Genomic DNA, 89,452 nt, shown 5'->3' on the forward strand with positions numbered 1-89,452 from the left:
GGCAACCTGCGTTGGAAAGCATCCGAGAAATTCACCCTTGAATCGCTGCGCGGCATCATGGGCGTCCCGAAAGGTAAGCTTTCGTCCTGGTCCAACCTCAAGCTGCGCGCCATCGATCCCGCCGTGTCCGAGGTCAACGCCCTCTCCGACTTCATGGTCGAGATCGTTCCGGTCAAGACGGGCAGGGCGGTCACCCATGTCGAACTGCGTTGGTGGCGCAAGGACGGCGACGCGACCGGCGCCGCCGACCGCGCGCTGCAATTCTCCAAGGTCGGCCGCCGCGTCCGCGCCGAGGGGCGGACCGAACAGGTCGCGGTCGGGCAGGGGGGCGATCTGCGCCCGCGCCCGGCATGGCTGGATGCCCGCGGTCCCGCCCTGCAAACCGCGACCTATGAGACCGCGCGCCTGCGCCATCCGGGGTTCGACATCTATTTCGTCGAGGGCGAATGGCGCGCCTGGGCCGCCGGGAAAGATCCTGCCAAGGACCCGGATCGCGCCTTTCTGGCGTTCTTTCGCAGCTATGCCGAAAAGAACCCGATCTAGGAAATTGCCAATTGGCAATTTTTCGGAATCGCCGCCAAGCTGGCGGCGAAATGCAAAAACTATCCATTTAAATCAGTAACAAAACCACCGAACGGGCAGGGGCAAAACTCACCGGGCGCTTGGCGATTTTCATACCGCGCCACCAGCAACACCGACAAATACGGCACGGATCAACACCATGACCACCCCCCGCATCTTGACCAACACCCCCAGCCCGACTAACTTAGGCGGACTAAGGAGGTCGCGATGAAAACCGTGAATATGCACGAGGCCAAGACCCATCTTTCCCGACTGGTCGAGGCCGCCGCCGCCGGCGAAAGCTTCGTCATCGCCCGTGCCGGCAAGCCGCTGGTCAAGGTCATGCGACTGGCCGATGACCCGCCGCGCCGCCTCGGCTTCATGCAGGGGCAATTCACTGTACCCGACGATTTCGACCGGATGGCCGCCCCCGACATTCAGTCCCTGTTCGAGGGCGGACAGGACGCGTGAACCTGCTTCTCGATACGCATCTTCTGCTATGGTCGGCCTTCGCGGCCGACCGCATCGCCCCCGCTACGGCCCGGCGACTTCTGGACCCGGTCAACGCACTCTGGTTCAGCGCCGCCTCGATCTGGGAGGTGGCGATCAAACGCGCGCTGGACCGCCCCGATTTCCGCGTTGATCCGGGTGTCTTGCGCGCCGGCCTGCTCTCAAACGGTTATCAGGAACTCCCGGTCGAGGGGCGCCATTGCCTGGGCCTCGCCCACCTGCCGCCATTGCACGGCGACCCTTTCGACCGCATGCTGATCGTTCAGGCCGCTGCCGAAGGCATGATCCTCCTGACCTCGGATCGCCAGGTCGCGGCCTATGGCGGTCCCGTCGAACTGGTCTGACCCCGTCTTTCTTCTTCACATAAATATCCCGGGGGTCTGGGGGCAGCGCCCCCAGCCGTCGCGGGACGCAATCCACAACTAGATCGCAAGCCCCAACCGCGCGATGGTCCGTTCCAGCGCCTGCGCGAAAAGCCGGCGCTCGGCGGTGTCATCTTCTGCCGCACGCATCATCAACCCGACCGGACCCCGCGTGATCCCCATGTCAAAGGGCAGACGGACCAGGGTGCCCTCGGCGATCTCGCGCGCCACCACCCCGGTCGAAATGATCCAGATGGAATCGCTGCCCCGCGTGCGTGCGCGTCCAAAATCGCCCGAAACCGTCTCGACCCGATCCGGGGGCAGGGCGACCCCCTCGGCCACCAGCAGACGCCGGACAAAAGGCCGGATCGCGGATTTTTCGGGCGGATAGATCACCGGCCATTCGCCGATGCGGCGCAGATCGGGATCGGCCAGAATCGGATGGCCGGGCCGCACCACCATTGCCACCTCTTCCAGATAAAGCTGGGTGAAACTGATCCCGCGCATGGTCTCGGGCTCGCCCATCCGACCCAACACCACGTCCAGCTCTCCGCGATTCAAAAGCCCGATCAGATGCGCATGCGACCCGTCGGCAATGGTCAGCCGCATCTCGGGCGCGGTGCGGGCCAGATCCTCCATCACCTCGGGCATCAACCGCGCCGCGACCGAAGGCAGCGCCCCCACGCGCAGCCGCAAGCGTGCCTCGGGGCCGAACCCCTGCATGCCGTCCAGCCCGCGTTCCAGCGCCGACAGGCTGGCCTGCGCAAAGCCCAGAAAGAATTCCCCCTGCGCGGTCAGCGCGACCCCGCCGCGACCCCGTTCCAACAAGGTCGCGCCCAGAATCTCTTCCAATTCGGAAAGTGTGCGCGACATGGCAGGTTGGGTCAGCAACAGCCGCTCGGCCGCACGTTTCAGGCTTTTGCGGCGGGTGATTTCGACAAAGGCCTGTAAATGGCGGATCTTGATGCGGCGGTCCATTGCTTACCAATAATGGCAATCAAGCTATCGTTTAAATCATTTTTCATTTGATTTTCAATATGTGATCCTGCCCCTGGGAAGAGGTAAGGGGGGGGCGCCCATGCGCGTGCAGGTCGTCATCATCGGGGGCGGGCCATCGGGGCTGCTGCTGGGGCAATTGCTGCACCGTCGCGGCATTGACGCGGTGGTCCTGGAACGCAAGACGCGCGACTATGTGCTGGGCCGCATCCGCGCCGGCGTTCTGGAAACCGGCCTTGTCCAACTGATGGAAGAGGCCGGCTGCGCCCGCCGCCTGCATGCCGAAGGCTATATCCATGACGGCACCTGCATCGCCAATGGCGATGACAGCTTTCACATCGACTTTCGCGCGCTGACCGGCACGCCGGTCGTGGTCTATGGCCAGACCGAGCTGACGCGCGACCTTTATGACGCCCGCGCGGATTGCGGTGCGCCCACCGAATTTCAGGTCGATCACGTCACCATCCACGATGCCGACAGCGACGCCCCCTATGTGACCTATAGCGTGGATGGCGAAAGCCGGCGGATCGACTGTGATTTCATCGCAGGCTGCGACGGCTTCCACGGCGTCAGCCGCAAGACCATCCCCCAGGACATCCGTCGCGAGTACGAAAAAATCTACCCCTTCGGCTGGCTGGGCATCCTGTCGGAAACGCCGCCGGTGCATGACGAGCTGATCTATGCCAGCTCGGACCGGGGCTTTGCGCTGTGCTCGATGCGCAACGAAAACCTTAGCCGCTATTACATCCAGTGTTCGCTTTCGGACCACCCCGAAGACTGGACCGATGCCGCTTTCTGGGCTGAACTGAAACGCCGCATCCCGGCCGATATGGCCGAACGGCTGGTCACCGGCCCCTCGATCGAAAAATCCATCGCGCCGCTCAGGTCTTTCGTGACCGAGCCGATGCGCTGGGGCCGGCTGTTTCTATGCGGGGACGCGGCCCATATCGTGCCGCCGACCGGGGCCAAGGGGCTGAACACCGCCGCATCGGACGTGCATTACCTCTATCAGGGGCTCTGCGATTATTACGGCAATGCAAGCCACGCGGGCTTGGACGCCTATTCGCAGCGCGCGCTGGCCCGCATCTGGAAGGCCGAGCGGTTTTCATGGTGGTTCAGCTCGCTTTTGCACCGCTACCCGGATCAATCGGAATTCGATCTCAAGATGCAACAGGCCGATATCGCCTTTCTGCGCGACAACGACGCCCAGCAAAAGGCGTTTGCGGAAAATTACGTCGGCCTGCCATACTGAGCTGGCCAACAGGACAAGACCACCGCCAACGGAGGAAACGCGGATGAAAACCACCATTTTCGCAGGCATTGCCGCATTGGGCGCCATCATCGGCACCACCGTTCACGCCCAAGAGGTGACCCTGCGCGTGCATCATTTCCTGTCCGCCGATGCCCCGATTCAAAAGGGCGTGCTTGAGCCGTGGGAAAAGACGGTCGAGGAGCAATCCGGCGGCCGCATCGATGTGCAGCTGTTTCCGTCGATGCAGCTGGGCGGCAAGCCGCCACAGCTTTACGATCAGGCCCGCGACGGCGTGGTCGATATCAGCTGGACCTTGCTGGGCTATACGCCCGGCCGCTTCCCGCTGTCCGAGGTGTTCGAGCTGCCGTTCATGTCGGGCACCGCGACCCAGACCACCACCGCCTTGCAGGAATTTCAGGCGAAATACCTGGGCGATGAGCTGAAGGATGTGCATCCGCTGCTGATCCACGCGCCCGCCGCCTATAAATTCCACACCAAGGACAAGCCGGTCGGCAAGATGGCCGATCTGGCCGGGCTGAAAATCCGCGCGCCGTCGCGGACCATGACCGACGGGCTGAACGCGCTTGGCGCCACCGCCGTCGGCATGCCGGTCCCCGAGGTGCCGCAGGCCCTGACCACCGGCGTCATCGACGGCGCCGTCATCCCGTGGGAGGTGTTCGGATCCTTGCGCATCGAAAGCGTGACCCGCGACCATACCGAATTCGGGATGGAAAACGGCGGTCTTTCGACCTCGGTCATGGCGCTGGTGATGAACCGGGCGAAATATGACGCGCTGCCCGACGATCTGAAAAAGATCATCGACGACAATTCCGGCGCGGCGCTGGCGGCGCTGGCGGGCGCGGCCTTTGACGCCGCCGAGGATGCGGAACGCCAAAAGGCGGTCGATGCCGGCCACACCATCACCGTCATCCCCGAGGACGGGCTGGCCGAATGGAAAGACGCGTCCCAGCCGGTGATCGACGCCTGGATCAAGGCCACGACCGATGCCGGCCATGACGGTCAGGCGATCGTCGAGGATGCCCGCGCCATGCTGGCCCGCGCCCAGGATAAATAACCGGGGCACGCAGGGGGATCAGAGCGAAAAAGGGGGCGGCGTCATGGCCGAAGAACTGACCGAACACGCGCATCCTGTGCCGGTTCCGGGCTGGCTTGCGGCGCTCTGCCGTGCCTTTGCCGGGATCGGCGGGCTTGCCTTGTTGGCGATGATGCTGATGACGGTGGCCAGCGTCACCTTGCGCGGCATCAACGGGCGCCCGATCTCGGGCGATTTCGAGCTGGTCGAGATGGGCAGCGCCATCGCCATCTTTTGCTTTCTGCCATGGTGCCAGCTTCGCGGCGGCAATGTGCTGGTCGATTTCTTTACCCAAAGGACCGGCCCGCGCGCGAACCACCTGCTCGAGGCGCTGGGGGATCTGCTTTACCTGCTGATCGCGGCGCTGCTGTTGTGGCGCATGTGGCATGGCGCGGGGGAAATGCGCAGCTATGGCGAACAGACCATGGTCCTGCGCCTGCCGATCTGGATCAGCTTTGTGGTCATTCTGCCGGCCATGGCGCTTTTGGTTGCGACCTGTGCCGCGACCATGATCGGGCATCTGAAAATGGCCCGTTCGGCATGAGCGGCATCGCCGCCGGGCTGACGGGATTTGCGGTGCTTCTGGCGCTGATGGCCATCCGTATCCCCATCGGGGTCGCCATGCTGGCCGTGGGGGTCGGGGGTTACGGGCTTTATACCGGGACGGCGCCCTTGCTCGCCTTTCTGAAAACATCGACCTATTACCAGTTTTCGACCTATTCGCTGTCGGTCATTCCGCTTTTTGTGCTGATGGGCGAATTTGCCACCAAGGCCAGGATGAGCCGGGCGCTTTATCGCACCGCCGCCGCCTTTCTGGGGCATCGCAGGGGCGGGTTGGCCATGGCATCCATTGGCGGTTGCGCGGCATTCGGGGCGATCTGCGGATCGTCCCTGGCCACCGCCGCCACCATGGGCCAGGTCGCGCTGCCAGAAATGCGGCGCTATAATTACAGCGGCGCGCTGGCCACCGGATCGCTGGCCGCGGGGGGCACGCTGGGGATCCTGATCCCGCCTTCGGTCATCCTTGTCCTTTACGCGCTGATGGCGGAACAAAGCATCGCCAAGATGTTCGTCGCTGCCATGGTGCCGGGCGTTCTGGCGGCGGTGGGCTATATGATCGCGGTCGCCGTCTTTGTCGCCCGCCACCCCGAGGACGGCCCCGCCGGCCCCCGCGCGGGCTGGGCGGAACGTTTCGCGGCGCTGCGCGAAACATGGTCGCTGATCCTGATCTTTACGCTGGTCATCGTCGGCATGTATCGCGGTTGGTTCACGCCGACCGAGGCCGCTGCTGTCGGTGCCTTTGGCACCGGGGCGCTGGCGGTGCTGCATGGCGGGCTGCGGTTGTCGGGGCTGATGGAATGCCTGCGCGGGACGGCCGTGACCTCGGGGATGATCTTTCTGATCCTGCTTGGGGCGGAAACGTTCAACGCATTTCTGGCCCAGACCCAGACACCGATGCTGTTGGCCAATGCGATCCAGCAATCGGGCCTAACGCCAATGCTGGTCCTGTTGGCGATGCTGGCGCTTTATCTGGTGCTGGGCTGCGTGATGGATTCGATGTCCATGCTGCTTTTGACCATCCCGATCTTTTACCCGATCATCGCCGGGCTGGATTTCGGCATGCCACGCGAGGACACGCTGATCTGGTTCGGCATCCTGGCCGTGGTCGTGGTCGAGGTCGGGCTGATCACCCCGCCCGTGGGTATGAATGTCTTTGTCATTAATGGCATGGCCCGTGATGTGCCAATGCTGGAAAGCTTTCGGGGCGTGCTGCCGTTTCTGATAAGCGACATGATCCGCATCGTCGTGCTTGTCCTGTTTCCGGCGGTCACGCTGGGCCTGGTCAGGGTGCTGGACTAGGCGCGGATGCGCCAGCGGGCGGCGATACGCGCCGCCCCCGGATCAGGAAAACCTGGCGCTGCCGGAACAGCCGACGATGACGCCGCCACAGCTGGTCTTTGAACCCAGATAGGCCACCGGCCGCCCGTCCATCGTCGCGCCGGCCTTGCCCTCAAGAATGACGCCGCCACAGGCGCATTTGTCGCCCACGCGGGCGACGGCGCGGCCGTCCACCGTGCCGCTGCCGCCCTCGACGATCACGTTCGCGCCGTGGCGGGGGCAGGCGTGCTTGTCACCGACACGGGCGACGATCATGCCTTGTCCTCGTCGAACTTGGCGCATTCCTCGCAAAGCGGCAGGCCCTCGCGCGCGGCCATTTGCAGGGTCGGCACCTGTGCGCCGCCGCTGCCGCCCATGATCACATTGCCTTTCAGCCAGATCGTCGGCGCCTCAAGGGTGATGCCGCTGGCGTCGATGGTGATCTTGCCGCCGGGGCCCTTGATCTGCATCTTTTGCCACGCCATCAGCGTGTGCAGCTTGGTGTTGTTGGTGATCGACTCGCCCACGTCCAGCGTATAGCGGCCGAACACCTCGCCCTCGAAATTGCGGCCCGCCTCATAGAGGTGGTCTGCATAGATCGATTGCTTGTGGATATTGCCGACGCGGTGGATGTGATCCTTGCCGTAATTTTCCTGTTGGTTGCGACCGACATTATAGACCATGTCATTGCCGATGGTTTCGGAATGGTCATTGCCGACGGCGATGGTCTTGTTGTGACCGATGGATTCGGCCTGGTCATTGCCCACCGTCTTTGAGCGGTCATGCCCGATCGAATGGGTCTCGTCGTTTTCGATGATGGTGTTGTGGTCTTTCTGCGCATGCATGAAGACCTCTTCGCGGCCCTTTTCATCCTCAAAGCGGAATTCGTTGTACCCGCTGCCCTGATGGGTGTCGGATTTGAAGGTGCTGACGGTCTTGTTCGCGGGCAGGGAATAGGGCACCGCGTTCTTGCCGTTATAGACGCAGCCGATGACCAGCGGCTTGTCGGGATCGCCCTCAAGGAATTCGACCACCACCTCCATGCCGATGCGCGGGATGACCATGCCGCCCCAGCCATTGCCGGCCCAGTTCTGGCTGACCCGGCAGCGCATGGAAAAGGCGTTTTCCAGATCCCAGTGGAACCGGACAAGGATGCGGCCGTATTCGTCGCAATCGATTTCGCCGTCGCCCACGACGACGGCGGTTTGCGGACCGTGGACCACCGGCACATAGGTGCGGCGCGGCGGCACCATGGGGGCGGTGTCGGGGGTAAAGATATAGCTGCCGGTAAAGGCATAGCCGTCGCTGCCCTGACCGCCGGAACCATAAGCCTCGCTGACGAAATGATGATGCGCCGAAAGGCACAGATAGGTTTCGCCGATGCCGGGCACCTTGTCGCCCGACAGCGTCACCCGCTTGCCCGAACGCAGGCTGACACAGTCGCCCACGGCGCGGTTGCGGCGGTCGGCGCCGCGTTCCTGACGGGTGCGCAGACCGGCGACGATCTTGCCCACGCCCTGGTTCAGGTAATCGCCCGGATAGTCAAAGCTTTCGATGGTGCCCTGTGCATAGGCGGCATCGCCCAGCCGGTCGGCCTCCATGGCTGCGTCGGGGGATTTGAAGTTGTAATCCGTCAACCGGATCGCGCCGGTGGTCATGTTGCGTTCGGGCGCCCAGTCCCAGAAATGCTCGCCCTCGGCCTGGTGATGGCCGTCATAGGATTTATAGGGACGGTCGCCGATGGTCTCATGCGCCAGCACGTCATCGGTCAGGACCAGGGTATGGCTGCCCGGCGCGTGGCGGAAATGAAAGCTGATGCCGTGCCGCTCCATCTGGCGGCGGGCGAAATCCAGATCGGATTCGCGGTATTGCACGGTATATTCCAATACCGGGTAATCGGCCGACAGCTTCATTTCCAGCGCGGGATCGCCAAGACCGGCATAGTCGGACAACAGTTCCTTGAGAATCTGGACCACGGTCTTGTTGTGAAAGATGCGCTGATTGCGCCGCCGCGAGGCCAGCCAGAACCAGGGCCGCAGCACAAGATCATAGCGGTGGCCGTTCTCACCGACCCCGGCCCAACGGGTGCTGGTGACGATGCCGTCAAAGGTCTGAACCCCCTCGCGGCCGTCGATCTCGACGCTGGCATGGGTGCCGATCAGGGCGTCGAAATCCAGATCGTCGCGGATCGCGAGGGCCTCGATCCGGTATTCGAACAGGTCGTTCAGATGGTCGCTGCCATCAAACCGCAAAAGCGCAAGCGTGTCCGGGCCAAGAGAGGTGGTCAGGCGGCCCAGCCGCTCGGCTTGCTTGAAAGGCGCATTCATCGGCAACCTCAAATTCATCAAATCACAACAATCGGCTAGGGCACCTTAACGTGAAGCCGGGCCAAGAACCAGCGCTTTGACGGCGCGCGCGGGACAATCGGGCACCGGATATCGGGCAAAGGCGGGACAAAAAAGGCGCGACATGGACCGCAGGTTGTTCGCCGCGCCCTGGCCATGCCTTTGAGGTTATGCCCGATGCGGCCCCGGCCGACAGGGGCCCGTGACCCTTGCCGGCCGACTTGCCGGCCGAATCGTCAGGCGGTGACCGCGTTATGGCCGAAATACAGGACCTCGCCATTCCTGCCCGCCAGATCGGCGGCATTCAGGCTCAGGCTGGCGCTGTCCAGAAGCTTGTGGCTTTTCTGCGCCTTGACCCATTCATCGGCATCCTGAAGCGTGGTCAGCGTATAGCTTGTGGTGTGGTTCAGGTAATGGGTCGGGATCACCACCTTCGGCTTCAGCCGGGCGATGATGTCATCGGCCTGTGCGTAACTCAGGATGTGCTGCGATCCGTCGATGGGCAGGGTCAGCACGTCGATCCTGCCGATGGCGTCCCAGAATTCCTGTGGCGGATTGTGCCGATTGTCGCCCCAGATCAGGGTCCGGATCTGGCCGGTCTCGACCACATAAACCACCATGTCCATGTGATTGGGGTTGTTGGGCGGACAGGCATCAACCCCGAATTCGGCCAGCGCATCCGTCCATTTGTACCAGCCCGGCGCCACGCAGGCATGCTTGTCGGCAAAGCCCGTGATCCGAAGATCGGCGAATTCGAAATGCCCCACCATCCGGTCAAGCACCATGGTCGATATCGGGCGGTGGATCGCGTCATGGTCGAAATGCGTATGCGTCGACATGCAGATATCGACCGGGGTTTCGGGAAACTCGTTCCGAAACCACAATCCCCATGCCCCCGAGGGATCATTGCGCCACGGATCGAACAGCACCGTGGCGCCGCCGGGGGACCGGATTTTCAGCGCGCAATGGCCATAGAAATCCAGCCCGACATCGCCCTCGACCATGTTGCCGGTGGTCTTTTGCAGGTCGATCACGGCGTTATTGTTGCCCGGCTGTGTCCAGTCGGTCGACTGTGCCCGCGCCGCCGTCGCGCCCAGCAATGCGGCCGTGCCGCCGACGCCGGCCGCCATGAAGAATGACCGCCGCGAAAGCCCCGGTGCCAGATCGTCGCGCCGGCCGTCCTTGAACACCGGTTCCAGATGCAGATCGTCTTTGTCCATGTGCTTATCCCCGTTGGAAAATTCAGCCTGGTCTGATGCCAGTTCCAAAAGGGTATCATCGTGCCCGGACCCCGGCGGTATCGGAAGAATCTGGGGGTTTCATGGGGGAAATCCCCATGTTTTCAGCGCGCGGCCCGCAAGGCGCTGCGCAGGCTGCGGCCGCTTTTGCACAGGCCCATCTTCTTGCGGATATTGTTGCGGTGAAATTCGATGGTGCTGGTTTCGCGCGACAGCGTGCGGGCGATGTCCTTGGTGGTCTGGCCGCGCATGATCATCTGGGCAATTTCCTGTTCGGCGGGGGTCAGCGCCTCGAACGCGCGGGTCAGTTCGCCCGACATCGAGGCGGTCAGCGATTTCAGGTTGTCCTCAAGCATGTTCAGATACATGGCCGATGCCGCGTCCCGACCCAGCCGCGCGCGCAGCTTTACCATAAGCGGAATGGCAAGCCCCCTGATCTGGCGCAGGATATTGGCGTCGTATTCGCGGCGCGCGGTCTCGATATTCGCCAAAAGCACGCGCAGCGCGGCATTCGCTTCCTCCAGATCGGTGGTGCGTCGCTTCACCCGGCTTTCCAGCTGATCCAGTGTCGTCTGCAATTCGCGTTCAAGAGCGGCGCGCCGGTCCACCTCGACCAACAGGCGCAGATCGCTTTCGATGACGCGGGAAAATTCCTGCAACCCTTCGCGAAACAGCAACGCCTTGGGGTTGCGATGCGTGTCGAGCACGCAGATCGTCCCAAAGACCGAGCCATCGGGCCAATGCAGCGCATAGCCCAGATAAAAGCTCATCCCATATTTCAGATCGTCGTTATCGGCCCATCGCGGATCCCGCGCCGCGTCCTCGACCGCCAATGCGCCATCGCTCAGCACGCTGGAACAATAAAGCCGGTCGTTGAGCGCGAATCGCAGGCCGGGATCATAGGGATGGGCCTCGGTCCGGCTGGCGACAAAGACGGCGTGATCCTGTGCATTCGTCCGCATCACCAGACTGGCCGGCACATCCGCCAGTCGCGCGATCAGATTGACGATCCGCTGCCAGTTCTCGATCGTGTGCTGGGGAATCTGTGGATGTTGCGGGGTCATTGCGGGCCCGTGCTGCATAGATTCATGACAAACGTTGTAAAAAACCTAGCCGCATATGCCGTGCCGAAACAATTCCGTTTCTTGGCCCCGGCCTTTGCAAGGCACGGATTTGTCAGAAATTCGGCGATGGCTGGCTCTGGACAAGCGCGCCGATCCGTGCGGCTTAGGGCGAATGACAAAACGCCGCGCCATCATCCTTTTATGTCTTGCCGTGATCTTTGGCATGTCGCCGTGGTTCGCCACCGGGGCTGCGGTCATGGATATCGCGCGCGAACGCGGCATCGGGCCGGGGATGCAGGCGCTGTTGGCGTCGGCGGTGCAGGCGGGGTTCGTGATCGGGGCCTTTGGCTTTGCCGTCGCGGGCATCGCCGACCGCTTTGATCCGCGCCGGGTGATGGCGCTGGCGGCGCTGGCGAATGCGGTGACCACCGCGCTTTTGCTGGTGGTGCCGCCGGGCACGCCCGGTTCGGTGCTGTTGCGGCTGATCACCGGGGCGGGGTTTGCGGGCATCTATCCGGTCGGCATGAAGGTCATGGTCGGCTGGGGACAGCGGGATCGGGGCTTTCTGGTCGGCATGCTGGTCGGCGCGCTGACCTTTGGTTCGGCTCTGCCGCATCTGGCGGCCTATTTCGGCGCGGCCTCGTGGCGGACGGTGGTGGTGGTGGCGGCGCTCGCCTCGCTGGCGGGGGCGGGGCTGGCCTTGATGCTGCGGGTCGGTCCCTATCATGTGCGGGCGCAAAGCTTTGATTTCCATGCCATCCGGCTGATGTGGACCAACCGCCACATCCGTGCCGCCACCGGCGGCTATCTGGGCCATATGTGGGAACTTTATGCGCTTTGGTCATGGATCGGGGTCATTGCCGCAACCAGCTATGGCGCCGCCAACCTCGCGCCCGCGCGGGCCGAAAGTCTGGCCGCGCTGACCGCGTTCGGCGCGGTCGCCATCGGGGCGGGGCTGTGCCTGCCCGCCGGGCGGCTGGCGGACCGCTTTGGCAAGGCGCGCATCGCGGCCGGGGCGATGTGGCTTTCGGGTGCGGCGGGGCTGGCCACGGCGCTGGCTTTTGGCGGCCCGGTCTGGTTGGTGATGGCGCTGTTGTTGATCTGGGGCGCGACGATCATTCCCGACAGCGCCCAGTTTTCGGCGCTGATCGCCGATCACGCGCCGCCGCAGGTCGTGGGTAGCCTGATGGCCATGCAGACCGCGCTGGGATTCACGCTGACCATCGCGACGGTGCAGTTGACGCCGGTTCTGGCGGCGGCGGTGGGCTGGCCGGTGACGCTTGCGGTGATGGCGCTTGGCCCGGCGCTTGGGATCCGGGCGCTGCGCATGGTGCGCTGGGGCGCCTGAGGGCTAAAGGAAATCGTCGCGGCGCGGGGTGAAATTGTCGATCAGCTCGCCCGCCTCAAGGCATTCGCAGCCATGCCGCATCCCCGAGGGGATGACCAGGCTGTCGCCGGGCGCAAGCTCGACACTGTCATCGCCCAGAAAGAACCGGAACCGCCCGCGCGCGACATAGGTCGACTGGATATGCGGATGGCTGTGCAGCGCGCCGCGCGCGCCGGTCTGGAACCGGAACGACACCACCATGATTTCGGGCGACTGGGACAGCACCTGGCGTTCGACGCCGGGATCGGGATGGGCAATCGGATAGCTGGGCTGGGTCATGGCGTTCTTTGCTTTGGGGTGTTCCGGGTTCGCCCCGGATTGCCGCCGAACCTGCGCCGCGCCCCGGGCCGTGTCAATAAGTCATCATACAGATGGCCGGCCCGGTTCCACCGCCAAAATGCGGCCGGTCCTGCGGGTTGACAGCATTCATATGATATGTTGACTGCCCTCCGTGAACCATGGCCCGGCGGCATGCCGTCCGCGCCCGCGCGCGCTTTGTGCAAATCTGAAAGGATACCGGATGAGTTTCACCCCGCATGGCAAGCATCTGATCGCCGGTGAATGGGTCGGCGGCGGCGCGACCTTCACCTCCGAGCCGGCGCATGGCCCGGCCCATGATTTCAGCATCGGCACCGTCGATCTTGTGGACCGTGCGGCGCAGGCCGCCGAACAGGCGTTCTGGACCTATGGCTATGCCACGCGCCAGGAACGCGCCGCCTTCCTTGACGCCATCGCCGATGAGATCGAGGCCCGGGCCGAGGCGATCACCGAAATTGGCAGTCAGGAAACCGGCCTGCCGCCCGCCCGGCTTCAGGGTGAGCGCGGTCGCACCGTCGGCCAGCTGCGGCTCTTTGCCAGCCATATCCGCGCCGGCGATTATCTGGACCGCCGCCATGACGCGGCACTGCCCGACCGCCAGCCGCTGCCGCGCCCCGATATCCGGCTGATCGAACGGCCCATCGGGCCGGTCGCGGTCTTCGGGGCGTCGAATTTTCCGCTGGCATTCTCGACCGCCGGGGGCGACACCGCCGCCGCGCTGGCCGCCGGTTGCCCGGTGGTGGTCAAGGGCCATTCCGCCCATCCCGGCACCGGCGAAATCGTGGCCGAGGCGGTCCATGCCGCAATCGCGAAACAGGGCATTCATCCCGGTGTCTTCAGCCTGATCCAGGGCGGGCGGCGCGATGTCGGCACCGCGCTGGTCCAACATCCGCTGATCAAGGCGGTCGGCTTTACCGGCAGTCTGGCCGGGGGCAGGGCGCTTTTTGACCTCTGCGCCGCCCGCCCCGAACCGATCCCCTTCTTCGGCGAATTGGGCAGCGTCAACCCGATGTTCCTGTTGCCCCATGCTGTGGCCGCGCGCGGCGCCGAAATCGGCAAGGGCTGGGCCGGCTCGCTGACCATGGGCGCGGGCCAGTTCTGCACCAATCCCGGCATCGCCGTCGTGGCCAAGGGCGCCGAGGGCGATGCCTTTGTCGCCGCCGCCCAGCATGCGCTGGCACAGGTCGGCCCGCAGGTCATGCTGACCGACGGGATCGCCAAGGCCTATCGCGACGGTCAGGCCCGGTTCGAGGGCCGCAACAGTGTCGAGCCGCTGCTTTCGACCGAAAGCACCGGGCGCGAGGCCAGTCCGAACCTTTATGAAACCGACGCCGCCACCTATCTGCAAGACCACGCCTTGGGCGAAGAGGTGTTCGGCCCGCTGGGTCTGGTGATCCGCGTCGATGGCGCCGATGACATGCAGCGGCTGGCCTTGGGGTTCGAGGGACAGCTGACCGCGACCATCCATCTGGACGAGGGCGATCTGCCGCAGGCACAGCGCCTGTTGCCGGTTCTGGAACGCAAGGCGGGGCGCGTGCTCGTCAACGGCTTCCCGACCGGGGTCGAGGTCTGCGACGCCATGGTCCATGGCGGCCCCTATCCGGCCAGCACCAATTTCGGCGCCACCTCGGTCGGCACCATGGCGATCCGGCGCTTCCTGCGTCCCGTCAGCTATCAGAACTTTCCGCAGGCGCTGTTGCCCGCGGATCTGCAATGACCCAAGGCCCCGCGCGGCTTGCGGCGGCCGAGCCCGGATTTCCGGGTCGGACGCTGGTCGTGCGGGTCCGCGAGGCGATGCGCGCCCAGATCGGGCGGGGCGATTACCGCCCTGGCGACCGCCTGCCCTCCGAGGCGCGGCTGACACAGGAATTCGGGGTCAGCCGCACCGTCATCCGCGAGGCGATCGCCGCCCTGCGTGCCGACGGGCTGGTCGATCCGCGTCAGGGGGCGGGGGTGTTCGTGCTGGAACCGCCCGCGCCCGATGCGCCGGCCTTTCGCAATCTGGACCTGGCCCGGGTGTCGTCGCTGATCGAGATGCTGGAACTGCGCGCGGCGGTCGAAGGCGACGCGGCCGGTTATGCCGCCAGCCGCCGGTCCCCCGCGCAGGAACAGCGCATCGTCGAAACCTATGAGGAACTGCGCGCCCTGACGCGGGCGGGCACGCCCTCGTCCGAGGCCGATTTCCGCTTTCACCTTGCCATTGCCGAGGCGGCGAACAATCCGCGATTCAGCGAATTTTTGCGGCTGATCGGGCCGACGATCATCCCGCGCCGGGTGTTTTCACCCGATGACGGCGCGCCGCTTCCGGCCGAATTCCTGAGGCTTCTGGACAGCGAACACACCGCCATCGTCACCGCCATCCTGTCCGGCGACCCCGAGGCCGCCCGCGCCGCCATGCGCGCCCATCTGATCGACAGTCAGGCGCGCTATTGCGCCTTTCTGCGCCGCATCCGTGCGGGCGACGGCGAGGCCGCGACCGGCTAAAGCATCCATTCGATGGGCAGGATCCCGATCACCGCCAGCGCGAACTGCTGAAACAGTGTCGCACCGGGTTCCTGTTGCCAGGTCACGACCTCGCCCGAGGCCTCGGTCTCGCGCCAGATCATGCGGTCGTCTGCGGTCAGTTCGGGGCGATAGCTCACCTGATCCAGCGGTCCCCGGAACGTATGGCCGACGCGGCTTGCCATCTCGGGGCTGTCGATCAGAAACCCCATTTCGCAATTCAGCATCGCCGAGCGCGGGTCAAAGTTGAACGAGCCGATAAAGATCCGCTTGTCATCCACCGCGAAGGTCTTGGCATGCAGGCTGGCCCCCGACAGGCCCAGCGGCTTGAGCTGGGTTTCCGATTCCGGCGTGACACCGCCGCGCAGCTTCAGCTCATAGAGCTTGATCCCCGCCTTCAGCAATTCGCGGCGGTATTTCGTATAGCCGGAATGCACCAACAGCACATCGGTCGTGTTCAGCGCATTGGTCAGGATCGAGACCTCTTTGCCCTGCGCCGCCAGCCCGGTGAAATATTCCGTACCGGCCGTGCCGGGCACGAAATAGGCCGAAACCAGATCCAGCCGCTGTTCCACCTCGCCCAGGATGTCGGCCAGATGCGCGATCATGAGCTGGTCCTTGCGGGCGATGCCCTGACCCTTGACCGGATCGTCGGCGACCAGCTGGACCCGCGTCCATTCCAGCGGCACCTGACCCGAGGCATAGCGCGCAAGCCCGTTTTCCAGCCCGGCCATAAGCTCTTGCGCCTCGGGGCTGGCCTGAATCTCGGCCACGCGGCGGTCGAAACCGGCGCGGTCACCCGTGCCGGGGATGATGTTTTCCACCTCATAGACCGAGGCGCTGTTCCAATAGGCGTCAAAGGTGGCGGCGGTCTGGGGCACGATCTGACCCACGGCCAGCGCATCCATATCGACATAGAACGCATCGCCGATCGCGAAATATTCGTCGCCGATATTGCGCCCGCCGATGATCGCCACGGCGCTGTCGGCGATCATGGATTTATTGTGCATGCGCCGGTTCATGCGCATGAAATCGATCGCATAGCCCGCCATTTTGGGGCTGCGCACGGTCGAGGGGTTGAACAGCCGGATCTGGAAATTCGGCTGTGCGTTCAGCGCCGCCATATAGCCGTCGAGCCCCGGCACGCCGTTATCGTCCAGAAGTAGCCGCACCCGCACGCCCCGCTTTGCCGCCCGGTCCAGCGCGTCCAGAAGGATGATCCCCGACAGGTCGTCGTGCCAGATGTAATATTGCGCGTCGATGGAATGCTGCGCCGTTTCGATCAGCGAAAGGCGGCTGGCCAGCGCGTCCTTGCCCGAGGCCAGCGCCGACACCCCCGACAGGCCCGGATGGGCGGTGATCCCCTCGGTCGCCAGCTGACCCAACCGGGTATCGGTCGCAAGGGGTCGGGCGGTCTCGGCCGGGCGGTTGGCGATATCGGGCAGTGGGAACATGAATCGCCCGGCCACGATTGCCGCCGCCAGCACGATGGCGATCCCGATCAGAAATTTCAGCATACGCAGCATCTGTGGGACCTTGTGCAAAGGGGGGCCGGGCGCGGGCGCACCGGCATTGCCGCATGTCTAACCCCGCACCCGCCGCAGGCCAAGCCCGGGCTGCGGCGATCGGGCCATGTTTGGGGGCTTGCGCCCCCCGGCGCGCGGTGCTTTTAGTCGGTCCAGCCAGCCCAAAGCCCGCCGATTCCGAAAACGACCGCAGTGCCGTGCCTTGTCGCGCACCGGTCTGTCCCTCTCTCTCTTGGGTGCGGGCAGGCACGGCTGAAATGATCCCAGGCGGTCCTGAACAAGGAACGATTCATGAGCATGATCCCCTTTTCGCGGGTCCGGCTGGCTTCATGTGCGGCGGCCGCGCTTATGGCCCTTGGCGTGCCCGCCATGGCCGAGACGATCTTTACCCGGCCGCTGATCGACTTTGCCGGCGATGTCGGCATCAGCGGACCGGAGCGCAGCGCGATCCATCAGGGCGGCACCGCCGTCATCACCGCCGAGGACATGATCCCCGGCCAGACCGTGACCTTGATGCGCGGCACCACCGTGTTGAACCCCGCGCCGATCACCGTGGATGACAAGGGCAGCTTCAGCTTTACCTTGCCCATCGATGCCGAGGCGAGCCTTGGCTTGCAACCCATTGTGGTGATTGCCGAAAATCCCGCCGCCGCCAAGGTGGTCGAGCTGCGGATTTCGCCCGATCTGCCCTTGCAGGGGGCCGAGAAATTCGATCTGACCAGCGCCCCGGCCGCACCGGGGCTTTACCAGATCGTCGCCAATGCGGCCGGGGATGCCGTCTTTGTCACCAGCGCGGTCGGCTGGCCCCCGGTTCGCGAATCCCGGTTGTTGAGGATCGATCCCGCCACGCTGAAAGTGCTGGCCGAGGTCGCGCCCGCGCCCGCCCCGGCGACGCCCAAGGGCGGCGATGGCGGCGTCTATGCGTTCTATGGCGTCGCCGTGGACAATGCCCATGGCCGGGTCTGGGTGTCGAACACCCGTCAGGACACGGTCGCGGTCTATGATCAGTCCGACCTCAAGCTGATCAAACAGTTCGAACCCGGCACCGTGCCCCATGCCCGTGACATCGTCATCGATGAGACAAATGGCCGCGCCTATGCCAGCGCGACCGGGACCTCGGGGATCATGGTCTTTGACACCGACACGCTGGAACAGCTGGACACGATCAAGATCGCGTCACAGGTCCGCAACGAGGATTTTTCCTCGATGGCGCTGGATCTGGACGAGGCGGGCGGCAAGCTGGTCACGGTCAGCCTGACCACCCCCGAGGCGGCGCTGATCGAACTGACCAGCGGCAAGGTCCGCATCATCCCGCTTTCGGGTGCCAAGGCGGCCTCGGGCGTGGCCTATGACCCGCAAGAGGGGCTGATCTTCGTCGCCTCGCAGGCCACGGACAACCTGTTGATCGTCAAGGCGGAAACCGGCGAGGTGCTGCATGATGTCCCGGTTGGCGCCGGGCCGCTCAATGTGGCGTTCGATCCGGTCGGGCGGCTCGCCTATGTCGCCAACCGCGTCTCGGGGACCATCGCCGTGGTCGATACCAAAGGCCAGCTGGTCGCCAATCTGGATGCCGGCAGCTTTCCCAACCAGCTGCGGGCCGATGGCAAGGGCAATGTCTGGGCGGTGAACAAATCGCGCGGCGAAAACGACGAGGCGGGCGATCGCATCTGGCGGATCACGCCTAAGCGCTGATCGGTCCGGGGCAGGGGGGCGGCGCCCCCTTGCCCTCCGGTCCCGACCTCTGTGCCGGGCCGCGAAACACCCGCCGCGCCATGCGCGGGGTGGGGCGCGGCCTAGTCGGCGACCTTTTTGACGAATTGCGATTTCAGGCCGATCTGGCCAATGCCCGGGATCTTGCAGTCGATGTCGTGATCGCCCTCGACCAGACGGATGCCGCGAACCTTGGTGCCGACCTTGATGACCGAGGACGAGCCCTTCAGCTTGAGATCCTTGATCACCGTGACCGTGTCGCCATCGGCCAGAAAGTTGCCGACGCTGTCGCGAATGCCGGTCCCGGAATCGGACGCGGCGCCGGGCGCCCATTCATGCCCGCATTCCGGACAGATCAGCAGGGAATCCACCTGATAAACATAGGCAGAGCGGCATTCGGGGCAGGGCGGCAGGGTCTGGGTCATGATCCCCCTATATCCGCTGGGCCGGGCGGGGAACAGTGCGGCTTTGTGTGGTCTTTGTGTTCTGCAATCGCGGATTGCATCGGCGGCTCATCACATCGTCTATACAATAATATATTCATCTTCTTATATGGCCGAATGGTTGATGGGTTTTCGGCTGGGTAATGATTTGACGGGTTCGTCTGCGGCGGCATCGCTTCCTTCTTCCGCATGCATGGCGTGCAATATTGTCCACATTCATGTCGATGCCGACCGTGACGGGGTGATCGACGACCGCCCGGCCGGCGATATCTGGACCGGCGGCAAGACCGGGCGCGGCGCGATCATCAGCGTCAATAATGACAATGATGACGGCAAGGCCGGGGCCGTGGCGCGCGACAATACCGATAACAGCGACACCAAAATCAACAGCAGCGCCGATCTGCGCGATATCGCACCGCTGGACCTGCGCAAGATGTCGGACCTGCCGCTTGAGGGGGCGCGGGTCATTCTTTCGGTCCCGACCACGCCGCTGGATTATCGCGGCTATATCCGCATTTTCGATGGCCGCAGCGCCGGCTCGACCGAAATCATCGGCAGTGCGACCGGCTCTGAAAAGGCATTCACCGAGGCGGATTTCAAGGCCGGCCGGATCGAGCTGGGGATGGAGGCGCTGCGCTATCCGACGCGTGCGGTGGGCGACGGCACCGTGGATTTCGACGGCCGGATCCAGCTGATCCTGCGGGTCGAGGGGGCCGACGGCACCGTGATCCACCGCGAAACCGTGCCGGTGCGCGTGGCGCCCTGGATCGTCTTCAACCACACCGACATCACCGAAACGGTCTATGTTGCGGAAATCAACGAGGGATATCTCGATGACAATTCGCGCTTTATCGGCGAATTGCGCAAGGTGGTCGGCGGCAAGCTGCGGGTCATTCCGGCGGGCGAGGCCGACGGTGACCGCTGGGCGCAGGACGTCATGGAAATGGGGTTCAGCAACTGGCCGGGGGATCGGGACCTGACGACCGTGATTCGCACGCCCAGAACGCGGGGCGGCAGCGACCAGTTCGGCAAATATCCCGGCCGGGTGCTGCTGGGTCTGGATTTCGGCTATTACGAATCGAACGCGCTGGAACAGGGGTCGAGCCTCAATTCCTTTGGCAATCTGGAATGTTCCCCGCCGATCCCCGGCTATCCCTTTGGACGCGTCGTCTATGGCACGCCCGGCATGCGCGAGGCCGTTCGCTACGGCCATTCGCCGATGAAAAGCGGTATGCGCGCTCTGCTTGAGGGACAGGAACTGCAATCCCCGATCAAGCTTGATACCGGCTGGCTGATGGTTGGGCATGTCGATGAATTCATGAGCTTTATTCCCGATCCTTCGGGGACGCATGGCTTCAAGATCGCCTTTGCGAGCCCAAGGCTCGCGGTCAGCATCCTGCGGGAAAATCCGCGCGGGCTATTGTTTCAGGGCATCCTTGCGAATGATGGATCCACCAGTCCGATCGCGGAATATACCCGCATTCTGGGCGGCGATGTCCCCTATGACGAATATGGCTCGGCCGCGGTCATTCTTGGCAATGAAGGCTTTCTGACCTTGCAGAATGAAATTCAGGGCATTCTGAACAGCCAGAAAAATGCCCTGAAATCGGGGCTTTCGTTGAAAGACAGCGATTTCATCGATCTTCCGATCCTGTTTTACTGCCATGCTCCCGAAAGCCTTTCGGGCTGCATCGCGCTGACGCCGGGGTCGGTGAACATGCTGGTGGTGACGCATGCGCCCGGCGATATCGATCTGGTGATCCCGAAACCCTTTGGCCCGACCATCGGCGGCATCTGCATGTATGAAAAGGCGATCAAGGCGGCCTTTGCCCCCAACAGGGCGGTCACGCCGCATTTCGTCGATTGCTTCCTGACATACCATGTGTTGCAGGGTGAAATTCACTGTGGAACAAACAGCAAGCGCAAGCCGCCAAAGAAAAGCTGGTGGCACCATTCCGCATAGATATGGAACAGAAGGGGCGCGACCATGAATTTTCGATCTCTGGCGCGGCTGATCTGTCTGATCGGGGCGGTTCTGATATCCGCCACCGCCTGCGCCGACACCAAAAGGAGCGTTGATCCGATGATCGAAAAGCAAATTCAGGAACTGTCCTTGCTGACCGGGCCGGATTATGCCGCGCGGCGCAACGCCTTTCTGGATCAGGCGCCGCCGCTGCCCGATTATCCCCATGACCTGATGGCGCGGGGACCGGAATATCGCGCGCAATATCTGATCCTGCAAGGATGGCAACGCAACGCCGCCCTGCTTGGCGAGATCGGCAAAAGGGTCGATGCGGTGAATGCCCGCTTCATGGGCCGAAGTGCTGCGGGATTTTCCCCGCTCTGGAACGAGACGCGCTTTCTTTCGGCCAAGACATGGCGCCGCGACGGGCTGGCCTATGCCTGGGAGGATATTCTGAAATTCGCCGATGAGAAACCGGAATGGAAACTGCAAAACAGCCAGGAAATCCTGCGCGGTTTTCCCGATGCCGATTCCATCGAGCCGCTTTTGATCTATATCCACATGGAAAGGAACACCGCCCTGCGCAATGGCGGGGTGACGACGCTGGCCTCGATGCCCAAGGCCGCGTTGCAGGAACGTCTGGCGCTGGACAGCGATTTCTATCGCGTGATGCGCCCGGTTCTTCAGGAAGCATTGCGCAGGCAATAGCCATGGATCCGAAACCCTGCCTGACGGTCCAGTCATTCGAGGTCGCGCCGGTCCGGCGTGGTCCCGACCGGCCATTCTGGGACGCGACCTGGATCGCGCCGAAACTGCATGAGCTGTTGTTCGCGCCAAAGGCCGGGTCGCAGGACGGATCCCCGTCGCGGACCTATCTGATCGTGGACGCCACGCTGCGCACCCGCGCCACCGGGTTGTTCGATCTGGATGTGCTGCCGCTGCCGGTGCGCTGTCTGTTTCAGGGCGAGGCGCAACAGAATTTCGCCGCCAGCGCGCCCTATCTGGTCGATCTGACCCTGCCCGAGACGGGGCCGACATCCTTTCACAAGCGTTTCTTCGCCGAAGATTGGGAAAAGGGCACCGGGATCGTGCTGCGCAGCACCGCGCCCATGGACGCGATCTGGTCGCATTTCCGCAAATTCACCCTGATCGAGGGGGCGGCGGGGCGGTCGATGTTTTTCCGCTTTTGGGAAACCAACACGCTTTACGATTATTTCAGCGCCGTCGCGATGCTGCCCGAACGCGCGAGGGATCTGTTCTGCCTGCGCTCGGGCGAGCTGGTCGATCTGATCCTGGGGCATTCCGACATGATGTCGCGCAACTATCTGGTCCGCCCGGATCCCGAGGCGCTTTCCGGGATAGAGCCGTCGCGTGGCCGGCTGCGCCTGCACCCGGACGAGGAACGGGCGCTTTATCGCGGTGTCCTGCGCGGCCATGCCAAACAGATCGAGCGCCGGCTGCCCGCCCATCACGCCGATCTTGGCCCCGCCGAACGCGAGGCATTGGTGTTCGATTGCGTCTGCCGGATGCGCGATCGCGGCATCCTCCAACTGGATCAAATCGAAACCCAGGTCGAATGGGAATTGCGCACGGCCAAGGGCGGCCCCCGCGCAACAAGCTGATCCGAAACGAAAACCGGCGGAAGAGGCGGGAGTCGAACCCACCGAAGACGCAAGGCGCCCCCCTCCGGATTTGAAGTCCGGGCACCCCACCGGGGATGTTTCTCTTCCGCCGGCGACAGTATTGGCGGCTTCGCGGGAAGGCAATCGCTTTGCATGCCGCCGGGTCCGCGAACCGGCCCCGCGCGCATTCCCATGGCTTCAATCCCGGCCGGGGCTGTGGTTCAAATCCGCATTGGATGGGCAATATCGGGGCGGGAACCATGTCGAGGTTGCGTTGGATGATGTCGCGGATCGGGCGCACGCTTTGGGTCCGGGTCGTGCTTTATGCGGTTCTTGGGGTGCTGGCGGCGGGCGCGGCCTCGCTTGCGGGCTATTTGCCGATGGGGTTGCCGCTGGATATTTCGGTCGATGCGATCGACAGCCTGCTGTCGGTGCTGTCCTCCAGCATGCTGGCGGTGACGACCTTTTCCATCGGCTCGCTGATGACGGCTTACGGGTCGGCGACCTCGAACGGGACGCCGCGCGCGACGACCCTTCTGGCCGAGGATGCGGTGGTGCAATCGGCGCTGGCGACATTTGTCGGCTCGTTCCTGTTCAGCATCGTGGGCATGGTCGCATTGCGCATCAGCGCCTATGGCCCCGAGGGGCGGGCGCTGTTGTTTCTGGTGACGCTGGCGGTGATCGGGCTGGTGGTTCAGGCGCTTTTGCGCTGGATCGACCAGCTGACGCGGCTGGGCCGTGTCGGCGACACGCTGGAACGTATCGAAGAGGCCACGCATGAGGCGATGACCGTCTGGCTCGACCATCCCTCGATGGACGGGCGTCCGCGCCCGGATGCACCACCGCCGGGCCAGCCGGTTCCGGCAGGTCGGGTCGGCTATATCCAGCATGTCGATGTCGCCGCGCTTGACGGAATTGCCCGCAAGCAGGGGGTCGAGATCGATCTTTTGGTGCTGCCGGGCAGCTTTGTCTATGAGGACACGCCGCTTGCGCAATTGCGGGGGTCCGGTGCGCCGGCTGCGTTGCCGCAAGAGCTGGTTGACGAAATTCGTGCCGAAATCGCGCTGGATGCGGAACGCACCTATGATCAGGATCCGCGTTTCGGTCTGGTTACCATGTCCGAGGTGGCGCTGCGGGCGCTGTCGCCCGCCGTCAACGATCCCGGGACCGCCATCGACGTGATCGGACGTCAGACCCGGCTGCTGAGCTTTTGGGCGCGGGGCTGGGACAAGGCCTGCGCCGCAGCCCCCGAATATCCGCGCGTCACCGTGGCGCCGCTGTCCTTTGCCGATATGTATGACGACGCCTTCAACCAGATCGGCCGCGACGGCGCCGGACAGGTGGATGTCATGCTTCGGCTGATGAAGGCGCTGATCGCGCTGACCCGGACCGGCCCCGACGAGGCGCGTCAGGCCGCCCATCGACAGCTGCGTCTGGCCCATGCCCGCGCCATGCATGCCCTGGTGATCGAGGATGACAAGGCCCGCCTGAACGCGCTTTACGCGGGCGGCGTTCCGGCCTGATCCTGCGCAGCAGACAGCCCATGCAAATGGAACACCGCCCCCGGGGGACCGGGGGCGGCGTGACAGGCCTCGGACCTGTTATGAGCTGATCCACCGAAGGCTGGTGTGGCCCGAGGCCCGACCCCGTTATTCGGCCGCGAACTGGTTCATGGTGTTGGCATGGCCGCCCGCTTTCAGCGCGCGTTCGCCGCCGACCATTTCCTTGAACGTGTCGCCCAGATCCGAACCGACCTCGTGCTGGTGCTTGACCGCCGCGACGCCGCGCCGGATTTCCTCGCGCTGGACGGTTTTGACATAGGCCAGCATCTTCTGTTCGCCAAAATAGCCGCGCGACAGTTCGTCCATCGACTTGGCGGTCAGGTGGAAGGTGGGCAGCGTGATCAGGTTGTGGAACACACCGGCCCGCGCCGAGATGTCGGTCTGGAAGTTTTGCAGACGGGCATCCGCCTCGCGGCCCAGATCGGTATCGTCAAAATCGGGCTTCATCAGCTCGTTGCCTTCCGGGTAATCCGAGGCCGCGATCTTGCCTTCGGCGATCCACTGGTCGCGGACCTGTTTGCGCAGGTTCAGCGTCCAGTTGAAGCTGGGCGAGTTGTTATAGGTCAGCTTGGCGTTGGGGACGACCTTGCGGACCTCGTTCACCATGCTGGCGATCTCGTCGACATTCGGGGTGTCGGTTTCGATCCAGACCATATCGGCGCCGCCTTCGGTCAGGTTGGTGATGCAATCCTCGATCACGCGCTCGCGGCCGGTGTTTTCCTTGAACGGGAACAGGCCGTTGGGCAGGCGCGCCGGCTTGACGAACTGGCCGTTCTGGTAAAGCGCGACTTCGCCGTCACGGATCGGGTTGGCGTCGCTGATCGCTTCGGTCTTGAGCCATTTGATATAGCCCGAGGCAAGATCGCCGGGACGCTGGCTGACCGGGATCTTTTGGGTCAGGCCGGCGCCAAGGCTGTCGGTGCGGGCGACGATGACGCCATCGTCCACGCCCAGTTCCTCAAGCGCGAGGCGGCAGGCGCGCAGCTTTTCGATGAAGTCTTCGCGCGGCACGGTGACCTTGCCGTCCTGATGGCCGCATTGCTTGGCGTCCGAGACCTGGTTTTCGATTTGCAGAGCGCAGGCGCCGGCCTTGATCAACTCCTTGGCCAACAGATAGGTCGCGTGCTCGTTGCCGAAACCGGCATCGATATCGGCGATGATCGGCACGACATGGGTTTCGAAATTGTCGATCTTTTCGATGATCTTCGCGCGGTCGGCGTCGGTCTTGGCGGCTTTCAGTTCCTTGAACAGGTCGTTGATCGCGACCTCGTCGGCCTGACGCAGCGAGACATAGATTTCGTGGATCAGGTCGGCGACGGCGGTCTTTTCATGCATCGACTGGTCGGGCAGGTGGCCCCAGCGGTTGCGCAGGCCGGCGACCATCCAGCCCGACAGGTACACATAGGTGCCCTTGGCGGTGCCGCGCATGCGCTTGACGGCCTTGATCATCTGTTGGGCATGAAAGCCCGACCAGCAGCCCAGCGACTGGGTGAACTTGCTGGGATCGGCGTCATAGGCGGCCATGTCGGCGCGCATCACCGTCGCCATGTCGCGGGCGATGTCGAGATGCGTGTCATAGGTGTTCTGCATGCGCAGCTGAACGATGTCGTCGATGCCGACGCCGCCGGGCGCCTGCCCCGAGGGGTAACGCTTTTCGACCTCGGCGCGGTGCTGGGCATAGGTTTTGCGGTTGGCCATGGGAATTCCTTTCGTCGCATTCATATATGGGGGGCGGGCGCGCGGCCCGCCGCATGGGATAAGGATCAGTCCAGCGCGTTCAGCACGTCCTGGGCCGGCGTGGTGATGAAATCGGGCAGGGTCGGCGCGGTGACCGCCTCCTGGACGATGCGCGCGGCGGATGCGTAATGCCCGCGATGGAAACCGTTCGGGCCAAGCCGCGTCAGGATCGCCACGATCTCGTTCTGGATCAGCTCGCCCAGCCATTCGGCCGTGAACAGCCGCTCGCTGCCGTCATCCATGGTGACCGTTGCGCCGTGGCGCAGCCATTGCCACAGTTGCGCGCGGCTGATTTCGGCGGTGGCGGCATCCTCCATCATGTTGTGGATGGGAACCGCGCCGCGGCCTTGCAGCCAGTTGGCCAGATATTCGATCGCCACCTCGACATTGGTGCGCAGACCGGCCTCGGTGACCGAACCCTGATGCGGTTTCAACAGCATGGCGGGCACGATGCGCCATTCCTGACGCGGTTTGCGGATCTGGTTCGGGCCGGGCATTTCGGCGTCAAAGACTTCCTGCGCGACCGGGACCAGATCGGGATGCGCGACCCAGCAGCCGTCGAACCCCATGCCGACTTCGCGCTTTTTATCGGCGCGGACCTTGGCAAAGGCTTCCTCATTGGCGGCCGGATCATCCTTGACCGGGATCGCGGCCGACATGCCGCCCATGGCGTGGATGCCCCGGCGGTGACAGACCTTGACCACGCGCGCGGCATAGGTCGCAAGGAAGGCGTCCTCCATCACGACCTGCGAACGGTCGGGCAGGACATAGGCGTCATGGTTGCGCAAGGTTTTGATATAGCTGAAGATATAATCCCAGCGGCCGCAGTTCAGCCCGGCGATATGGTCGCGCAGTTCCCAGACGATTTCGTCCATCTCGAACGCGGCGGGCAGGGTTTCGATCAGCACGGTCGCCTTGATCGTGCCTTGCGCAAGCCCCATGCGTTCCTGGGCATAGACAAAGACCTCGTTCCAGAACCGCGCCTCGCCATGGGCCTCGATCTTGGGCAGGTAATAGAACGGACCCCGGCCCGTGGCGGCCAGCGCGCGGCCGTTGTGAAACAGCGACAGACCAAAGTCGAAAAGCGCCGCCGAAACCGGCTGTGCGCCGATCAGCACGTTGGATTCCTGCATGTGCAGCCCGCGCGGGCGCACGATCAACAGGGCCGGATTGGCGCCGACACGATAGGATTTGCCGCTGTTGGGGTCGTCATAATCCAGCGTGCCGTCGCGATAATCGATCAGGTTCTTTTGCCCGGCGATCAGATTGGCAAAGCTGGGCGCGGTCGCGTCCTCGAAATCGGCCATAAAGACCTTGGCGCCGGAATTCAGCGCGTTGATCATCATCTTGCGGTCGACGGGGCCGGTGATTTCGACGCGGCGATCCTCAAGCGCGTCGGGAATGTCGGCGGCGCGCCAGATGCCCTGACGGATTTCCTTGGTCTGGGGCAGGTAATCGGGCAATTCGCCGCGGTCGATGCGTTCCTGACGCCGGCCACGCGCAACCATCAGCGCGTGCAGCCGCAGGCCGAACCGGCCTTGCAGATCGGCGATAAAGGCCAGCGCCTCGGGGGTCAGGACGTGATCGGCGCCGGGAACGGCGCGCAGGACGATCGGTGGCAGGGCGGGGGGTGGGCGATCAAGTGCCATGGGTTCCTCCGGTGATTCAGCTCATAATGTCATGTTAGTAATGTAATGGACTTTGCATAGGCTCAGGCTGTAATGATCGGGTGTTGTGGTAAGGATTGTCACCGGCCACATGACAGGATTGTAAGGTTTGTAATATGACACCGCGCAACGAAAAGCTGATCATCGGCCAACGCCTTCGGGTGCTGCGGCAATCGCTGGGCCTGACCCAGGCACAGATGGCGGCCGAGCTTGGGGTTTCAGCGAGCTATGTCACGTTGATCGAATCCGACCAGCGCCCGGCCTCGGCCCGGTTCCTGATGAAACTGGCCGAAGTCTATGACCTGAACGTGTCGGAACTTGCGCCCTCGACCGATGCGCAGCTGGCGGCGGATTTCCACGCCGCGCTCAAGGAACCGGCGCTGGGGGCCGGCAGCCTGTCGCGCGCCGAGATCGAGGCGGTGATGCAGGCTTCGCCCCGGATCGCGGCGGCCTTCGTGCGCCTGCATGAACAGTATCGCGAGGCGATCCTGCGCCCACAGGCCGATGACAACCCCCTGACCGATCGCGACAAGGCCGAGGTGCTGGCCGAAAATTCCCGCCCCGTCGATCTGGTGCGCAACTGGTTTTACGCACAGCGCAATTACGTCGACGCGCTGGACCGCCCGGCCGAGGCGCTGGCCGAGGAACTGGCGCTGCATCGCCATGAACCCCATGTCGCGCTGTCGAACCGCCTGGCCTCGCACGGGATTATCGTGCGCATCCTGCCGGCCGAGGTGATGGGCGACCAGCTGCGCCGGTTCGATTTTCACCGCAAAGAGCTGATGCTGTCGGAACTCTTGGGTCAGGCCAGCCGCCGGTTTCAGATTGGCGTCCTTCTGGCGCGGCTGGAACAAGAGGCGACGATCGCCCAGCTGGTGCAGGATTCGGGCCTGAGCGATCCGCCGGCGGTGTCGCTGCTGCGGGTCAGTCTGGCGAATTATTTCGGGGCGGCGGTGCTGATGCCCTATGGCCGGTTTCTGGCCGCCTGCGAATCGGCGCGTTACGATGTCGAGCTGTTGGGCCACCGCTTCGGCGCCAGCTTCGAACAGACCGCGCATCGCATGTCGACGCTGCAACGCCCCGATGCCAAGGGCATCCCGTTCTATTTCGTGCGCGTCGATCAGGCCGGCAATATCTCGAAACGCTTTTCGGCCGGGCGGTTCCCGTTTTCGCGCTTTGGCGGCACATGTCCGCTATGGAATATCCACGCCGCGTTCGAGACGCCCGAACGGGTCCAGACCCAGGTCATCCGCATGCCCGAGGGCGCAAGCTATTTTTCCATCGTGCGCACCACCACGCGGGCGGGCGGCATGCATGGCGCACCGGCGCAGCGGCTGGCCATCGGGCTGGGCTGTGACGTGTCTTATGCGCCGCGCCTGATCTATGCCGACGGGATCGACCTGAACCGCACCCGTCCGGTGGATATCGGGCTGAACTGTTATCTGTGCGAACGCCCGGACTGTTCGGCCCGGGCACATGCGCCGATGAACCGCCGGCTCAAGGTGAACGAGCGCGAACGCAGCCTGGCGATTTTCAGTTTTGAGGAAGAGGAATAGCGACCGCCCCCGGCGCCGCATGAAAAAGGGGCCTTTCGGCCCCTTTTCGCATCGCTATTTCATACCCAGCAGATTGGGCAGGAACATCGTGATTTCAGGGATATAGGTGATCAGCATCAGGAAGGTCAGCGCCGTCAGGATCCAGGGCGTCGCCGCCTTGGTCACATCGGTCAGACCCAGCTTGGATATCGCCGAACCCACATAGAGGTTTAGCCCGACGGGCGGCGTACATAGCCCGATTTCCATGTTCACCACCATCATGATCCCGAAATGCACCGGATCGACGCCCAGCTTGACCGCGACCGGATACAGGATCGGCGCCATGATCAGCACGATGGCCGACGGCTCCATCACCATGCCGATGAACAGCAGCATCACGTTCACGACCAGCAGGAAGCCGATCTTGCCCAGCCCAAGGCCCACGATCCAGTCCGACAGCGTCTGCGGGATCTGTTCGCTGGTCAGGATAAAGGCGAACATGACCGCGTTGGTGATGATGTAAAGCAGCATCGCCGACATGGCCGCGGATGACAGCAGCACCTTGGGCACATCGCGCAGCTTGATGTCCTTATAGACCCAGACGGCGATGACAAAGGCATAGACGGCGCTGACGGCGGCGGCCTCGGTGGGCGTGAAGATGCCGCCATAGATGCCGCCCATGATGATGACGATCAGCATCAGGCCCCAGATCGATTCCCGGAACGCCGTCCAGCGTTCGGCCCATCCGGCACGTTCCATGCGCGGATAGTTGTTCTTGCGCGCGCGCCAATAGGTGGTGGCGCCCAGCATGGTCGCCAGCATCAGGCCGGGGATCACGCCCGCCATGAACATGGTGCCGATGGATGCCGACAGCACCGGCTCGCCATCGGGGCCGGTCACCACCATGCCCGAGGTCGCGACCGAATACATCACCATCACGATCGAGGGCGGGATCAGGATGCCAAGGCCGCCGGCCGTGGCGATGGAGCCCACGCCGAATTGCGGCGGATAGCCCTGTTTGACCATGGCCGGGATCAGGATCGAGCCCACCGCCATCACGGTCGCGGGCGAGCTGCCCGAGATCGCGGCGAACAGCGCACAGGCCATGACCGCGGCCATGCCCATGCCGCCATACCAATGCCCCACCATCGCCGTCGCGAAGCGGATCATCCGTCGCGCCACGCCGCCATGGGTCAGAAAGTTGCCGGCAAGGATAAAGAACGGGATCGCCATGATCTCGAATTTCTCGATGCCGGTGAACAGCTTGAGCGCGATGCTGTCCATCGGGATTTCGGTGAACCCGAACAGAAAGGTGAACACCGTCAGACCCAGCGCGATGGACACCGGCATCCCGGTCAGCAACAGCACCGCCAGGATCAGAAAGATGATAAGCGCGGTCATCCGTGGGCCCCCTTGGACAGGTCTTCTGCCTCTTCCTCGACACCCTCGACGGAACTGAGGTCATGATGGGCGATATAGCCGGTGGTCAGGTACCAATAGAGCGCCTGGATAAAGCGAAAGCACATCAGCGCCGAACCCAAAGGCACGGCCAGATAGACGATCCACATCTTGATTTCGAGGTCGGGCGAGGTCTGTCCGCCCAGCCAGACGTGATAGACGAAATCGGTGCCGATCCAGACCAGAATGGCGGTGAATATGATGCCGCCCGACATGGCGATGGCGGTGACGATGCGCTTGGCCGGATCCTTGAGACGTTCGACCAGCACATCGACGCCGACATGGATGCCGATGCGCACGCCGTAAGCGGCGCCGAACTTGGCCATCCAGACGAACAGATAGATACAGACCTCTTGCGCCCAGGTCAGCTTGATCGAATTGATCGCCTTGAACAGCGAACGCGCGCCCGATTGCAGCCAGGCGATGTCATGGCTGCGGCCGTATCCGACAAGATCGGCGGCAGCGCCCAGAGAAAAGCGGTGAACGACCGCAACGAAGATCAGGGTCACGGCCGCGGCCATGAGCAATGAGATCAGGATTTCTTCGAAGCGGTCGAGGATGCGCAACAGCATGGCAAACCTCGAAAATGGGGAAAGGGGGGGATGAGGGACGCGGCGACCGCGTCCCTCGATGTGACCTGCCCCGGGATCAGTTGGTTCCGATCGCCTGATAGGCTTCCTGGATCAGATCGGCGCCGATGCGATCCGCCATTTCCTCATGCACGGGCTTGAGGACTTCCAGCCATTCGGCGCGCTCTTCTTCGGTCATTTCGTGGAATTCGGTCGTGCCGGCATCCTTCATCGCCTGAAGCGACTTGTCGTTTTCTTCCTCGGCGATGCCGTTGGCATATTCGGTCGACTCGGCCATCGCCTTTTCCAGATTGGCGCGCACGTCGTCGGGCAGGCCGTCCCAGAACTGCTTGTTCACGATCACCGCATAGCCCAGATAGCCGTGGCGCGAGATGGTCGCGTGCTTCTGCACCTCGTTCATCTTTTGGGTATACATGTTCGAGGGCGGGTTTTCGGTGCCGTCGACGACGCCGGTTTGCAGCGCCTGATACACCTCGGAGAAGGCCATGACCTGCGGCACGGCGCCAAGCGCCTCCATCTGCGCCTCAAGGATCTTTGAGGACTGGATGCGCATTTTCAGGCCCAGGAAATCGTCGGGATGCACGACCGGGCTGTTGGCCGACATGATCTTGAAGCCGTTATCCCAATAGGCAAGGCCGGTGATGCCCTTTTCCTGCAACATGCCCAACAGCTTTTTGCCCAGCTCGCCCTCGGTGACCTTGCGCAGCTCGGTCCGGTCCTTGAACAGCATCGGCAGGTCGAACAGCTCGAACTGCTGCACGCCCAGCGGGCCGAATTTGGCCAGCGACGGCGCCAGCATCTGCACGGCGCCCAGTTGCAGCGCCTCAAGCTCTTCCTTGTCCTTGTAGAGCTGGCTGTTGGGATAGATCTCGACCTTGACCTTGCCCTCGGTATATTGCTCGGCCAGTTCCTTGAACTTTGCGGCGCCCTTGCCCTTTGGGGTATCGGGGGCGACGACGTGGCTGAACTTGATGGTGATGACGTCCTGTGCCAATGCGGGCAACGCGCTGGTGATGGCGATGATGGCGGCACCGGCCATGGATGCGAATGTGCGACGGGTCAGCATGGCTTCCTCTCCCATAATTATGTATTTTCTGCCCGCCCCTCCAGGCGGTCCATCGTTTCTTGTCACCGATCCGTGAGCGTGGCTATTGTGGATGTCCGCAATAGCCCCATCGACCGGTTGCGCGGACAGGCAACGGTGCACAAAGGGAAAAGCAGGTGAGAAAAGGCGGCAAGCCGGGTCAAAGGATCGCCCGGCCCGACAGGGCGGGGCCCGGGGGCGAACCCTGGCTGGCCGATGCGACCGGCCTGCCGCGGCGTGGCGGGCTGGATCTGTTGTCGCTGGTGCCGCTGTTTTCCATTCTGGCGCTGGTGGTGCTGGTGGCGCTGGTGATCTGGATCGCCAATCGCAGCGAAAGCGAACAGGCCCGGACCAAGCTTGCGACCGATGCGCTTTGGGTCGAACAGACGCTGCGCTTTCAGATGTCGGTCGATGAGGACATGCTGGTGCGGATGTCGCTGGACACGGCAAGCGGCATTCCCGAATCGGTGATCGATGCCCGCGCCCGCGCCCATATCGCCGCCAGCCCGGAATTTCTGTCGGTGGTCTGGTACGATGCTGAGGGGCGCCGTGCCCGCGCGGTGCCGGTGGCCGATGCGCCGGGCGACGACGTGCTGGTGGCGCGGCTGGCGCAAAGCGGGGCGCGCACGGCTCGGCCCAGTTACGGCGATATCGGCCCGGACGGGACCGTGGCCATGGGGTTGATGTTGCCGGGCGGGCGCGGTTTCGTCACCGCTTCGCTGTCCTTGCCGCTGCTTTTGAACCGGCATTTGCCCTGGTGGATCGCCGAGCAATATGGCGTCCGCATTCTGGAAAGCGGCGGCCATGAGATCGCCGCCCGCCAGCGGCTTGAACCCGCCGCCGGCAGCCCGTCCCATGCCATCAGCTTCGATCCGCCGCTGCGCGGGGTGGCGGTGCAGATCAAATCCTATCAGGCGCGGACCTCGTTCCGGTCGAACCTGCTTTTGGCGGTGATCGCGGGGCTGGCGGTGTTCGGGATCCTGTCGCTGCTGATCCTGTTTCGCAGCGCCCGGCGGCGGCGCATGGCCGAGCTGCGGCTGCTCAGCGAGACCGCCTTTCGCCGCGCGATGGAGGAAAGCCTGACCGTGGGTCTGCGCGCGCGCGATCATTCGGGCCGCATCCTTTACGTCAATTCCGCCTTTTGCAATCTGGTCGGCTGGGGCGCGGCCGAGCTGGTCGGAAAGATGCCGCCCATGCCCTATTGGGATCCCGCCCGGCTGGATGAAACCGAGGCCCGCCACCGCGCGCTGGCGGAAAGCGGGCCGACCGTGCGCAGCTTTGAAACCCGGTTTCGCCACCGCGACGGGCGTGAAATCGACGTTCAGGTCTATGACGCGCCGCTGATCGACGCGACCGGCACGCATCGCGGCTGGATGGGGTCGGTGATCGACATCACCGAACAGAAACGCGCCGCCCGGCTGGCGCGGGCGCAGGATGAAACCATGGCGCGGACCGGCCGGCTGGTGACGCTGGGCGAAATGGCCTCGACCCTTGCGCATGAGCTGAACCAGCCGCTTGCGGCCATCGCCTCATACGCGGCGGGGATGCAGAACCTGATCGAACGCGGCAATCCCGATCCGGCGCTGTTGGGGGCGGCGAACCAGAAACTGGCGCGTCAGGCCGGGCGCGCGGGCCAGATCATCCGCCGCATTCAGGATCTGGTGAAAAAGCGCGAGCCGCGCTTTTCGCCGACCGCGCTGGATGAGGTGATCGCCGAGACCGTCGATTTCCTTCAGGCCGATGCCCGTGAACATCGGGTGCGGCTGATCGTGCGCACGACCCGCGTGCCCCCGGTTCAGGCCGACCGCATCCTGTTGGAACAGGTGCTGATCAACCTGATCCGCAATGGCATGGAGGCGATGGCCGAAAGCCGCAGCGGCGACCGGCTTGAGGTGCGGCTGAGCGCCGCCGACGGCCATGCGGTGATCGTGGTGGCCGATAGTGGCGCGGGCATCGCGCCGGAACTTGACGGGCGGCTCTTTGATGCATTCGCCACCACCAAGCCGCAGGGCATGGGCATGGGGTTGAAAATCTGTCGCTCGCTGGTCGAATTGCATGGCGGCCATCTGACCCATGCGCCGCGTCCGGGGGGCGGCACGGTGTTCCGTATCCAGCTGCCGCTGGATGACAGCGACGAAAAGGGGCGGACATGGGCGGCATAGAGGGCAATATCGCGGGCGGCATGATCCATATCGTCGATGACGAAGAGGCGATCCGTGACGCGCTGTGTTTCCTGTTCACCTCGCGCGGGGTGGATTCGCGGGGCTGGCCTTCGGGGGCGGCGTTTCTGGCGGCGCAGCCGCTGGCCGATTGCGCCTGCATCATTCTGGATGTGCGCATGCCGGACCTGTCCGGTCCCGAAACGTTCCAGCGCCTGCGCGCGCTTGGCAATACCGCGCCGGTGATCTTTCTGACCGGTCACGCCGATGTGCCGGTCGCGGTCCAGGCGCTCAAGGCCGGGGCCTATGACTTTCTGGAAAAACCCTTCAACGACAACCAGATCGTCGATCTGGCGCTGTCGGCGATCCAGACCCATCACGCCGCCGAGGCCGAGGCCGCCAGCCGGCGCGATCTGGCCGCGCGCCGCGCCACCCTGTCGGCGCGCGAGGATGAGGTGATGGCCCTGATGTTGACCGGTGCGATGAACAAACAGATCGCGGCGGCGATGGCCATTTCGATCCGCACGGTCGAGGTGCATCGCGGTCGGGTGCTGTCCAAGATGGGGGTCAGGAACGCGGTCGAACTGGCGGCGATGCTGGCCGCGGATGAAGGCGCGCCGCCCGCTGCGGATTGACCCGACCTAAAAGCGAAAGCCATCCATCGGAAAGCCCTGATGAAACGCGGCGGGCAGGGTGACGGAATTCAGCCGTTCAAGCCGGGGCAGGCGGCCCAGAATGCGCACCCGGCCCATTTCGGCGATGATGCTTTGGGTTTCGGCGGCCTCATCCCCGATCAGCGCGACCCCCAGCACCGGCACCCCCCGGTCGCGCAGCGCGGCCAGCGACAGAAGCGTGTGGTTGATCGTGCCAAGCCCCGTGCGCGCGCACAGGATCACCGGCAGATGCCAACGCGCGAACAGGTCCAGATAGGTTCGCCGCCGGTTCAGCGGCACCATGACCCCGCCTGCACCCTCGATCACAAGGGGACGGGGCACCACTGGCGGGTTCAGCGTTTCGGCATTGATTTCGACCCCCTCCAGCGCGGCGGCGTGATGGGGCGAAAGCGGCCGGCGCAGCACCCATTTTTCCGCCAGAATGCGTTCCGTCGGCAGGCCGGACAGCCGCGCGATGGCCTGGCTGTCGGTGCCGCCCTGAATCCCCGCCTGCACGGGTTTCCAGTAGCATCCGTCCAGCGCGCGGGCCAGGCCGGCGGCAAAGACCGTCTTGCCGACCCCGGTATCGGTCCCGGTGACGACGACGGCACGCTTGACAATGGCATGTGTCATATATGCGCCCTATTTTGTGGCCAACATATCGGCCGGGGCGGCCCTGTCGCGGATCCCCGCGCCAGCCGCGTGCCCGCCGGGCCATAAGCTGCGCCATTCCTATCATGTTCCGAATATGCAGTCGTTAACGGCCGGACGACAAAAAGATAGAATTTGCAATAGTTTGGGTGCTCATCGCCGGCGCCCCACCGACCGGATTCCGCGATCACGGCGGGCCTTTCGCGGATGTGCATCCGTGGCGGATGCCCGGTGCGGCGCGGCCTGTCCGGTGGGTTATAGATAATTCAGCCGATGATGCTGAACGCCTCGCGCTGGGACTGCCCCGGAACCGAGACCGAGCGCCGCCCGATCCATTGCACATGCCGCGCCAGCGTGGCGCAGGCGGTTTCGGTATCGCCCTTGCGCAGCGCCGCCAGAATGGCGCGGTGATCGTGATCGGTCCGCGCCTCCCATGTGGATTGCCAGGCGACGAACAGGAAACGGGCGCTGGCGGCATGCAGGTCGTCGATGGTGGCCAAAAGACGCGGCATCGCGCAGGGTTCCAGAATCAGCCGGTGAAAGCGGCTGTTCGCCGCCTCCCATTCATGGACGTCGCGGGAATTGTCGCCGGCCTTTGTCGCCTCTTCGGCGGCGGCAAGGATGGCGGGGGTCATATGCGGCGCGGCATGGCGCAGGGCCAGCTCTTCGAGCGCGGCGCGCATGGCGGCGACCTCTTTGACCTCGGACAGGTCGAATCCGGCCACGCGCACACCCTTGCGCGGCTCGCTTACGGCAAGGCCCTGGGCCTCGAGCCGGCGAAAGGCTTCGCGCACGGGCACATGGCTTGCGCCGAATTCCCCGGCGATATGATCCTGGCGCAGGCGCGTGCCGGGGGCCAGCTGGCCGGCGACGATGCGTTCGGCGAGAATGCGGCTGATGCGTGCGGCGACAGTTTCGGCGGGGCTTGTGCTCATGTATTATAGATAATCCGGTGCAAAATTATTGTCGATGCGCCGCCGCGTCCGAATGGCCGCGGATTGCAAATAATATATGACGCTTTGGTTAAGCAGCGGTTGATTTGTGCGCCAAAGCCGCCTACCCACGCCGCGCGGCCGCAATGAGGGAAACATGGCGCAAAACGACCTTGAAACCCGCCATCTTGAGACGCTGGACCGCGATCTCGGACGGTTTTCGTATCTTGAGAATGCGGCAAGCTATGTCTCGCGGCCGCTTGTCGGACCGGGCATCGCCTTTGTGTTCATCATGCTGGCCGGGCTGGTGGCCGCGATGTCGCTGGGCCAAAGCGGCAATACGCTGATCATCATGATCGCGGCGGCCTTTGGCGCCTATATGGCGCTGAATATCGGCGCCAATGACGTTGCCAACAATATGGGCCCGGCGGTGGGGGCGAACGCGCTGACCATGGGGGGTGCGATTGTCATCGCGGCCATCTTTGAAAGCGTGGGCGCGCTGGTGGCGGGCGGCGATGTGGTTTCGACCATCTCAAAGGGGATCATCGCGCCCGACCGGATCGGCAATGCCGATGTCTTCATTCAGGCGATGATGGCGGCTTTGCTGGCCTCGGCGCTGTGGGTCAATCTGGCGACCTGGATCGGGGCGCCGGTCTCGACCACGCATTCGGTCGTGGGCGGTGTCATGGGCGCGGGGATCGCGGCCGCCGGTTTCGGCGCCGTCAACTGGGGCATGATGGGCGCCATCGCCGCAAGCTGGGTGATCTCGCCCCTGTTGGGGGGATTCTGCGCGGCGGGATTTTTGTGGTTCATCAAGGCCCGCATCATCTATCAGGACGACAAGATCGCGGCGGCGCGCAAATGGGTGCCGGTGCTGGTCGGCATCATGGCCGGGGCCTTTGCCGCCTATCTGGCGCTCAAGGGGCTCAAGAATCTGGTCAAGATCTCGATGGGGACGGCGGTTGTGCTGGGTCTGGTCATCGGGGTCGTGACCTGGCTTGCGATGATCCCGGTCATTCGCCGGCAATCGCAGGGGCTGGATAACCGCAACAAGTCGCTGAAAGTGCTGTTCGGGATTCCGCTGGTCGTGTCGGCGGCGCTGTTGAGTTTCGCCCATGGCGCCAATGACGTCGCCAATGCGGTCGGCCCGCTGGCGGCCATCGTGCAGGCCAGCCAGACCGGCGATTTCACCCATGACGTCAATATCCCGCTTTGGGTGATGCTGATCGGGGCCTTTGGCATCAGCTTCGGCCTGTTCCTGTTCGGCCCCAAGCTGATCCGCATGGTCGGCAGCCAGATCACCAAGCTGAACCCGATGCGCGCCTATTGCGTGGCGCTTGCGGCGGCGCTGACGGTGATCGTGGCCAGCTGGCTTGGCCTTCCGGTCAGCTCGACCCATATCGCGGTGGGCGCGATCTTTGGCGTCGGCTTTTTCCGCGAATGGGATGCCGAACGCCGCCTGCGCCTGGCGCAGGCCGAGGCCGACCGTCCGCTTTTGCCGCCCGATGAGCGTCGCCGCCGCAAGCTGGTGCGCCGCGCGCATGTGATGACCATCGCCACCGCCTGGGTCGTGACCGTGCCCGCCGCGGCGGCGCTGTCGGCGGTGATCTTTCTGGGGGTGCGGCTGGTGGTCGGCTAGGCCGACCCCGGCCCGGCCTTGAGCTAGCCCAGCTTGAAGATATCGGCGACGGCCTCGCCGGCGCTCAGCCGCGCGGTCCATTCGGCCTCCAGCCGCAGCTTGGCCTCGGCCTGTTCGATCAGCGCCGGCAAAAGCGCGGGCGGCAGCGCCACCAGACCGTCATCGTCGCCGATGATCAGGTCGCCGGGCGCGACCTTGCAGCCGCCGATGGTGACGGGGCCGTTCACCGTACCCGTCCGGGCGGCGGTCGGGCCCAACGGGTTGACGGCGCGGGCATAGACCGCAAGCCCGCTCATCGCCCCCAGCCCGGCCACATCGCGTACCGCGCCATCACAGACCAGCCCGGCCGCGCCCTGCCGGTGCAGATGCCCGCCCAGAATATCGCCGATCATGGCATGGCTGCACACCCCGCCCGCGTCGATCATCAACACCTCGCCCGCCCGGATCATGCCCACCGCATGCAGGACGGGCCCGAAATCGGGCGGCGCACAGCGCACCGTCAATGCGCGCCCGAACAGCGCCGGCTGCCGCCCCGGTGGCAACAGCGCCCGCACGCCCGGGTCGATCTGGTGCGACGGCGTCAGATCGACCGCCACCGCCACCGGAATCCGGCGCCAGCGGTCCAGAAGCCCGGCCTCGATCGGGGCGGGGTCGTGGGGATGCAGGGTCAGGCTCATCTCGGTTATCCTTCCTCAAGCGTGGCGTGGATGGCGGCGGCAAGGCGGCGGACCCCCTCTTCCAGCCGGTCGGGCGGGTTCAGCGTGAAATTCAGCCGCATGGCGCCGCGATCCAGCCCCTCGGGGTCAAAGACGCTGCTGGGCGAGATACAGACCCCTTGCGCCAGCGCGCGATGCAACAGCCGGTCGCTGTCCAGCCGCGGATCGCGCGCCCGCGCCCAGACGAACATCCCCCCCGCCGGCCGTTGCCAGTCCAGATGCCCGGCCAGATGGGTTTGCAGCGCATCGCACAGCGCGTCGCGCCGTTCGCGATAGGTGGCCAGCATCTGCGGCAGGATGCGTTCGGGAATGCGGCGCCGGAACGCGCCAAGCGCCAGCATCTGCGACAGGCCGCTGCTGCACATGTCGCTGCCTTGTTTGGCTGTGGCGAGCGCGGCGATCATCTCGGGCGCGGCGATGACCCAGCCCAGCCGCAGCCCCGGCGTCAGCTCCTTGGACAGCGATCCCATATAGACCACCGGCCCGTCATAGCGGCCCGGCGCGCGCGCCGCCGACAGCGTCAGCATGCGGGGCAGGGGGTTGCCGTCGTAATAAAGCACGCCGTAAGGATCGTCCTCGACCAGCCATGTGCCGGTGTCATGCGCGGCCTCGACCAGCGCATGGCGTTCCGCCAGCGTCACCAGCCGCCCCGAAGGGTTCGAGAAATTCGGCACCGTATAGGCGAATTGCGCCCCCGCCAGCGCCCGATGCGGGTCGAACCCGTCGGCGCCGATCCGCATCGGACGGTAACGCGGCGCGCGCGGCATCCAGGCATCCAGCGCGCCCAGATAGGCCGGGCTTTGCGCAGCAATCGTCGCGCCCGGCTCCAACAGCACCTTGCCCACCAGTTCCAGCGCCTGCATGCCGGCGGTGGTGATCAGGACGTTGTCGCGCGACAGCTCAAGCCCGGGGGCCGAAAACCGCTGCGCGATCAGGTCGCGCAGCGCCGGCAGGCCGGGGATCGGGCCATAGGCCAGCGTCTCGGTCGGATGGTTGCGCACCGCCTCGGCCGCCAGCTCGGCCAGTTCCTCGACCGGCCATAGCGCCGGCTCGGGCAGGCCGCCGGCCAGATTGACCAGATCGGGGTTCTGCCCCGCCGCCAGAAACACCGACGTGACGTCATTGCTATGCGCCAGCCAATCGGCAAAAAGCGGGCGGCGCGCCGGCGCTGTGTCGACAGGCTGGGGCTGGCTGGTCATGGCGGGCTCCTTCTTGCCATTCAGAATATCCGCATATCGCCCGGCTGTCCCGGCCATGATCGGCCGGGCGGACGCGGCCCTGCTTGTGCCCGGCGCCGATCTGTATGACAAGACCGCGATTCGCAAAGGGGACAGGCGATGAAGGCGCTGAAACGGATCGGCATCGATGCATATATGCTGATGCTGATCGGCATGGTGATCCTGGGGCTGATCCTGCCCGCGCGCGGCGTCGCCGCCGAGGGGTTGCGCGGCGTGACCTTCTGGGCGGTGACGCTGTTGTTTTTCCTCTATGGGGCCAAGCTGGATCCGTCCTCGGTCCGGGCGGGCCTCTTGAACTGGCGGCTGCAAGGGCTGACCTTTGGCGCGACTTATGCGCTGTTTCCGGTGCTGGGGCTGGGGCTTGCGGCGGTGTTTGGCGGCGTGCTGGGGCCGCAGCTGACGCTGGGGCTGCTGTTTCTATGCGTCCTGCCCTCGACCGTGCAAAGCTCGATCGCGTTCACCTCGATTGCGGGCGGCAATGTGCCGGCGGCGATCTGCGCGGCCTCGCTCTCCAATCTGGTGGGGGTGGTGCTGACGCCGTTTCTGGTGACGCGGCTTCTGCATCAGGACGGCGTCGGCGTCAGCCTTGAGGCGGTGGAAAAGATCGCATTGCAGATCCTGCTGCCGTTTCTGGTCGGGCAATTGCTGCGGCGCTGGATCGGGGGCTTTGTCAATCGCCACAAGCTGCTGACCATGGTGGTGGATCGCGGCTCGATCCTCCTGATCGTCTATTCGGCCTTTGGCGCGGGGACGGTGGCGGGGATCTGGCGGGCGATCCCGGCCTCGGGGCTGGTGCTCTGTTTCGGCGTGGTCGCCCTGCTGCTGGCGCTGGCCATGGGGATCATGGTGGCGGCCGGCCGGCTGACGCAGCTGCCGCGCCCCGATCAGGCGGTGCTGTTCTTTTGCGGCTCGACCAAAAGCCTGGCCAGCGGGCTGCCCATCGCCACCGCGATCTTTCCGGCGGCGATGGTGGGGGCGACGGTGCTGCCCCTGATGATCTATCACATGACCCAATTGCTGGTCTGTTCGGCCATCGCTCAGCGGATGGCGCGGACCACCGCCTAGAAGTCCCAGTCCTCATCCTCGGTCGCGACCGCCTTGCCGATGACATAGGACGACCCAGAGCCGCTGAAAAAGTCGTGGTTTTCGCTGTCGGGCGACAGCGCCGCCATGATCGCCGGATTGACCTCGCAGGCGGCGGGCGGGAACAGCGCCTCATAACCCAGATTCTGCAACGCCTTGTTGGCGTTGTAATGCAGAAACGCCTTTACATCCTCGGTCAGCCCGATGCCGTCATATAGCTCGGCGGTGTATTTCTGCTCGATGTCGTAAAGATCAAAGATCAGCGCGAAGGCAAAATCCTTCAGCTCGGTCCGCCGCGCCTCGGGCAGCTTTTCCAGCGCGCGCTGGTATTTATAACCGATATAATAGCCATGCACCGCCTCGTCGCGGATGATCAGACGGATCAGATCGGCGGTATTGGTCAGCTTTGCACGGCTCGACCAGTACATCGGCAGATAAAAGCCCGAATAGAACAGAAAGCTTTCCAGAAACACCGAGGCGATCTTGCGCTTCAACGGATCCGATCCGGCCTTATATTCCTCAAGGATCAGTCGCGCCTTGGCTTGCAGATGCGGGTTCTCCTCGGACCAGCGAAAGGCCTCGTCGACCTCCTTGGTCAGGCACAAGGTCGAAAAGATCGAGGAATAGCTGCGCGCATGCACGGCCTCCATGAAGCTGATATTCGACAGCACCGCCTCTTCATGCGGCGTCTGCGCATCCGGCATCATCGAGGGCGCCCCCACGGTATTCTGCACCGTATCCAACAGCGTCAGCCCGGTGAAAACACGAATGGTCAGCTCGCGCTCTTCGGGGCGCAGCGTGGCCCAGCTTTGCACGTCATTGGACAGCGGCACCTTTTCGGGCAGCCAGAAATTCACCGTCAGGCGGTTCCAGACCTCCAGATCCTTCTCGTCCTCCAGCCGGTTCCAGTTGATCGCGCGCAGCGGCGTCTTCATCACATGATCCTTCATCCGAAGAACCTCTCTTTCATGTCCAAATATCCTACGGGGGTCCGGGGGTGTAAAACCCCCGGCGTCGCGGCGCGTCTCACAAGGTACAGGACACGCAGCCCTGAACCTCGGTCCCTTCCAGCGCGGTCTGGCGCAGGCGGATGTAATAGATCGTCTTGATGCCTTTTTTCCAGGCGTGGATCTGGGCGCGGTTGATGTCGCGCGTCGTCGCCTCGGCCGGGAAGAACAGCGTCAGCGAAAGCCCCTGATCGACATGCTCGGTCGCCGCCGCATAGGTGTCGATGATGGCATCGGGCCCGATCTCATAGGCGTCGCGGTAATATTCCAGATTGTCGTTGGTCATGAAGGCGGCGGGGTAATAGACGCGGCCGATCTTGCCTTCCTTGCGGATCTCGATCTTGGAAACGATCGGGTGGATCGAGCTGGTCGAGTTGTTGATATAGCTGATCGAGCCGGTCGGCGGCACCGCTTGCAAGTTACGGTTATAAAGCCCGTGTTCCATGACCTCGGCCCTGAGCGCCGCCCAATCCGCGCGGGTCGGAAGCGTCATCCCCTCGAACACCCGCACCACATCGGCGGAAACCGGCAGCCAGTCGCGTTCGGTATATTTGTCAAAGAACGACCCATCGGCATATTTCGATTTGTTGAAATCCTTGAAACTATGCCCTTTTTCCCGCGCCAAAAGGTTCGACGCCCGGATCGCGTGATAGGCCACGGCGGCGAAATAGACGCTGGTGAATTCGACGCCTTCGGGGGATCCGTAATGGATATGCTCGCGCGCCAGGAACCCGTGCAGGTTCATCTGGCCCAGCCCCACGGCATGGGCTTCCTCATTGCCGCGCCGGATCGACGGCACGGCGTCGATCGAGGACATTTCCGACACCGCCGTCAGCGCCCGGATCGCCGCCTCGACGGTGGCGCCGAAATCCGGGCCGTCCATGGTCGCGGCGATGTTCAGCGAACCCAGATTGCAGGAAATATCCGTGCCCAGATGCGAATAGGACAGGTCCTCGTTGAACTCGCTGGCCTCGTTGACCTGAAGGATCTCGGAACACAGGTTCGACATGGTGATGCGGCCATGCACGGGGTTGGCACGGTTCACCGTGTCCTCATACATGATATAGGGATAGCCGCTCTCGAACTGAATTTCGGCGATGGTCTGGAAGAATTCGCGCGCATTGATCTTGCGCTTCTTGATGCGCTTGTCGTCGACCATCTCGGCATATTTCTCGGTGACCGAAATCTCCGAAAACGGCACGCCATAGACCTTTTCGACGTCATGGGGCGAAAACAGGTACATATCGGCGTTTTTCTTAGCCAATTCAAAGGTCACATCGGGAATGACCACGCCAAGCGACAGCGTCTTGATGCGGATCTTCTCGTCCGCATTCTCGCGCTTGGTGTCCAGGAACCGCAGGATGTCGGGGTGATGCGCGTTCAGGTAAACCGCGCCCGCGCCCTGACGTGCGCCCAGCTGGTTGGCATAGCTGAACGAATCCTCCAGCAGTTTCATCACCGGAATGACGCCCGAGGACTGGTTTTCGATGCCCTTGATCGGGGCGCCGGCCTCGCGCAGGTTGGTCAGCATCAACGCGACGCCCCCGCCGCGTTTCGACAGCTGCAAGGCCGAGTTGATCGAGCGGCCGATGGATTCCATATTGTCTTCCAGCCGCAGCAGGAAACACGAAATCAGCTCGCCCCGCGACTTTTTCCCGGCATTCAGGAAGGTCGGCGTCGCGGGCTGGAACCGGCCCGACAGGATTTCCTCCATGAAGCGCATGGCCAGCGCCTCGTCCCCGCGCGCCAAGGCCAGCGACACCATGACCACGCGGTCCTCATAGCGTTCAAGGTAACGCTGACCGTCGCGGGTCTTCAGCGTATAGCTGGTGTAATATTTGAACGCGCCAAGGAAGGTCGGAAAGCGGAACTTGCGGGCATAGGCCGCGTCCCAGATCGCGCGCTGAAAGTTCATGGAATACTGGTCCAGAACCTCGGGCTCGTAATAGCCTTCATCGACCAGATAACGCAGCTTTTCGTCCAGATTGTGGAAGAAAACCGTGTTCTGGTTCACATGTTGCAGGAAATACTGACGCGCGGCCTTGCGATCCGCGTCGAAACGGATGCGGCCTTCGCCATCGTAAAGGTTCAGCATCGCGTTCAGCGCGTGATAGTCCAGCTCGGCCTTTACGCCATCGTCAAGCATTCCGTCCCCCAGAATTTTTGCAGCCCCGCCGTGATGCGGGAAATATCCAGATCATTCCCCGCCAGCTCGAATCGATACAGGACGGGGACGTTGCACTTATCAGAAATCACCTTGCCGGACAGGGCGAATGTCACCCCGAAATTGCGGTTGCCGGTGGCGATGACGCCGCGCAAAAGCGCGCGGCGGTCGGGATCGTTCAGAAAGCGGATCACCTGTTTGGGGACCGCGCCGCGACCCTGCCCGTCGGCATAGGTCGGACAGATCAGGACATAGGGCCGCGCGGGCCGGGGCATCTCTGCGTCGGGCGCGATCGGGATGCGGTCCGCCGGCAGGTCCAGCCGCGCCATGAAGCGCGCCGTATTTCCCGATGCCGACGAATAATAGACCAGCCCGCCCACGGCCCCGTCTCCCGAACCCTGTCGCGGTATCAGGCGAGCGCGCCGATCATGTCGGGGCGGAACCCGGCCCAATGCGCCTCGCCCGCGACGACGACCGGGGCCTGCCGATAGCCCATCGAGGTGACCAGTTCCATCGCCGCATCATCTTCGGTCAGGTCGATGATCTGATAGGCCAGCCCGCGGGCCTCCAGCGCGCGGGTGGTCGCGGTGCACTGAACGCAGGCGGGTTTGGAATAGACGGTGATGGTCATGCCTCAGAGTCCCTTGTTTTCGTGTTTTTGAAGCCCTGATGGTCTTGCCTGCGCGCGGTCCCGGCCCGGCTGTGCCGTTAACCTTTCCCGCGATGCACCGGCATCAGGACAGCGTCTAGTTAGCCATGATGCCCGGGGGCGGTCAACGAGATTTAGTCGAATTTTATCCACAGCCATCTAAATATGGTGTGGACAGATTCAAAGATGCAACAGTAACCGCGATTTGCGACAAATTTGCGGCACAATCAAAGATTGATCGCATTAACCACAAAGAAACTCTGGGTTGCGGTCGCGATCTGTGCTTGGCGCCTGCGGCCGGGAATCAGGAACCGCCCCCCTCGCGGCGATTCACAAACAGCGCCACGAACAGATAGATCCCCGCCGCCCCGAACAGAATCGCCCAGAAGATCGCCCCGGTCGAGGCCTCGACCCCCGCCCAAAGCAGCGGCAGCAGCACCGAAAGCACGCGCACCCAAAGCGGGCGAAAGAACGGATGATTGGGATCGACCAGCATGGGGGCAAGGTTAGCCCGGTCGCGCGCCGCGCGCCACCCCCGACCTTGATGCCGACCCTGATTCCGGGCTTGATTCCGGCCCCGCCCCTAACCCTTGAAACTGCGCCAGAGGCTGATCGCGGTATCGGACAGATCGCCCAGCCGCGCCAGCACATGTTCGCGCGCCATTGCCGGGCCTTCCCTTGCCTGATCCAGCCGCGCCAGCATCCGCATCAGGCGGCGGCGGTGGATGCCGGTCCACAGCTGCACCGGATCGGCGATCAGCCCCGCGAATGTCGTCAGAACCGAGGCAAGAACCGCCAGCACCACCCCGGTCAAGACCAGTTCCAGCGTCGAAAGTTCGGTCGGAAAGGCGCCATACCACATCCGGCCCATCCAGTTGCCAAGGGCGAAATCCTCGATCGCGCGGGTCTGGGCGCGCAGCTGCGCCAATGGCCCGGCAAGCGAGATCACCCCCGGCGTGGCGCGGTGAAACAGCAACAGCCCCGCCGCCAGCACCATCAGCGAGGTGGTGATTTCCGACACCGCATTGCGGGTTTCGGCGTAGTCGGCGATGGCGCGGCGGGTGACATCCGCCGGCGCGCGCGGCGCCAGCCCCTGATCGGCGAGCCGGTCCAGAAACCCGGTCAGGTCGGTTTCGATCTGGCGCGCCATGTCGGATCTAAGAAAGATGCGGCGCTGGATCAGCCAATCCGCCGCGCGCCTGAGCCCGACCCAGCGCAGCGGCGCCGCGATCAGCCGCGTCAGCAAAAACAGCGGCGACAGCATCACATTGAGCGGCGCCCGCAACAGATCCAGCCCAAGCGCGTGGCGGTGCAGCGCAAGCGACCCGCGCAGCCCGTAACGCGCGCGGACAAAGCGGCCGACCTCGGCCTCGCGCCGGGTCAGGGGGCGCGGATCGGCGGGCTGGGGCGCGGGGGGTTGCGGCATCGTTTGGGCCTTGGCTCGGCGGGACATGATCAATCTAGGGACGGGGGCGGGGCGGCTCAATGCGCGGGATGCGCGGATTTGTCGTGACGTTTCGCTTTGACTCTGGGGCGCGCGGGCGTTAGGCGGCGGTCTTTGGCTCCGAAACTTCCGGGACCGGCGGGGAAATGGGCCCGGCCGCAGGGGGGACTGGGCGCCGTTGACCCGGATGCATTCGCATCCCCTTTCCTGGCGAAGAAAATGACCGAACACGATATTGCCGCGCCTTTGGCCGCGGCCCTGGCTGCCAAGGGCTATGCCAAGCTGACCTCTGTGCAAGAGGCCGTTCTGAACCCCGGCGCCGCCGGTCGCGACCTGCTGGTTTCGGCACAGACCGGATCGGGCAAGACCGTGGCCTTTGGTCTGGCGATGGCGCCCGATCTTCTGGATGGCGGCACGCTTTTGCCGCAATCGGGCCTGCCTCTGGCGCTGGCGATTGCGCCGACGCGCGAGCTGGCCTTGCAGGTGGCGCGCGAACTGGGCTGGCTTTACGGCGAAACCGGGGCGCAGATCGCGACCTGCGTCGGTGGCATGGATTACCGCACCGAACGGCGCGCGCTGGAACGCGGCGCGCAGATCGTCGTCGGCACGCCGGGCCGGTTGCGCGACCATATCGAGCGCGGCTCGCTGGACCTGTCGGCGCTGCGCGCCTGTGTGCTGGACGAGGCGGATGAGATGCTGGACCTCGGCTTCCGCGAGGATCTGGAATTCATCCTTGGTTCCGCCCCCGAGGATCGCCGCACGCTGCTGTTTTCCGCAACCGTGCCGCCGGCGATCGAGGCCCTGGCCCAGGATTTTCAACGCGACGCCCTGCGCATCAGCGCCCTTGGCGAGGCGCGCCAGCATGGCGATATCGAATATCGCGCCTTTTCGGTCACCACTCGCGACCGCGAGAATGCGATCTTCAACACCCTGCGTTACTATGAGGCGCAGCGCGCGATCATCTTTTGCAAGACGCGGGCCAATGTGAACCATCTGCTGGCGCGGATGGGCAATCGCGGCTTCAAGGTGGTGGCGCTGTCGGGCGAGCTGAGCCAACAGGAACGCAGCCACGCGCTTCAGGCGCTGCGCGACGGCCGGGCGCGGGTCTGTATCGCCACCGACGTTGCCGCGCGCGGGATCGACCTGCCGGGGTTGGAACTTGTGATCCATGCCGATCTGCCGACCAATCCCGACACGCTTTTGCACCGTTCGGGCCGCACCGGCCGGGCGGGGGCCAAGGGGACATCGGTCCTGATCGTGACCTCGGCCGATTACAAAAAGGCGCAGCGCCTGTTGCAACGCGCCAAACTGGTCGCGGAATGGGGCAAGGCCCCCTCGGCCGACGATGTGCAGGCCCGCGACGATCAGCGCATGCTGGAATCCCCCGCGCTTATGGATGCGCCGGGCGATGAGGCCGCGCAGGCCGCCGCCCTGATCGAACGGTTCGGCGCCGAACAGGTCGCCTCGGCCTTTATCCGGCTGTGGCGCGAAGGCCGCCCCGCCCCCGAGGAACTGGCCGAGGGGACGGCCCCCGTGGCGCCGGCCGCGCCGCGCGAACGCGGCGAATTCGGGCCTTCGGTCTGGTTCCTGCTGTCGGTCGGCCATTCCGGCCGCGCCGAGGCGCGCTGGCTTTTGCCGAAAATCTGTGAGGCGGGGAACATTACCCGCGACGCGATTGGCGCAATCCGGGTGAAAACCGAGCAGACCTTTGTCCAGATCGCCGCCAATCTTGCCGCGAATTTCGGCGAAGGGGTCGAATTGGAACCCGGCCTGACCATGCGCAAGATGGACAGCGAGCCGGTCTTTGACGCGCCCGGACCCCGTGGCCCGCGCCCCGAACGCTTTGATCGCCCCGAGCGCAAGCCCCATCGCGGGCAGGCCCCGCGCGGACCCCGCCCCGATCAGAGCCGCCCCGATCAGGATCAGGACGAGCCGCGCCAATATGCGCCGCGCCCCGAACCCGTCGAACGCCCGGCGGCCCCAAAGGCCCGCCGTCCCGCGCTTCTGGAGCCGGCGGACATCGCCCCCCGCAGCACCGAGGCGCGTCCGCCCAAAGCCGCGCCCAAGGCCAAATACCACCCCGATGAGGGTGGCGATGCCGAGGCACCGCGCAAGATCAAGGCCCGCTGGAGCACCGAAAAGAAACAGGCCCACAAGGATCAGCCCCAAAAGGACAAGGCACCGGCCCGGTCCGATTTCGCCCCCGGCGGCCCCAAGGCCGGGCCGAAAGCCGGTCCCAGGGCGGGCGCCAAGCCCGGCCCGCGTGCCGCCGGGTTCAAATCCCATGGCGGCCCCGCGCGGGATCGCGATGCCGGCGGCGATGCGCGTCCGACCCGCTCCAAGGGGTTCAAGTCGCATAAATCCGGCCCCGCCACCGGCGCCCCCGCGCGCAAGGGCGGCCCCAAGGGCGGCAAGCCCGGCAAGTTCTGATCGGGGCCCAGCCCCGCCCTTGCCCCCCTCGCACGCCGCCGGTCAGAACCGGGCCGGCGGCACGCGACTGCCCGACAGCGCCGCCAACCTGCCGCGCAGCCGCATGGCCAAAGGCGACAGCGGCCGGCGTTTCAGATCCAGCAGGTAATAGGGCGAGACGCGGATATCCTGGACCACGGGCAGGACCCTGAACCCCGCCGCGACCGGCGGTTCGACCAAAAGCTCGGCCACTTCTTTCGACATCGGCGCCACCGCGTCGCTTTGCGCCAGATAGGCGATGGTCAGCAAAAGCGACGGGCTTGAGACGATGTTTTTCGGCTCGGTCAGACCGACATCGGCGAATGCGGCCAGCGCCGCCTCGCGGATCGGGGCGCCGCGCTGTTGCATGACCCATTCCTGTTCCGCCAGCTCTGGCAGGGTGACCTTGCCCGCCCCGCTCAGCGGGTGGCCGGCGCGGACCAGAAAGCGCACCTTTTCATCCTGCATCGGCAGGATGTTGAAATCCTGGCTGTCGAATTCCGGCAGGATCCGGGCCAGCACGAAATCCATTTCCCCGGCCGCCAGATAGCCCAGCAACTCGCGCGAGGGCATGATGTCGACGGTGATATCGGCGCCGGGTGTGTCGCGCTTGATCTCGCGGATGGCGCTGACGAGATAGCTGACCGCCGGCCCGGTCACCGCGCCCACGCGCACCGCGCCGCCCGCGCCGCTGCGCAGCGCGCTGACATCGGCGGCAAGGCTGAACATCTCGCGCAGGATGGCATTGGCGCGGCGCAGCACGGCACGGCCGATTTCGGTCGGCTCCATCCCCTTGGGCTGGCGGATGAACAGCTGGGCGCCGATCAGGCTTTCGGCCTCGGCCAGCATGCGCGAGGCGGCGGGCTGGGTCATGCCCACCGTTTCGGCCGCCAGTTGCAGCTGGCCATGTTCGGCGATCTGCTGGATCAGGCGCAATTGCGCCGGTTTCAGCATCAGCCGGGCAGGAGGTAACGACATATCAATTCCGGTATACGAAAAGCGCAAGATATCATTTTACCAGCATGTCGGGCTGTGGCTAGATCACTCTCGGGCCGCTCACCAAAAGGCAGGGTCGCGCGTTTTTTCCGCACCGGCGGGCCGCCCGCGACAACAGCGCCAACCGCCACAAGGTTCAGCCATGAGCAAGAAATTCACCCCCGCCCTCTGGCCCCGCAAGCTGCGTTCCCAGCATTGGTATGGCGGCAATTCCCGCGACACGATCTATCATCGCGGCTGGCTCAAGAACCAGGGTTATCCGCATGATTTGTTCGACGGCCGCCCGGTCATCGGCATCATGAACACCTGGGCGGATCTGACGCCGTGCAACGGGCACCTGCGCGAGCTGGCGGAAAAGGTCAAGGCCGGCGTCTGGGAGGCGGGCGGTTTCCCGGTCGAGGTGCCGGTCTTCTCGGCCAGCGAAAACACCTATCGCCCGACCGCGATGATGTATCGCAACCTCGCCGCCATGGCGGTCGAAGAGGCGATGCGCGGCCAGCCCATCGATGGCGCCGTGCTGATGGTGGGCTGCGACAAGACCACGCCCAGCCTGTTGATGGGCGCGGCCTCGACCGACATTCCGTCGATCGTCGTGACCGGCGGCCCCATGCTGAACGGCTGGTTCCAGGGTGAGCGGGTCGGCTCGGGCACGCATCTGTGGAAATTCAGCGAGGCCGTGAAGGCCGGCGAGATGACGCAGGAAGAATTCCTTGAGGCCGAGCAGTCGATGAGCCGCTCGTCCGGGACCTGCAACACCATGGGCACCGCCTCGACCATGGCCTCGATGGCCGAGGCGCTGGGGATGGCGCTTTCGGGCAATGCGGCGATTCCGGCGGTGGACAGCCGCCGCCGCGTCATGGCGCAGATGACAGGCCGGCGCATCGTGCAGATGGTCAAGGACGATCTGAAGCCCAGCGACATCATGACCCGCGAGGCGTTCGAAAACGCGATCCGCACCAATGGCGCCATCGGCGGTTCGACCAATGCGGTGATCCATCTTCTGGCGATTGCGGGCCGGGTGGGGATCGACCTGACGCTGGACGATTGGGACCGGCTGGGGCGCGACGTCTCGACCATCGTGAACCTCATGCCGTCGGGCAAATATCTGATGGAGGAATTCTTCTATGCCGGCGGGTTGCCGGTCGTGCTGAAACGGCTGGGCGAGGCGGGGCTTTTGAACAAGGACGCGCTGACCGTTTCCGGCCAGAGCATGTGGGACGAGGTCAAGGACGCGCGGAACTGGAACGAGGACGTGATCCTTCCGGCGGACAAGCCTTTGACCGAGCATGGCGGCATCGCGGTCCTGCGCGGCAATCTTGCGCCGGGCGGCGCGGTGCTGAAACCCTCGGCCGCCAGCCCGCATCTGATGAAGCATCGCGGCCCCGCCGTCGTCTTCGAGGATATCGACGACTATAAGGCGCGCATCAACGACGACGCGCTCGAGATCGACGAAAACAGCGTGATGGTGCTCAAGATGTGCGGGCCGCGCGGCTATCCGGGCATGGCCGAGGTCGGCAATATGGGCCTGCCGCCCAAGGTGCTGAAAAAGGGCATCACCGACATGGTGCGGATTTCGGACGCGCGCATGTCGGGGACGGCTTACGGCACGGTGGTGCTGCATACCTCGCCCGAGGCGGCGCGGGGCGGGCCTTTGGCCATCGTGCGCACGGGCGACATGATCGAGCTGGACGTCGAGGCGCGGCGCCTGCATCTGGACGTGCCGGATGCGGAAATCGCCCGCCGTCTGGCCGAATGGCAAAACCCGGCGCCGGTGCCGAATGGCGGCTATGCGCAGCTCTTTCATGAGCATGTCGAGGGCGCCGATACCGGGGCGGATTTCGACTTTCTGAAAGGCTGCCGTGGGCGCGAAGTCGGAAAGGACAGCCATTGATGAAAGTCGCGCTTGTCGGCATCGGAAAGATCGCGCTGGACCAGCATGTGCCGGCGCTTGCCGCGAGCCCGGACTGGGACCTGGCCGCGACCGTCTCGCGCCATGGCACGGTCGCGGGGGTCGAGGCCTTTACCGGGATCGAGGACATGCTGGCGGCGCGGCCCGATGTTCAGGTCGTCTCGCTTTGCCTGCCGCCGGTGCCGCGCTTTGCCGCCGCCGCCGCCGCGTTGCGGGCGGGGCGGCATGTGATGCTGGAAAAGCCGCCCGGCGCATCCCTGTCCGAGGTGCATGAATTGCAGGCCATCGCCCGCGACATGGGCGTCACGCTATATGCGACATGGCATTCGCGCGCGGCCCATGCGGTGGCCGCGGCCCGCCGCTGGCTGGCGGACCGGCGCATCGACGAAGGCCGCATCACCTGGCGCGAGGATGTGCGCAAATGGCATCCCGGTCAGGACTGGATTTTCGAGGCCGGCGGCATGGGGGTGTTCGATCCCGGCATCAACGCGCTGTCGATCCTGACCCATATCCTGCCCCGTCCGGTGCATCTGAAATCGGCCGAGCTGGACTTTCCGGCCAATCGCGACGCCCCCATCGCCGCGCGCCTGTCGATGACCCAGGGGATCAGCGCCGATTTCGATTTCCGCCAGCAGGGTCCGCAGACCTGGGACATGGAATTTGCGACCGATGCCGGCCGGCTTGCGCTGCGCATGGGCGGCAATTTGCTGGAAATCGACGGCCAGCCCGCAGGCGGCGAGGACACGATCATGGGCGAATATCCCGCGCTTTACGCGCAGATGGCGCGGCTGGTCGCGGATGGCGCCTCGGATGTGGATCTGTCGCCGATGGTGCTGGTCGCGGATGCCTTTACGCTGGGCCGGCGCCGGACGGTCGAGGCGTTTGATTTCTAGACCGGGCCGAACGCCCCGGCGATGCCGGCCGCGTCGCAGCCATTGGCCAGCATGACCGCCAACAGGATCCGTGCCTGACCGGGGCGCAACAGCCGCGCATGGATGGCGCCGGCGCGGCACAGGTCATGCCCACCGCCACCGCCGCCATAGGCGGGGGCCAGCAACCCGGTCGGGACGCGGCTGGTGACCACCACCGGCACGCCCGCCGCCCGTGCCCGGGCGACGCCCGCGACCAGATCCGGCGTGGCATTCCCCGATCCCAGCGCGGCCAGCACGATGCCCTGTGCCCCGGCCGCAAGGCTGGCGTCCAGATGCAGCGCATCGCCGCCGGGATGGACGGCCACGATATCGACCCGCAGCCCGGCGACCGGGGCGGGCAGGACGGGCAGGGGCGGCGACGCCGCATCCTCCGCCGCGCGGCGAAAGGCATCGGCGCTGTCGGTCGCGGATTTGTAAAGCCCCCAGGCCGGCAGCACCTTGCCCCCAAAGGCAAGCGCGACCCCCGCAGCCCCGCGCAGGGCCAGCGTCACCGCATCGGCCAGATTGCCGGGCCCGTCGGGCGACGGATGATCGGCGGCGAATTGCGCGCCGGTAAAGATCACCGGTTTCGCGGGGGCGTGCTGCAACTGGACCAGCAGCGCGGTTTCCTCCATCGCGTCGGTGCCATGGGTGACCACGATCCCGGCGATTCCCGGATCGGCCAGCGCCGCGCCGACCGCATCGCTGATCGCCTGCATATCGGCCAGCGTCAGGGTCGAGGAATCCTTGGCCAGCACTTCGCGCGGCTCAAGCGTCACCCGCATCGGCGGGAGCACCGCCAGCAGATCCTCGCCGCTCAGCGCCGGACGGGCGGCGCCCTCGGCGTCCCGTGTGCTGGCGATGGTGCCGCCGGTGGCCAGCACGGCAAGGCGCGGCGGATTGTCAGTTTCGGTCACGATGGGGCCTGTCCGATAGGGGGTGGATCGGCGCGCGTGCGCGCCCGGCGCCCAGATTAGCACCCGCACGGGCGGATGCCAGCCACCCTTGACCCGCGCGCCTTCGATGCGCCCCCGTTAATGCGCCGGGCGCAGGGTCGCGCAGGGATTGACCGGCAAAAGCAGGCCGTGGCCGAAGACCTCGTCATGCCCGGCCCGGCCCAGATCGCGGGCCGAACGGTGCAGCCGCGCGCGCACCTCGCCCGGGGTCAGGTCGGGGTTTTCCTGCAACATCAACGCAATGGCGGCGGTCACAAAGGGCGCGGCATAGGATGTGCCGGTGCGCGTCCGCGCCCCCCGGACCGAGGCGGCGGTCCAGACCTCGACCCCCGGCGCGGCAAGGTCGATATGCGTGCCCCGCGCCGCCCGGCGATAGACCTGGCCACGCCGGTCCACCGCCGTCACCGCGATCACCACCGAATGCGCCGCCGGGAATGCGGGCTTGGCCGCAGGCCCGCCATTGCCGGCCGCCGCCACCATGACGATGCCCTGATCGTTCAGCCGCGCGACCTGTTCGGCGACGGCCTTGCTATAGGGGCCGGCCAGCGACAGGTTGATCACCGAAACATCCTGTTTCGCCAGATAATCCAGCGCCTCGATCAGCGCATAGGCATCGGCGCGTTCGTCATTTCCGGCCTTGTGAAAGGCATCGACCGCGATCAGCGTGGCCTGCGGAACCAGCCCCGGCGTGCGGCTGCCCGGATCGCCCACCAAAAGCGCCGCGACCGAGGTGCCATGCAGCTTGTCCGACGGCGCCACCCGGCCATCGCGGTCCAGCCGGTGCAATTTCAGCCGCGCCGCGCTTAGCGCTGCGTGCTCTGCGTTAAGGCCGGTATCGACCATGCCAATGCGCGGCGGTGTGCCGCAACCCGAGGTATTGGCCGGCCAGTCGATCATCTGTCGCATCGGACAGGCGGCGCCCTCGCATGCCTCGGCATTCGCGGGGCGGTAATAATGGTTCAGCTCGGCCAGCACTGCCGAGGGCTTTTGCCCGACCAGATCGCGCGCCGGTCCCAACCCCATCCGCGCCGGCTTGCGCAGCCGTACAAGGCTTTCGCCATTCGCAAGGTTGCGGCTGCGCAATTCGCGAAACCCCTGGGCGCGCAATTCGTCGCGGTCGGCGCGCGACAGGCCGCGCGCGATCACCTCGTCGGGGGCATAAAGCGGGGGCGGCGGCGCCGGGCGCGCGCGCGCCGGGGCCGGGCGGCGCGGGACCAGCCGGGGCGGCGCGACATCGTCATCGTCGTCATCATCATCGTCGTCATCGTCCGCCCATGCCATGGAAACCAGCGACAGGCTGCTGTTTTGCGGGGCCATGTCGGCCAACGCCATGGCGATCAGGGCCATCGCGGCCAGCAGGAATCGGATCATCGTCATCTCCGTTTCGACGCGTGTTTCTGGACATTTACGAAACCAGCTTCATATTATTCCATCGGAAGCAGAAATTATTTCATAACACGGTGTATTGATGGATGCGGCATTCGGCGAAACCTTGATCGCATTGCTGCCGAATCTGCGCCGTTTCGCCCTGTCGCTGTCGCGCAAGGGCGACGTGGCCGAGGATCTGGTGCAGATCACGGTCGAACGGGCCATCGCCAATCATGGCAGTTTCGATGCCTCGGCGCGGTTGGAACCGTGGCTCTTTCGCATCATGCGCAACGCCTGGATCGACATGACGCGGCGCAATCGCACCGCCGGCACCCAGGTCGATGTCTTTGACATGCCCGAGGCCCTGCCCACCGATCCCGGCCCCGGGATCGAGGCGCGGCTGATGCTGCAATCGGTGCAAGAGGCGATGCAGGACCTGCCCGAGGAACAGCGCGAGGTGCTGCATCTCGTCTGTGTCGAGGACATGTCCTATGCCGAAGCGGCCGAAATTCTGGCGATCCCCAAGGGCACGGTCATGAGCCGGCTGTCGCGGGCGCGGCTGGCGCTTGCCGACCGGCTGGGAATAAAATGATGAACGGCGCGTATATCCTTTGCGGTTCAGAATCCCGAATGGACAAGTCTCATGCAGATCAGTGACGAAACCCTCATGGCGCTTGCCGATGACGAGCTGGATCCCCAGACCGCGCGGCAGTTGCGCAATGCGATTGCCGCCGACCCGGAACTGGCGGCGCGTCACCGCCGCTTTGTGTTGACCCGGCAGGCGCTGGCGGACACAAAGTCGGCCCCTGCCGGGGCGACCGGTTCCGGCACCGATCCGCTGGCCGCGATGATCCGCGCCGGCATCACCACGGCCCGGCCCGCGCCCGTGGCCGCCAACCTGAACCGCAGGCCTATTTTGGCGGCGGCGGCGTCGCTGGCCATCGCGGCGATCGGGCTGGGCTGGTGGGGCTGGTCGATGAATGCGCCGCGCGGCCTGTCCGCGCCCGAACTTGCGGCGCTGGACGGCCTGCCCTCGGGGGAAAGCCGGACGCTGGAGGATGGCGGCGCGCTGACCATGATCGCATCGTTTCAGGCGGGCGAGGCCGGGCTTTGCCGCGAATATGAAACCACGCATGACAGCCGGATCCGCACGGTTCTGGCCTGTCGTGAGGGTGACGGCTGGCAGGAACGCTTTGCCGCCAGCTCTGAGACGGCCGAGGGTTATCAGCCCGCCTCGGGCGAGGGTTCGATCGACGCGGCGCTGGAACGCATCGGGGCCGGCGCGCCCCTGTCGCCCGCCGATGAGGCGGCGGCGCTTGGCATCAATCCGCCGGGTTGATCCGGCCTGTCGCGGCGGGCCGGAATAGAACCGCCCCCCACCCGTATTCCTGGGATCAGTACCAGGAGAATACGACCATGCAGGCCCTTTCCATTCCCATGTTCCGCCAAATGACATTGCCCGCCCCGCGCCTGATCGCGCTGCCTCTGGTCGCGCTGGGGCTGGGCTGGGCGATCATGACCCTGCCGCGGACGCTGGCCATGGACGGGCGCGCCGCGCTCTTGGCGCTGGCGCTGGCGGTGCTGGGCTGGGTCGGGACCCGCATCCCGGAATCGCTGGTCGCGCTGGGGGCCGTGCTGGTTCTGGTGCTGGGCGGGGTTCTGTCCGAGGCACAGCTTTTCGCCGCGCTTGGCAGCGAACTGGTCTGGTTGCTTCTGGCGGCCTTTGTCATCGCCGCCGTGATCCGCGAATCCGGCCTGACCGCGCGGCTGATCCTGCCGTTGGTGCGGTTGCGGCTGGGGTTCGGGGTGTTCGCGATGCTGCTGACGCTGATGATTGCGGCGACGGCCTTTGTGCTGCCGTCGACCTCGGGGCGGGCGGCGCTGTTGCTGCCGGTCTTTGCGGCGCTGGCCGATGCTTTGCCGGATGCGCGGCTGCGCCGGCCGCTGGCGCTGATCTTTCCGACGGCGATCCTGTTGTCGGCGGGGGCCTCGCTGATCGGGGCGGGGGCGCATCTTCTGGCGGTCGAAAGCATCCGGGCGGCGACCGGGCTGCGGCTGGGCTATGTCGATTGGGCGATGCTGGGCCTGCCCTTTGCGCTTTTGGCAAGCCTTGCGGGCACCGGGCTGATCCTGTGGCTGTTCGTGCCGCGCGCGCTGTTGCGCCAGCCGCTGAAGCCGGCCGACATGCCCGCGCCCGATGCCGATCAGCGCCGCCGCCAGGGCCGGATCGCGCTGGTGCTGGCGGTTGTGGTGGGGCTTTGGCTGGGGGCCGGGCTGCACGGGATCGGCATGGCCACGGTGGCCTTGATCGGGGCGCTGGTGCTGCTGACGCCGCCCTTTACCCGGCGCAAGAGCAAAGAGATCTTTCGCGCCGTCGATGTCGAGCTGTTGCTCTATATGACCGCGACCGTGCTGATGGCGCAGGCGATGACCGCGACCGGGGCCGATCGCTGGTTGGCGGGGCAGGCGCTGGGGCGGCTGCCCGCCGATCTGCACGACAGTCTTGTGGCGGTGGTGGCGCTTATGGCGGTGATTTCGGTCGCGGCGCATTTGTTCGTGACATCGCGTTCGGCGCGGGCGGCGGTGCTGATTCCGGCGGTGGCGCTGCCCTTGGCGGGGCTGGGCCATGACGCGGCGCTGATGATTCTGGTTGCGGTCATGGGCACGGGGTTTTGCCAGACGCTGATGGCTTCCGCGAAGCCGGTGGCGATCTTTGCCGGGGCCGAGGGCGGCGGGTTCACCCAGGGCGATCTGTTGCGGCTGGCGCTGCCGCTGGCGCCGATGGTGACCGCGCTGCTGATGCTGTTTGCGCTTGCCGTCTGGCCCGCGCAGCTGGCCGGGCTGCGGCCGGCGCAGGCGGTCCCGGAGATGGTCGCGATGCCCGCCGATCCGCCCATGGCCGCGCCCGCAGAACCCGCCCGGCCCGCCGCGATGCCGGCGGCGGAACAGCCGGCCGTGGTGCCGGTCATGATCCCGGTCCCGGTGATCCCGGCCGAGCCGGCGGTCGGCGCCTCGCGTCCCGTGCCGCGCCCCAAGGGGCTGGGCCTGCGCGCCGCCGCCCCGGTGGCGAAACGGGCCGCCCCGCAAACCGTGCCCCCGGACCTGCGCGGGTTGCAGCATCGCGTCAACCGCGCCCTGCGCCCGGCCGGCATCCGCATCACCATCCGCTGATCCCGATCCGGCAAACCCCTGCAAGAGGCGGAAATTCCGCCTCTTTTTTATTTTTCGCACAAAAAATTTCCGGTTTCGGGGAATAAGCCCGATGGCGGCGCGTAATCAGGACAGAACACAAGAAAGGATATGGATATGTCCCATACCGTTTTGCCCCATACCGTCCTGATCGCCCCTTCGGGGTTCAAGGAATCGCTTTCGGTCGAGGATGTGACCGGCGCCATCGCGCGCGGCGTCCGCCGCGCCATGCCCGGCGCCACCATCCTTGCCGCGCCCATGGTCGATGGCGGCGAGGGCACGACCCGCGCCATCATCGCCGCGACCAAGGGGCGGATTTTCGACACCCGCGTGACCGGCCCTGTGGGCGAACCTGTCGCCAGCTTCTGGGGCATGATGGGTGGCCCGGGTCCGGCGACCGCCGTCATCGAAATGGCCGCCGCCGCCGGGCTGTCCCTGGTGCCGCGCGACCGCCGCGACCCGACGCTGACCACCAGCCGGGGCGTGGGCGAGCTGATCCTGCGGGCGCTGGACCATGGCGCGCGGCGCATCCTGATCGGGTGCGGCGACAGCGGCATCAACGATGGCGGTGCCGGCATGGCGCGCGCGCTTGGCGCCCGCCTGCTGGACGCAGAGGGGCGCGATCTGCCCGAAGGGGGCGGCGCGCTGCACCTGCTGGACCGGATCGACCTGTCGGGCCTTGACCCGCGTCTGGCCCATACCCGCATCGATGTGGCGGTGAACTGGCACAACCAGCTTTTGGGTCCCAAGGGCGTGGCGCGGGTGTTCGGCCCGCAAAAAGGCGCCACCCCGGCCCAGGTCGAGGCGCTTGAGACCGGCCTTGAGACCTATGCCCGCGTGATCCGCCATGTGATCGGGGTCGATCTCGGCACCTTGCCGGGGGCGGGGGCCTCGGGCGGGCTGGGCGCGGGGCTGGTGGCATTTGCCGGCGCGACCCTGCATCCACGGTTCCAGATCATGCTGGAATATCTGGATTTCGACCGGCTGCTGTCCCGCGCCAATCTGGTCATCACCGCCGAGGGTTCGCTGGACGGGCAAAGCCCCTATGGCAAGGTCCCGTGCGAGGTGTCGCGCCGGGCCGAGGCGCTTGGCATCCCGACCATCGCGCTGGCCGGGACCATCGGCAAGGGCGCACAGGAAACCTTCGCCCATGGCATCAGCGCCTTTGCCTCGATCGTGAAGCGGCCCTGTTCGCTGGAAGAGGCGATCGCCCAGGGCGACAAGCTGCTGTGCCGCGCGGCCGAGGATGCCATGCGCATGCTGCTGGTCGGCGAAAGAATGGTCCTGCGCGCCCGCGCGGCCTGATCCGACCCAAACCGAACCCTGAACCATGACTTTCCGCCCCGGCCGAACCGGCAGCCGGGCGCGAGTGCGGCCGCATGCCCGTGGCCGGCGCTGAACCCATGCCGGAAACCAAAGTGACGGAGAACAGACATGCCTATCTTTCGTGGAAATGACGGCGACAACTTTCTGAACGGTTCGGCCCTGGCCGATACCATTCTGGGCCATTCCGGCGATGACCGCATCTATGGCCGCGACGGCAACGATTATATCAATGGCGGCGAAGGCAATGACTGGGTCAACGCCGGTCAGGGGCATAACCGCATCGTCGATGGCGGCGGCAACGACACCATCGTCTCGGGCAGCGGCAATGACACCATCAATGCCGGCGAAGGCAATGACGTCATTCAGGCCGGCAATGGCAACAACCGCGTCACCGCCGGCGAAGGCAATGACCGCGTGGTGACCGGCAGCGGCATCGACGTGATCTCGGCCGGCGAGGGCAACGACTTCGTGCGCGCCGGTGCCGGCCGCGACACCCTGATCGGTGGCGAAGGCGATGACCGCCTGTTCGGCGAGGCGGGCAATGACCGGCTGTGGGGACAGGAAGGCAATGACACGCTGAACGGTGGCGCCGGCAATGACACCATGACCGGCGGATCGGGCGCGGATGTGTTCGTCTTTAACGGCGGCATCGACCGCATCACCGATTTCGACGGTGGCGACGATCAGATCAACGTTTCCGCCTATGCCCGCTTTGACAGCTTTGCCGATGTGCGCGGCGCCGCGCGGCAGGTCGGCGACGATGTCATCATCAGCCATGGCGGCGACCGGCTGGTGATCGAGGATACCCGCCTGCAAAGCCTCGGCTCGGACGATTTCATCTATTGATCCCGTCCCGCACCGGGTCATGGACGGGCGCGCCTTGTCGCGCCCGTCTTTGCATCTGCGGCGCGGCCTTTGGGGGCGCGTCACGGCGGGGCGGTTGCGCGGGGGCCGAAAATCTGGCATGAAGGGGCCTCGGCGGTGGCGGCATTTCCCCCATTGGGCGCGTTTTTCGCGGCCTCATTCCCGATATCCAATCATCCGAACAGGTAATCCGATGCGCGACCCCTTGTTCCGCATGGCCCTTTTGCTGGGTCTTTTATCCGCTGTCGGGCCTTTTGCCATCGACATGTATCTTCCGGCGCTGCCCGAGGTGGCGCAGGATCTGGCCACGACCGAGGCGCGCGCCGCGCTGACGCTGACCTCGTATTTCATCGCCTTTGGCATCGCGCAGATGCTTTACGGGCCGATGGCCGATGCGGTCGGGCGCAAGATCCCGCTGGTTCTGGGGGTGTCGATCTTTCTGGTGGCGACGGTGGCGGCCAGCATGGCGCCCTCGATCCAGTGGCTGATCGCGGCCCGCGCGGTTCAGGGCTTTGGCGCGGCGACCTTGATGGCGGTGCCGCGCGCGGTCATCCGCGACATGGCCACCGGCCCCGAGGCGGCACGGATGATGGCGGCGATCATGATCGTGATCTCGGTCTCGCCGATGCTGGCGCCGCTGACCGGCTCGATGGTGATGGCGATGGGCGGCTGGCGCGAGATTTTCGCCGTGCTGGCGGGGGCGGGGCTGATCAGCCTGTTGCTGATCATCTTTGTCCTGCCCGAGACGCTGGCGCGCGAGCATCGCCAGCCGGTGCGGCTGGACGCCATGATCCGTGGCGCGCGCCGGCTTTTGACGGATCGCCGCTTCATGGGGCTGACCATGATCGGCGGCTTTGGCATGGCCAGCTTTTTCGTGTTCCTTGCCTCGGCCAGCTTTGTCTATACGCGCCAATACGGGCTGGGTCCGACCGGATTTTCGCTGGCTTTCGCGGTGAATGCGCTGGGATTTTTCTCGGCCTCGCAATTCGCCGGGCGGCTGGCCCAGCGGTTCGGGATGGAGCGGGTGATTTCGCTGGCCATCACCGGATTTGCGGGGGTGGCGCTGATGCTGACGGGGCTGGTCTGGCTGGGCTTTGACAGCCTGGTCACGATCATGGCGGGGCTGTTTCTGGCCAATGCCTGTCTTGGGCTGGTGATGCCCACGGCCATGGTGATGTCGCTGGATCCGCATCCCGATATTGCGGGGCTGGCCTCATCGCTGGGCGGCACGATCCAGATGCTGACCGGCGGTGCGATGATCGCCGCGACCGGGCCGTTTCTGGACAACAGCTCGGCGACCATGGTGCCGGCCATCGCGCTTTGCGCGGTGCTGGCCTGGGTGGCGGCGGCGGCGTCGCTGCCCCGGTTGCGGATCGGGGCGGCCTAGCGAATTAGGCCTTGGGCTGAATGGGCGCGGCCTCGGCGGTGACGGTCTGGGTTTCGGGGGCGATGCCCTCGGGGTCGGGATTGATGTTCATGTCGGTTTCCCGGCGCCAGCCGCCTTGCAGGTAAAGCAGGCTGGCCATGGTCAGCGTGGCCATCATCGCCACCGGAAAGCTGATCCATAGCGCGTCTGCGCCCAACCAGCCGCGCAGCCCCACCGCCACGCCCAGCCGGATCGGGTAAAGCGAGATGAACAGGATCAGCAGCGGCCAGACCACCTGACCATTCGCCCGGACCACCCCGAACAGCACCATGGTCACGCCAAAGGCGATGAAGCCCCATGTGGCGATCCGCCCGATATGCGTGCCGATTGCCACCGCCGCGCTGTCATGGCCCAGAAACAGCGCCAGCGCCTGATGCTCGACCGCGAACAGGATCAGCACCAGCCCGCCGGTCAAAAGCAGGTTGTAAAGAATGCCGATGCGGGCGATGCGGCCGACCCGGTCCCAGCGCCCGGCGCCGATATTCTGCGCCGCCATCGCGCTGACCGCCGCGCCAAGCGCCATCGCGGGCATCTGCACATAGGTCCAGATCTGCTGGATCGCGCCAAAGGCCGCGGCCGTGTCGACGCCCTCGCGGTTGACCAGCCGCATCATCGCCAGCATCGAGCTTGAGACGACGATCATCTGCATCCCCATCGGCAATCCCTTGCGCAGCATCAGCACCAGCACCGACCGCGCCGGGATCAACAGCCACAGTTCCGCCCCGCGCAGGCATAACGGGTGGCCGCGCAGATAGAGATAGGCCAGCATTGCCGCCAGACTGGTGTAATTGGCAATCGCCATGGCAAAGGCCGAACCGCCGATCCCCATGGCCGGCGCGGGGCCAAGCCCAAGGATGAAAACCGGGTTCAACACCACGTCCAGCACCACCGCCAATGCCATGAAGAGCAAGGGCGTGATCGAATCGCCCGCCCCGCGCAGTGCCATCATCAACATGGTCTGCATCAGGATCCCCGGCATGGCGAGGAACGTCACCCGCAGAAAGGCGCGCGCCAGGGGCGCGATCTCGGGCCCGGTATTGAGCAGCGCCAGCATATCGGGCGCAAGCCACCATCCCAGCACCGCAATAGCCAGCGCGACCGGCAGAAAGGTCCCGATGGCCGTGCCTAGCACCTCTTTCGCGGCCCCCATGCGGCCGCGCCCGACCGCCTGACCGATCAGGATGGTCGAGGCCATGCCAAAGCCGAACACGAACGAGGTCAAAAGAAACATGATCAGATTGCCGTTGGTCGTCGCGGCCAGCGCATTCTCGCCCAGCAGGCGGCCCACCCATGCCGCATCGATCGAGCCATTGGCCGATTGCAGCATCGACGCGCCCAGCGTCGGCAGCGCGAACAGCAACAGCGTCGGAGCAATCGGCGCGGTGACAAGATTGGCGGTCTGTTTCATGTCCCTTGCCCGCATGATCGCCCGACCGGAACCGCAGGGATCCCGGGATGCGAATTAAGCGCGCCCATCCCGCCCCGGCAAGCCGGATCGTCCGTGCCCTTGCGCAACAACCGAATAACGTAAGGGAAGCTTTGGCTGCGCGGCCGTCCCGTGGCGGGCGCGTCCGCCGCCGAAAATAACAATTCATTCATGGAATTGCCGCAATATCTTTACACAGACATGCGAGCCGGCCGTGGTGTCCGGCGCGTTGCCGGCCCCCGTGCCGCCATGCCTGCGGAAAAGTTGCGAATTGACACCCCGGCTGACAGCGGGCGACAAATCCCAAAGGGAGGTCGGCGGCATGCGGGCAGGGGAGCCGCCCAAATGGCGCCGCCGGGAAACAAAGACGCCGCAAGGCACGACTTGGAGGAAGACCACATGAAACGTTCCCTGTTCCTGCTGGCGGGGCTGACCCTGTTGCCCGCCATGGCCCAGGCCAAGACTGAAATTTCGTGGTGGCACGCCATGACCGGCGCCAATGCCGAGGTCGTCGACAAGATCGCCGGCGATTTCAACGCCAGCCAGTCCGACTATGAATTGAAGCCCGTCTTCAAGGGCACCTATCCCGAAACGCTGAATGCCGGCATCGCCGCCTTTCGCGCCGGACAGGCCCCCGACATCATGCAGGTTTTCGACGTCGGCACCGGGGTGATGATGGGCGCGCAAGGCGCCATCAAGCCGGTCGCCGCCGTCCTGAAGGATGCCGGCTATGACTTTGACAAAAGCCAGTATCTGCCCGGGATCGTCGGCTATTACTCGACCCCCGAGGGCGAGATGCTGTCATTCCCCTATAACTCGTCCTCGCCGGTCCTCTATTACAACAAGGACATCTTCGAAAAGGCGGGGCTGGACGTGAACAATCCGCCCAAGACCTGGGCCGAGGTCTGGGCCGCCGCCCGCAAGATCAAGGAATCGGGCGCGGCGAGCTGTGGCTATACCTCGACCTGGCTGACCTGGATCCATACCGAGAATTTCGCCGCATGGAACAACACCGCTTGGGGCACGAATGAAAACGGTCTGGCCGGCACGCCGGAGCTGGAAATCGACAGCGCGCTTTACGTCAAGCATTTCCAGGAACTGGCCGATCTGGCGAAAGAGGGGGTGTTCGTCTATGGCGGCCGCACCAGCGAGGCCAAGCAGAATTTCATCTCGGGCGAATGCGGGATTCTGACCGAAAGCTCGGGCGGGTTGGGCGATATCGTCAAATCGGGGATGAATTACGGCATCGGCCAGCTGCCCTATGACGACACCGCCGAGGGCGCGCCGCAAAATACCGTGCCGGGCGGCGCCTCGCTTTGGGTGATGGGCGGCAAGTCGGACGAGGTCTATAAGGGCGTCGGCGCCTTTTTCCACTATCTGTCCCAGACCGATGTGCAGCAATATCTGCATGAGGAATCGGGCTATCTGCCGGTGACCATGGCCGCCTATGAGGCGACCAAGGCCTCGGGTTTTTACGAAAAGAACCCGGCCCGCGAAACGCCGATCCTGCAAATGATGGGCAAGGCGCCGACCGCCAATTCCAAGGGCGTGCGCGCGCCGAACCTGCCGCAGTTGCGCGACATCCAGAACGAGGAATATGAAAAGATGTTGGCCGGTCAACAGGATGCGGCCACGACGATGAAAAACGCAGCCGAGCGCGGCAATGCCGCGATCAAGGACGCGACCGGCGGCTGAACCAACCAGAGGGGGGCGCCCGCGCGTGCCCCCCAATTCCCCGAGGGACGCAATGAGGCGAACGGTCTTTCCCCATCGGCTGCTGCCCTGGCTGTTGCTGGCGCCGCAGCTTGCCATCACGCTGATCTTTTTCTATTGGCCGGCCGCGCAGGCGTTTCGTCAGTCCATGCTGAAAGAGGACGCCTTTGGGCTGAGCTCGACCTTTGTCGGGCTTGCCAATTTCCGCAAGGTTCTGGGCGATCCGAACTATCTGAACGCGCTCAAGGTGACGGCGGTGTTTTCGTCGCTGGTCGCGATTTTCGCCATGGGGATCGCGCTGTTTCTGGCGGTGCAGGCCGAAAAGATCGTGCGCGGCAAGGGGTTTTACCGCACGCTGATGATCTGGCCCTATGCGGTGGCGCCGGCGATTGCGGGGATGCTGTGGCTGTTTCTGTTCAACCCCAGTTTCGGCACGCTGGTCCAGCCGCTGCGCGCGATGGGCATCAACTGGAACCCGCTTTTGAACGGCGATCACGCGATGATGCTGATCGTGGCCGCCGCGACCTGGAAACAGATCAGCTATAATTTCCTGTTCTTTGTCGCCGGGCTTCAGGCGATCCCGCGTTCGCTGCTTGAGGCCGCGGCCATCGACGGCGCCTCGCGCCGGCACAGCTTCTGGACCATCACGTTCCCGCTTTTGGCGCCGACGAGTTTTTTCCTTTTGGTGGTGAACACGGTTTATGCGCTTTTCGACACCTTCGGCATCATTCATGCGGTGACCGGCGGTGGTCCCGGGAAATCCACCGAAACGCTGGTCTATAAGGTGTATAACGACGGTTTCGTAAATCTGATCATGGGCGACAGCGCCGCGCAATCGGTGATCCTGATGCTGATCGTGATCGCGCTGACCGCGTTCCAGTTCCGCTTTATCGAACGCAGGGTGCATTATGGCTGAGGCGACCGACAGCCCGCTGGCCGCGCGCGCGCCCGCGCGGATGCTGGCACATTTCTGGATGATCCTGGGCGTGATCGTGGTGGCGTTCCCGGTCTATTACGTCGCCATCGCCTCGACCCATTCGACGGTGACGATCCTGCGCCCGCCCTTGCCCCTTTTGCCCGGATCCGAGGCGGTGGCGAATTACCACGACGCCTTTACCGGCGGCATCAGCCAGATCGGCGGCGTCAGCCTGTGGCGGCTTCTGGCCAATTCCACGATCATCGCCATGGGGATCGCGCTGGGTAAGATCGGGATTTCCATGGCCTCGGCCTATGCGATCGTGTTCTTTCGCTTTCCGCTGCGCATGGCGTGTTTCTGGTTGATTTTCATCACCCTTATGCTGCCGGTCGAGGTGCGCATCCAGCCCACCTATAAGGTCATGGTCGATCTTGGCCTGATCGACACCTATCCAGGGCTGATCCTGCCGCTGATCGCATCGGCGACCGCGACGCTCTTGTTCCGGCAGTTCTTCATGACCATCCCCGACGAATTGCTTGAGGCGGCGCGCGTCGATGGCGCCGGGCCGTGGCGGTTCTTCAAGGATATCCTGTGGCCTTTGTCGCTGACCAATGTGGCGGCGATCTTTGTGATCCAGTTCATCTATGGCTGGACGCAATATCTGTGGCCGCTTCTGGTTACCAATTCCAACGAAATGAACACCATCGTGATCGCGCTGAAAAAGATGATCTCTTTCGCCGATGCCGCGACGCCCTGGAACCTTGTGATGGTCACATCCGTGCTGGCCATCCTGCCGCCGATCCTTGTGGTCGTGCTGATGCAGCGCTGGTTCGTCAAGGGTCTGGTCGAGACGGAGAAGTAAATGGCCCGTATCCTGCTGAACGATGTCCGCAAAAGCTATTCGGGCAATCAGGTCATTCACGGCATCACCATGGACATCGCCGATGGCGAATTCGTGGTGATCGTCGGGCCGTCCGGCTGTGGCAAGTCGACGCTTTTGCGCATGGTCGCGGGGCTTGAGGCGATCACCGGCGGCACCGTCGAAATCGGCGGCAAGGTCGTCAACACGCTTGAGCCGCGCGAACGCGACATCGCCATGGTGTTTCAGAACTATGCCCTTTATCCGCATATGTCGGTGCGCGAAAACATGGCTTACGGGCTGAAAATCGCGCGCATGCAGCGATCCGAGATCGAGGCCCGCGTCCTGCGCGCCGCAAGGATGCTGGAACTGGAACCCTATCTGGACCGCAAGCCCCGCGCGCTGTCCGGGGGCCAGCGCCAGCGTGTCGCCATGGGCCGGGCGCTGGTGCGCGAACCGGCCGCTTTCCTTTTGGACGAACCGCTGTCGAACCTCGATGCGAAGCTGCGCGTTCAGATGCGCCTGCAAATCAAGGATATGCATCTGTCGACCGGCCAGACCACGCTTTACGTCACCCATGACCAGGTCGAGGCGATGACGCTGGCCGACCGGCTGATCGTGATGAACAAGGGCGTGGCCGAACAGATCGCGACCCCGCTTGAGGTTTATCAGCGCCCGGCGACCGAATTCGTCGCGGGCTTTATCGGCTCGCCGGCCATGAACATCTTTAGCGTGACGGCCGATGGCGACCGAGTCACATTGCCCGGCGGGCATGTGCTGGATTTGCCCGACATGCCGCGATCGGGCCATCTGCGGCTTGGCCTGCGTCCCGAACACCTGATCCCGGCCGAACCGGGCGAGGCGGCGATCCCGGTTCAGCTGCGTTCGGTCGAAAGGCTGGGCGCCGATGCCTTTGGCTATGGCACGATCGAGGGCACGGATGTGGCGATGACGCTGCGCCTGCCGGGCACCAGCACGGCCGAACGCGGCCAGACCGTCGCGGTCGTCCCCGACACCCGCCAGCTGCATCTCTTTGACCCGGAAAGCGGGCGGCGCATCACGCCCTAGGGGCGGGCGGAATTCATCTTTCTGTCGTCTTAGCTTTGCGGGATTGTCACGCCCGGCGGGGAAAAGCCTTGCGAAACCACAAAGATTCCGAGGCTTCCCATGAGTTTTCGCCTGACCGCCATTTCGGTGATCGCCATCTGCGCGGCGCTGCCGGCCGCGGCCGAGCCGGTCTTTAACCGCATCGCCTCGTTCCCGGTGGCGCGGAACCTGCCCAAGGGGGCCGATCCCGCCACGGAAACCTCGGCCGAGATCATGGCCGTGACCGAGGATGGCAATACGCTGATCTATTCCGACAGCCCGAACAGGGCGCTTGGGCTGATCGACATCACCGATCCCCGCGCGCCCGAACCCATGGGCCAGGTCGCCATGGACGGCGAGCCGACGACCACCGTCATCATCGGCGGCACCGGCTTTGTGGGCGTGAATACCTCGGCCAGCCATGCCCGGCCCTCGGGCGCGCTTCGCAGTGTCGATCTGGCCAGCCGCAGGGTGATGGCCAATTGCGATCTGGGCGGACAGCCGGATTCGGTGGCGCGCAATGCCGATGGCAGCCGCATCGCCGTCGCCATCGAGAATGAGCGTGACGAGGACGCCAATGACGGCGCCCTGCCGCAGGCGCCGGCGGGCTTTGTCGTCGTGTTTCCGGTCCGGGATGGCACGGTCGATTGCGCCGGCATGCAGGTGGTCGATCTGACCGGGCTGGCCGATATCGGCGGCGATGACCCCGAACCGGAATATCTGGCCTATAACGACGCGAACGAACTTGCCGTCACGCTTCAGGAAAACAACCATCTCGTGGTGATCGGCGCCGATAACAAGGTCGCGGCGCATTTCCCGGCCGGGACCGTCGATCTGGCCGGGATCGACACGGCAAAGGACGGCAAGCTGGATTTCTCGGGCGCGCTTGCGGCGGTGCCGCGTGAACCCGATGCCGTTGCCTGGCTGGATGACGACCATTTCGTCACCGCCAATGAGGGCGATTGGAAAGGGGGGGCGCGTGGCTTCACCATCTGGTCGAAAACCGGCAAGATCGTCCATGAATCGGGGGCCGGTTTCGAACAGGCCATCGTGCCGACCGGGCATTACCCCGAGAAACGCTCGGCCAAGAAGGGCGTCGAGCCCGAGGCGGTGATCGTCGCCGATTACAACGGGCAAAAGCTAATGTTTCTGGCTGCCGAGCGCGCCAGCATCGTCGGCGTTTTCGACATGGCCGACCCGGCGTCGCCAAAGCTTGTGCAGATGCTGCCGTCGGGCGTCGGGCCCGAGGGGCTGATCGCGATCCCGCAACGCGGTTTGTTCGCCACCGCCAATGAAACCGATCTTGGCGCGGATGGCGGCGCGCGGGCGCATGTGACCATTTTCGAACAGGGCAACGGTCCCGCCAACTGGCCGCAGATCGTCGCCGATCCCGGCATCGGCTGGGGTGCGCTGTCGGGCCTGACGCTGGATCCGGCCGCGCCGGGGCGGCTTTATGCGGTCTCGGACAGCTTTTATGACGCGGCGCCGGCCATCTTTACCATCGACGCCAGCGCAAAGCCGGCCCGCATCACCGCGAAAACCGTGGTGACGCGCGATGGCAAGCCGGCCGAAAAGCTGGATCTGGAAGGGATCGCGGCCGATCCCGCCGGCGGGTTCTGGCTGGCATCCGAGGGCAATCCCGAAAAGGATCTTCCGGGTGCGGTCCTGCATGTCGATGCCAAGGGCGCGATCACCCGCGAATTCGATCTGCCCAAAGAACTGGCCGATCAGGCCACGCGTTTCGGGTTCGAAGGGGTCGAGCTGATCGACGGCAAGCTGTGGCTGGCGGTTCAGCGCGAATGGAAGGACGACCCCAAGGATCAGGTAAAGCTGCTGCAACTGGACCCGGCAACCGGCGCCTGGGCGGGCCTGCGCTATCCGATCGGGACCGGCAAGGGCTGGGTCGGGCTGTCGGATCTGGCCGTGCATGGCGAACACCTGTATCTGATCGAACGCGACAACCTGATCGGTGATGCCGCCGCGCTCAAGGCCGTGACCCGGGTCGCGCTGGCCGATCTGAAGCCCGCGCCTCTGGGGGGTGAACTGCCGCTGATCGACAAGGAAACCGTGCGCGACCTGATCCCGGACATGACCGCGACCGGTGGCTTTGTGCTGGACAAGGTCGAGGGGCTGGCCATCACGCCCGAGGGCACCGCCTATATCGTGACCGACAATGACGGCACCGATGACAGCACCGGCGAGACGATGTTTTTCACCGTGCCGCTGACATCCGAGGCCGGGGATACGCAAACCGCGATGCAGCAAGGCAACTGAATCGCGGCACAGGATTTCAATGACGGTCCGGGGCGGTGCTGATGGCATCGCCTCGTATTTTACATAATTCAAATTATCGCCTAATTATCCGCCCTGTCCGACCCCGCCCCGGCCATTCGCCACCGGGTTGAGGACGCTTTTCGCGACTCGGGCAGCAAAGGCTGCGGAAAAGCCGCCTGGGACAGGCTTTCCAACCCGCCACGCCCCGCATCCAAGGGTTGCAGCATGATCGGCCAAAATCCGCCTGCCGGGAAATGCGAAAACTCAACGCATTGAACATTATACATAAAACGCCCGCCCCGCCCTTGGGGAAAAACGTGGACAGGTCAAAACTGCTCAACCATGATTGCTGAATTATTGCTACGAACCGTACAGTTCCGGGTCCTGTTCATATTGTTTTCCGGCCATTGCCGGCGCCCGTCCTGTGCGGTCCTAGCCACCCAAGGTTGTTCAGAAGGAGCCCCAAGACATGCCGACTCCCGCACAGACCAGCGAAGAATGGTGGGTCAATGATCAGACCCCGGACAATCCCTTTGGGAAAAGCGACGATTACGAAGCTTTTCTGAATTATGTCGGCTCGCTGGGTCGCAGCCTGACACCCGCGATCGCCCAGCAGCCGCTGGTCATCAATGTCACCGAACTGAACGACCATCCCGACTATAAGGCCGCGGCCATCGGCGCGCTGACCATGTGGTCCTCGGTCACGCCGCTGGAATTCCAGATCGTCGATGACCAGCCCTGGGACGCCACGACGCAATGGATGCGCGTCGTCAGCCCGGAACTGGGCGAACCCAGCGACGGCAGCGCTTTTTCCAGCAACCGCTATGTCAGCATCGGCCAGCGGTTCCACGACACCGAACCCAACCTGACCGATATCGGCGGCTATGTGTTCGACAGCTTTATCCATGAATTCGGGCATGAATTCGGCCTGAACCATCCCGGCCTTTACAATTACAGCGGCCCGGGCGGGGTTCAGATCAATTATCTGAACAACGCCACCTGGATCTATGACCGCCAGCAATACAGCGTCATGTCCTATTTCGACGGCATCGATGTCGGCGAGGATACCCGCTGGTCGGCCTCGACGCCGCTGATGGCCGATATCGAGGCGGTGATCCGGCGCTTTTTCTCGACCGTGGACGAGGACGGGGTGCGCACCTATCAGGTGATCAACCTGAATACCGGCGACAACACCTATGGCTTCAACAGCGAGCAATATGGTTACCAGCTGACCTCGTCGGGGATGCAGCACGATATCGGCTTTGTCATCCACGACACCGGCGGCGAGGACACGATCGACTTTTCCGGCTCGACCGCGGGGACGATCCTCGACCTGCGCGCCGGCATGTTCTCAAGCGTGAACGGGCACAGCAACAACGTTTCGATCTTTGCCGGCCACAACGCGGATGCCACTGAATATTATATCGAAAACGGCATCGGCAGCGCCTTCGACGACGTGCTGATCGGCAATGACGGCAACAACGTGCTGGACGGGCGCGGCGGCGCCGACAGCATGGCCGGCGGTGGCGGCGACGATGTCTATTTCGTCGATTCCGCCGAGGACATCGTCCGCGAGGACGCCGATGGCGGCAATGACACCATCTATGTGCTGACCGGCGGGGTGGATCTGGGCGATATCGCCAATGTCGAAAACATCATCTATGTCGACGGCTCGGCCGTGGCCGAGGATGACGACGACAGTGACAGCACCGCGACCGGCGGCGGCGCATTGGGCAGCATCCTTGTCGGCGATGCCGGCAACAACACGCTGGATGGCGGCGGCGGCGGTCAGACGATCTTTGGCCTCGACGGCGACGACCTGATCATCGGGGGCCGCGACTCGCTGGCCAGCCGCGACATCAACAACACCATTCCCGTCGCCGATCTTGAGGATCAGACCGAAAGCGATGACGGCAATGACGCGCTTTATGGCGGGCGGGGCAATGACACCATCATGGGCGGCGCCGGCGACGATACGCTGGACGGCGGCGATGGCGATGACGTGCTGCGCGGTCAGGACGGCGTAGATGTGTTCCGCGGCGGCGCCGGCATCGATACCGTCGATTTCAGCCAGGAAAGCCCGTTCCAGCTGTTGGTGAACCTGGAAACCAATGTCGCCAGCGGTGGCACCGCATCGGGCGACACCTTCTTTGATATCGAGAACCTGATCGGTTCGGACGACCGCATCGACCGCTTTATCGGCACCTCGGCGGCCAACCATTTCTGGGGCCGGGGCGGCGGCGATTTCTTCAATGGCCGTGACGGCGACGACATTCTGGATGGCGGCAACGATGGCGACATCCTTTATGGCGAAGGCGGCAACGACACCATCATCGGCGGCGCCGGTCAGGACTATCTGGACGGCGGCGAAGGCATCGACACCGTGGTCTATACCGGCAGCTCGGCCGGCGTGACCGTCGATCTGGCCAACGGGACCGCCTCGGGTGGCGATGCCGATGGCCCGGCCCAGATCGTCGGGCGCGGCACGGTCATCCGGCACGACATTCTTGCCGGTTTCGAAAATGCCGTGGGTTCGTTCCATGACGACCGCCTGATCGGTAACGATCAGGCCAATGACCTGTCGGGCGGGTCGGGCAATGACACGCTGATCGGCGGTCTTGGCGCCGACACGCTGCGCGGCGGCGCCGGCAGCGACACCGCCGATTATTCGGACGCGACCGGTGGTATGACCCTTGATCTGCGGCACGGATCCGATGGGGACAGCTATGTCTCGATCGAGAACCTGGCCGGGACGGGCTTTGACGACCGCATCCGGGGCGATGGCGGGGCCAATATCCTGATCGGTCAGGGCGGAAACGATATCCTGACCGGCGGCAGCGGCAGCGACACCCTGCTGGGCGATTTCGATCAGGCGGCGGCCGTGCCGCAACCGGGTCTGGGCACCGGCTATGCCACGCTTGGCGCGGATGCGACCAACAATTCCATCGCCACGGCCTTTGACATCACCAACAACTTCTCGCTGACCGAAGATCCCGACATCTTTGACTCGACCACCGTGCTGCACACGACGGTCAATGCCACCGGGAACGGTCAGGGCGGCTATTACCGCGTCGATCTTGCGGCCGGGTCGGTCCTGACCATCGACATCGACCATATTGCCGATCCCAATGTCCATGACAGCTGGGTCCGGCTTCTGGATGCCGATGGCAATATCGTCGCCGAGAATGACGATGGCGGCGGCGATCCGGGGTCGAGCAGCGGCCGCGATTCCAGCACCGTCTTTGTCGTTCGGGAAACCGGCAGCTATTACATCCTCGAAGGCAGCTGGTCGCCCGATGTGCCCGGCGACGGCTGGTCGCCATCGGTGCCCGCCGGATCGACCTATGAGCTGAACGTTTCGGTCGATTTCCCCTTGCCCCCCGCCCAGCCGGGCGTGGCAGGCAGCGACCGGCTGAGCGGCGGCGCGGGCAGCGACCTTCTGGATGGCGGTCTTGGCGCCGATTCCCTGCATGGCGGCGCGGGCGAGGATTCGTTCCGCTTTTCGACTGCGCTGGGGGATGGCAATGTCGACCGGATTCAGGATTTCAACGTCGCCGACGACCTGATCCTGTTGGACAGCCTGATCTTTACCGAGGCGGGCAGCGCGGGCGCGCTGTCCTTTGGCAGCTTTTATGCCAGCAATTCGGGCAACGCACAGGACGCGGGCGACCGCATCCTGTACGACCGCGACAGCGGCTTCCTGTCCTATGATGCCGATGGCACCGGCGAAATCGAGGCCGTCCGCTTTGCCCGGCTCGGGGCCAATCTGACCCTGTCCGAGGACGACTTCTTTATCGTCTGATGAACCACCGGGCGGGGGGTGTTCGGCCCCCCGCCCGATCCCCTGAAAAGACGCAGACATCACCACGCAGACTGAGGGCCGCAATGAAACGCCTGACCGATCGCCGCAGGATCCTGTTTGCCGCCGGCACCGCCGCCGCCGCCATGGTCGCGGGGGCCGTATCCACCCCGGCCGCCGATATTCAGGGCACAATCGCCTATGAGGGCGGCGGCGAAATCCCGAAAGGCCGGATCGCGATCCATCTTGAGGACACGGCCCCACAGGCCAAGCGCCAGAGCCCGCCCCAGGATGTCCGGCTGACCAGCGACGGCGGTGCCAAGGCGATCGAATTTTCGCTGGAAATGACCCAGGGGCTTTCGCCCAGCCCAGGGCAAGAGATCGTGGCGCGGCTGGAACGCGCCGATGGCTGGCTGCTGGCGCGAGGCAGCGCCACCTTCACGCCCGATGCGCCGGTGCAGATCGTGCTTTATACGGTGATGTATTAGAGCACCCTGCCCCGTCACACATCGATCCGATATGGAAACGACCGGCCACATGATGCGGCCGGTCGTCTGTTTTTCGCATTACCGGACCCGAAGGCCCGCGCGATCAAAGGGTCACGAGGACATGCGCTCGTCGCGCTTCCATTCCTCCCAGCCCGGTTCGCCTTTCATGAAGGCCTCGATCTCGGCCCGGTTCGCCTCAAGCTTGGGATCGTGCTTGAGATAGAAATTCGTCTCGCGCGCGATCAGGCCGGACATGATCAGCAACCCGATCAGGTTCGGAATCGCCATCAGCCCGTTCATCACATCCGAGAAACTCCACACCACCTCCAGCTGCATCGTGCAGCCGATGAAAACGATCAGCGAAAAGAAGATACGGAACGGCATCACGCCGCCATGCCCGACCAGCCGTTCCAGATTGCGTTCGCCGTAATAGGCCCAGCCCAGAATGGTCGAATAGGCAAAGAGCACAAGGCCGATGGTGACGATCCAATGCCCCCATTGCCCCGGCAAACCGTGGGTAAAGGCCTGTCCGGTCATGATCGCGGCCGAAAGCTGTTCGCCGGTGGCGGGGTCGATCTCGTTCCAGACGCCGGTGGTGATGAGGACCAGACCCGTGCAGGACACGACGATGATGGTGTCGATGAATGTCTGGGTCATCGACACCAGCCCCTGCCGCACCGGATGTGTCGTCTGTGCCGAAGCGGCGGCGATGGCGGCCGAACCCATGCCGGATTCGTTCGAAAAGATGCCGCGCGCGACCCCCAGCTGTACCGCGATCATGATGGTCGAGCCGACAAAGCCGCCCACCGCCGACGAGCCGGTAAAGGCCGAGCCAAAGATTTCGGCGAACGCGCCCGGAATGGCGCCCACATTGGCGATCAGGATGTAAAGCGCGCCGGCGACATAGAACAGGATCATCGCCGGAACCAGCCCGGCGGTCACCCGGCCGATGGACTTGATGCCCCCGACCAGCACCACCAGCGTCAGCACCGCCAGCAAAAGACCGGTCACCCATGCCGGGATCATAAAGCTGCGCTCAAGGTTCGAGGCGATGGAATTGCCCTGGGTCATGTTGCCGATGCCGAAACAGGCGCAGACGGCAAAAATCGCGAATGTCAGCGCCAGGAACTTGCCAAAGGCGCCGGGAATGCCGCGTTCCAGATAATATTGCGGACCGCCGTTCTTTTCGCCGACCTCGTCAGTGGTGCGATAGCGCACGCCCAGAAACGCCTCGGCATATTTCGAGGCCATGCCCAGAATCGCCGTCACCCACATCCAGAACAGCGCGCCGGGGCCGCCGATGCTGATCGCGGTGGCCACACCGACGATATTGCCGGTGCCGACCGTCGCCGCCATGGCCGTGGTCAGGGCCTGAAACTGGGAAATATCGCCATCGGCATCGCCATCGCTGCGCTTGATCAGCCCCAACCGCAGCGCGGCGCCCAGCCGCACCAGCTGAATCCCGCCCAGCCGAAAGGTCAGGTAAAGGCCGGTCCCCAGCAATAGCGGGATCAGCAGATACGGCCCCCAGACGATGCCCCCCATATAGTCGAGAAAGCTTTGCAGTTTGCTCATATCCATCCATGTTCCCCCTGTGTCATGTCTGTCTGCCCGTAGTAACCATGGTTTTCGGGCTGGCTTGTCAAGCCGAAGGACGGCGCAAAATCGTGCCGCATGGCGATGATGGCGCTATCGGCGCCCAGGATCTAACCCTTTGATCCTATACGAATCCGCCACAGCTGGCCAGCATTCCCTTTACTTGTATGGAAGTATGGCGTATCAGGGCGCCGGGGGGAAACCGCATGGATTCGGCCATCATCACCGTCGCGCCCAGCACCGCCAGTCAGGTCCATGACTGGCTGCGCCGCCGCGTCCTGCAAGGCGATCTGGCCCCCGGCGCCCGCCTCAGCGAAACCGAAATCGCCACCGAGATCGGCATCAGCCGCCAGCCCGTGCGCGAGGCCTTTATCCGGCTGGCCGCCGACGGTCTGGCCGAGGTCCGGCCCCAGCGCGGCACCTATATCAGCAAGATTTCGGTCGCGGCGGTGCTGTCGGCACGGCTGATCCGGGCGGCGGTGGAAAGCGATCTGGCGCGGCTGACGGCGGCACAACAGGACGGCGCCGTGCTGGCCGCGATGCAAAGCGAAATCGCTATCCAGCATCGGGCCGACCGCGCGGCCGACGTGAATGCCTTTATCGAATCAGACGACCGCTTTCACCAGCTCTTGACGGTCGCGGCCGGGTATCCGGCGGTCTGGCACGATCTGGAACGCCTGAAATCACAGATGAACCGGCTGCGGCACATGTCGATGCGGGTCTTTGACCGCCGCCGGACCATTGGCCAGCATCAGGACATACTGGACGCGCTGCGTGCCGGCGATGCCGATGCGGCGGAACGGGCCGTGCGCGCGCATCTGCAACAGATGCTGACCGAACTGCCCCGGATCGCGGCGCAGCGGCCCGAATATTTTACCGAATAGGAAAGGATAGCACATGCGGCACACCTGGCGCTGGTTCGGCCCCAAGGATCCTGTCTCGATCGACCACATGATGCAGGCCGGCGTTCAGGGCGTGGTCACCGCGCTGCATCACGTCCCGACCGGCACCGTCTGGTCCCCCGAGGAAATCGCCCGCCGGCAAGAGGATCTGGCGGTGATGCGCGACGGCGCGCCCTCGGGTCTGGCATGGGATGTGGTCGAAAGCATCCCCGTCAGCGAGGCGATCAAGACCCAGACCGGCGATTGGCGCCAGCATGTCGAAAACTGGATCGCGTCCTTGCGGAACCTGCATGCGGCGGGGATCCGGGTCGTGTGCTATAATTTCATGCCGGTGCTGGACTGGACGCGGACCGATCTGACCTGGCGGCGCCCGAACGGCGCGCTCTGCATGCGCTTCGACCTGCCCGATTTCGTGGCCTTCGACATCCATATCCTTGAACGCAAGGGCGCGGCCGAGGATTTCCCCGAAGCCCTGCGCGACGAGGCCGCCCGCCGTTTCGCCGCCATGGACGATGCCCGCAAGCACGAGCTGGTGGCCAATATCGTCTTTGGCCTGCCCGGCGCGGCCGAACAGCAAAGCATGGAGGATGTGCGCAACCTTCTGGACAGTTACGCCCCGGTCACCGACGCCGTGCTGCGCCGGAATTTCCACGCCTTTCTCGAACAGGTCGCCCCGGTCGCGCAGGATCTTGGGATGCGGCTCTGCTGTCACCCGGACGATCCGCCCTTTCCGCTTTTGGGTCTGCCCCGCGTCATGTCGACCGAGGCCGATTATGCCGAGCGCATCGCCGCCGTCGACGTGCCGGCAAACGGGATCACGCTCTGTTCCGGCTCGCTTGGGGCGCGGCCGGACAACGATCTGCCGGGGATGATGCGGCGGCTGGGGGATCGCGTGCATTTCCTGCATCTGCGCAATGTCCGCCGCGATACCGAGACCGTCCCGGCAAGCTTTTTCGAGGACGATCATCTGGGCGGTCAGACCGATATGGTCGAGCTGATCGACGCCGTTCTGGCCGAAGAGGCGCGCCGTCGCGCCGCCGGACGCGAGGATGCGGTGATCCCCATGCGCCCCGATCACGGCCAGGACATCCTGGACGATATCGGTCGCGGCGGCCAGCCCGGCTATCCCGCCATCGGCCGACTGAAGGGGCTGGCCGAATTGCGCGGGGTCGAACTGGCACTGTCGCGCCGGATGGGCGCGGCATGAACGGCGGCGAGCAAACGCCCCCGATCCTGTCGATCGGCGAGGCGATGCTGGAACTTTCCGCCGCGGGTCAGGACGATCTGTGGCGGCTGGGCATCGCCGGCGACACACTGAACACCGCCTGGTATCTGCGCCGGCTGCTGGGCCAGGGCGCGCGGGTGGATTATTTCAGCCGCGTCGGTACGGGCGAGTTTTCGCAAAAGATGCTGGATTTCCTGACCGCCGAGGGGATCGGCACCGATCACATCGCCCGCGATCCGGGCCGCGAAATCGGGCTTTACGCCATCTCGCTGAAAAATGGCGAGCGCAGCTTTTCCTATTGGCGCGACAGCTCGGCGGCGAAGCTTCTGGCCGATGATCCGGCGGCGCTGGACCGGGCGCTTGCGGGTGCGGGCATCGCCTATTTTTCCGGGATCAGCGTGGCGATACTGTCGGATCGGGGCCGCGCGAATCTGCGCGACGCGCTGGCCCGCGCCCGCGCGGCTGGCACGATGGTGGTGTTCGACCCCAATCTGCGGCCGCGCCTGTGGCCGGATGCGGCGGCCATGCGCGCCGGGATCGAGGCCGCCGCTGCGGGCGCCGATCTGGTCTTGCCCAGCTTTGACGATGAGGCCACGCATTTCGGCGATGCCGATGCCGGGGCCACGATCCGGCGCTATCTGGACCTTGGCGCCGGGCATGTCGTGGTCAAGAATGGCGGCGGCCCGATGTGGTTTGACGGCAATCGGGGCACGGGCGCCCTGCCCGATCTTAGCCCCGACACGCCGGTCGACACGACGGCGGCGGGCGACAGCTTCAATGCCGGTTATCTGGCGGCGATGCTTGCGGGTGCGGATTGCGCGGATGCGATCCGCGCCGGTCACGCGCTCAGCCGACAGGTCATCCGCCATCGCGGCGCGCTGGTGCCGCAGGCCGTGGCGGACGCGCGCCTGACCTGAACGGCGGCGCGGCGGTCACATCGTCGCGCCGATCTGCCAGGGCACGAATTCATGATCGCCCAGCCCCAGCGCCTCGCTTTTGCTGGCCTGACCCGAGGCGACGGCCAGGATCAGATCGACGATCTGGCGGGCCTTATCCTCAAGTGCGACGCGCTGGCTCAGGATATCGCCGCAATTCAGATCCATGTCATCGGGCATGGCCGTCGCCAGCCGATCGTTGGTCGCAAGCTTGATCGTCGGCGCGGGTTTCGACCCGAATGCCGAGCCGCGCCCGGTGGTGAATACGATCAGCTGCGCGCCCCCGGCGATCTGGCCGGTGGCGGAAACCGGGTCATAGCCGGGCGTGTCCATGAAATTCAGCCCCGGCGCGGTGATGCGTTCGGCATAGTCCAGAACCGCCTCCAAGGGGGCATTCCCGCCCTTGGCCACCGCGCCCAGCGATTTTTCCAGAATGGTGGTCAGCCCGCCCGCCTTGTTGCCGGGGCTGGGATTGTTGTCCATCGAACCGCCGTTCTTTTCGGTGTAATCCTCCCACCAGCGGATGCGGTCGACCAGCTTTTGCGCCACCTCGGGCGATGCGGCGCGATCCAGCAAAAGCCGTTCCGCACCATAGATTTCGGGCGTTTCCGACAGCACCATGGATGCGCCCTGCGCGGCCAGAATGTCGCTTGCAAGCCCCAGCGCCGGATTGGCGGTGATGCCCGAAAACCCGTCCGAGCCGCCGCATTGCAGCCCGATCTTCAACGCGCCCGCCGGCACGGTTTCGCGGCGCACGTCGTTCAGCGCCGGCAGCATCTCACGGATGCGGGCCTTGATCGCGTCGATGGTCTTGCGGGTGCCGCCTGTGTCCTGAATGGTCAGCCCGTGAAACCGCGCCGCCTGGCCCAGTTCCTGTTTCATGCGGGCGATCTGCATCACCTCGCAGCCAAGCCCGACGAACAGTGCCGCGCCCACATTCGGATGCCCCGCATGGCCGGTCAGCACGCGTTGCAGCGCGTCCCAGCCCGGCCCGCTATCGGCCATGCCGCAGCCGGTGCCATGGGCGAATGCCACGACGCCATCGACATTGGGATAGGGCTCAAGCGCGCCCTCGATGCGGATTTCCTCGGCCGCGCGGCGGATCACCGTGGCCGAGCAGTTGACCGTCGCGACCAGCGCCAGATAGTTCCGCGTCCCGACCGAGCCGTCGCTGCGCAGATAGCCCTGAAAGGTAAAGGCCGGATCCCGGCGCGCGGCCAGCCCGGCGCGCGCCGCAGCCAGCCCCGCGCCGGGATGATAGTCGCGGCCATGATCGCCAAAGACGCAATTATGGCTGTGGACATGGGCGCCCTCGGCGATGTCCTCGGTCGCATAGCCGATGACCTGTCCGTATTTCACCACCTCGTCGCCTTTGGCGATGGGGCGGCGGGCGATCTTGTGCCCGGCGGCGGCGACGCCCTTTTCGGTCAGGATCGCGACATTGTCGGCGGGGTTCAGGATCAACGGCTCAGGCATGGCGGTTCCCTTATTGGCTGGCCCGTTTCAGGCTGGCTTGGACGCCGTCGCGGATCAGGCCGGACAGCGCGGCGGTCAGGTCGGCGGCGAAACCGGGATCGTCGCGCAAGGCCGGGGGAAACACCTCGGCCAGCGCAAGGAAACCGGCAACGGTTTCCGCCGGATCGTCCCGCCACAGCGCGGCAAGACGCGCGGCCATCGGGTCCTTGACCTCGATCGGCCGGCCGCTTTGGTCGCGCCCCGAAACATAGCGCATCCATGCCGCCACGGCGAGCGTCAGTCCGGGCACCGTACCGCCCGCCGCGCGGGCCTCGGCAATGGTGCCAAGAATGCGCTGCGGCAGCTTCTGGCTGCCATCCATGGCGATCTGCCATGTCCGGTGGCGGATGGCGGGGTTGGCGTAACGCGCCAGCAAGGCATCGGCATAGTCGCCCAGATCGACCCCCGGCGGCGGCGTCAGGGCCGGGATGATCTCATGCCGCCAAAGCCCGCGCAGGAAATCCGCAAAGGCCGGGTCTGCGACGGTGTCGGCGATGGTCTCGTGCCCCGCCAGATAGCCAAGATAGGCCAGCGACGAATGCGTGCCGTTCAGCATCCGCAGCTTCATATGCTCAAAGGGCGTGACATCGCCCACCAGCTGCGCACCGACCGCACCCAGATCGGGACGGGCGGCATCGACGAAATCGTCCTCGATCACCCATTGGCGGAACGGCTCATGCATGACCGGGGATTCGTCGCGATACCCCGCCATTGCCTCAAGCCGGTCCAGATCGGCGGCGGTGGTGGCGGGCACGATGCGGTCGACCATGGTCGCGGGAAACGCGCCATGCGTCGCGATCCAATCCGCAAGCGCCGGATCGATCAGCCCCGCCAGTTCCAGCACGACACCGCGCACCACCCGGCCGTTTTCCGGCAGGTTGTCGCAGCAAAGGACGGTAAAGGGCGCAAGCCCCCGTTCGCGCCGCATCGCCAGCGCCCGGACCAGAAAACCCGGCGCGGATCTGGGCTGCGGGCTTTGCAGGTCATGTTGGATATCGGGATGCGCGCGGTTCAGCCGGCCGGTCGAAGGCTCGTGACAATACCCTTTTTCCGTCACGGTCAGGGTGACGATCTTCACCGCCGGATCGGCCATCACGTCCAGCACCGCCTGCGGGTTTTCCGGCGCGACCAGCACATCGCGCAGCACCGTCACCACCTGCGGCTTTTCGCCCTCGGGCGCCAGTTCCAGCGCGGTATAGGCCCAGCCCTGTGGTTTCAGCCGGTCGCGCGTTCCCGGCGATTGCAGCGAAACCCCGACAATGCCCCAGTCGCCGCCGGATTTCGCCATCGCCTCGGCCACATAGATCGCGCCATGGGCACGGAAAAACGCCCCAAGGCCAAGATGGACGATGCCCGCCGGCGCGGTCGGGGGGGCGCGGTAAAGCCTATCTTGCAAGCCAGCCTCCATCGACATTCAGCACCGCGCCGTTGATGTAATCGGATGCCGGCGCGGCCAGAAATACCGCCGTCTGGCCGATATCCTCGGGCCGGCCCCAGCGCCCGGCAGGGATGCGGTCAAGGATGGCCTGACTGCGCGCGGGATCGGCGCGCAGGGCTTCGGTATTGTTGGTCTCGATATAACCCGGGGCGATGGCGTTGACGTTCAGCCCCTTGGCCGCCCATTCATTGGCCATCAGCTTGGTCAGCCCGGCGACGCCATGCTTGCTGGCGGTATAGCTGGGCACGCGGATGCCCCCCTGAAACGACAGAAGCGAGGCGATGTTGACGATCTTGCCCCGCCCGCGCGGCAGCGCGGCACGGGCAAAGGCCTGACAGGTGAAGAACAGCGATTTGAGATTCACGTCGATCACGTCATCCCAATCGGATTCGGTGAAATCCACGGCATCGTCGCGGCGGATGATGCCGGCATTGTTGACCAGAATGTCGATGCGTTCGGCGGCGAACACATCGCGCGCCGCCATCGGATCGGCAAAGTCCAGCCGCAGCCCCCGGCCCCGCGCCCCGATCAGGGCCAGCGTCTCGTCGCAATCGCGGCGGCCGGCGGCGATGACATTGGCCCCCGCCGCGGCCATGGCGACCGCGATGGCCTGACCGATGCCGGTATTCGCGCCGGTCACCAGCGCGACCTGGCCATCAAGGGAAAACGCGCTCACAACAGGTCCTCCGGCTGGATAAAGTCCATGTCGGTGTAATCGACATTGTCGCCCGCCATCGCCCAGATAAAGGTATAGCCGCCGATCCCCGCCCCGGCATGGATCGACCAGCTGGGCGAGATCACCGCCTGTTCATTGGCGACGATCAGATGCCGGGTTTCCTGCGGCTCGCCCATCAGATGGACCACGCGCGCCTCGGGCGCCATGCCGTGATACAGATAGGCCTCCATCCGGCGGTCATGGACATGGGCGGGCATGGTGTTCCAGACCGATCCGTCCTCAAGCGTGGTATAGCCCAGAACCAGCTGACAGCTTTCCATGACCAGCGGGTGGATGAACTGGCGGATGGTGCGCTTGTTCGAGGTCTCGACCGCACCCAGCCTGACCTCTTTGGCATCGGCCACGGTGATCAGCCGGCTGGGCAGCGTGCGATGCGCCGGGGCCGAGGTGATATAGAACCGCCCCTGCCCCGAAAACGTGACCGGCCCCGCGCCCATGCCCAGATAAAGGACATCGCCATAAGCCATGTCCCAGCCCTGTCCGCCGGCCTCGACCCGGCCGGGACCGCCGATATTGACGATGCCCATTTCGCGCCGCTCAAGAAAGGTGGCGGTGCGGGTTTCGGCAACCTTGTCGAGCGTGAGCTCCCCCCCCGCGGGCACCGCCGCGCCCACGGTAAAGCGGTCGTAATGGGTATAGACCAGCCGGATCTCGCCCTCGGCGAACATGCCCTCGGTCAGGAAGTTCCGGCGCAGGGCCTGGGTATCCATGCCCCTGGCATGTTCGGGGTGGATGGCGTGGCGGGTCTCAACGGTCAGCATATCGGTCCTTTCATGCGAATTGGCCGGTGTTCAGCGGAACACCGAGGGCAGCCACAGCGACAGCGCCGGAACATAAGTCACCAGCATAAGCGTCACGAAGGCGGCGAAATAGAACGGCCAGATGGTGCGCATCGCCTGCCAGATCGAGATGCGCCCGACCGCGCAGCCGACGAACAGCACCGCGCCCACCGGCGGCGTGCACAGCCCGATGCCAAGGTTCAGCACAAGGATGACCCCGAAATGCACCGGATCGACGCCAAAGGCCTGCGCCACCGGCAAAAAGATCGGCGTGGTGATGACGATCAGCGGCGACATGTCCATGAACGTGCCCAAAATCAACAGGATCACGTTCATCAACAGCAGGATCACCAGCGGGTTGTCCGAAAGGTTCTGCAACAGCGCGACCAGCTGCGCCGGCACCTTCAGATAGGCCAGAAGCCAGCCGAAACAGGCCGCGCAGCCGATCACCAGAAGCACCATCGAGGTGGTGCGCACCGCGCCCTTGGTCGCCTCGACGAATTCGGACCAGGGCAGGCTGCGATAGACCAGCGCGGTCACCAGCAGCGCATAGACCACCGCGATATTCGAGGATTCGGATGCGGTGAACACGCCCGAACGCACGCCGCCAAAAATGATCGCGATCAGGATCAGCCCCGGCAGCGCCGAAACGAACAGCTGCCCCATCATCGCGAAACCCGGGAAGGGGTCGGTCGGATAGCCCTTTTTCTTGGCCACCCACCATGCCGCGCACATCAGCATGATCGCCAGCAACAGGCCCGGAATGATCCCCGCCGTGAACAGGTCGGCAATCGACAGCCGGCCCCCGGCGGCGATGGAATAGATGATCATATTGTGGCTGGGCGGGATCATCAGCGCGATGATCGAGCTGACCACGGTGATATTGACCGCGTAATCGACGTCATAGCCGCGCTTTTTCATCTGCGGCACCATCAGCCCGCCCACCGCGCTGGCATCCGCCGCCGCCGAACCGGAAACCCCCCCGAACATCAGCGAGGCCATGATATTGACCTGTCCCAGCCCGCCCTTCAGATGCCCGACCAGCGATCCCGCCAGCGCCACCAGGCGCCGCGCGATATCGCCCCGGACCATCAGGTCGCCCGAATAGATGAAGAACGGGATCGCCATCAGCGCAAAGACCGAGATGCCCGAATTCAGCCGCTGGAACACCACCACCGGCGGCAGGCCCAGATAAAGCACCGTGAAAAAGCTGGCCGCGCCAAGGCAGAATGCGACAGGCGTGCCGATCAGCAGAAGAAACGAGAAACTTCCAAACAGAATCCAGTATTCCATCGCCTATTTCCCCTTCCCGCCGGGAATGCCGTCTTCAAGCATGGCCTCGGCCGAGGGGCCGTCGGCATGTCCGTCCAGGGTGCCGTCCGCCGCATCGTCCATATCGCCGAAGCGTGCGGTTTTCAGGCCGGCGGCACGGCGCAGGATGCGCTCGACCGAAAACAGGACCAACAGCACACCACCGCCGATCACCGGCGCGAAATCCCACAGCCGCGAAATGCCCAGACCGGGAATGTCGCCGCCGGCCGCCTTGGCCGCCAGCTGCCAGCCGTAAAAGGCCATGCCAAAGCCGAATGCCGCGACGACCAGATCGGACAGGCTGTGAAACCATGGCCGCACGGATTGGGGAACCAGATACAGACCCACGTCAAAGGACAGGTGATACCCCTCTTTGACGCCGACGGCGGCGCCCAGAAAGATGAACCAGCCCATCAGCATGACGCTGGCGGGTTCCGCCCAGAACAGGCTGGTGCCCATGACATATCTGTAAAAGACCTGCGCAAAGACAAAGGCGGTCATCAGAACCAGCCCGATCCCGGCCACCCACAGGCCAAGGCGCGCCAGCCATCCGGTCAGCCGCGCCATCGTCAGCATTGCGTCGCGCATCATCACCCCTATGCGTGCAAGGGCGCCGCCCGCAGCATTCTGCGGGCGGCCCGGTCCGTCATTCGGTTTCCTGGATCCGCTTGACCAGATCCTTGGCCTCGGGCGTGGTCACGTATTTTTCGTAAACCGGGGCCATGGCTTCGACAAAAGCGGTCTTGTCGATATCCTTGATCACCTCGGCGCCCGCCGCCACGACCTTTTCCTCGGATGCCTTTTCCTGTTCGGCCCACAGCTTGCGCTGCACGGTGGCCGAGTTCTTTGCCGCCTCGCGCAGGATCGCCTGATCCTCGGGGGTCAGCTTGTCCCAGCTCATCTTGGACATGGCGACCAGTTCCGGCACCATCAGATGCTGGTCCAGCGTATAGTATTTCGCCACCTCGGCATGGCCCGAGCTGTCATAGCTGGGGAAGTTGTTTTCGGCCCCGTCGATCACGCCGGTCTGGATCGCGGAATACACCTCGCCATAGGGCATCGGCGTCGCATTGGCACCAAGCGCCGACATCATGTCGACAAAGACATCGTTCTGCATGACGCGGAACTTCATGCCCTTGAGGTCCCCGATCGAGGCGATCGGCTTTTGCGAGTTATAGAAGCTGCGCGCCCCGCCATCGTAATAAGCCAGCGCGATCAGGTCCTTGGCCTCGAAATCCTTGGCGATTTCCTCGCCGATGGGACCGTCCATGACATGGTGCAAATGCTCTTCGGATTTGAAGAGATAAGGCAGGGACATGGTCTGCGTCACCGGCACGATGTCGTTGAACGACCCGAAACTTGCCCGCACCAGGTCGATCACGCCGAACTGGGTCTGTTCGATGGTGTCCTTTTCCTCACCCAGCTGGGACGAGGGGAAAACCTCGATGCAGATGCGGCCCTGGGACTTTTCCTTGGCCTCGGCGGCCATGGCCTTGACGCCCTCGACGGTCGGATAGCCGTCGGGATGGGTATCCGACGACCGCAGCGTGATTTCGCATTCCGCGGCGGCGGCACCCGCCAGCGCGGCAGTGGCCAGCAGCGCGGCCATGGTGGTGGTAAAGAGCTTCATGTTTTCCTCCCGTGGTGAAACTCAGAGCTTGTAGGCCTTCTTGGCGAGGCCATAGGTAAGGTCATGCGCGATCCCCGGCGCCTCGTCCTCGGCCAGCCGGCCCGAGGCAACGAGCGTCGCGAGATAGGCGCAGTCCACCCGCCGCGCGACATCGTGGCGCGCCGGGATCGAACAGAATGCGCGGGTGTCGTCATTGAAACCCACGGTGTTATAGAAACCCGCGGTTTCGGTCGTCATCTCGCGGAACCGGCGCATGCCTTCGGCGCTGTCATGGAACCACCATGCCGGACCCAGCCGCAGCGCCGGATAGACCCCGGCCAGCGGCGCAAGTTCCCGCGCATATGAGGTTTCGTCCAGCGTGAACAGGATCACCGTCAGATCGGGGCGCATGCCGACCGCGTTCAGCAGCGGCCGCAGGGCGGCGACGTAATCGGTGCGGCCGGGAATGTCGAAGCCCTTGTCACGGCCGAACATCGCCAGCACCTGATCGGAATGGTTGCGCCGCGATCCGGGATGGATTTGCAGCACAAGCCCGTCCTCAAGGCTCATGCGCGCCATTTCGGTCAGCATGTGGCCGCGAAAGGCGTCGGCCTCGGCCGGGCTGCACTGGCCGCGCAGCGCTTTCTGAAACAGCGCCGCCGCGTCGGCCTGGGGCAGGTCCTCGGTCCGGGCGCTGGCATGGCCGTGATCCGAGGATGTGGCGCCGAATTCCTTGAAATAGGCCCGCCGCATGCGGTGCGCGTCCAGATAGCCGCCCCATGTCGCGGTATCAAAGCCGGTCTGCTGACCCATAAGCGCGACATTTTCGGCAAAGCCCGCCATTTCGGGATCGACGACGCCATCGGGGCGATAGGCGGTAATCACGCGCCCGTCCCAGCCGGAATCGCGGATCATCCGGTGCCAGCGCAGATCGTCGGTCGCGGGTTCGGTGGTCGAAATCGCCTCGATATTGAAACGCTTGAACAGCGCACGGGGCCGGAATTCGGGCCGGGTCAGGCAATCGGCGATATGGTCGTAATACCAATCCGCCGTTTCCGCCGACAGCCGCCGGTCGATGCCAAAGACATGCTGAAAGCTGTGATCCAGCCACAGCCGCGACGGCGTGCCCGCAAAGAGGTGGTAATGACTGGCAAACAGGCGCCAGATCTTGCGCCCATCGGTTTCGGTCGGCCCGCCATCGGCGCGCGGCACGCCCAGATCGGTCAGCGCCACCCCCTGGGAACAGAGCATGCGGAACACATAGTGATCGGGCGTCACGAAGAGCTGCGCGGGATCGGGAAACGGCGCGTCCTCGGCATACCAGCGCGGATCGGTATGGCCATGCGGACTTATGATCGGCAGGTCCCGCACCCCGTCATAAAGCGCGCGGGCCAGATCGCGGGCGCGCCCCTCAGGCGGGAAAAGCCGGTCCTGATCCATCAATGCCATGCCTCGCCTCACCCCCCGATGCGAATCAAGCTTGTTTTAGCCGTGATCGTCTAATATGCTAGTTTTGCAGACAGGTCAATCGGCGAGGCCGGCCGGGGCAAGGGGGAACGGGATGGGCGCGGATACGCAAGCTGTTGCAAAGCTGCCGGCACTGGGCGACACGCGCCAGCCGACGGTGACCGACCAGATTTTCGACCTGCTTTATGAACGGGTGGTCAATCTGACCCTGCCCCCGGGCGCGAAACTCTCCGAGGCCGAGGTGGCGGCCCAGATGGGCGTCTCGCGCCAGCCGGTGCGCGATGCGTTCTATCGGCTGTCACAGCTGGGCTTTATCCAGATCCGTCCCCAGCGCGCGACCATCATCACCCCGATTTCCGAAGAGGCGGTGCTTCAGGCCTATTTCATCCGCCGCTCGCTTGAGGAATCCTGCATGCGCGTGGCCGCCGAAAAGCTGACCGAGGCCCAGCTTGATGCACTGGATCAGCTGATCGACCGGCAAGAGGCCGCGATCACCGCCGGGCAGCGCGCCGAATTTCATGCCCTCGACGATCAGTTCCACCGCGACATCTGCACCTATGCCGGGCTGGGCTTTGTCTGGGCGCTGGTCAAGGACAACAAGGGGCATATGGACCGCGCCCGCTATCTTAGCCTGTCCTATGGCGCCTCGACCGCGTGGCAGGAACATCGCCAGATGCTGGCCGCCCTGCGCGCCCGCGATCCCATTGCCGCCGCCGCCACGATCCACCAGCATCTGAGCCGGATCGAGGACATCATCGCCCGCCTGCACAAGGACCGGCCCGAGGTGTTCGAGGAATAGCGATCTCTCAACCCCGGCCCAGATCCAGCGCCTGGCCGTCCTTCATGGTTTTCAGCACGATTTCCGAACGCACCTGCGCGACCTGCGGATGCGGCAACAGGTCCTGATGGACGAATGCCGCGAATGCCTCAAGGTCGCGCACCCGGATATCCAGCACATAATCGGCATCGCCAGACACCGAAAACGCGGCATGAACCTGGGGATGGGCGCGCAGAAAGCGGGTAAAGTCATCCTCGTGCCCCTGACCATGGGCGCGCAGGTTGACGCGTGTGATCGCACGCAGGCCAAGGCCCAGCTTCTGCGCATCCAGCCGCGCGGCATAGCCCCGGATCAACCCCGCCTTTTCCAGCGCCGCCCGCCTGCGCGAACATTGCGAGGCCGAAAGATGCACCCGCTCGCCCAAGGCGGCATTGGTCAGCGATCCATCATGCTGCAACGCATCAAGAAT

General features: G+C 64.7%; 77 protein-coding genes and 1 tRNA gene (1 of these 78 running past the window's edge). 40 read left to right on the plus strand and 38 right to left on the minus strand.

The genetic code is table 11. The features are described from left to right. From ACFOMH_RS14540 to ACFOMH_RS14550, 3 genes are all read left to right on the plus strand, one after another. Nucleotides 1-543 carry the 3' portion of a replication initiation protein gene (locus ACFOMH_RS14540; RefSeq protein ID WP_374426618.1) on the plus strand. 486 nt of this gene lie to the left of the window's left edge, so only the last 543 of its 1,029 coding nucleotides appear in the window; its start codon lies off the left edge, out of view; it ends in the stop codon at nt 541-543. A 246-nt stretch (nt 544-789) separates the two neighbouring features. Further along, on the plus strand, nt 790-1,032 hold the full coding sequence (locus ACFOMH_RS14545) for a type II toxin-antitoxin system Phd/YefM family antitoxin (RefSeq protein ID WP_374426615.1): 243 nt from the start codon (nt 790-792) through the stop codon (nt 1,030-1,032). Next, nucleotides 1,029-1,415 carry a type II toxin-antitoxin system VapC family toxin gene (locus ACFOMH_RS14550; RefSeq protein WP_374426612.1) on the plus strand — a complete coding sequence of 129 codons (387 nt, stop codon included), beginning with the start codon at nt 1,029-1,031 and terminating at the stop codon, nt 1,413-1,415. The genes ACFOMH_RS14545 and ACFOMH_RS14550 overlap by 4 nt, the downstream gene beginning before the upstream one ends. Before the next feature lie 78 nt (nt 1,416-1,493). Here ACFOMH_RS14550 and pcaQ read toward each other — a convergent pair whose 3' ends face one another. After that, complete coding sequence (pcaQ, locus tag ACFOMH_RS14555; RefSeq protein WP_374427985.1) at nt 1,494-2,411, minus strand: pca operon transcription factor PcaQ; 918 nt, start codon at nt 2,409-2,411, stop codon at nt 1,494-1,496. Nucleotides 2,412-2,511: 100 nt separating this feature from the next. On the opposite strand from pcaQ, the gene pobA reads away from it, so the two are divergent. The 4 genes from pobA to ACFOMH_RS14575 are packed head-to-tail and all read left to right on the plus strand — an operon-like array spanning nt 2,512 to nt 6,634. Further along, on the plus strand, nt 2,512-3,681 hold the full coding sequence (gene pobA / locus ACFOMH_RS14560) for a 4-hydroxybenzoate 3-monooxygenase (protein WP_377745347.1): 1,170 nt from the start codon (nt 2,512-2,514) through the stop codon (nt 3,679-3,681). 43 nt (nt 3,682-3,724) lie between these two features. Continuing rightward, entirely contained in the window at nt 3,725-4,756 is a 1,032-nt protein-coding gene (locus ACFOMH_RS14565) for a TRAP transporter substrate-binding protein (protein WP_377745349.1), read from the plus strand. A gap of 43 nt (nt 4,757-4,799) precedes the next feature. Further along, the gene (locus ACFOMH_RS14570) at nt 4,800-5,318 is read left to right on the plus strand and encodes a TRAP transporter small permease (protein WP_374427992.1); all 519 of its coding nucleotides are present in this window, start codon (nt 4,800-4,802) and stop codon (nt 5,316-5,318) included. Continuing rightward, complete coding sequence (locus tag ACFOMH_RS14575) at nt 5,315-6,634, plus strand: TRAP transporter large permease (protein WP_377745351.1); 1,320 nt, start codon at nt 5,315-5,317, stop codon at nt 6,632-6,634. Before ACFOMH_RS14570 ends, ACFOMH_RS14575 begins: the two co-directional genes overlap by 4 nt. A gap of 42 nt (nt 6,635-6,676) precedes the next feature. Here the strand turns inward: ACFOMH_RS14575 and ACFOMH_RS14580 are convergent, their stop codons facing one another. The 4 genes from ACFOMH_RS14580 to ACFOMH_RS14595 form a co-directional block, all read right to left on the minus strand. Further along, nucleotides 6,677-6,928 (minus strand): PAAR domain-containing protein, encoded by a 252-nt coding sequence (locus ACFOMH_RS14580; protein ID WP_374427996.1) that lies wholly within the window; start codon nt 6,926-6,928, stop codon nt 6,677-6,679. Continuing rightward, a complete protein-coding gene (locus ACFOMH_RS14585; RefSeq protein ID WP_377745352.1) occupies nt 6,925-8,997 on the minus strand; it encodes a type VI secretion system Vgr family protein in 2,073 nt (690 codons plus the stop codon). Before ACFOMH_RS14585 ends, ACFOMH_RS14580 begins: the two co-directional genes overlap by 4 nt. A gap of 236 nt (nt 8,998-9,233) precedes the next feature. Next, a complete protein-coding gene (locus tag ACFOMH_RS14590; protein ID WP_377745354.1) occupies nt 9,234-10,217 on the minus strand; it encodes an MBL fold metallo-hydrolase in 984 nt (327 codons plus the stop codon). Nucleotides 10,218-10,339: 122 nt separating this feature from the next. Next, a complete protein-coding gene (locus tag ACFOMH_RS14595; protein ID WP_377745355.1) occupies nt 10,340-11,299 on the minus strand; it encodes a LuxR C-terminal-related transcriptional regulator in 960 nt (319 codons plus the stop codon). 172 nt (nt 11,300-11,471) lie between these two features. On the opposite strand from ACFOMH_RS14595, the gene ACFOMH_RS14600 reads away from it, so the two are divergent. Then, the gene (locus ACFOMH_RS14600) at nt 11,472-12,647 is read left to right on the plus strand and encodes an MFS transporter (protein WP_377745357.1); all 1,176 of its coding nucleotides are present in this window, start codon (nt 11,472-11,474) and stop codon (nt 12,645-12,647) included. A 3-nt stretch (nt 12,648-12,650) separates the two neighbouring features. Here ACFOMH_RS14600 and ACFOMH_RS14605 read toward each other — a convergent pair whose 3' ends face one another. Beyond that, entirely contained in the window at nt 12,651-12,965 is a 315-nt protein-coding gene (locus ACFOMH_RS14605; RefSeq protein ID WP_377745359.1) for a cupin domain-containing protein, read from the minus strand. 241 nt (nt 12,966-13,206) lie between these two features. Between ACFOMH_RS14605 and ACFOMH_RS14610 the strand changes: the two genes are divergently transcribed. Together ACFOMH_RS14610 and ACFOMH_RS14615 are read left to right on the plus strand one after the other, a co-directional pair. Further along, on the plus strand, nt 13,207-14,721 hold the full coding sequence (locus ACFOMH_RS14610) for an aldehyde dehydrogenase (NADP(+)) (RefSeq protein ID WP_374428009.1): 1,515 nt from the start codon (nt 13,207-13,209) through the stop codon (nt 14,719-14,721). After that, nucleotides 14,718-15,488, plus strand: a complete 771-nt coding sequence (locus ACFOMH_RS14615; RefSeq protein ID WP_377745361.1) for a FadR/GntR family transcriptional regulator — start codon at nt 14,718-14,720, stop codon at nt 15,486-15,488. Before ACFOMH_RS14610 ends, ACFOMH_RS14615 begins: the two co-directional genes overlap by 4 nt. On the opposite strand, the gene ACFOMH_RS14620 is transcribed toward ACFOMH_RS14615, so the two are convergent. After that, entirely contained in the window at nt 15,485-17,032 is a 1,548-nt protein-coding gene (locus ACFOMH_RS14620) for a phospholipase D family protein (RefSeq protein WP_377745363.1), read from the minus strand. The genes ACFOMH_RS14615 and ACFOMH_RS14620 overlap by 4 nt on opposite strands. Nucleotides 17,033-17,323: 291 nt before the next feature. Between ACFOMH_RS14620 and ACFOMH_RS14625 the strand changes: the two genes are divergently transcribed. After that, nucleotides 17,324-18,724, plus strand: a complete 1,401-nt coding sequence (locus ACFOMH_RS14625; RefSeq protein ID WP_377745365.1) for an ATP-binding protein — start codon at nt 17,324-17,326, stop codon at nt 18,722-18,724. Nucleotides 18,725-18,825: 101 nt separating this feature from the next. Here ACFOMH_RS14625 and ACFOMH_RS14630 read toward each other — a convergent pair whose 3' ends face one another. Continuing rightward, nucleotides 18,826-19,167, minus strand: a complete 342-nt coding sequence (locus ACFOMH_RS14630) for a zinc ribbon domain-containing protein YjdM (protein ID WP_377745367.1) — start codon at nt 19,165-19,167, stop codon at nt 18,826-18,828. Nucleotides 19,168-19,378: 211 nt separating this feature from the next. Here ACFOMH_RS14630 and ACFOMH_RS14635 point away from each other — a divergent pair, with 211 nt between their 5' ends. The 3 genes from ACFOMH_RS14635 to ACFOMH_RS14645 are packed head-to-tail and all read left to right on the plus strand — an operon-like array spanning nt 19,379 to nt 22,770. After that, nucleotides 19,379-21,148: a protein-arginine deiminase family protein gene (locus ACFOMH_RS14635; RefSeq protein ID WP_374427875.1), complete on the plus strand. Its 1,770-nt coding sequence runs from the start codon at nt 19,379-19,381 to the stop codon at nt 21,146-21,148. A 24-nt stretch (nt 21,149-21,172) separates the two neighbouring features. After that, the gene (locus ACFOMH_RS14640) at nt 21,173-21,856 is read left to right on the plus strand and encodes a hypothetical protein (protein WP_377745369.1); all 684 of its coding nucleotides are present in this window, start codon (nt 21,173-21,175) and stop codon (nt 21,854-21,856) included. Nucleotides 21,857-21,858: 2 nt separating this feature from the next. Continuing rightward, the gene (locus ACFOMH_RS14645) at nt 21,859-22,770 is read left to right on the plus strand and encodes a DUF4123 domain-containing protein (protein WP_377745370.1); all 912 of its coding nucleotides are present in this window, start codon (nt 21,859-21,861) and stop codon (nt 22,768-22,770) included. Nucleotides 22,771-22,787: 17 nt separating this feature from the next. Here the strand turns inward: ACFOMH_RS14645 and ACFOMH_RS14650 are convergent. Further along, nucleotides 22,788-22,878: transfer RNA gene (locus ACFOMH_RS14650), tRNA-Sec, on the minus strand. A 152-nt stretch (nt 22,879-23,030) separates the two neighbouring features. Between ACFOMH_RS14650 and ACFOMH_RS14655 the strand changes: the two genes are divergently transcribed. Next, on the plus strand, nt 23,031-24,293 hold the full coding sequence (locus ACFOMH_RS14655) for a DUF2254 domain-containing protein (RefSeq protein ID WP_377745372.1): 1,263 nt from the start codon (nt 23,031-23,033) through the stop codon (nt 24,291-24,293). A gap of 126 nt (nt 24,294-24,419) precedes the next feature. Here ACFOMH_RS14655 and ACFOMH_RS14660 read toward each other — a convergent pair whose 3' ends face one another. Both ACFOMH_RS14660 and aceB read right to left on the minus strand, forming a co-directional pair. Then, nucleotides 24,420-26,030 (minus strand): isocitrate lyase, encoded by a 1,611-nt coding sequence (locus tag ACFOMH_RS14660; protein ID WP_377745374.1) that lies wholly within the window; start codon nt 26,028-26,030, stop codon nt 24,420-24,422. A 65-nt stretch (nt 26,031-26,095) separates the two neighbouring features. Beyond that, entirely contained in the window at nt 26,096-27,718 is a 1,623-nt protein-coding gene (gene aceB, locus ACFOMH_RS14665; RefSeq protein WP_377745377.1) for a malate synthase A, read from the minus strand. Nucleotides 27,719-27,852: 134 nt separating this feature from the next. Here aceB and ACFOMH_RS14670 point away from each other — a divergent pair, with 134 nt between their 5' ends. Continuing rightward, a complete protein-coding gene (locus tag ACFOMH_RS14670) occupies nt 27,853-29,292 on the plus strand; it encodes a short-chain fatty acyl-CoA regulator family protein (protein ID WP_377745379.1) in 1,440 nt (479 codons plus the stop codon). A 54-nt stretch (nt 29,293-29,346) separates the two neighbouring features. On the opposite strand, the gene ACFOMH_RS14675 is transcribed toward ACFOMH_RS14670, so the two are convergent. From ACFOMH_RS14675 to ACFOMH_RS14685, 3 genes are all read right to left on the minus strand, one after another. Beyond that, entirely contained in the window at nt 29,347-30,672 is a 1,326-nt protein-coding gene (locus ACFOMH_RS14675; RefSeq protein ID WP_374427859.1) for a TRAP transporter large permease, read from the minus strand. Further along, the gene (locus tag ACFOMH_RS14680) at nt 30,669-31,301 is read right to left on the minus strand and encodes a TRAP transporter small permease (RefSeq protein WP_374427858.1); all 633 of its coding nucleotides are present in this window, start codon (nt 31,299-31,301) and stop codon (nt 30,669-30,671) included. Before ACFOMH_RS14680 ends, ACFOMH_RS14675 begins: the two co-directional genes overlap by 4 nt. Before the next feature lie 76 nt (nt 31,302-31,377). Further along, nucleotides 31,378-32,385, minus strand: a complete 1,008-nt coding sequence (locus ACFOMH_RS14685) for a TRAP transporter substrate-binding protein (RefSeq protein WP_374427855.1) — start codon at nt 32,383-32,385, stop codon at nt 31,378-31,380. A 155-nt stretch (nt 32,386-32,540) separates the two neighbouring features. On the opposite strand from ACFOMH_RS14685, the gene ACFOMH_RS14690 reads away from it, so the two are divergent. Together ACFOMH_RS14690 and ACFOMH_RS14695 are read left to right on the plus strand one after the other, a co-directional pair. Continuing rightward, nucleotides 32,541-34,565 carry a sensor histidine kinase gene (locus ACFOMH_RS14690; protein WP_377745382.1) on the plus strand — a complete coding sequence of 675 codons (2,025 nt, stop codon included), beginning with the start codon at nt 32,541-32,543 and terminating at the stop codon, nt 34,563-34,565. Further along, on the plus strand, nt 34,553-35,197 hold the full coding sequence (locus ACFOMH_RS14695) for a response regulator transcription factor (protein ID WP_374427851.1): 645 nt from the start codon (nt 34,553-34,555) through the stop codon (nt 35,195-35,197). Before ACFOMH_RS14690 ends, ACFOMH_RS14695 begins: the two co-directional genes overlap by 13 nt. Before the next feature lie 6 nt (nt 35,198-35,203). On the opposite strand, the gene bioD is transcribed toward ACFOMH_RS14695, so the two are convergent. Together bioD and ACFOMH_RS14705 are read right to left on the minus strand one after the other, a co-directional pair. Further along, on the minus strand, nt 35,204-35,848 hold the full coding sequence (gene bioD, locus ACFOMH_RS14700; protein WP_377745385.1) for a dethiobiotin synthase: 645 nt from the start codon (nt 35,846-35,848) through the stop codon (nt 35,204-35,206). Nucleotides 35,849-36,132: 284 nt separating this feature from the next. After that, on the minus strand, nt 36,133-36,801 hold the full coding sequence (locus ACFOMH_RS14705) for a GntR family transcriptional regulator (protein ID WP_374427846.1): 669 nt from the start codon (nt 36,799-36,801) through the stop codon (nt 36,133-36,135). A gap of 154 nt (nt 36,802-36,955) precedes the next feature. Here ACFOMH_RS14705 and ACFOMH_RS14710 point away from each other — a divergent pair, with 154 nt between their 5' ends. Continuing rightward, a complete protein-coding gene (locus ACFOMH_RS14710) occupies nt 36,956-38,437 on the plus strand; it encodes an inorganic phosphate transporter (protein ID WP_377745387.1) in 1,482 nt (493 codons plus the stop codon). A 23-nt stretch (nt 38,438-38,460) separates the two neighbouring features. On the opposite strand, the gene ACFOMH_RS14715 is transcribed toward ACFOMH_RS14710, so the two are convergent. After that, nucleotides 38,461-39,114: an RraA family protein gene (locus ACFOMH_RS14715; RefSeq protein ID WP_374427841.1), complete on the minus strand. Its 654-nt coding sequence runs from the start codon at nt 39,112-39,114 to the stop codon at nt 38,461-38,463. Nucleotides 39,115-39,119: 5 nt separating this feature from the next. Beyond that, nucleotides 39,120-40,352, minus strand: coding sequence for an aminotransferase-like domain-containing protein (locus ACFOMH_RS14720; protein WP_377745388.1), 1,233 nt, complete (start codon nt 40,350-40,352; stop codon nt 39,120-39,122). A 138-nt stretch (nt 40,353-40,490) separates the two neighbouring features. Here ACFOMH_RS14720 and ACFOMH_RS14725 point away from each other — a divergent pair, with 138 nt between their 5' ends. Then, entirely contained in the window at nt 40,491-41,456 is a 966-nt protein-coding gene (locus tag ACFOMH_RS14725; protein ID WP_374427837.1) for a bile acid:sodium symporter family protein, read from the plus strand. Here the strand turns inward: ACFOMH_RS14725 and nrdF are convergent. The 6 genes from nrdF to ACFOMH_RS14755 all read right to left on the minus strand — a co-directional run bounded on the left by nrdF (nt 41,453) and on the right by ACFOMH_RS14755 (nt 46,720). Further along, on the minus strand, nt 41,453-42,409 hold the full coding sequence (gene nrdF / locus ACFOMH_RS14730; RefSeq protein ID WP_374427834.1) for a class 1b ribonucleoside-diphosphate reductase subunit beta: 957 nt from the start codon (nt 42,407-42,409) through the stop codon (nt 41,453-41,455). The two genes, ACFOMH_RS14725 and nrdF, sit on opposite strands and share 4 nt — an antisense overlap. Nucleotides 42,410-42,500: 91 nt before the next feature. Further along, nucleotides 42,501-44,627, minus strand: coding sequence for a class 1b ribonucleoside-diphosphate reductase subunit alpha (nrdE, locus tag ACFOMH_RS14735; RefSeq protein ID WP_377745390.1), 2,127 nt, complete (start codon nt 44,625-44,627; stop codon nt 42,501-42,503). Then, on the minus strand, nt 44,609-45,025 hold the full coding sequence (gene nrdI / locus ACFOMH_RS14740) for a class Ib ribonucleoside-diphosphate reductase assembly flavoprotein NrdI (RefSeq protein WP_377745392.1): 417 nt from the start codon (nt 45,023-45,025) through the stop codon (nt 44,609-44,611). Before nrdI ends, nrdE begins: the two co-directional genes overlap by 19 nt. A 29-nt stretch (nt 45,026-45,054) precedes the next feature. Beyond that, nucleotides 45,055-45,276, minus strand: coding sequence for a glutaredoxin-like protein NrdH (nrdH, locus tag ACFOMH_RS14745; protein WP_374427827.1), 222 nt, complete (start codon nt 45,274-45,276; stop codon nt 45,055-45,057). Nucleotides 45,277-45,598: 322 nt separating this feature from the next. Further along, the gene (locus ACFOMH_RS14750) at nt 45,599-45,790 is read right to left on the minus strand and encodes a hypothetical protein (protein WP_377745393.1); all 192 of its coding nucleotides are present in this window, start codon (nt 45,788-45,790) and stop codon (nt 45,599-45,601) included. An 87-nt stretch (nt 45,791-45,877) separates the two neighbouring features. Next, nucleotides 45,878-46,720, minus strand: coding sequence for a DUF6635 family protein (locus ACFOMH_RS14755; RefSeq protein WP_377745395.1), 843 nt, complete (start codon nt 46,718-46,720; stop codon nt 45,878-45,880). Between the two features lie 237 nt (nt 46,721-46,957). On the opposite strand from ACFOMH_RS14755, the gene ACFOMH_RS14760 reads away from it, so the two are divergent. Further along, nucleotides 46,958-49,168, plus strand: a complete 2,211-nt coding sequence (locus ACFOMH_RS14760) for a DEAD/DEAH box helicase (protein WP_377745396.1) — start codon at nt 46,958-46,960, stop codon at nt 49,166-49,168. Nucleotides 49,169-49,210: 42 nt separating this feature from the next. On the opposite strand, the gene ACFOMH_RS14765 is transcribed toward ACFOMH_RS14760, so the two are convergent. Then, nucleotides 49,211-50,164, minus strand: coding sequence for a LysR family transcriptional regulator (locus ACFOMH_RS14765; protein WP_377745398.1), 954 nt, complete (start codon nt 50,162-50,164; stop codon nt 49,211-49,213). Between the two features lie 160 nt (nt 50,165-50,324). Between ACFOMH_RS14765 and araD the strand changes: the two genes are divergently transcribed. Both araD and ACFOMH_RS14775 read left to right on the plus strand, forming a co-directional pair. Further along, nucleotides 50,325-52,073: an L-arabinonate dehydratase gene (gene araD / locus ACFOMH_RS14770; protein ID WP_377745400.1), complete on the plus strand. Its 1,749-nt coding sequence runs from the start codon at nt 50,325-50,327 to the stop codon at nt 52,071-52,073. Continuing rightward, nucleotides 52,073-52,984, plus strand: a complete 912-nt coding sequence (locus ACFOMH_RS14775; RefSeq protein WP_377745401.1) for a Gfo/Idh/MocA family protein — start codon at nt 52,073-52,075, stop codon at nt 52,982-52,984. The genes araD and ACFOMH_RS14775 overlap by 1 nt, the downstream gene beginning before the upstream one ends. On the opposite strand, the gene ACFOMH_RS14780 is transcribed toward ACFOMH_RS14775, so the two are convergent. After that, entirely contained in the window at nt 52,981-53,919 is a 939-nt protein-coding gene (locus tag ACFOMH_RS14780; RefSeq protein ID WP_377745403.1) for an asparaginase, read from the minus strand. The two genes, ACFOMH_RS14775 and ACFOMH_RS14780, sit on opposite strands and share 4 nt — an antisense overlap. Before the next feature lie 117 nt (nt 53,920-54,036). Further along, nucleotides 54,037-55,329, minus strand: coding sequence for a S8 family serine peptidase (locus ACFOMH_RS14785; protein WP_377745405.1), 1,293 nt, complete (start codon nt 55,327-55,329; stop codon nt 54,037-54,039). A gap of 97 nt (nt 55,330-55,426) precedes the next feature. Here ACFOMH_RS14785 and ACFOMH_RS14790 point away from each other — a divergent pair, with 97 nt between their 5' ends. The 6 genes from ACFOMH_RS14790 to ACFOMH_RS14815 all read left to right on the plus strand — a co-directional run bounded on the left by ACFOMH_RS14790 (nt 55,427) and on the right by ACFOMH_RS14815 (nt 62,092). Next, nucleotides 55,427-55,918 carry an RNA polymerase sigma factor gene (locus ACFOMH_RS14790; protein WP_374426828.1) on the plus strand — a complete coding sequence of 164 codons (492 nt, stop codon included), beginning with the start codon at nt 55,427-55,429 and terminating at the stop codon, nt 55,916-55,918. Between the two features lie 51 nt (nt 55,919-55,969). After that, nucleotides 55,970-56,665, plus strand: a complete 696-nt coding sequence (locus tag ACFOMH_RS14795; protein ID WP_377745407.1) for an anti-sigma factor family protein — start codon at nt 55,970-55,972, stop codon at nt 56,663-56,665. 110 nt (nt 56,666-56,775) lie between these two features. Further along, nucleotides 56,776-58,497, plus strand: coding sequence for an SLC13 family permease (locus ACFOMH_RS14800; RefSeq protein ID WP_377745410.1), 1,722 nt, complete (start codon nt 56,776-56,778; stop codon nt 58,495-58,497). Nucleotides 58,498-58,632: 135 nt separating this feature from the next. Next, complete coding sequence (locus ACFOMH_RS14805) at nt 58,633-59,820, plus strand: glycerate kinase family protein (protein ID WP_377745411.1); 1,188 nt, start codon at nt 58,633-58,635, stop codon at nt 59,818-59,820. A gap of 129 nt (nt 59,821-59,949) precedes the next feature. After that, complete coding sequence (locus tag ACFOMH_RS14810; RefSeq protein ID WP_377745414.1) at nt 59,950-60,687, plus strand: calcium-binding protein; 738 nt, start codon at nt 59,950-59,952, stop codon at nt 60,685-60,687. A gap of 211 nt (nt 60,688-60,898) precedes the next feature. Continuing rightward, nucleotides 60,899-62,092, plus strand: coding sequence for a multidrug effflux MFS transporter (locus tag ACFOMH_RS14815; RefSeq protein ID WP_377745416.1), 1,194 nt, complete (start codon nt 60,899-60,901; stop codon nt 62,090-62,092). Between the two features lie 4 nt (nt 62,093-62,096). On the opposite strand, the gene ACFOMH_RS14820 is transcribed toward ACFOMH_RS14815, so the two are convergent. Beyond that, entirely contained in the window at nt 62,097-63,539 is a 1,443-nt protein-coding gene (locus ACFOMH_RS14820; protein ID WP_377745418.1) for an MATE family efflux transporter, read from the minus strand. A 417-nt stretch (nt 63,540-63,956) separates the two neighbouring features. Here ACFOMH_RS14820 and ugpB point away from each other — a divergent pair, with 417 nt between their 5' ends. The 7 genes from ugpB (at nt 63,957) to ACFOMH_RS14855 (ending at nt 74,692) form a co-directional block, all read left to right on the plus strand. After that, nucleotides 63,957-65,252, plus strand: coding sequence for a sn-glycerol-3-phosphate ABC transporter substrate-binding protein UgpB (gene ugpB, locus ACFOMH_RS14825; protein WP_374426807.1), 1,296 nt, complete (start codon nt 63,957-63,959; stop codon nt 65,250-65,252). Between the two features lie 52 nt (nt 65,253-65,304). Then, on the plus strand, nt 65,305-66,186 hold the full coding sequence (gene ugpA, locus ACFOMH_RS14830; protein WP_374426804.1) for a sn-glycerol-3-phosphate ABC transporter permease UgpA: 882 nt from the start codon (nt 65,305-65,307) through the stop codon (nt 66,184-66,186). Next, nucleotides 66,179-67,048: a sn-glycerol-3-phosphate ABC transporter permease UgpE gene (gene ugpE / locus ACFOMH_RS14835; RefSeq protein ID WP_374426801.1), complete on the plus strand. Its 870-nt coding sequence runs from the start codon at nt 66,179-66,181 to the stop codon at nt 67,046-67,048. Before ugpA ends, ugpE begins: the two co-directional genes overlap by 8 nt. After that, on the plus strand, nt 67,049-68,113 hold the full coding sequence (locus ACFOMH_RS14840; RefSeq protein WP_374426799.1) for a sn-glycerol-3-phosphate import ATP-binding protein UgpC: 1,065 nt from the start codon (nt 67,049-67,051) through the stop codon (nt 68,111-68,113). Between the two features lie 99 nt (nt 68,114-68,212). Beyond that, the gene (locus tag ACFOMH_RS14845) at nt 68,213-70,405 is read left to right on the plus strand and encodes an esterase-like activity of phytase family protein (protein ID WP_377745420.1); all 2,193 of its coding nucleotides are present in this window, start codon (nt 68,213-68,215) and stop codon (nt 70,403-70,405) included. Nucleotides 70,406-70,874: 469 nt separating this feature from the next. Then, the gene (locus ACFOMH_RS14850; RefSeq protein ID WP_377745422.1) at nt 70,875-74,207 is read left to right on the plus strand and encodes a M10 family metallopeptidase C-terminal domain-containing protein; all 3,333 of its coding nucleotides are present in this window, start codon (nt 70,875-70,877) and stop codon (nt 74,205-74,207) included. 83 nt (nt 74,208-74,290) lie between these two features. Next, complete coding sequence (locus tag ACFOMH_RS14855) at nt 74,291-74,692, plus strand: hypothetical protein (protein ID WP_377745423.1); 402 nt, start codon at nt 74,291-74,293, stop codon at nt 74,690-74,692. Nucleotides 74,693-74,803: 111 nt separating this feature from the next. Here the strand turns inward: ACFOMH_RS14855 and ACFOMH_RS14860 are convergent, their stop codons facing one another. Beyond that, on the minus strand, nt 74,804-76,273 hold the full coding sequence (locus tag ACFOMH_RS14860; protein WP_377745425.1) for an alanine/glycine:cation symporter family protein: 1,470 nt from the start codon (nt 76,271-76,273) through the stop codon (nt 74,804-74,806). Between the two features lie 221 nt (nt 76,274-76,494). Between ACFOMH_RS14860 and ACFOMH_RS14865 the strand changes: the two genes are divergently transcribed. From ACFOMH_RS14865 to ACFOMH_RS14875, 3 genes are read left to right on the plus strand one after another with little or no spacing between them, the layout of a single operon-like run. Continuing rightward, nucleotides 76,495-77,172 (plus strand): GntR family transcriptional regulator, encoded by a 678-nt coding sequence (locus tag ACFOMH_RS14865; RefSeq protein ID WP_374426786.1) that lies wholly within the window; start codon nt 76,495-76,497, stop codon nt 77,170-77,172. A 13-nt stretch (nt 77,173-77,185) separates the two neighbouring features. Continuing rightward, entirely contained in the window at nt 77,186-78,397 is a 1,212-nt protein-coding gene (gene uxuA / locus ACFOMH_RS14870; RefSeq protein ID WP_377745426.1) for a mannonate dehydratase, read from the plus strand. Next, nucleotides 78,394-79,332, plus strand: a complete 939-nt coding sequence (locus ACFOMH_RS14875; RefSeq protein WP_377745428.1) for a sugar kinase — start codon at nt 78,394-78,396, stop codon at nt 79,330-79,332. The genes uxuA and ACFOMH_RS14875 overlap by 4 nt, the downstream gene beginning before the upstream one ends. A gap of 15 nt (nt 79,333-79,347) precedes the next feature. Here the strand turns inward: ACFOMH_RS14875 and ACFOMH_RS14880 are convergent, their stop codons facing one another. From ACFOMH_RS14880 to uxaC, 8 genes are read right to left on the minus strand one after another with little or no spacing between them, the layout of a single operon-like run. Then, a complete protein-coding gene (locus ACFOMH_RS14880) occupies nt 79,348-80,826 on the minus strand; it encodes a UxaA family hydrolase (protein ID WP_377745429.1) in 1,479 nt (492 codons plus the stop codon). A gap of 10 nt (nt 80,827-80,836) precedes the next feature. Continuing rightward, nucleotides 80,837-82,273, minus strand: coding sequence for a mannitol dehydrogenase family protein (locus ACFOMH_RS14885; protein ID WP_377745452.1), 1,437 nt, complete (start codon nt 82,271-82,273; stop codon nt 80,837-80,839). Continuing rightward, nucleotides 82,251-82,979, minus strand: coding sequence for a 2-dehydro-3-deoxy-D-gluconate 5-dehydrogenase KduD (gene kduD / locus ACFOMH_RS14890; RefSeq protein WP_374426774.1), 729 nt, complete (start codon nt 82,977-82,979; stop codon nt 82,251-82,253). Before kduD ends, ACFOMH_RS14885 begins: the two co-directional genes overlap by 23 nt. Next, nucleotides 82,976-83,800, minus strand: a complete 825-nt coding sequence (gene kduI / locus ACFOMH_RS14895; RefSeq protein WP_377745432.1) for a 5-dehydro-4-deoxy-D-glucuronate isomerase — start codon at nt 83,798-83,800, stop codon at nt 82,976-82,978. Before kduI ends, kduD begins: the two co-directional genes overlap by 4 nt. A gap of 30 nt (nt 83,801-83,830) precedes the next feature. Further along, nucleotides 83,831-85,111 carry a TRAP transporter large permease gene (locus ACFOMH_RS14900; RefSeq protein ID WP_377745434.1) on the minus strand — a complete coding sequence of 427 codons (1,281 nt, stop codon included), beginning with the start codon at nt 85,109-85,111 and terminating at the stop codon, nt 83,831-83,833. A 3-nt stretch (nt 85,112-85,114) separates the two neighbouring features. Beyond that, nucleotides 85,115-85,720, minus strand: coding sequence for a TRAP transporter small permease (locus ACFOMH_RS14905; protein ID WP_377745436.1), 606 nt, complete (start codon nt 85,718-85,720; stop codon nt 85,115-85,117). A gap of 55 nt (nt 85,721-85,775) precedes the next feature. Beyond that, on the minus strand, nt 85,776-86,759 hold the full coding sequence (locus tag ACFOMH_RS14910) for a TRAP transporter substrate-binding protein (protein ID WP_377745438.1): 984 nt from the start codon (nt 86,757-86,759) through the stop codon (nt 85,776-85,778). A gap of 21 nt (nt 86,760-86,780) precedes the next feature. Further along, nucleotides 86,781-88,187: a glucuronate isomerase gene (uxaC, locus tag ACFOMH_RS14915; protein ID WP_377745440.1), complete on the minus strand. Its 1,407-nt coding sequence runs from the start codon at nt 88,185-88,187 to the stop codon at nt 86,781-86,783. Between the two features lie 112 nt (nt 88,188-88,299). Here uxaC and ACFOMH_RS14920 point away from each other — a divergent pair, with 112 nt between their 5' ends. Continuing rightward, a complete protein-coding gene (locus ACFOMH_RS14920; RefSeq protein WP_374426759.1) occupies nt 88,300-89,004 on the plus strand; it encodes a GntR family transcriptional regulator in 705 nt (234 codons plus the stop codon). 7 nt (nt 89,005-89,011) lie between these two features. Here the strand turns inward: ACFOMH_RS14920 and ACFOMH_RS14925 are convergent. Then, nucleotides 89,012-89,452, minus strand: a 441-nt coding sequence (locus ACFOMH_RS14925; RefSeq protein ID WP_377745442.1) for an Lrp/AsnC family transcriptional regulator, incomplete at its 5' end; no start/stop codon positions are given.

It is taken from the genome of Paracoccus mangrovi, from assembly GCF_042648425.1.
Lineage (GTDB): Bacteria > Pseudomonadota > Alphaproteobacteria > Rhodobacterales > Rhodobacteraceae > Paracoccus > Paracoccus mangrovi.

Coding starts and splice junctions, on each gene's coding strand:
- ACFOMH_RS14545 (WP_374426615.1), top strand. CDS start 790: ATGAAAACCGTGAATATGCACGAGGCCAAGACCCATCTTTCCCGACTG.
- pcaQ (WP_374427985.1), bottom strand. CDS start 2,411: ATGGACCGCCGCATCAAGATCCGCCATTTACAGGCCTTTGTCGAAATC.
- pobA (WP_377745347.1), top strand. CDS start 2,512: ATGCGCGTGCAGGTCGTCATCATCGGGGGCGGGCCATCGGGGCTGCTG.
- ACFOMH_RS14565 (WP_377745349.1), top strand. CDS start 3,725: ATGAAAACCACCATTTTCGCAGGCATTGCCGCATTGGGCGCCATCATC.
- ACFOMH_RS14570 (WP_374427992.1), top strand. CDS start 4,800: ATGGCCGAAGAACTGACCGAACACGCGCATCCTGTGCCGGTTCCGGGC.
- ACFOMH_RS14575 (WP_377745351.1), top strand. CDS start 5,315: ATGAGCGGCATCGCCGCCGGGCTGACGGGATTTGCGGTGCTTCTGGCG.
- ACFOMH_RS14580 (WP_374427996.1), bottom strand. CDS start 6,928: ATGATCGTCGCCCGTGTCGGTGACAAGCACGCCTGCCCCCGCCACGGC.
- ACFOMH_RS14585 (WP_377745352.1), bottom strand. CDS start 8,997: ATGAATTTGAGGTTGCCGATGAATGCGCCTTTCAAGCAAGCCGAGCGG.
- ACFOMH_RS14590 (WP_377745354.1), bottom strand. CDS start 10,217: ATGGACAAAGACGATCTGCATCTGGAACCGGTGTTCAAGGACGGCCGG.
- ACFOMH_RS14595 (WP_377745355.1), bottom strand. CDS start 11,299: ATGACCCCGCAACATCCACAGATTCCCCAGCACACGATCGAGAACTGG.
- ACFOMH_RS14600 (WP_377745357.1), top strand. CDS start 11,472: ATGACAAAACGCCGCGCCATCATCCTTTTATGTCTTGCCGTGATCTTT.
- ACFOMH_RS14605 (WP_377745359.1), bottom strand. CDS start 12,965: ATGACCCAGCCCAGCTATCCGATTGCCCATCCCGATCCCGGCGTCGAA.
- ACFOMH_RS14610 (WP_374428009.1), top strand. CDS start 13,207: ATGAGTTTCACCCCGCATGGCAAGCATCTGATCGCCGGTGAATGGGTC.
- ACFOMH_RS14615 (WP_377745361.1), top strand. CDS start 14,718: ATGACCCAAGGCCCCGCGCGGCTTGCGGCGGCCGAGCCCGGATTTCCG.
- ACFOMH_RS14620 (WP_377745363.1), bottom strand. CDS start 17,032: ATGCTGCGTATGCTGAAATTTCTGATCGGGATCGCCATCGTGCTGGCG.
- ACFOMH_RS14625 (WP_377745365.1), top strand. CDS start 17,324: ATGAGCATGATCCCCTTTTCGCGGGTCCGGCTGGCTTCATGTGCGGCG.
- ACFOMH_RS14630 (WP_377745367.1), bottom strand. CDS start 19,167: ATGACCCAGACCCTGCCGCCCTGCCCCGAATGCCGCTCTGCCTATGTT.
- ACFOMH_RS14635 (WP_374427875.1), top strand. CDS start 19,379: ATGGCGTGCAATATTGTCCACATTCATGTCGATGCCGACCGTGACGGG.
- ACFOMH_RS14640 (WP_377745369.1), top strand. CDS start 21,173: ATGAATTTTCGATCTCTGGCGCGGCTGATCTGTCTGATCGGGGCGGTT.
- ACFOMH_RS14645 (WP_377745370.1), top strand. CDS start 21,859: ATGGATCCGAAACCCTGCCTGACGGTCCAGTCATTCGAGGTCGCGCCG.
- ACFOMH_RS14655 (WP_377745372.1), top strand. CDS start 23,031: ATGTCGAGGTTGCGTTGGATGATGTCGCGGATCGGGCGCACGCTTTGG.
- ACFOMH_RS14660 (WP_377745374.1), bottom strand. CDS start 26,030: ATGGCCAACCGCAAAACCTATGCCCAGCACCGCGCCGAGGTCGAAAAG.
- aceB (WP_377745377.1), bottom strand. CDS start 27,718: ATGGCACTTGATCGCCCACCCCCCGCCCTGCCACCGATCGTCCTGCGC.
- ACFOMH_RS14670 (WP_377745379.1), top strand. CDS start 27,853: ATGACACCGCGCAACGAAAAGCTGATCATCGGCCAACGCCTTCGGGTG.
- ACFOMH_RS14675 (WP_374427859.1), bottom strand. CDS start 30,672: ATGACCGCGCTTATCATCTTTCTGATCCTGGCGGTGCTGTTGCTGACC.
- ACFOMH_RS14680 (WP_374427858.1), bottom strand. CDS start 31,301: ATGCTGTTGCGCATCCTCGACCGCTTCGAAGAAATCCTGATCTCATTG.
- ACFOMH_RS14685 (WP_374427855.1), bottom strand. CDS start 32,385: ATGCTGACCCGTCGCACATTCGCATCCATGGCCGGTGCCGCCATCATC.
- ACFOMH_RS14695 (WP_374427851.1), top strand. CDS start 34,553: ATGGGCGGCATAGAGGGCAATATCGCGGGCGGCATGATCCATATCGTC.
- bioD (WP_377745385.1), bottom strand. CDS start 35,848: ATGACACATGCCATTGTCAAGCGTGCCGTCGTCGTCACCGGGACCGAT.
- ACFOMH_RS14705 (WP_374427846.1), bottom strand. CDS start 36,801: ATGAGCACAAGCCCCGCCGAAACTGTCGCCGCACGCATCAGCCGCATT.
- ACFOMH_RS14710 (WP_377745387.1), top strand. CDS start 36,956: ATGGCGCAAAACGACCTTGAAACCCGCCATCTTGAGACGCTGGACCGC.
- ACFOMH_RS14715 (WP_374427841.1), bottom strand. CDS start 39,114: ATGAGCCTGACCCTGCATCCCCACGACCCCGCCCCGATCGAGGCCGGG.
- ACFOMH_RS14720 (WP_377745388.1), bottom strand. CDS start 40,352: ATGACCAGCCAGCCCCAGCCTGTCGACACAGCGCCGGCGCGCCGCCCG.
- ACFOMH_RS14725 (WP_374427837.1), top strand. CDS start 40,491: ATGAAGGCGCTGAAACGGATCGGCATCGATGCATATATGCTGATGCTG.
- nrdF (WP_374427834.1), bottom strand. CDS start 42,409: ATGAAGACGCCGCTGCGCGCGATCAACTGGAACCGGCTGGAGGACGAG.
- nrdE (WP_377745390.1), bottom strand. CDS start 44,627: ATGCTTGACGATGGCGTAAAGGCCGAGCTGGACTATCACGCGCTGAAC.
- nrdH (WP_374427827.1), bottom strand. CDS start 45,276: ATGACCATCACCGTCTATTCCAAACCCGCCTGCGTTCAGTGCACCGCG.
- ACFOMH_RS14750 (WP_377745393.1), bottom strand. CDS start 45,790: ATGCTGGTCGATCCCAATCATCCGTTCTTTCGCCCGCTTTGGGTGCGC.
- ACFOMH_RS14755 (WP_377745395.1), bottom strand. CDS start 46,720: ATGCCGCAACCCCCCGCGCCCCAGCCCGCCGATCCGCGCCCCCTGACC.
- ACFOMH_RS14760 (WP_377745396.1), top strand. CDS start 46,958: ATGACCGAACACGATATTGCCGCGCCTTTGGCCGCGGCCCTGGCTGCC.
- ACFOMH_RS14765 (WP_377745398.1), bottom strand. CDS start 50,164: ATGTCGTTACCTCCTGCCCGGCTGATGCTGAAACCGGCGCAATTGCGC.
- araD (WP_377745400.1), top strand. CDS start 50,325: ATGAGCAAGAAATTCACCCCCGCCCTCTGGCCCCGCAAGCTGCGTTCC.
- ACFOMH_RS14775 (WP_377745401.1), top strand. CDS start 52,073: ATGAAAGTCGCGCTTGTCGGCATCGGAAAGATCGCGCTGGACCAGCAT.
- ACFOMH_RS14785 (WP_377745405.1), bottom strand. CDS start 55,329: ATGATCCGATTCCTGCTGGCCGCGATGGCCCTGATCGCCATGGCGTTG.
- ACFOMH_RS14790 (WP_374426828.1), top strand. CDS start 55,427: ATGGATGCGGCATTCGGCGAAACCTTGATCGCATTGCTGCCGAATCTG.
- ACFOMH_RS14795 (WP_377745407.1), top strand. CDS start 55,970: ATGCAGATCAGTGACGAAACCCTCATGGCGCTTGCCGATGACGAGCTG.
- ACFOMH_RS14800 (WP_377745410.1), top strand. CDS start 56,776: ATGACATTGCCCGCCCCGCGCCTGATCGCGCTGCCTCTGGTCGCGCTG.
- ACFOMH_RS14805 (WP_377745411.1), top strand. CDS start 58,633: ATGTCCCATACCGTTTTGCCCCATACCGTCCTGATCGCCCCTTCGGGG.
- ACFOMH_RS14810 (WP_377745414.1), top strand. CDS start 59,950: ATGCCTATCTTTCGTGGAAATGACGGCGACAACTTTCTGAACGGTTCG.
- ACFOMH_RS14815 (WP_377745416.1), top strand. CDS start 60,899: ATGCGCGACCCCTTGTTCCGCATGGCCCTTTTGCTGGGTCTTTTATCC.
- ACFOMH_RS14820 (WP_377745418.1), bottom strand. CDS start 63,539: ATGAAACAGACCGCCAATCTTGTCACCGCGCCGATTGCTCCGACGCTG.
- ugpB (WP_374426807.1), top strand. CDS start 63,957: ATGAAACGTTCCCTGTTCCTGCTGGCGGGGCTGACCCTGTTGCCCGCC.
- ugpA (WP_374426804.1), top strand. CDS start 65,305: ATGAGGCGAACGGTCTTTCCCCATCGGCTGCTGCCCTGGCTGTTGCTG.
- ugpE (WP_374426801.1), top strand. CDS start 66,179: ATGGCTGAGGCGACCGACAGCCCGCTGGCCGCGCGCGCGCCCGCGCGG.
- ACFOMH_RS14840 (WP_374426799.1), top strand. CDS start 67,049: ATGGCCCGTATCCTGCTGAACGATGTCCGCAAAAGCTATTCGGGCAAT.
- ACFOMH_RS14845 (WP_377745420.1), top strand. CDS start 68,213: ATGAGTTTTCGCCTGACCGCCATTTCGGTGATCGCCATCTGCGCGGCG.
- ACFOMH_RS14850 (WP_377745422.1), top strand. CDS start 70,875: ATGCCGACTCCCGCACAGACCAGCGAAGAATGGTGGGTCAATGATCAG.
- ACFOMH_RS14855 (WP_377745423.1), top strand. CDS start 74,291: ATGAAACGCCTGACCGATCGCCGCAGGATCCTGTTTGCCGCCGGCACC.
- ACFOMH_RS14860 (WP_377745425.1), bottom strand. CDS start 76,273: ATGGATATGAGCAAACTGCAAAGCTTTCTCGACTATATGGGGGGCATC.
- ACFOMH_RS14865 (WP_374426786.1), top strand. CDS start 76,495: ATGGATTCGGCCATCATCACCGTCGCGCCCAGCACCGCCAGTCAGGTC.
- uxuA (WP_377745426.1), top strand. CDS start 77,186: ATGCGGCACACCTGGCGCTGGTTCGGCCCCAAGGATCCTGTCTCGATC.
- ACFOMH_RS14875 (WP_377745428.1), top strand. CDS start 78,394: ATGAACGGCGGCGAGCAAACGCCCCCGATCCTGTCGATCGGCGAGGCG.
- ACFOMH_RS14880 (WP_377745429.1), bottom strand. CDS start 80,826: ATGCCTGAGCCGTTGATCCTGAACCCCGCCGACAATGTCGCGATCCTG.
- ACFOMH_RS14885 (WP_377745452.1), bottom strand. CDS start 82,273: ATGGAGGCTGGCTTGCAAGATAGGCTTTACCGCGCCCCCCCGACCGCG.
- kduI (WP_377745432.1), bottom strand. CDS start 83,800: ATGCTGACCGTTGAGACCCGCCACGCCATCCACCCCGAACATGCCAGG.
- ACFOMH_RS14900 (WP_377745434.1), bottom strand. CDS start 85,111: ATGGAATACTGGATTCTGTTTGGAAGTTTCTCGTTTCTTCTGCTGATC.
- ACFOMH_RS14905 (WP_377745436.1), bottom strand. CDS start 85,720: ATGATGCGCGACGCAATGCTGACGATGGCGCGGCTGACCGGATGGCTG.
- ACFOMH_RS14910 (WP_377745438.1), bottom strand. CDS start 86,759: ATGAAGCTCTTTACCACCACCATGGCCGCGCTGCTGGCCACTGCCGCG.
- uxaC (WP_377745440.1), bottom strand. CDS start 88,187: ATGGCATTGATGGATCAGGACCGGCTTTTCCCGCCTGAGGGGCGCGCC.
- ACFOMH_RS14920 (WP_374426759.1), top strand. CDS start 88,300: ATGGGCGCGGATACGCAAGCTGTTGCAAAGCTGCCGGCACTGGGCGAC.